Genomic DNA, 103012 nt, shown 5'->3' with positions numbered 1-103012 from the left:
GGCTTTCGAGGAATATGCTATGAAGGCTTTTGATGCGCATGCTATTGATTATCTTTTAAAACCGATTTCAAAGACACGTTTTGCCAAGGCAATGGAAAAATTCTTTCAGGCAAATCAAGCTTTGGGCATGAATATACCTCCTTCCAATGAAGAAAATATGCATTCTGAATCTTCCAACAGGATAGTATTGAAAGTTAAAAATGAAATCAAAATCATCCCCATATCAGATGTAATTTTTTTGGAAGCAAACGACGATTATGTAAATATTCACACCAAGGAGGGTAAATTTTTGAAAAACAAAACCCTGACTTTTTATGAAAAGAATCTCGACCCAACGCAGTTTGTCAGAACTCATAGATCCTACATTGTAAAAATCAACGAAATAAATAAAATTGAGCCTTATGAAAAAGACTCTTATCAGTTGATTTTGAAAAATGGCTCAAAAATTCCAGTAAGCAGGACTGGATTTCCAAAATTGAAGTCTGCCTTGGGAATATAAAAAAAAGCCCGAATTCGGGCTTTCAATCAATATTCGTCTTCATTAAAGAAGAAATCATCTTTCGTAGGATAATCTGGCCAGATTTCCTCGATATTCTCGTATGGTTCGCCATCGTCTTCAAGCTCTTGGAGGTTTTCTACAACTTCCAGAGGAGCACCGGAACGTATCCCATAATCGATGAGCTCGTCCTTAGTTGCAGGCCATGGGGCATCTTCCAGATACGATGCAAGTTCTAATGTCCAATACATATTTTCAGTTTTAAATGTTTATCGCGCTAACGGCTTGCAAAAATAGAAATTGTTTTAAATTTTCAATGGTAACACCCTATTTATTTGAAAGTTCCTTCAAGATGTGATTTTTTACATCCACTTTTCTTTTGAAGGCACTTAGCTTTCTACGGAGCATCATTTCGAAATCTTCTTCATTTGTCCTAAAGTTTTCGGCATTCTCTTTTATGGTAGCCAGCTCACTTTCGTCTCTATAAATAAGGTCCTTCAAAATCGATGCCTTAATTCTTTTTTGCTCGGATTCGTCTTTTTCCTTGAAGTCAGCGAATTTAGAATTTGCCAATTTGTTAAGAAACAATTTTTCAAAAACCACTTCCGAAAAGAAAGTAAAAGATCTAATGATAAGACCCGAATCCCTTGGTTTTCTTTGGGTAATTCTTTTCCACTCCGCTTGCAGTTTCTTAGCTGACGAGATGACTTCGGGATTTGTTTCAGCTTTAGCAAGCTTTTTCATTTCCTCGGTCATTTCCTCCATTTTCTTCACTTGCTCCCAAGGCTTAAGCTGAGGACCAGTCTGCATCGTTCTTCTGAACCGGCTGAATATTCTATTGTTCAATTTGGAAAACTCATCCCAAAGAGGTTGTCTTTTTTCAGCAGGCACCTTTCCAGATGCTTTCCATTCTTTTTGGATTCTTTTTGATACTTCAAAGGCTTGTTTGGCATCAGGATTATCAAAAGCTTCTCTCGCCTGTCTGACAAGATCTTCATACACTTTGATGTTTTCTTCTGCCTGAAGCGCAAGACCTTCAAAATAATGTTTACGGTTCTCAAAAAATGTTTCAAGAGCCGCGTTAAACGTATTTTCGATTTCGTCTTCAAATTCCTTTTCTACTGGCCCTGTTTTGATCCAGCGCATTTTGAGGTCCTTCATTTCCTCAGCAGTAGCTTTCCAGTCCGTATCGTTTTTGAGTGCTTCAGCCTCCAGGATCAAACCTTTTTTGATTTCGAGGTTTCTCTCTCTATTTTTTTTGATAATATCTTCCAAAAAAACCTGCAGCTTATCCAACTCCTCGATCAGTGGAATAAAATCTCCCAATGCATCAAACTCCATCAAGGAATCCCTAAGATGGATCAACTTCATCAGGAATGAGCCTTTGTTCTGATTTTCTTCGATATCCTTTTTGAGACCCTCGATTTTATCCTTCAGTGTCTCAAACCTGTCTTCAAAGTATTTGATAGTGCTCGCTTCGTCTTCTTTTACTTCTCCAATCACCCTATCTGGCTGATTCATAAATCCTCTGAGATAAACTTTGTTATCTTTAATGTACCCGTATGGATGCTCCATTTTTATTCAATAGGTTGGTTGTGTGGCAGTGTTAGCTAATTCCTGCAAATTAATTAATTCAAAAGCATTTATCCTAAGAAAGGCCTTTTTTTGCCATATTTGTCCTTCTTGGCATTTTCAACATTAAATAATCAATTATGAGTTCAGAAAAAATCATCTTTTCCATGGCGGGAGTTTCCAAAATTTACCCCCCTCAGAAAAAAGTACTGAAAGACATATACCTCTCATTTTTTTATGGAGCAAAAATAGGCGTTCTGGGACTCAATGGGTCCGGTAAATCTTCTTTGCTTAAAATCATTGCAGGAATGGACAAAGAATTCCTCGGTGAAGTAGTCTGGTCGCCGGGCTATTCTGTCGGCATGCTAGAACAAGAACCTAAGCTTGACCCGGATAAGACAGTAAAAGAAGTAGTGGAAGAAGCTGTTTCTGAAACTGTTGCTTTACTCAAAGAATTCGAACAAATCAATGAAAAATTCATGGATCCGGCTGTCATGGAAGACCCTGACGCCATGGACAAACTGATTACCCAGCAAGGTGAGGTACAGGAAAAATTGGATGCAGCCAACGCCTGGGAACTGGAGACCATGCTCGAAAAGGCCATGGATGCCTTAAGGCTCCCTCCCGCTGAAGCAAATGTTGCCAACCTTTCGGGTGGTGAAAAAAGAAGGGTTGCCCTTTGCCGCTTGTTGCTACAGGAACCTGATGTGCTTTTGCTTGATGAACCTACCAACCACTTGGATGCAGAATCAGTACTATGGCTGGAGCAGCATTTGAAGCAATACAAAGGAACTGTGATTGCGGTGACACACGATAGGTACTTTTTAGATAATGTAGCCGGATGGATTCTGGAATTGGATAGAGGAGAAGGGATTCCCTGGAAAGGAAACTATTCCTCTTGGCTAGACCAAAAACAAAACAGACTGAAGCAAGAAGAAAAAACAGAATCTAAGCGCCAAAAAACCCTGGAAAGGGAATTGGAATGGATTCGCATGACTCCAAAGGCCCGTCAGGCAAAAGGAAAGGCAAGACTAAGTGCTTATGACAAATTGATCGGTGAAGAAGGCAAGGAAAAAGAGGCCAAATTGGAATTATACATTCCGCCAGGGCCTAGATTGGGAGCAAAAGTTATTGAGGTGAATGGTGTATCCAAAGCCTATGGAGATAAGTTATTATTTGAAGACCTTTCATTCAACCTTCCACAAGGCGGAATTGTGGGAATTATAGGACCCAATGGTGCTGGAAAATCTACTTTGTTCAAATTAATTACCGGAAAAGAAAAACCTGATGCAGGTAATTTTGAGGTTGGTGAAACGGTGAAGCTGGCCTATGTAGACCAGGAGCATGATAACCTGGACGCCAATAAGTCCGTCTACGAATCTATTTCAGGAGGTAATGAAATCATGAAATTGGGGAACAAAGAAATGAATGCTCGTGCTTACGTGAGTAAATTCAATTTCGGCGGTTCCGATCAGGAGAAAAAGGTTGGTGTGCTATCAGGCGGTGAGAGAAACCGTGTGCACCTTGCGATGACTTTGAAAGAAGGTGGCAACCTGTTGCTGCTCGATGAACCTACCAATGACTTGGACGTGAATACCCTCAGGGCTCTGGAAGAGGCATTAGAAAACTTTGGTGGATGTGCGGTGATCATTTCTCACGACAGGTGGTTTTTAGATAGGATCTGTACCCACATATTGGCATTTGAAGGAGACTCTCAGGTGTATTGGTTTGAAGGGAATTTCTCTGACTATGAGGAAAACAAGAAGAAAAGACTTGGTGACCTAACCCCCAAAAGGATAAAATACAAAAAGCTAAAATAAAGGCTAAGAGACCAATTGCTATTATCAAGGCCGCTGAGGATGTATTCTTCAGCGGCTTTTTTTAGATTTAGGAAATAAGGCAACCTTCAGTTTCTGAGATTGTACACGGCAATAATAATAATTTCAGCCCATTAAAATTCCCTGAAAAGAATCATATAAGTTACTGTTAGCAGAATTGAATAAAATAAACTATGTTACTTAAGTTTCAAGTATCAAGAACTCATCAGGAATGCGAAAATACAGCCTAATCCTCATCACGATTCTCCTTCAACTCAATTTCTCTAGTTGCGTTGAAAAGAACCAACAAGCCATAAAAGACTATTCACAATGGCGAAGCTTTGGGGGCACATATGATGCCGCGAGGTATTCTTCTCTCAGCCAGATCACCAAAGAAAATGTCAAAAACCTAGAAGTTGCATGGACATACAACACGGGAGACGCTACCGAAAGAAGTCAAATCCAGACTCAGCCCATAGTCATAGGAGATATTTTGTATGGTGTCAGCCCTCAACTCAATGTTTTTGCACTAAAAGCAGACAGCGGCAAACCTATTTGGCGTTTTAATCCTTTTCAGGTTTTAGGTGGTGAAAACTCATGGGCCGGATTAAACAGAGGACTAACTTACTGGGAAGATGGAAATGATAAGCGGATATTTTCTTCTGCTTCCAATTACTTGATGGCGTTGGATGCTGAAACAGGTCGGCCGATTGAAACCTTTGGAGATAATGGATTGGTCGACTTGAAAAAGGACCTGGACACAGAATTGGATGATTTTTTATTGGTAAGTAACAGTCCAGGTGTTATTTATGAGGATAAAATCATTATTGGGATGCGTTTATCTGAAGGCTTGGACGCAGCCCCTGGACATATCAGAGCATATAATGTTCGCACTGGTGAAAGGGAATGGATTTTTCATACTATCCCTCACCCCGGAGAGTTTGGCCATGATACCTGGGATGAAAAGTATTGGGATAAAATCGGTGGTGCCAACAATTGGGCTGGAATGACAGTGGATGTGAAGAGGGGAATTGTGTTTGTCCCTACTGGTTCAGCTACTTATGATTTTTGGGGAGGTTACAGGCACGGACAGAATCTTTTTGCCAACACACTATTGGCCTTGGATGCCAATACAGGAGAAAGAATCTGGCACTTTCAGGGAGTACATCATGACATGTGGGACAGGGATTTCCCTGCCAACCCCAACCTGATCAGAATTAAAAAAGATGGTAAATGGATTGATGCTGTAGCACAGACCTCCAAACAGGGGTACGTATTTGTCTTCGACAGGGAGACAGGGGAATCTGTCTGGCCACTGGAGGAACGTTTTGTTCCGCAATCAGAGCTTGAAGGAGAAAAAAGCTGGCCAACCCAGCCTCACCCTACCCTGCCAGTACCATTTATGAGAATGGCTTATACTGAAAATGAAATTTTAAGACTTACCCCAGAATGGGAAAAAGACATCAGAGGCAAACTGGAAAATTTGAAGTACGGCGATATGTGGGAGCCGCCAAGCGACAAACATGGAATCGTCCTGTTTCCGGGAATGGATGGCGGAGCAGAATGGGGTGGCTCTTCATTTGACCCCTACACTCAGACCTTATATGTAAATGCCAATGAAGTCCCTTGGGTTATTAAAATGAAGCTAAACCCGAGCTATGATAATATTGGACAAAAAGTATATGTGAATTATTGTGGAAACTGCCATGGGATAGACGGCAAAGGAAATCCACCTGTTTTTCCCTCTCTGGAAAATCTGAATGAAAAATTTGATTGGAAAAGCCTAGACCTCCTTATCAAAAATGGAAAAGGAGCAATGCCTGCATTTTCCCATATTTCGGATACTGACAGGAAACTCCTTACTGATTATCTCTTGGGCTCAGAAATAAAAGCCGAAGAAGATAAAAAAGAAATGGAAGGTGGAAAAGAGCAGCTTTTCCCGAAATACAACATGGAAGGATATTCAAGGTTGTTGACCGACGATGGCTACCCTGGCATTCAGCCACCATGGGGCACCTTGACTGCCATCAATATGAATACAGGCAGAATAAAGTGGCAGTCCGTATTGGGTGAATTTGAGGAACTCACTGCCAAAGGCTTCCAGCCAACCGGGACAGAAAACTATGGCGGACCGGCAACCACAGCAGGAGGATTGGTCTTTATTGCAGCCACCAAGGATGAAAAAATCAGGGCTTTTGACAAAGACACAGGTAGAGTATTGTGGGAAGCTAAACTCCCCGCCGCAGGCCATGCCACCCCTGCAATCTATGAAGTCAAAGGAAAACAATATATAGTCATCGCTTGTGGGGGAGGCAAAGGCACCAAGTCAGGAGACGCCTATGTGGCTTTTGCTTTGCCGGAATAGATTAATTGCGTAACTGGTAAACTGTTTAATTGATACATAAATCCTTAATAGTTAATTTGTTAAAAGTTAAAGGTAAGACTTATGGTAAAGTGGGGGCATTGTCATGCGGATGTACCGCGGGACTAATGGGTTGTGAGTTTTCAACTCATCGTTGATTAATTGTGGATTTGCCCGTAGGTAAATAGCGGCAGGTGTGCCGAAGGCACAAGTCTTTGCGGTCTCAAAAACATAAGGGGAGAAATTAACCGCAAAAATCCTTAATTATCACTTTAGAAAATCTGTATATTTTTCTTAACTCCTTAGCGTCATGGCGTGAAACTTTTACTTCCTTCGCCCCAGTGGTGTTATCACGCACAACTTTTTGTTATAAACTTCTACTGCTAAGCGAAGCATATCTGCGAAAATCAGCGAGATCAGCGGGAGTAAACCACCCCTATTTTTGGTGGAAAGCATTTTCCACCATTGACTATTATTCGGCCAAAAACTAAAGACTTGCTATCAATTAAACTCCGGGTGGTAACCCTGGGTAAATAAAATTTAACCTTTCAGGGTTGTCAGGCAGATTGTAAATCCTTACTTATACATGCCCTTTCTTCCCTCATCCTTTCTTAGATCTCTCCTGAGTACCAATGTCGGATTTGTAGGTGGCGTCACTCTGGGTGAAGCGAAGAGTTGTCTCGTCCTGATTTTTCTTAGCGCTTGTGTCTTGTCTCTTGTCTCTTTTTTCTAAACTCTCGTATCTCTTCTCTCGAATCTACCCTCTATTTTCCCAAAATATGCTTCACAATCTGTTCAGCATGAACAATGGAGTTTTCAATAAAAAATTCTCTGGTATTCAAACCTCCACAGACAACACCAGCTAAATAAACACCTGGAATATTTGATTCCTGATTGGTATGGTCATAGCAAGGTTGCCGTTTTTCATCAAGACTCAATTCCACTCCCAATTGGTTTAACAAGGCAAAATTGGGAACATAGCCTGTCATGGCTAGGACAAAATCATTTTCAATGGTAACTTCCCCGTCAGGAGTATTGATGACTACTTCCTTTTCCCTGATTTCTTTAACCAATGAATGGGTAAAGGCTTTAATAGACCCTTCTTTGATACGGTTTTCTATGTCTGGCTTGACCCAATACTTGACTTTGGGATCTACCCCCTCATCCTTGAGCACCATGGTCACTTCCGCCCCTTTTCTCCAGGTTTCCAAAGCCACATCAACTCCAGAATTGGCTCCCCCAACAACAAGAATTTTCTGACCGATATAAGGCCATGGTTCTTTATAATAGTGGGATACCTTAGGCAGGTCTTCTCCAGGAACATCCATCAAATTTGGCAAGTCATAAAAACCTGTTGATACAATGATATTTTTTGTTCTATAATTACCCTTAGCAGTGGATATTTCAAATATCTCTCCTTTCTTTTTCAGGGTTTTAACTTCTTCGTAAAGGTTGATTTTGAGCTTCCAGGTTTTCGCCACTCTCCGATAATATTCCAATGCCTCTGTACGGGTGGGCTTATGGGCAATTGACATAAAAGGTATCCCTCCCATTTCCAGTTTTTCGGAAGTGGAAAAAAAAGTCATGTTAGCCGGATAGTTAAAAATAGAATTGGTCAGCACTCCTTTTTCGACAATGACATACTTCAGTCCTGCTTTTTCGCATTCAATACCACATGCCAATCCAATGGGCCCTGCCCCAACTATAAAAACATCTAAAACATCTTGATTTTCCATGTTTAACTAACAGGCTTATCGGGCATTGTGTTCCACTTCAGAATTGATTTTAAAGCTCAACTCTGAATCTTCATATGTTCCTTTTACCTGATCAAAAACCCGCTCCTTCATGCGTACTTTCCCAGAATGGTCCCAAAGTAAAACAGTACCATTGACAGTACCGTAGTAATCACCTACATTGATAAATTGTGCCGATAATAGTATTTCCTGTTCTGGAGTGGCGCCAGTGTCTGGAAGCAGTTCAGGAGCTTCCGTTTCCTTGGAATGCTGGCCTTTCATCAAGGAATCCATTTGAAAATCCCCTTTTGAAATATGGGACTTCAGGTTTTCTTTCGCCTTAACCAATTTTTTCCACGGGGTTTCAAGCAGTGCGTTACTCAATCCGTAAATACCTGGAGCTAGTTTCTGTACTCCTTTATCGGATTTATTGGACAGGTAATATAAATTTTTCTGATCTCCTATTAGCAAATTGAAACCATCATAATCCTGCATTTCTGCTTCAATTTCCTTGAGGTATTCGAGAGGATCTTGCTGTCCTTCCAGGTAGTTTTTAACAAGGTCACCTCTAGACTTTTCGTACTTTTGAAGATTTTTCAAGTCGCGGTAATTGGTCAAAGCGGCAAATCTCCCACTTGGATGCATGCCCAGCCAGGTACCACCAGCACGGAGATCTTTACCTGCAAATATACCGGATTCCCATTGATGAAGTTGCTGAGAGGGTCTTTCAAAAAACTCGTCTCTGTTAGCTACAAGAATCAACTTGTAGTCTGGATGATCATTCCAGTTAAAAGCTAGTAAACACATAGGTGCAAAATACTAAAAAGGCCGAAATATCTCGGCCTTTAATTGTTTTATCAAACTTTTTCCTCCTTTAGTGAAGGGTAGTCTGTGTATCCTTTTTCACCTGGAGTATAAAATGTGTCAGAATCCCATGGGGCGAGTTCAGCACCTGCTTCAAATCTCTCGACCAAATCCGGATTTGAAACATACGGTTTTCCATAAGCAACAGCATCTGCAAGTCCTTCCAAAATATATCGGTTACCTTTTTCCTGATCAAATCCTGCATTGATCATCAAATTGCCCTTATAGATAGGTCTATATCTTTTAGCAATTTCAGGTTCAGCAAAAGACACCTCCGAAACATCATTAAAAGGCTCTGAAAGATGCAGATAAGACAGATCATAGGCATTTAGCTTTTCTATGATATAATCAAAAGTTGGAATACTTTCTTCGTCCATAGTCATTCCAAAAATGCCATGGAGCGATGGATTCAGCCTCAAACCGATTCTATTTTCAGGTATTCCCTGTTTGATGGCATCAATTATTTCAAATAATATTTTAGCCCGATTTTCAATGGAACCTCCGTAGCCATCAATTCTTGTGTTGGATGTTCTACTGAAAAACTGGTGCAGAAGATATCCATTGGAAGAATGAATTTCTACTCCATCAAACCCTGCCTCCCAGGCATTTTTTGCTGCATTTCTAAAATCTAAAATGGTCTGCTGAATATCCTCCAAGGTCATTTCTTTGGGAGTGACTGTATCCTTAAAACCTTTCAGGGTAAATGATTTAGCATTTGGGTTTATCGCTGAAGGAGCATGGGGTAAATCTCCGTCATGAAAGTCAGGATGAGAAATCCTGCCAACATGCCACAACTGAATAAAAATCTTTCCGCCTTTGTCATGCACCGCTTGGGTCACTTTTTTCCATCCCGCTACCTGAGCAGAGGAATAAATTCCCGGTGTATTGATATATCCTACAGCTTTTTTGGAAATCTGTGAACCTTCTGTGATGATCAACCCAGCAGACGCACGTTGTATGTAATATTTTACATGCATTTCTGTAGGGGCATTTTCAGGATTATCAGCACGACTACGGGTCATAGGGGCCATGACTACCCTATTTTTCAACTTTAGGTCACCTAATATTAATTCTTGCAATAATGGTTGTTTACTCATATTAAATAGTTGGTTTTTTAAAATATGTGTATATACAACTATTATGCAAAGTGTTTAGTTCAGGTAATGGTGTTCAAAACCTATTCGCATACTCCACTTTATTTGTCATTAAAAGCCATCCCAATCGGCTGGAGGATCTGTGGGTAAAAAAGGCATAGGAAAACCAGAAGCTTGTTGTAAATAATTCCTACAATCATCCGGCACAATTAATTGTGGCCTTAAAAAAAATTCCAACCTGTCCCTATGGATATAAACCCTCAATAGCTGAACATCTGAAGCAAAAAAGTAACCCAGTACCTGTTCTTCGGGTCGATTGAGGTTGATGACATTCCCACGGATGTTGGCGGGAGGAGGATCAAAAACTGAACCTGTAAGTCGCAATTGCTGGTCAGACAACTTGAGGTACCTATGGCCTTCAGCACTGACTGACATGTGTTCAATATCAAGCCTGTAGGTTTCTTTGAATCGCAATCCGTTATCTCTTACATAGGCGATTACCCTGCTTTGGTATTTGCCATTAAAATCTGAGTCTTCCACCGTATTGATATTGGCAGGTCTGGGTATTTCCTTATGAAAACAACGTGCGCAGCAAGCCTTTGGCGCCGGACATCGCGGACAGGTAGGATGTGTAGGTGGCAGACTAAACAGCTCAGGTTCTGCGATTAAGACAAAATCTGACTCCAGCATCTTCCAGTAATAAAAGTTTTGTTCGTCAGCAGGGTCTTGAAAATGGCCCAAAACCTGTACGCCAATTTCATCAATCATGGGATCGGTTGAAGGGGTTCTAACGGCACTGTAAGTAACAGAATCCATTTGAGGTACGGCCGTTACCCTCTCCGGCAAAGATACCAGTCTATCACCGTCACTTAACGTGATATCCAAATTATAAGACCTGCCTACTTTAGCCGAAAAATCTGATGAACTTTGGTATACACCGGCCTCCTGACTTTCAAAAAACCTTTCTACATTCCCTAAATCATCCTTTACCAAGACTACAGCACTCCTGACCGGCAGATTCCGTCCTACTATCTCTGGACCATAAATCCCCGCTCTAGAAATTCTTATTTGTTGTACTTGCGGTGTACTGGTTATAAAAGCCTCAATATTTATCAAACCCTCTGGCATCAAACTTGAAACTTCAAAGGGATCTATACAGCTCGCAATGGCAATCATAAACACTATTAATACCCTACTTGCTTTCACTTCTATTCAGATTAACTATACTCTTAAATTTTCACAACAATTTCCAGCCTAAAACCCTTCAGGATCAAACTTCCAAAACTCAGTTCTGGGATTAATCAAGTAAGAACGAAGAAAATATAGGTTCCCGTCTTTGTGAAATGCTCCAGAAATCCTCCCTCTTGTGTCTCCTCCAAAATTCCGCTTTCGGATCCATTCCATGGTTTCCATATCCAACTCCCAAATTTCGCGGGCATTGTCATACAGACCTATAAAAACACTATTTCCAATTACCAATCCGAAGCCCCCTGAATCCGATGAATTTTCAACCATAGGTGATGGGTATTTGGATACGACTTCTGATTGAGCTGTAAAAGGATTATAAGCAGTAAGGTTATTATCTCGGTCAATCCAATAGAGCAGATCATTATAGACAAAATGCACCATTCTATTGTCAACTCTGGAAGGTAAATTAGGTCTAATCTCCCAGTTTTCAGTATTTGGATCATACCTGTAGACAAGTGTACCTACCCCTAAAGATCCTCCTGCAATGTAAAATTGACCTTGGATTTCATAACCAAATCCTCCTACAATATCGATTGGAGCAGCTGGTAAAGACTGGAATTCCTGCCCATCAAAATACCAAAAACTATCACTTAAAACTTCCGGACCAAATACGCTTGTTTGGAAGAAACCTCCACCAAAAAAACCAGAGTGGGAATCTGAAGCCCTGCGCTGCATCCTGGCTTCAAAGCCAGTCCTTTCCCAATTTTGATTTGAAAAATTATATTCCCAAAATGTATTGCTTGGCAAATTGGTAGCATCTCTGCCCATCCCCACAAAAAACCTATCTCCACTTTGAAAATATACATTTTCAATAATGGATAAGCCTTCCAGAGGACTATTGTCTAGGAGTTCAAATGTTCCTATGGCATACCTAAACGGTATTTCGGCTGTCAACTCAATTCCCCTGGTAAGTACCCGAATGGTCTCAGTGGCGGTATTTTCAATTTCCGGTACCCTGACCCTAATCTGAAAACCAAAAGAAACTTCAAGCACCTCCGCCTTCCTTTCTCCAAAAAACACTTCCGCATCATCTCCAAAATTAATCCCGGTAATTGTAATTTCACCACCTCCAAACTGTGAAATAGGGGAAAACCGAGTAAGGGATGGGTTCAAAGTTTCAAAACTCAGGGTATTTGCAAAAATCAATTCTCCGTCCCTAACTATAAATGCCTTTACAAAATATGTCCTACCTAGAAACAGCCCGCTGACTTCTCCTATAAACCTTCCCGGTCTTGAGGTGGCTCCCAATGACAAAATGATTGGATCCATAAACCCTTCATCTTTCGAAAAATAAAAGCCATGATCTTCAACTGGAATATTTTCGAAAGCCACTATCCTTCCCAATACCACAGCACGTTCACCGCTGACGTTCACTATTTCTTCGGTTTGTAAACTCAAGGAACCTACTTCTTCTATTTCACAGGAAATAAAAATAGAGCCAATGCTAAGGACTAAAAGAAATTTTAAAATTTTTCCCATTTTTTCTTCTTAAGGTAGACTATTCGGATTCCAGTCATTTGGTGCTATCGTCGGGTCAATGGGTCTTGTTACTCCCAGCCTAACCACGTAAGCCCTACAGTCTGTCGGAAATAAAGTCTGAGGACGAAAAGTAAATTCAAGCTGTTCTGGCTTGATATAAGTTTCTAATGGCACCTCATCAGCAGCAAAGAAAAAGCCTAAAGGCAAATCGTCCGGATCATCCAAATTAATGAGGTTCCCCCTGATATTGGCTGGAGGGGGATCAAATACGGTTCCTGTTAGCCCTACTTGTTGTCCTATCAAAGTCAGATGCCTGTGCGCCTCTTGGGAAACCGAAAGGTGCTGGATTTTTGCTTTGTAAATCCCTTTAAAACGGAGTCCATTGTCCCTGATATATGCAATGGGCATATTTTGATAAAGACCATTAAAATCTGAATCTTCTGCTGTATTCACATTGGGAGGGCTCGGACGCTCACTGAAATAGCATATCCTACAACAATCAAGAGGGTTTGGACACCTTGGACAGGTAGGATGAAAGGGGCCATTAAGATTCAGCTCCGGTTCTGCCACCAACTGAAAATCAGAGATCATCATATTCCAGAAGTAAAAATTCCTTTCATCAGGCGGATCCTGAAAATGAGCAAAAATCCTTACACCTACCTCATCCACCATGGCGTTTTCTGTTGCTGTCCTTACTGCTTGGTAAGAAAGTGAATCAACCTTAGGAGCAGGAGTAACCGTTTCAGGCATTGAAATATACCTTCGCCCATCATTTAAGATAATTTCCAAATTATAGGTTTTGTCCACTTCTGCGGCAAAGTCTTCTCGGGTAAGGTACACACCTGCTGTAGTCTCCGTCAATAGCTCCACATTACCAAGGTTATCCTTGATCAATACCTTGGCCAAGGTTTCGGGTCGATTTAAGCCATTAAAGTCAGGTGAAAACCTGTCCGCTCGGGAAAGTCTGATGCTGTGTGCTTTGGGTAGAGTCGTGATATACCCCTCTACCCCCAATAAGGCATTGGGCCTTTCATTTTCAAATGGAAATACATCTATACATGCATAAGCTATGATTAGTAAAAAAGGGATCGATATGTAGAAAAAGAACTTTTTCATCAATTTCTTGGTGGATTCCAATCAGCGGGTGGGGTTGTCGATAACAACGGCGCAACATATTGCGTACGGGGATCTTGGTAAAGATAGTGGATACAACATCTATAGATGAAATTTTGAGGCCTTTTGTAAAATTCTAACTTATCCCTCTGAATATAAAGCTGAACTTCCACCACATCTACAGCATAAAACTGACCCAGAACCAATTCCTCAGGGTCTTCCAGGTTAATTATATTCCCCCTAATATTTGCAGGAGGGGGGTCAAATACAGAACCCGTTAACCGTAATTGTTGGTCCACCAACTGCAAGTACCTTTGTGTTTCTTGTGTGACAGACATGTGCTGCAACTCAAGCCTATATGTATCTTTAAATCTCGTTCCATTGTCTTCAACATAAGCGATGACCCTATTTTGATATAAGCCATTGAAATCCGTATCGCTGACCGTTACAATATTGCCTGGTTTTGGCAAATCCGTATGAAAGCAAATACTTTCACAACAAGGCGGACATTGTGGCATGCCTGCAGGGCCAGACGTTAAAATTTCAGGTTCGGATACCAAAACAAATGTTGATTCCAAAGTTCTCCAAAAATAAAAGTTATCCTCTTCAGGTGGGTCTTGAAAATGGGCTAAAACCTGTACACCATATTCATCATTCATTCTATCCGAGCCAGGAGTCCTAACTGCCCTGTAGGTTACAGAGTCCAATTCAGGTACAGGTTTTACCAACTCAGGTCTTGAAACATATCGCTTTTTATTTTGGGTGATGATTTCGAGGTTATAGCTTCTTCCAACTTCTGCAGCGAAATCTTCTTCCGTAAAATATAGCCCTCTTTCTTCCTGCTCTTCAAAACTTATAACCCTTCCCAAGTCATCCCTCACCAAGACTTTTGCCAAACCTTCGGGTTTGTTTATCCCAATAAAATCAGGCCCAAATACTTCTGCCCTTCTCAACCTGATTTCCTGAATTCCTGGTACAGTAGTGATATACCCCTCTACGGCCAAAGCGCGCTCCTCGAGTTGGGTGTTGACCTCGTAAGGATCGATACAGGTACTAAAAAGCACTGTCAACAACAATAGGTAAAAAACATTTTTCATCAGAACTATTTTCACAATAATCTACAATATAATAGAATCGTGAAATTATTACCTCAATCAAAGAGTTAAAAACGTCACCACAATATGTCATATCACTCTACATATGAAATAATTGAGTTAATTTTTTCTAATAGTACGAAAAAAATCGTATAAACTCTTGCAGAACAATATGGAATAAATAACTTTGTACGAAATAAATCGTAGAACTCCATATGCAAACTAAACCCACGGAATCCGAACTTGAAATTTTAGCCTTGCTTTGGGAGCTTAAAAAAGCCACAGTAAGGGAGATCCATGAACGACTTTCTTCCAATAAAGACACAGGGTACACCACTACGCTGAAGCTGATGCAGATCATGCATGTCAAGGGCTTGGTCAACAGGGACGAAAAAAGCAGGACACATATTTACACCCCTGCCATAGATGAAAAAGTCACTCAAAAAGGCCTTGTCAATAATTTTATGCATGCAGCATTTGGGGGTTCTGCCAAAAACCTAGTGATGCAGGCCTTAGGACAGGGCAATCCTTCGAAAGAGGAAATCAATGAAATCCGCGCTTTTCTTGACCAACTTGAAAATGAAAAATAATGGAATGGTTCAATCAGATATTGGCTGAAAAATACGGCTATGCCATAGGTTGGATGTTGATTCATGCCCTTTGGCAGGTCGCAGGAATAGGACTGATTCTTTGGCTGACTTTAAGAATCAGCAGTTCTAAATCAGCCTCATTCAAGTATAAACTGGCATTGACTGCATTTTTGTTTATTCCAATCATCAGTATTGGGACCTTTTTGTATCATCTGGATAAAGGCAATCAGGTTAAAAGTCTCAGTCATATTCCCCAAGAAGTTTTGACAGAGGCTTACTTGGCAGGTCAATTCAACCCTGAAAAAGATGCCGGGATTATCCCGATATCCTGGAGATCAGAAATCGAAGCCAAACTCCCTACATTGGTCAACATTTGGATGATTGGAGCCATGCTATTCATGATAAGACTTGCAGGCAGTCTGTCAGACATCAGAAATCTCCACAGAATGCCAAATGAACTATTGAGTGAGGATCTTCAATCCTATGCACGGAATAAGTCCAAACAATTGGGAATCAGCAGACCATTAAGCTTGCTAAAAAGCAAATATATTGATACTCCGATTACCTACGGAATTTTCAAACCTGTTATACTCATTCCCACTAGCCTATTGCTCCAAATCAACCCTCTACAATTAGAAGCTATTATAGCTCATGAATTGGCCCACATCAAAAGATTTGATTATCTCATCAATCTCCTACAAAGGACAGCGGAGGTGATATTTTTCTTCCACCCAGTATTTTGGTGGATCAATATGGAAATCCGTAAATACCGGGAAATGGCCTGCGATGACTTGGCTATCGCCCATGGGACAAGACCCAAGGACCTTGCCTTCGGTCTGGCAAATGTGCTCAATCATGCAGAGAAGGAAAGCCCTGAAATGGCCTTGGCTGCAGCCAAAAAAGCTACCCCTACCCTAGACCGAATTAAGCGGATCATGGGTTATCAAACAGATACGACACAACCAACTACTTTAACCAGCATTACCATGATACTCACACTTATAATCGGCGCTACCTTGATGGTAAGTGCCGAAAGAGAACCTCAAGAGCAGGATTTTCAAAGAGAAAAGACTGAAATTGAAACCAAAGATTTGGACTTGGCATCTTCTGATACGACGAAAAATAAGAAAAACATCATTACTGAAGAAGGAGTCATCATCAGAATAGACGATTCCGGTAACATTGCCTTCATAGATACCACAAAAACCAAAAGGGGAGAGAAATTCCGAATGGATACCCTGATGGCAGAAAAATATCAGCTGTCCCCGGAAGAATGGGAAAGAATACAGAAGAGCATTAAAAAGTTGGAGGACTGGCAAATGCCTTTCAAGGATCTGGATTTTGACTTTGAGGTTTTCAGCAATATGCCCATGCTGAAACTCCATGAGTTACCCATGCCGGAATTTGGACAGATGCCCAAATTCGATTTCGATCCGGAAACTTTCCCTAGTCCAGAATCATTTGAAGATATGCCTAGAATCATCATTCCCAGAGATTCTACTATGAAATTCTACCGCATGCCTACCTGGCCTTTTGAGGGAGATACTGCCAAAATGGACAAGGAGAAATTGGAGCAATTTAAAAAAGAAGTCCGTGAAAATACTGCCGCTTTTCGAATAGCCATACAAGCCCAAAATGAAGAAAGGAAAGCTAAAATTGAGGAATGGAAAAGCGAACACCAAGAAGAGTTGGCCGAATGGAAAGAGAAGCAGAAAGAATGGCATGAAAAAAATGCAGCTCAAATCCAAGAATGGTCTGAGAAAAACAAACCTCTAATTGAAGAGTATAAAATCCAGGTTTCAAAATGGAAAGAAGAAAATGAACCTCAGCTGGAAGAGTTCAAAAAAGAAATGGAAGAATGGAGAAAAACACATGAAACTGAAATGATGGAACTCAAAAAAGAACTCAAAGAAATGCAACTTAAACTTCAGCAACAAAAAGAAATTGATAATTAACTTAGCTTTTCAGACCTGTCAGGTGAAATACCTGACAGGTCTTTTGCTTTAGTTTATACTTTAGCCTCTCGAAGAAATTGTTTGAATAAGGCATAGTCATTGACCATTGAATGCACATTTTTTTCGCCTTTCATAAAAGCTTTCAATCTCTCAGGCAAGTCCAAATCTATTCCCAAGACATGGTCCACTACCGATTTGAATTTACCAGGATGGGCAGTTTCCAGAAAAATACCTACATACTCATCTGGGTGCATTTTCATAAAATTCCGTAAACCTAAGTATCCAACAGCTCCATGTGGGTCCAAAATATATCCTGTTTCAGACCTCACTGATTTCATCACCCTGGCCGTGTCTTCATCATCAAAGAAAAATCCTTTGACTTTAGACTTGAAAAGAATTTCATCATTCCCATAAAGAGCCAATAGTCTGGAAAAATTGCTTGGATTACCCACGTCCATACTGTTGCTTATTGTGGAAACTGATGGCTTGGCCGCAAAGGGGGATCCATGAAGAAAATCAGGGACTATTTTATTGATATTGGTTGCGGCTACAAATGTATCAACGGGTAATCCCATCTGCTGTGCCAAAATTCCTGCGCCTAAGTTGCCGAAATTACCGCTAGGTACAGAAATAGCCAATTTTTTATCCTTTTGAGCCAATTGGGCATAAGCATAAAAATAATAAAGACACTGAGGTATCCACCTGGCCACATTGATGCTATTGGCAGAAGTCAGCAGCATTTCCTTGTTTAGTTCTGTATCTAAAAAGGCTTCTTTGACCATTTTCTGACAATCGTCGAAAACCCCCTCCACCTCTATACAACTGATGTTTTCTCCCAAGGTAGTAAACTGCATTTCCTGCAACTGTGAAACTTTCCCTTTTGGGTATAAAATCACTACTTCAACACCTGGCACTTTGTAAAAGCCATTTGCCACAGCAGAACCTGTATCTCCCGAGGTCGCAACCAAGACCCTCACTTTCCTTTTTTCACCATCCATCAACATAGACATCAGCTTGGAACAAAACCTCGCCCCAAAATCTTTGAATGCCAATGTAGGTCCATGAAATAGCTCAAGACTATAGATGTTTTCATACACCTTGACCAAAGGGGCGTCAAATGCAAGCGTATGGTCCACCAAATCTCTGATTTGATCTTGAGTAAGATCGTCCCCGAAAAGTGATGTAATGACAGTATATCCAATTTCCTGAAATGAAAGTGTGGGCAAATCCCTGAAAAAAGAATCCTGAAGTACTGGTATTTTTTCAGGCATGTAAAGACCCTGGTCAGGAGCTAAACCTTTGATGACAGCTTCTTTTAAAGAAACCTTTTCGGAAGGATTGTTGGTACTGTAAAAATTCATATTGAGTTGGCCTTTAACTTATTGGAGTTTTTAAATACAATTATTCTTCTAAAATATAAGCACCTTTGTCATTGACTTCCGATAGGTAAACATCTACTTCCAAGCCCATCTTCTCAAAGATCTGTTCGGATACCTTACCTGCCATGATTGCTATTTCTTTATCTGGAGAAAGGACAAAAATAGTTGGGCCCGAGCCCGAAATCCCAGACCCCAAAGCACCTATGGATTGAATACTTTCCCGCAATTCATAAAACCCCGGAATCAACAATGCCCTTGAGGGCTCTGCTACTACATCTTTCAAAGACCTACTGATCAATTGAAAATCATTGAGGAATAGTCCTGCAATTAAACCTGCTATATTTCCTGACTGAATGGTGGAGTCTATCAAGGAAATCTGTTTTCTCAATACGGACCGGGAGTCAGCTGTATTCAATTCCAAATGCGGATGCAGCAAGGTACAGTGTAAGCCTAAGGGAACAGGAAGTTTGACCAAATCCAAGGGGGCATAATCCCTGATCAAAACAAAACCTCCCATCAATGAAGGAGCTACATTATCTGCATGACCACTGCCACAGGCAATTCTTTCTGCTTCCATGGCAAAAGGAACCAACTCCGCTCTGGTAAAGGGACTACCCAAAATGGCATTGGCCGCTACCAAAGCAGCAGCAGCACTTGCAGCAGACGAACCCATTCCTGAACCCAACGGAAGTCCTTTTTCCAATTGAATATCCATCCCCTGATCCGATTTCAAGTGATCAAGCATGGCCTTAATGGCTACTGAGCAGGTGTTTTTCTTTGCTTCAAAAGGTAATTTTCCACGATCTCCTTTGATATCTACCAAAATCAATTCCCCAGTATCATTCAACGAAACCGTGACGCGGTCCCCTAGTTGATCTATGGCAAAACCAAGGATATCAAAGCCACAGGACACGTTAGCTACAGTGGCTGGCGCAAAAGCAGTTACCTTCTTCATATCATCTGGAAAAATTACCCAAGCGTATCACATCTGCAAAAACTCCCGCAGCAGTCACATCTGCACCAGCTCCAGGCCCTCTTATAATCATAGGGAAATCATGATAGCGCTCAGTAGTAAATAATATCATATTGTCACTGCCCTTCAAGGTGTAAAAAGGATGACTGGAATCCAGAGAGTTAAGACCCACTTTAGCTTTACCGTTTTCCAAGGTTGCCATAAACCTTAATTTTTCACCTTTTTGCTTGGCTTCTTCGAGCAGTTTTTCAAAAGCTTGGTCATGGGTTTTCAATTTTTCGAAAAATTCCTGAACATCTGGGGTCTCCACACAATCCTCTGGCACCATACTCTGTATGCTGATATCTTCGAAATGCAATTCCTGCTCGGCTTCTCTTCCCAATATCAAAATCTTCCTACCCACATCCATCCCGCTCAAATCATCTCTTGGATCCGGTTCTGTATATCCTTTTTCTTTGGCCTGCTTGACCACCTCACTGAAAGGAATTCCTTTTTCAAATTCAGAAAAAATATAATTCATTGAACCACTCAATACGGCTTCTATACGAATCACTCTATCTCCACTCAACATCAAATCCTGTAGGGTACTTATTACAGGTAAGCCTGCAGCTACATTGGTTTCATAAAGGAATTTTACACCACGCTTATACGCCAATCTTTTCAATTGCCTGTACTTTTCCAAAGAGCTGGAATTGGCTTTTTTATTTGGAGTGACTATGGCAATCTTGGCCTCAAGCACCCTATCATAGACTGCAGCCACATCCTGACTAGCCGTACAATCCACAAAAACGGTGTTGGAGAAATTCATCTCCTCCATCTGCGCAAGGAATTTATCCAAGTCCATCTTCTGAGAATCGGGAGCATCCTCGGGAGAAGGGCAATTTCTTAAATCAAAACCATCCTCATGGAATGCCATAAATCGGGAATTGGCTATTCCGTGAATCTGTATATCCAAATCATTTTCCCTTTGAAGTTTCTCACTCTGAATGGCGATCATCTTGATCAGGGCTTTACCAATAAGCCCTACCCCTACCAAGAACAAATGCAGCACTTTATTATCCGATAAGAAAAAGGCCTCATGAAGGGCATTCAATGCCTTCTGCAAATCAGCTTTAGACACTACTGCAGATATATTCAACTCTGAGCTTCCCTGGGCAATGGCAAAAACATTGACATTGTTTTGACCAAGTGCCTGAAACATCCTTCCGCTGGAACCTGGATTATGCTTCATGTTTTCACCTACTGCAGCCACCACGGACATATCTTTCATCACCTGAACAGGATCCATTTCTCCATTTCTGATTTCATAGAGAAACTCTTTTTCTATTGCCTCCTTGGCGTGTGAAGCCTCAGTTGATCTTACTGCTACACAAATGCTGTGCTCTGAAGATGCTTGACTGATAAGGATGACATTGACTCCAGCATCTGCCAAAGAACCAAAAACCCTTCTACTCACACCTACCACTTCTATCAGTCCGGCCCCTTTTATGTTGAGTAATGAAATATCCTGTATTGAGGAAATCCCCTTGATAATTTTACCATTTGGGGGATCATTGTTGATCAGGGTTCCTGGATTTTCGGGTTCAAAGGTATTCTTGATGTAAATAGGAATTCCCTTTTTCATAGCAGGCTGCATAGTGGCCGGGAAAATCACCTTTGCTCCAAAATGGGAAAGCTCCATTGCCTCGGCATAACTAAGCTGAGGAATGGTAAATGCCGAATAAACGAGCCTGGGATCGGAAGTCATCACACCGGAAACGTCAGTCCAGATTTCCAAAGCCTCAGCATTGAGCGCAGAAGCGAAAATTGAAGAAGTATAGTCCGAACCGCTCCTACCTAGCGTGGTCGTCTCTCCTTTTTCAGTAGAAGCTATAAAACCAGTGATGACTTTAATACCTGGATTTTGATGGAAAAAGTCCTGGATCAAATCATTGGTAATGCTAAAATCTACCTTCGCATTGTTAAAGCGATCGTTAGTCCTTATCACCTTTCTGGCGTCCAAGTACACAGCCGGGAAACCCTCTAACTTAAGCAATTCGGTTAAAATATACGCAGACAGCCTTTCCCCAAAACTCCCTACATAATCCAGCGTTCTGGCAGAGCACTCTTTGATTAAGAATATACCATGAAATAAATCTTCAAGCTCGTTGAACCTCAATTTGACGTAAGTCAGCACAGGAGACTGCAACTTTATGGGCATCATTGACTTTACCAATTCAAAATGCCTTTCTTCAAGAATTTTGATATCGTCTAAATATGTTTTATCTCCAATTTTGGCTTTTTCTGCTGATTGTAACAATACTTCTGTCACACCTCCAAAGGCAGAAAATATTACTGCCACTTCTCCCTCACCACTTTTTTTATGGAGTATTTCAAATACCTTTTTAATGTTTGCTTGATTGGCTACTGAAGAGCCTCCGAACTTAATAATTTTCATGGTTTTGGTATGAAAGATTTAAGGATTGATTCAATAAAATAACAGTCCATGAAATGGACCTGATTGGCCGGGCTATATGTAATTATGAACGGGATTACCCCGTAATGGTAGTCGTGGTGGTAAAAAAGAAGTTACCTACCAATAGCAAAGCAGCACAAGTCCACATTATGGAATTGCTTAATTTAAGAATATTTCTGTTTGCTTTAAAAGTATGCATCATTGAAGTTTTGACTCGACAATCTTACTCACAAATTCCCATAATCCAAAAGAGATTTATTGTTTTTTTAACATAAGGGATGTTTTATTGACGCTAAAGCAAAAAATCCCTGTTAGGATTACACAGGACAACAGATGATTACCAATATTTTATTTGGCAACTTACTTAAAAAAATGTTTTCAATATCTATTTTTGATTTATTCAAAGCTTAGCAACATATTGATATTATTTGAATATTTTTTTGTAAATTTTGATTCGGTTAAATTTTCCGGACTATGTACAAATGGTTTGAAACCCTAAATACAAATCAATATGAGAAAGTTTTTTACAGTGTTTGCGATGGCAGCAATTCTAAACTTTGCCTCTTGCAGCTCAGCTGGCATTTTCAATCCTGTCAGCTTACTTACAGGTAATAACTGGGTCCTAAATTCCTTGATGGGAAATTCTCTGGATGGATCGATGTTTTCAGGAGGACTTCCTTTCCTTGACTTTATGGATGAAGGAAGGCTCTCCGGATTTACAGGATGCAATAATTTTAGTGGGAGTTTTGACTTGGAGTCGTCAGAAATAAAAATTAATCCCGGTGCTATGACCAAGAAAGCATGTGAAGGGGAAGGAGAGGATAAGTTTCTTTCTGCCTTATCAAAAGTCAACAATTATAAAGTTGCCAGAAACAAACTTACCCTCATGGATGGTGCTACAGAATTACTAGGTTTCGCTCCACAGCGGTAATTCAATGAGATTTAAGCCATGAAAAGCCCCATATTTCACCTCCACCTTTTTTTAAAATCTCAACAACCTGTCTTTCTTCTGGTATCAATGATATAAGTGATTTTCCACCCTTCCACAGTTTTTATCAATTGGAAGGAATTGACCCCGCAATGGCTGAAACCATCATTCACATAGAATTCATAAGGGGTCCAAGCTGATGCCATATCACCATCAATCTTGATTTGATAATCCAGAATTCTTTCATCCAAGATGGTATTGGCAGGAGTAGTAGCAATTCGGTTAATAAAATCCGATACTGAATTGACACCCAGAGTAGATGATGAGTCATCACTTTTGACAGTATGCATCAAAGCATTTTTATGGAATGCCGGCTCTATAAGACTGACATCTTTATTTTTCATCCCTTCAAATAAAGTAGAGATAACTTTTTCCACATTTTTTTCTTCCTGGGCAATACATTGCTGTTGAAACACCCCAAAGATTAGGAGGCTGAAAATTATAAGGTTTTTCATTTTTTCTGAACACTTCCTCCTGTACTTGTCTTCACTTCCATACTACTAGGATTCCCTCCATAATAGATTTTTGCAGCGGTTGCAGCTGAACCCACTATAGATCCTGTGCTATTGAAATAAACGGATGCAGCGGTATTGGCCAAAACATCAACGTCTGTAGCATCAAGCTTTTTACCATCGACTTCCGCATTGGTATATGCTTTGATAGTCAACTCATCAGCTTCCCCACTGACTACAATTCTAGAACTTGTTGCTGCTTCAATACGCAAGACTTCAGAAGTAATATCAGCCTCAATGTACCCGCTGGTCGCTGCAAAAAGATATGCTTCCGCTGCCTCAATTGGGTCTTTGGCGACAACACTTGCACTGGTTGTAGCCTCTATACCTTGAATGTCTCTGTAGGTGATGATTACATTCACTGAATGATTCCTGAAATTTCCTCTGCCCAGCTTGACCTCAAGGGTTTTGTCGGCAATACCTGATTCGATCTTATCCAAGTCAATTCCAGTGGCTTTTATTTCAATCTTGTTTTCGTCTCCTTGTACAAGCTCAGCTTTGATTGAGGTACTTACTTTGACAGCATTGAAATTTCCAAGCCTTCGGGTTTCTGTACTGGATTGCGCTTGGATAATTCCATAGCTCAGTACAAATAAAAAGAGGGTCAATTTGGCGTAACGTAACATATTGATATTCATAATTGGTTTAAACTCCACCATAGAGCTTGAATGTCATATTTCTTAACGCAGGATTGTTTACTGCATAGTGCATGGCTTCTGCAATTTCTGATGGGGAGACCCATTGTGAGAAATCTGCATCGGGCATAGACTCCCTGTTTTGGGGTGTATCGATAATACTAGGCACAAATACATGTGACCTTACGTGAGTTTCCTTTGCCTCTTCAGCCACATAATCCGCAAGCTCTATCACCATTCTTTTACTCAAAGCGTATGCCACAACTCCCTGACCATCGGAAGGCTGAAGTGCCGGGCGTGCACCAACAAAAAGAAAACACCCCGAATTGGCCTTTTTAAGCAACGGAAGGAAGCTTTTGACCATATTATAGGTTGAATAAAAATTCAGGGTAACCATCTTATGGATCTGATCAAGTCCTGTATCTTCTATGGAACCCATCCCATAACCGCCCACCAATAGTGCGATAGCGTCCACTTCTCCATATTGCAATTGATATTCCTTGGCAAATTCTACAACTGATTTTTCGTCCGTTACGTCTACTTCATAAACATCATCAGCCTCTTCCACTTCTTCATCTGATTCGGGTAAAATGGTGGCAATCACCCTGTACCCTTCCCGTTTAAATTTTTCTACAACTGCTGAGCCCAAATTTCCACCAGCACCGGTTACAATTATATTTCTTTCCATATTTACTTTTGTTTAGTTTTAAACAATTCTTCTAAAGTTTTAATCTCCATGTCCCATACAAAATCTCTTTTCAGGATCTCGGAAAACCGCAAATTGCGGATATTCATCCTTAAAGTTTTCATTTTTTCCATCTTATTTTACCTAAGCAGGGTTTCGGTTTCATTTATCGCTTGGGCTTCAGGAATTTCTGGCTTATCCAGCATTCTTGATGCAGTTCTTTTTTTACTCGGTGGTAACATCCTCATTTCACTTGCACGTATGCTTACGGTCAGGATTTATCTTCGAAAACAGTCTGACGAAAACATTCATCTCAATTTTTTACTGGGAATCACATGGATTTCCAATATACTAAATTCAATTGTATTCGTCTCAGCACTTATCATCGCCTTTGGTTTTAAACCTTTCGAATTTTTAACAAGCTTGACAATAGTGGCTGCTGCCATTGCCATTATATCCAAAGAATACATCACCAATACCATCAACGGTCTTATCATCATGTTTACCGATCAGTTTTCTTTGGGAGATACCATTAAAATCAACGAACAAAAAGGCATCATCAAAGACATCACTTTACTCAACACAGTTTTAAAGAGAGATGATGGACTGAGCATGATGATCCCCAATAACCTCATGCTCGGCACCCATGTAATCAATTATCGCTTTACAGACAGAAAAGATGTAGAATTCATTTTTGAACTGCCAGTGGAAGTAAAAATGAGCCTGAAAGAAATACGGGACAAAATAGAACCAAAACTATCCAAAAGGTTACAGTCGAGAGAAATTTCAAAATTTATTGTTGGGTTGAGCGGCATTTTCAAAGAAAAAGTCGCTTTTAAAATAATCGTCGGGATAGAACCTGAAAAAGAGCCGGAGATCAGGGAGGAGTTCGACGAAATTTTATTAAATATACTTTATGGAAAAGAGTAAAGAAAATCACTTCGACCTGATTTATCAGGTTGTCAGGCTTATCCCAGAAGGAAAAGTGACGTCCTATGGTGCTATTGCCAGTTACCTTGGACTAAAAAGTGGTGCTCGCATGGTGGGTTACGCCATGAATGCTTCGCATACCCAGATGGATATTCCTGCACATAGGGTAGTCAATAGGAACGGGGTATTGACAGGAAAGCATCACTTTAGCCAACCTGAGGAAATGCAGCAAAAACTTGAGGCAGAAGGTCTACAGATTGAGAAAGATCAAATCAAAGATTTCAACACTCATTTTTGGGACCCAAATGAGCTTGAATTGGATCATTAATCACCTTTTATTGGTAATATTTTGCCAAAATCAATCTTTTTTAACTTTTTATTGGGCAACTGGCTCAAATGTGTATGCTTTTTGCAAAGCTATTATCAAACAGTAATAAATATGGATACAGCCCTAAAAAGTAACATTGCAGAAAATCTCAGAAAACACAGAGTGTTAAGAGGTTATACCCAGGAATATATAGCTGAGTATTTGGGAAAAAAGGATTACACTGCTTATTCCAGGTATGAACAAGGCAGGTCAAACCTAAAAATGGAAGACGCAATAAAGCTTGCTGAACTTTACGAAGTGGACGTACAGGAACTGATATCGGTAGCTCCTTCTGTAAACCACTCCTACGATTTTTCAAAAAAAACTAATGGACACACCTACAACAATGGACAGATATCAGTCCTAGTAGATCTTGACGGATCTTCCAGTAACTTGGAAAGTAGTATTTCAAGGTTGAAAAAAATCAATGAGCTGATCGCAAGACAGGAACTTTGATCAGCTTTTTTTTCTTAAAAAATACAATCCGGCAAACATCAGTAGGCCATTGAGGATCAATACTTCAAAACCAAATTTATAACCCCAAAGCAGTTTCTCTGAATTTTGGCTGATCAAAAATGCCAGAGCAGGAGCAGCTACTGCAATGTATGGTACAAATTTGTCTTTTACCTTCCATTTGGTAAAGAGGCCAAAGGAATACAAGCCCAGCAATGGACCATAAGTATAACCTGCTATGATAAATACTGCATTGATAACAGATTGATCATTGATCCAACGGAACATTAAGATCACAAAAAACATCAAAGCAGTAAAAAACAAGTGTACTTTCTTTCTGACCCTGACCTGCTCTTGCTTTTCGTATTTCTTTTCTATTTCCAGGAAATCATAACAGAAAGAAGTGGTCAGTGCTGTCAAAGTAGAGTCCGCGCTGGAGTAAGCTGCTGCCGTAATTCCCAAGACAAATACAATACCGGCAAATGCTGTGAACTCTTGGGTGGCAAGCATTGGATATAGGTCATCAGTCCTCATGGGAATTTGAATTCCTTTGGCTTCTGAGTAGAGGTATAACAAAACTCCTAGACATAAGAAAAGAAGGTTGACAAATACCAAAATGGTAGTGAACCAGAACATGTTTTTCTGTGCATCTCCTATATTCCTACAGGTGAGGTTTTTCTGCATCATATCCTGATCCAATCCTGTCATCACAATTGTGATAAAGGCTCCGGAAGCAAATTGCTTGAAAAAATTAGTGCCGGATTGCCAATCCCAATTGAATATTTCAGATCTGGAGTCTAAAGAAATAACCTCTATAAAATCTCCGACACCAAGGATTCCCAAGTCCTTACTGACTAAATAAATACTCACTGCCACGGCAAGTAACATAAAGAATGTCTGAAGGGTATCGGTCCATACGACGGTCTTGATGCCCCCTCTGTGCGTATAGAGCCAAATCAGCGAAACTGTAATCAATACAGATACCCAAAAGGGAATTCCCCATTGGTCAAAAAGAATCAATTGGAGCACCCCTGCCACCAAAAAGACCCTGATAGACGAACCTAGTGTTCTGGAAAGAATAAAGAAAAAGGCACCGGTTTTATAGGACCAAAAGCCAAACCTGTCTTCCAGGTAAGCGTAAATAGAGACAAGGTTGAGGTGATAATACAAAGGCAATAAAACCTTGGCTATGACAAAATACCCTAAGGTGTACCCCAAAACCACCTGAAAATAATGAAAACTGGTGTTGCCCACCTCCCCAGGGACTGAAATAAATGTTACGCCCGACAAAGAAGCCCCTATCATGCCAAAAGCAACCAAAAACCAAGGTGATTGCCTGTCCCCAGTAAAAAAGGTGTCTTTGGAAACATTTCTTGAAGTAAACCAAGAAATTAAAAACAGGAGTATGAAATATGAGGTTATTACAATTAAAACTAAATTAGAATTCATAAGGCTTTAGGGAACAATTGCGCTAAATTGTTTATAATAATTAAATTTGCAAAATGAATTACCATACACAAGCTTATCCTAAGTTGGAAGAAGCAGAAGTTTTATTAGAAGATTTGATAGATACAGATGAGTGTGAGCTCGTCGTGTTCAATGATGACATCAATACCTTTGATCATGTAACTAAAATTCTGATCAAGGTCTGTCAACATTCAGTAGAACAGGCAGAACAATGCACGCTAATCATCCATTACAAAGGGAAATGTACAGTAAAAAAAGGAAGCAGAAATAAGCTCAAGCCTATGTGCCAGGCTATTTTGGATGCCGGAATTCAAGCAGCTATCGTCTAAATACTTCTCTGTGAACTTCCCTTCCAAATTAATCGAAGATGCTGTCAACGAAATAAGTCACCTTCCCGGAATTGGGAAAAAGACTGCTTTGAGGTTGGTTTTACACCTGCTTAAACAAAAGGAATCGGTGACAGAAGAGTTAAGCCATGCCCTTTTGGCTTTAAGAAAAGAAATCAAATACTGTCAAAAATGCCATAACATATCTGACACAGACGTGTGTAGCATTTGTCAAAGCACAAGAAGGGACCGATCCATCATATGTGTAGTAGAAGATATTCCAGACGTATTGGCGATTGAAAACACTTCCCAATATCAAGGGCTTTATCATGTTTTGGGAGGCGTTATTTCACCCATGCAGGGTATAGGGCCTGATGAACTTAAGATTGAATCCCTACTCGAAAGAATTCGGTCTGCGGCAGAGGATGAAAAAGTTGAAGAAGTGATTTTAGCATTACCCGCAACTATGGAAGGTGATACTACCTCCTTTTACATCACGAGACAACTCAAAACTTTAAATATCAGAGTCAGCACCATTGCAAGGGGAATCCCCGTTGGAGGAGAATTAGAGTACACAGATGAAGTTACTTTGGGAAGAAGCATACTTACCAGGGTAAATTATTCCGCAGATTGATAAAAAAGGTTTGTCCAAATAGAATCCCTTTCTATATTTGCAATCCCAATTGGGGGATTGTCCCGATAACCATCGGGATTGCTAGAGCGTCCCGACATAGGTCGGGAAGGTAAGCGCTCCGACTCCTAAAAAGAATTAACAGTTTTGGAGATTTGCTCCATTCAATTATAAAATACTGGGGGATTAGCTCAGCTGGCTAGAGCGCTACACTGGCAGTGTAGAGGTCATCGGTTCGACTCCGTTATCCTCCACAATTCATAAGACTTGCAGAAATGCAGGTCTTTTTTTTGACCTATTGATTAGCTCAGCTGGCTAGAGCGTCCCGACGCAGGTCGGGAAGGTCATCGGTTCGACTCCCTGCCTCGCCGGCAGGCGTTATCCTCCACAATTCATAAGACTTGCAGAAATGCAGGTCCTTTTTTTGACCTATTGATTTGTCTCGTCCTGAAAATGGTTGACACTTTTTCCATTTCGCTTTATTAATTGAAAACGTGACCAAAATATCGCCGAAGGCTTATATCTATTTTATATCGCAAAGCATATATCATATCGTTTAATTCTTCTCGTCTCTCGCTTCTATAACATGATTTTTATCAGCTTTTTATCAAATACCCATCATGTTTTTTGACGCGCATTTTCAGGAAATTTGAGCTCAAATAGAAAGATGATATGAAGAGGATCACAACTTCCCTTATAGAAAAGTATAATATACCTGCACCGAGATATACATCTTATCCTACAGTTCCTCTCTGGTCCAATGACCTGAATGAATTATCATGGATGAAATTGGTGAAGCAATCTTATTTTGAATTTGGTGAAGAGGAGGGTGTAACCTTGTACATACACCTTCCTTATTGTGAAAGTCTTTGCACCTATTGCGGATGCAATAAGAGGATCACCAAAAACCATGAAGTAGAAATTCCCTTTATTGAAACTGTCATACAAGAGTGGAAAAAATATTTAGCTCTTTTTGAAAATCAACCTAAGCTAGCTGGCATTCATCTGGGTGGAGGAACACCAACATTTTTCTCCCCCGAATCATTAAAGGAAATGCTTGGCTTCATTATAAGGCATGCCAGAATAATGGAAAATGCTGAGTTTAGCTTCGAAGGACACCCTAACAATACCAGCCGGGAGCATTTGCAAACACTTTATGATCTAGGATTCAGGAGGGTATCTTACGGGATCCAGGATTTTGCTCTGGAGGTACAAAAAGCTATACACCGTATTCAGCCTTTTGAAAAAGTGAAAGAAGCAACTGATGTTGCCAGGCAAATCGGCTATACTTCCATAAACTATGATTTGATATACGGTCTTCCTCATCAGAACATTGAAACCATCAAGGATACATTCTCTAAAGTTGCAGCATTAAGACCTGATAGGATTGCCTATTACAGCTATGCTCACCTACCTTCTGTCTTCAAGTCACAGAAAAGTTTTGAACAGTTCCTTCCCAATGAAAATGAGAAAAGAAGACTCTATGAGAAGGGTAAAGAAATCCTTTCTGAGATGGGCTATCTTGAAATTGGTATGGATCATTTTTCCTTACCGGAAGACCCTCTCTATAAAGCAAAAATCAATAAAAATCTGCACAGGAATTTTATGGGCTACACCACGTCTCCTTCCAAAATTTTGATAGGCTTGGGTAACAGTTCCATTTCAGATGTCTACTATGCTTATGCTCAGAATGAAAAGAATATAGAACCTTATAAGCAACTCATCAACAGCAATTCTTTTGCTATTCAAAAGGGGCATATCCTGAATGATGAGGATAGAGACACAAGAAACCTTATCCTAGAACTTATTTGCAATCATCAGACTACCTGGTCTTATGAATTCTTTGCTGAATTGAGCTATACTCAACTGGAAAATCTCAATCAATTCCAGAAAGAAGGGCTTTTGGATTATGATCAAAAAGGAATTCAAATCTTAGAAGAAGGCATTCCTTTTATACGGATCATTTGCATGACTTTCGACAAAAAAATGCAGGAAAAGCAAGAAAAACAGTATGGCTTCAGTAAGGCTATTTGAATTGAAAATTGATTTACCACAAAGTCTCAAAGACACGAAGAAAACACCAAGAAATTCTGTGTCCCGAAAAATCTTATGCAAATAAAAAACATTCTGAATCTCATTTGTTAATCAACAGGTCAGCGAAAATCTTCGGGAAAATATTTTTTTTCACCGACACATGGTCATTTCTATTTTTTCTTCCCCATAGTCAAATACCTGTAGCTTGGGACTGACATAGTGTATTCCCAATCCTAGCCCCCTTACGATAAAAAGTATCCCTATAAACATGGCAAAATAAGGTAAGGCTTTGGTGAATCTATTTCTCCATTGAATCGAAATAAGCTTGCCAGAAAGCATCACTACCAATAGCATGGGAATGGTCCCTAATCCAAAAAAGAGCATATATAAAGTCCCACTTAAAGGACTCTGTAAGGCCAAAGAAGCAATTAATGCGAGATAAACCATTCCGCAGGGAAGGAGCCCATTGAGTAAACCCGAAAAAAAGAAAGCAGAAGTTCCACCTCTTTTCAGGTACTTCCCGAGGCTAGATTTCAATTTATAAACAGATCCAAAAAATCCGGATTGAGTAATGATTCTTTCAGATTTTTTATAGAAAAATGCCATCAATAAAATTACCGCTCCCATTAAAATGGAAATCCATTGCTGCACTCCTGCCAAAGCCAAAGAAAAGCCTAACATCCCGATGATAGCTCCAAGTGTGGAATAAGTGATTGTCCTGCCAAGATTATAGACCAACTTGTTTTTGAGAAATGCAGAATTATCCTTGGCAGCTACAGCCAGGGCAATCGGGCCGCACATTCCAAGACAATGGAATGATCCCAAAAAACCAAGTAAAAAAGCAGTCCACAACATAATCAGATATTGATTTTCTTTTCCAGGTAATATTCTTTTTCACCTTCACTCCAAGTGAGCTTCACTCGCCAATAACCCGCTTTTAGACTTTTAACATCCACTGAATTCACCGCCGAACTGATCATATCGAAACTGATTTTTTGATCTAGGCGGGCATCCGAAGGTCTGAAGAGGTGTAAGGTACCCTTTGATCCTTCTGGAAGTTTTAATAAAAGGCTTTTCAACTGCCCATCATATTCCAAGGCATCACTGGCAATGGCATTAGCATTGATCATCCTGTCAATTTGCTCTTGGTACTTGATTTCTTGTTCATAATAATCCTGTGTCACCAGATGGATATCATCTTGCTTGACACATATAACAACCATAGTAGCCATCACAGCTATAAACCCTACTAATGTGAGTACAATTCCGCTTCCCCAATTCATATTTTCCCTGTTTAGTAATTATTAATTTAATCTTGGGCTATTGGCCCCATAAAGCTTGTTTGAATTTTATCAATCACTTTCCCGTTTTGAGTCAATAAGAGCGTCACTTTTTCCTGTACGGAGACAATCTCTCCTGCATCTTTTACCAGGAAGAAGCGTCCTTCGAACTTGGCTTGTTCTTGAAGAGTCCAATTCTGATCTCCAACAACTTCTATCCTATAAGCTGAATTTTCCGGCTCGAGCTTCACCTCCTGGGGATCAAACGTTTTGTTGATAAATGTAACTTCATAAAGATTACTGATTTCACCAGTATCCCTTGCTTGATAAGTCATACCCCTAAATCTGGTCACTGTAGCAGCCAAATCATCCCTTGTGGCTAAAAGTGCCACAAAAGCACCTACCAATACCAAAAGGAGGAAGGAGTAAATTTTTACTCTTGGTGTAATCAGTTTTTGCGTTTGCTGCATGACACTGTTGTCAGATGCATACCTAATTAAGCCTGTTGGTCTATCAACTTTTAACATAACCTCATCACAGGCATCAATACAGGCAGTACAATTGACACACTCCATCTGCACACCATTTCTTATGTCAATACCGGTCGGGCAAACCTGCACACACAGCGAGCAGTCAACACAATCGCCTTTAGGTTCTTCCTCCACTTTATTTTTCCGGATGGGAGCTCGGGGTTCACCTCTGACATGGTCATAGGTCACATTGATGGAGTTGGCATCTAACAATACTCCCTGAAGCCTTCCATATGGGCATACGACTATGCAAGCCTGCTCTCTAAACCATGAAAAAACAAACAGAAAAACACCTGTAAATGCCATCAAGCCTATAAAGCCAGACAAATTCTCACTTGGAGGCTGGGTAACAATATCAACCACCTGATCAATCCCGATCAAATACGCCATTACTGTATGGGAAATCATGAGAGATATAAAAACAAAAATACCCATCTTGACTCCTTTTTTTCGCAATTTCTCCCCATTCCAAGGCATAGCATTTAGCTTTCTTTGCTGATTGCCCTCCCCCTCAATCCAGTATTCAATCTTCCTGAAAACCATCTCCATGAATAAGGTTTGTGGACAAGCCCAGCCACAAAATACCCTACCAAAAACAGCCGTAAAAAGAATGATAAAGACGAAGAATATCAATAGCAGAAAAATCAATAAATGTGTATCCTGCGGCCAGAAAGCCGCTCCAAAAATGATAAACTTTCTTTCAAAGATATTGAACAACAAATAAGGCCGTCCTCCAACTTTTATAAAAGGACCTGCAAATAATATAGCCAATAAGACCCAAGACAAGTAGGTCCTCCACCTATAAAATTTACCAGATACCTTTTTTGGGTACATCCAGTTCCTTTTCCCATCTTCTTGTAAAGTCCCTATGGAATCCCTGAACTTCTCTGGATTCTGGTTTGGGTTGTTTTTGGCCATTATTGATATGGATTAAGGTAAGGAGGGAGATAAAACATCTCCCTCGCTTTTGTTTTACTGATCTGCTTCTTCTACACCCAACTCTTCTTCGGTCAAGGCATCAGTTGGTTCCTCGATAATTGGCTCATATTTGTCCCCTTGAGGATCTTTTGGATTGGCAGGAGTGGTATTTGTCAAGGTCATGATATAGCTGGAAACCTGTTGCATTTCTATTGGGCTCAGCTGATCTTCCCATGGTATCATTCCTTTTTCGACTACACCATATTTTACTACCTTGAAAATATCCTCAATACTTCCACCATGGATCCAATACTCATCAGTCAGGTTAGGTCCTACTCCACCTCCGCCATCTGAGGCATGACATGCAGCACAGTTGGAATCGTAAATCTTTTTCCCTACAGTAAGTGCCTCTCTTGTCGCATCGAACACCACTGTAGTTTCATCTATATCACTTTCTGCTTTGGCTTTAAAAGCTTCAATTTGAATAGACGCCACTCGAAGCTCCTCTTCATATTCTTCAGCCTGTGTCAACCCCAGTCCCAACACACTGTAATAAGTGAAATACACTACCGCAAAGCCAATTGTCAAATAAAACACATTTGCCAACCAAGGGGGCATGTGATTATCCAATTCTACAATCCCGTCATAACTATGGTCTAACTGAAGGTCCTTTTCCTCTTTACTTCCCACAGGCTTCATTCTGCCCACGATATAATTGAGTTTAAATTCTTCCCACCAGGTAGGTTCATCAGCCAACTCAGGATTTTGCTTTTTGAACACTGCCGACATAAAAGTCATCAGGTAAATCATAAGCACGAGCAAAATCAGAATCACACCTAGAATAATCGCCACAATCACCAATAAGGTCAATTGACTACTATCCATCTGTTTGAATTCCTCTACCCACTGCAATTCGCTTGTTTGGGCAAAACTCGGTATGCACAGTAACATACCCAGCATCATCAAGATTATGGCTTTAAACTTTTTCATAGCTGCTGTTTTTTTGTGAATCCTCGTCAAACGGCAAGTCCTTCATATGATTTATGTAACTTTTATCTGCCTTTATCACCCATATAAACATCCCCACAAAGAAGACCACAAAGATCAGTAAGGATATGATTGGATAGATTTCGATGTTCTCAATGGAACTCAATATGTCCTTTTTCATAGTTTTGGAGGTTATGGGTTTGTGGCTGTTGTTTTTTTAATATCCGTGCCGAGTCGCTGTAAATAAGCAATCAGTGCTACAATTTCAGTATCTGGCATCACTTCGATTCCGGAATCCTTGAGATTCGCTACTATCTGATTGGCTTGAAGTTCTAGGTCAGCATTGGCTTGTGCATCATACCCCTCAGGATAAGGTACTCCAAGCTTTTGCAGCGTCCTGATCTTTGCAGGCAGGTCTTTGTGATCCATGGTGCTGGTCGCCATCCATGGGTATGGAGGCATCAAAGAACCTGGAGACATACTTCGGGGATCCACCATGTGGTGGTAATGCCAACTGTCCGGATACTTACCGCCTACCCTGTGCAAGTCAGGGCCAGTACGCTTTGACCCCCATAAGAAAGGTCTATCATATACAAATTCACCAGCCTTGGAATATTCCCCATAACGTTCTGTCTCTGACCTGAAAGGCCTGATCATCTGAGAGTGACAACCTACACAGCCATGAGAGATATAAAGATCTCTTCCTTGTAACTCTAAAGCAGAGTAAGGAGTCACACTGCTAATGGTTGGAACATTCGACTTGACAAGAATTGTTGGGATGATTTCCACGGCCCCACCGATTGCAATGGCAATAGTTGCCAAAATGGTGAAGAACACAGGCTTTCTTTCCCAGGCCCTATGCCAGAACTCTCCTTTTTCAGAAACGTGTGCTTCAAGAGCAGGAGCTTCGTCAGCTTCTTCCTCCATAAACTTACCTTGCTTGGCAGTTTTCACCATATTATACACCATCAAGAATGCTCCAGAAAGGTATAGCAAACCTCCAAACGCTCTGAGTATATACATAGGAACAATTTGGATGACAGTTTCAAGGAAGTTTGGATAAGCTAATCTCCCAGCTTCAGTAAACTCCTTCCACATTAAAGACTGTGTAAGGGCAGCTACATACATTGGAAGAGCATAGAAAAGAATTCCTATTGTCCCCATCCAAAAGTGGGTATTGGCAAGTTTGTTTGAATAAAGTGTCGTTTTCCACATTTTAGGCCATAGCCAATAAAGCATGGCGAAAGTGAAGAAACCATTCCAACCCAATGCTCCGATATGTACGTGAGCAACAATCCAATCTGTATAGTGTGCAATTGCGTTGACACTTTTGAGAGAAAGTAGAGGACCTTCAAATGTGGCCATACCGTATGCTGTCACAGCGACCACCATAAATTTCAAAACAGGATCAACCCTTACTTTGTCCCAAGCACCTCTCAATGTCAAGAGACCATTGACCATACCACCCCAGGAAGGAGCAATCAACATCACGGAGAAAACGACTCCCAGTATTTGTGCCCACTCTGGTAATGCTGTGTATAGAAGGTGGTGAGGACCTGCCCATATGTATAGGAAGATCAAAGACCAGAAGTGAATTATAGAAAGCTTGTATGAATAAACAGGTCTGTTTGCCGCTTTTGGTAAGTAATAATACATCAAACCAAGGAAGGGCGTGGTCAAGAAGAAAGCTACTGCATTGTGACCGTACCACCACTGTACCAAAGCATCTTGCACGCCTGCATAAGCAGAATAACTTTTGAAGAAAGATACAGGAAGCGCAAGCGAATTAAAGATGTGCAATACTGCTACTGTCACAAAAGAAGCCAGGTAAAACCAAATGGCAACATACATATGCTTTTCTCTTCTTTTGATCAGTGTACCGATCATATTAGCACCAAACGCAACCCAAACCAAAGCTATCAAAATATCAATTGGCCATTCCAATTCTGCATACTCTTTGGAAGAAGTCAATCCTAGAGGCAAAGTAATTACAGCCAATAAAATAATGAATTGCCATCCCCAGAAGTTGATCCAGCTGAGGGCTTTACTCCACATAGGCGCTTTCAGGAGTCTTGGCATTGAATAATAAATCCCTGCGAAAATCGCATTACCTACAAAGGCAAAAATCACCGCATTGGTATGTAGCGGCCTGATTCTTCCATAAGTAGTGTAAGGATTTCCCATGTTGGCTTCGGGGAGAAAGAGCTGCGTTGCTGCAATCACGCCAACCAACATACCAATGAGGCCCCAGGCAATGGTGGCGACCCCAAAGTACTTTACGATCTTATTGTCGTAAGCAAATTTTTCCAGTGTTGTTCCTGACATATTTACTTTGATTTAGGTGTTGGTACTTTTTTGCTTTTGTTTGATTGTTTATTTTCGAATAATATCCTGATGGCAGGAGTATGGTTATCTTCAAATTGCCCTCCCTTCATGGCCCTGAAAAACAGGAACAGAAAGGATCCGGCAAGGATCAGACTTATTGCAATGAGTATGAATATTACTTCCATGGCTAAAATATTTTATCTTTAAGTCCTCGCTTATAGGCAAGGTAATTGGTTGTGACGGTGGTGAACACCACCACTGAAATACTGCTGATAGGCATTAGAATCGCGCAGAATACCGGACTTACAAGACCTTGAACTGCAAAAAACACCCCTACCGTATTGTAAGTAAAGCTCAGTCCAAAACTAGCCTTGATGATTTTTCTGCTCGTTTTGGCAAACTGAAGGAAAGCTGGCAATCTTTCCAGAACAGATGCATCCATAATGGCATCTGAGGCTGGTGAAAAATTGCTCACTTTATCCGTAATGGCTATGCCTATATGACTTTCCTGTAATGCCCCTGCATCGTTGAGACCATCACCAACCATAAGGGTATATGCACCACCCTCATTGAGTGATTTGAGGTATTGAAGTTTATCTTTAGGACTTTGGCTAAAATTCATTTTCACATCTTTTCCAAAGACTTTCTGTAGATTTTCCCGCTCATGGTCTTGATCTCCGGAAAGAAGGTGAATTGATCGGTTTTCTGAAATATCTGCCACCAGCTGCCTTACATTATTTCTCAATCCGCTTTGGATAAAAAAGTAGCCTAGAACATGTCCTTCAATCGCAAAAAAGACCAGGTTGCCTCCTTCAGGGAGGTCTTGCAGGTCAGCCCCTACAAAAGTGGCAGAACCCAATCTTATTTCTTGCATTTTGTAGTCACATCTCAACCCTTTCCCCGGCAATTCTTCCACTAATTGCAGTCCAGCTGCATTTGTTTCTCCGAGCCATGTATTGATCCTATTGCTCAATGCATGTGTTGATTGGCTCACCATTGCTTTGATAAGCGCTTTGGATTCTTGAGAAAGTTCTTCCCCTACGTATGTCACGCGAGCTTGGGAAGGGGAAGTGAGTGTCCCAGTTTTGTCAAAAACAACAGTGTCTGTTTTGGCAAGTTTTTCAATGGCATGCGCATTTTTGAGGTAAAATTTTCCCTGTCCCAATACCCTGAGTGTATTCCCCAAAGTGAAAGGTGTAGACATAGCCAAGGCACACGGACAGGTAATGATCAACACTGATGTAAATGACAGTACACCCAAGGAAACCTGTCCTTGAGAAATCCAGTATACCAAAGCAGCTAAGGCTATAAAAAGTACCGTAAAAGTGAATTTTCCGGAAATCGTATTGGCAAGGGACTCCAAGCCTTTGGTCTTTTCCTTTTCAAATGCCTCACTGTTCCAAAGATCAGTCAGGTACCCTTGGGATGGGGATTTTTGAACCGCTAAGGTTATTGCATTGCCCTTTTGCCTACCACCAGCGTAGATCAACTCACCTTTTTTCTTGATTACAGGAACTTCTTCTCCCGTCACAAAACTGTAATCAATATTGGCATCTCCTTCCAGGAGAATACTGTCTGAGGGGATAAGTTCCTCATTTCTTACCTTGATGAGATCCCCTACATGAAGTTTGACCAAGGGAATAACTTCCTCCCGGTCTGCTATCAGTTTGGTAACTGCTATGGGGAAATAAGACTTGTAATCCCTGTCAAATGAAAGGGTGTCATAAGTTTTTTGCTGGTAATATTTCCCAATCAAAAGGAAAAATAACAGACCCCCAAGGGTATCCATGTATCCCTCGTTTCCTAAAAGGAAAATATCATAAAGGCTATAGGAAAAAAGAGTCACAATACCGATGGCAATCGGTACATCCATATTCACAGCTTTGTTACGAACAGAAATCCAGGCAGACTTATAATAATCTGTAGCAGCATAAAAAAACACCGGCAAGGACAAAAGAACATTCAGGTAATTGAAGGTCTTTTTGAATCCATTCCCCAATAGCTCCGCCTCTGCAAAGTATTCAGGCAAACTGAACAACATCATATTACCGAAGCAAAATCCAGCAACAGCAAGCTTATAGATTAGCTTTTTATCTGTTACTTGGACAGTTTTTTTATCAGCATCTGCCAGGTTTATGGTTGGCTCATAGCCTATTTTGGATAAAAGTTGTACCAAATCCTTCAGACTGATCTTTCTCTGCTTGAATTTGACCTGGACTTTTTTCTTTATAAAATCTACCCTTCCAGATACTACTCCTTCATTGAGTTTATGCAGGTTTTCGAGTAACCATATACAAGATGCACAATGAATCAAGGGTACATTGAATGTTATATGAGTTTCTTCTTCATTCTGAAAGTCTACCAGTCGCCTAACAATATCCTCATCATTCAAGTAATCAAATCGATTGTCTCTTTTGGAGGTATTTTTCTGACTGGAACCTGGTTTTTCTGCTATATCATAGTAGTTACAAAGATCGTTTTCACTCAATACCTCATACACGAGTTTACATCCGGTACAGCAGAAATCCTTGTCATCAAAATGCAGAATTTCATCCTTACAGGATTCCCCGCAATGAAAGCAGTTTTGTGTGCTTGTAGATGGACCAATATGGGCTGATTTGCTCATGTATTTAGTATTGAATAATCAATGTATCGTAGTAAATCAATTCTCAAGAAGAGAGGTAAAATGATAGCTTATTGTACCACATGCCTCCTTTATAGAAGTGAAAAAGAACTTTTGCCAGATCAGCTTGATAGTTTTTGGTAGTTACCAAAAGGGTACATTTATGCTTGACAGCATAGGACCAAAAGTCACCAATCCGATTGAAATTGAATTTGATAAATGAAGTTTCCGCTGTCCTTGAGGCCAAGAGCTGGACCAATTCCTGTTCTTCTCTCTGCTTGGATTTTGGGATAAAGCAAGGTGAAATGATGGTTGCTTTACTTTCACCAATATTTTCTTCAAAAAGATCTATGAAATTCTTAATCAAACTGGCAGATGCCGGAGTCCCATCATAATGGAACAACAGGCTTTCAAAACTCAACTCATCATCAAAAAGCAGTACAGGCACAGAGCAGGGTTCCTTCTGCAAAGGGACTGGTCTATCGAATTGGTGGATCCAATCCAGTATTTCCGGCAGGTGGGCTGTATACAATGATGGCCCTAGCTCCGGACTACACTGCACTCCACTTCCACCTTGATTGAGATGAATAGAAAAACCGCTGGGCAAACGGCCACAGAAATGAGTTGAAACTATTTCTTCTGGAAATGCAAAACCCGACTTAATTTTATTCTCCCCCTGCATAACTTTGATATTTATTGGTACAAATCTAAAAGGGAGGGAATTGGAATTTGGTGACTTCTAGTAGGTCAAAACATGATAAAAGTCATGTTTTGATTCTAGGGCTCTAAATACTCTTTCTACATGCTCATAATTTTCCTAAATTGAGTTTATGGTAAAAATATTTACAACACTCATCATTTTGATTGCAACCAGTTTTCAATCTACTGCACAATCACTTTTTAATGGAAGTTCATTGGATGGCTGGTATATCGACGTCCCTGATTTAGAACTCGATAGCAATTTGAGAATACCATTTATTGTAAGAGAAGGAATGCTTGTAAGTCTCGGTACTCCCATGGGACATTTGATTACCAAAAAAGAATTTGAGGATTATATACTTGAGGTAGAATATAGGTTTCCCGACGAGCCTGGGAATTGTGGTGTTTTGGTTCATGCTTCTACTCCCAGGATGCTTTACAGTTTGTTCCCACAATCTATTGAAGTACAAATGATGCATGGGAATGCTGGTGATTTTTGGTGTATTGGAGAAAATATTGAGGTCCAAAACATGGAAAAAAGAAGAGGCCCCAAAGAAAACTGGGGCGTCACTGAGGGCAAAGAAAGAAGGATAAAAAACCTTACAGATGACTCCGAAAATCCACTTGGAGAATGGAACCATATGACCATAGAATGCAAAGGCGATAATATTACTGTTTGGCTAAATGGTGATCTAGTGAATGAAGGATTTAACGCAACAGCCAAAAAGGGAAAAATTGCTATTCAGGCTGAGGGTTCTGAGGTGGAATTCAGGAAAATTGAAGTCTTCCCACTACAATCAAAATAAAGCAGTTACTTGCATTCTGCCTATATGTACCAACCTCCCCAAACCTTCTGAATTTCTGCCTTCATAAACCACATTCATCTGTAGCCCCTCACCTATTTTTTGCAGCCAATTCAAAGTCCATGTCACATTGCCCCCGACCGTAAGTGCCTGTAGCATTTCATAGCCCGCGGGAGAGTTGGGGATGCCATTATAATCAATGTGTATATACCTAAAGTTGGCATTGATGGTGGTTTTGATGGCCTTTGAATACCTGAAATCTAGTCCAGTTTGATGCAACCTTGCCCTTTCATCTATCTCGGTGTTGGCTACATTTTGTTTGTCAGTGAAATTATAGGTAAACGTAGTTCTAAAAATACTGCTTGGCTGCCATGCCAATTCAGGCCCCAGTCCAGACTGCTCAATATCATAATTCCTATTATCCAAAAAATCAGAGTTTGCAATCCTATTTCCTATTTGGCCTATGACACGCAAGTTGAGGTTGGGATTGAAATTATAACGGGTATTGAGTCTTAAGTCTTTTTGAATTAAATCATCAAAGCCTCCTGCAAGAAGTTGTTTGTTTTGGCTATCGAAAATAGAAAAATCAAATCCATATTTGGCAGAAGCCCTATTGAAGAAAAACGAAGACCTGATGACCTGCCTTACAGATATCAGATCCTCGTCAGCAAAGCCTCCTACAAAAGGGTTGATCCTATCCCAAAACTCACTCGACGTGATTTTCTTCTCAATACTCACACTGCTGGTATTTGAAAAGCGCTGCAAAAACTTTCTCATCCCTCCTTCTTTACGCCAAGCATCAGGAAATTTTGCATTAAGACGGTAATTGAAAATAGTAGTGAAAGCCTGTACAAAGTCTGTTGTCGGCACAAAAACCTTGATGAAATTTTTCTCCTCAGGGTTGATGGCAATATAGAATTCATTCAACTGTTGGATACCATCCCCATTATCATCCCTCCATGCGTGTGTACCTTCCCCGGTAGGTACTGGTAAGAAAACAAACTCTCTTCGGAATTCCCGTCCATTTCCCAAAGCATAACTGAGCTCATTTCTTACATTTCCATTACCCAAAGTACCTAAGTAATCAATTTTGCTAAGAACAGTGGTTTCCTTTTGCTGACCCAATCGCACAAATTGTAGCTCTCTGTAGGTAAAGGTTGCATTGAGGTCATGTCCCTTAAATCTACGCTTCAATCCAAACATGGTCTGAAAAGCTTCAGTATCTGTGGTCAGGATACCTGCAACAGGAAACTTATCTTCTCTAACAGAGGCATTGATGAAAAAGGAGTATGGCAAGGTATCATTACTGTTCAGGTACACCATGTGTTCCAAAAAGTTCATGGCTGTACTTACAACTGAATCTCTTTCGGTATCACTGACGGCATTTCTATCCAACATTAATCGGTAACCTGGCACAAGGACCTTGGACCTGTATTGTACATCACCTGTATACCTCACCCAGGAAGAATTAAGATCTCTTACATCCGAATCCAGGACAAATAAATCATTTTTGACAAAGAATCTCTTGCCCAATTGTTGGTTCCACTTGGCCATATGCTGCGTCCCTGACAAGATGCTGCCTCGGTTCCTAAAATTGAATCGGTAACTGGCCAGGTTATTCAAATCCTTTTGAAACTCAAACTCGGTATTGAAGATCCTTTCATGCCCTGCCAGTTCTGCGTCCTCAGGTCTAAGACTCCAATCTCGGTCAAATTCAATATACCTCAAGCGATCAATAAAACTGAAATCAGCAGAGTTATACTCAAACTCTGTCAAGGCATTGAAGGTATACCCCTTAAACTTCTCAAACTGCCTATTTTGGGAAATCACCCCTGATTTAATTCCAAAGCCCCTATTAGACTCATTGTCTATTTCTGAAAACAGGTTATTATCCTTTTCTGAAAAAGCGAATTCAGTAAAAACTTCTTCATGGCTGCTCAATTTGATCCTCGCTCCTGTGGTAAACATCTGCCTTTTGTTTGGCGCAGGCAGAGGTGAAAGGATGGAATAATTACCTTGTTGTACACCATTTACCCTGGGCCGGAAAACAAATACAGGTCCATTGGCTATCTGTCTATCCCTGACATAATCTCCATTCCCTTGTCCTACCTCGCTGAAGGATACAGCAAAATGGGCTTCTTCAGGATTAGTGGAATATTCATAAAATGTAATTGGCAATCCAGCATCATCCACATCCTGTACCCTTCTATAAAGCACTCTATTTTGATCAAAAGCAACACTATCCACCCTAGGGACTGCAGCTGACTCAATGTCATCGCCTACTGAAGCCAGCAACCTTTTATCCGCATCGGAAAATTCAAAAAACAATGGCCTGTTCCTATTGTCCTGCTCCCTATAAAAGTTCATGTATAAGGAAACTTTGTCGGTCTCTTGAATATGATTAGCTGATATTATTGACCTGGTGAAATTTCTCTCTGCATATTCAAAATCAATCCTCACACGTGAATATTGGGTAATCAGTACATTTGGGGTAAAGGTGATTTCACCCTGATTATAGTCAATTACATAATCATAATTGAAACCTCTTTGCAATTGTTTACCGTCAAGAAATACTTTTTCAGAATTGGCCATGATGATGACAAAGCGTTCATTCTGCGGACCCGGAATCCTATAAGGACCCAATGTCCCTTCACTGATTTCTAAAATAATAGAGGCAAATTTACCTTTTGCTACTGAAGCGGAACCTTGGGATGAAGCGCTCCACTTTTCCCCAATTTTGTAATTTGAGGTCAGCTGCGCCCCTTGCACGTTTTTGTAGTACCGCAAAAATTCTGACTTTCTTTGCTGCAAAACAATGTCCCCTGCGGCCAAATTAAACTTATCATTATACAATTCCACCAGTACATTATCAAAATCCTGGAGTTGCTGTGTATTCCCCTCAGGTTGAAAAGGAACATTTTGATCGGTTATACTTGCTCGTATGTTAAGATTATCCGAAAGTTGGCCACTCATCTGTAAATTGAGGGAAGAATTTACGAACAGGTTTTGGGTATTGCCAAAGGAAACGCCACGGGTCAAATTTCCTGATTTATTCAGGTTTGTTGCAGGAAAAAGCTCCTCCCTGAAATCAAAAGCCGGTGCAGCCTGTACCCGGTTATCCTTAAACATGGCCATGGAATCGTAATCCACCATCAAGGTTCTTTTGGCAGCAGAACTGTGAAAAGCATAGGGGAAAGTCTGGTAGCAAAACAACAATGAATCTGGAAGGGGCTGTTCCTGATCAATTTTTAATTTTCCTGTGCTAAGTGAATAATCAAAGCCAAAAGCTCGTCCTTCCGAATCAGTGACCTTTATAGATTCCTTTTTGATACTGAGAGAATCCAGCACAAACTCACCATTGACTTCTGATGCAGGCAACCACTTACAGGACTCAGACTGGGCAAAGGACTGAGAATAAAGACTCATCAAAAGCAGTAATGGAATGATAAATAAACTCCCTAACCTGATCATAATCACACTCGAAGACCTCGCTAAGGTAATATTTTAAGCCAAACAATTTCAAACCTTAATTTTTAAAGGGCTATTTGTGCATTACCAAATCAAAACTCAGAAAGAAACTTGTACCGATTCCTGGCTGGGTTTCAAACCAAATTTTTCCGCCGGCAGTTTCCACACCACTTTTTGCTATGGCCAAGCCTAAACCTGACCCTTCGGATTTTGTACTGAAATTGGGAATGAAAATTTTGTCTTGAAGTTCTTCAGGAATTCCTTTACCGTTGTCTTTGATCTCTACAATCACCTTGCCTCCCAATTCACGCATAAATACATTTACCACAGGTTTTTTTCTTCCTTCCACCGCCTGAATTCCATTAATGATCAGGTTGGAGATAACCCTCCCAAAAAGCTGATCGTCACCAACTACAGTGAGCGGTATATTATCCGTATAATCTTCAAAAGTCACAGTACCCCTTTCCCTGTTTTTAAACAGCTCTATAGTACTTTTTACAATATTCCTAAAATCCATCAGCTCATTTTTTGGCAATGGCATTTTGGCAAATGTCGAAAATGAAGTTGCAATATCACTTAATGTATCCACTTGGGTGATAAGCGTTTCCACAGGTTTTTTAAGCATTTGAGGGTCGTCCAACTTCCCTGCTGCCTGAAGACGCAGCAAGTGTTGCAGGGTAAGCTTCATTGGGGTAAGCGGATTTTTGATTTCATGAGCGACCTGTTTAGCCATTTCACGCCATGCACTTTCTTTTTCAGTATTGGCCAAGACATTTTTACTTGCCTCTAACTTGAAAAGCATATTGTTGTACTCGTTGACAAGCATACCAATTTCATCCTTGGATGGCCAATACATAGGTTCGTTGTTTTCCAAATCAGTAACTTTCAGTTTTTGGGTCAAAAGCTTAAAAGGAAATGTCAGATTTTTTGAGACAAAATAAGAGACAAACAAAAAGATGATGAACACAAGGACAAAGATATTCAAGATATTACTGAGTACATCTGCGATCAAAATATCAAGCTCATTTTCAGATTCAAAAAACGGAATGGCAATAATAGCCTGGACCTGCTGACCATCTGAGCTTCTAATGGCAGAGTACACAGCTTTATAATTCAGTTTACCTATACTTTCCTCAAGTAAGACAAGATTGTTTTGCCCTTCAATCAATTCTGCGATCGCCATAGGGTTCACATATCTTGTGACTACTCTTTTGTCAAAAATATTGGGTTGGGAACTGGTCATCAGAAAACCTGATTTATCAAATACATTGATTTCTATATTTGCGGTTCCAGCAAGATTGTTAACTTCTTCGAAAAAATCTTCGCGGTCTGCTACCCCAGCACTTTGTTTTTCCATGATCGCAGAAAGGTTATCCTTAACCAATGTGGCTTTTTGGAAATACTGCCTGTGAAGTTCATCCTGATAAGAACTTGCTAAAAGCCCCAATATGATAGCTGAAATGATCAAAATGGGAAAGAAAAAGGCAAAGTTCAGATACATTTGAAGCTTGGTCGCATAGTTGAAATTGAAGCTCCTCAGACCTTTTAACAAGGCATAGATAACCACACTCATAAGAGTGAGAAGGATGTAAAACAAAAAGAAAAGTGAGATATCTGCGAGGATATAATAGATTGAGTAAATCGGAGATGATACAATAACTACTTTTTCATCACTCTTTACACCAAGATGATGGTATTGTTTCTTGTATATACCGGAACTGAACAGGGCGCTGTTATCGAGAAAAGTATGTAAATCCGAAGCTCTATAGTTAAATACCCCAACACCGTATTGCAGCGCACCGTCCAGATACACTGCAAAATCGTAATACCTGTCATTTAAAGAAGCCTGGTAATTCTGATCCATCAACAGCTTAGGAAAGACGGAACCAGGTAAAATCCTGATTTGATTCAGTTCAAGGTAAACGGTTCCCAAAAACACATCATCTCTATAGAGAGGGATAAAAGCATAATATTGATTGCTTCCAATTTCTTCGGTTCCCTTGATAAAATATAAGTCTCTCACTGAAGTGACATAATCACTTTTGACATAGTTGACCCTTAAATCCTGCAGATTTTCTTCATCGGTCCGTTGCAATACGTTATCTCCAGATGCATTAAATACTTTCACCCTTAAGGCATACTGGTCAAAGTAATTTGTCATATGGATCCTTCTGATTTTTCTTTCAATGGGCTCCTTGGACTGTAGTGGGTCTGTAAGGGCATTTTTGATAAAAATATCTTCAGAAATCCTTTTCATAATATCAGAGAGAAAAAACTCAGCCATTACATCGTTTTCTATAAGTTGCTGATTCCCGAAGCGGATTTTGGATTGTTGCTGTCTCTCAAGTAAAACTTCATGCGCTGCAATCCCTGTAACAATTGCGGAAATCAGACAGCCAAAGAAAAATGTAAGGAAGGTATTCAATCCTAACCTGAAAATGTTTTTATGCAATTCAAAGCTGATGATGGAAATCAAAAACAGCAGATGGGTAAGATAAACCAAGAGGTAAATCCAATTAAAAATTGATAGGCCGATGACTATTGGAGTAGAGAATACCAATAGCACTTTAAGTGCATACGTCTTACTTGAAGGCCTATGTTCCAATACCAAGCTTAAGGCTATAATGGAAAACAAAAGGTAACCTGCGCTTCCGAAAAAAACCAATAACAAGCTTATACCTTTGAAATAATCAAATGAGGGGATACTGAGGATATTAAGGTCCCACTGAGCATTACTGAGTATATTGATGTATAAATAATAAAACCCAACTAACAGTACACTGGAGGTGAGATATGCCAACACAAAGAAATACCACCTTTTATATTTTGTACTGAATTCATAGAACCTTTGTGTAAATGAGGGACCCAACAAAATGGCTAGGATCATAGAAAAAGGAATGATCAGGCAAAGCATGTTAAGTAGCAAATCTCCCAAACTGGGATTAAGCAAGGAAGAAGCAAACCGGCTTGAATCAAATAAGCTAAAGTCAAAGTATTCCTGTGGAAAACCAAAAAACAACATGAAGCCCCGGATTGAAAAGAGTATCAGGCATGAGTAAAAAACTGCAATGAATTTTTGTCCCTTTTTCCAAATAGTTTTTACAAAATCAAATCCTGATATCAGAATCAAAAAGAGCAAAGAAAAAAAGAAAACCATCAATGGAATGTTGTTGGTTTGTCCTATAACCTGGTATCCCTGTCCAAAGTTTATTGAAAACAGGTATTCATTTTTGGAACCTTTGACATCTACAAATTCATTTCTCGGTTCAGGACTGATTTCCAACCTATTATTTCCGAATACTGATTTATTAAAACCTGAAGGCAGGTATTCATTTTGGATCTCGCGCTTATTGACCAATGGATATGTTTGAAACAGGATATATCCTTGCTCATTCCTACTAAAGCGCCTCATTTTGGAAAAATAAATTCCTTCCCTATCTTCTAAAATCCTTTGATTTTCCTGTGTTTTTATGTTTTCAAAATCAGGGATATATGAAAAATCAGACCAATAGATAAGTTTGCCGGCCTCGTCGAATAGGTAATAGTTATGATAGGAATCAATACTTAGATTTGAAAAAGTCAGTGCTTCATCAGGCCTGTTTCGCATGAGGATCTCTATAAAATCAAGATCAAACTGAGCTTCTACCTGATTGATTTTTTTTGAAATTGGCTTCAAAAATCTTTCCTCACCCTCCCTGTTGCTGAGCATAAAATTCAAAGCAAGCAACAAGCCTATTCCCAGGACTGCCATCAAGAGGATAAAACGTTTTTTCTTCAGCATAAGCGGGATAAAAGTAAAAAAGCAAAGTCTATATTCAAACTTTGCTTTTTCTTTCAGAATTTCTCTCCTTGGAAGACAAACTTGGATTTCCTCTTTTTTGCTTTTTTATACCACAGATATCCAATTACCATTGCAATCAGGTAGGGCATCATAAAAAGATACATTATACCTGTATTTAAACCTGCCCCAACCGAAGTTTCACCGGTATTGAGGTTGTTTTCTACTGTTGCCCTACACATAGCACACTGAGCCCAAGATTGAACTTGAAAAAACACCGTCAATAGGAATGTGATCGTTAGGCTTTTAATTATTTTCATCTGTCTATAATTATTTTCACTTGTCACTGCGATCTATCGAGTATAGCTAAGGGGACTCGTTAGGATTTCATGATAACTCAGTTACCAATAGGGCTATCCATTTCAATATCATATGTATCATGCCTGTGGCAGAAATGCATGATTTTGTATTAGATTAACGTTGGCTTTTGATTTTTAGTTTAGAAGTTATAGTAAGGGCTGATCATAAGGTACACCAATACTCCCGTAACAGTAACGTACAACCAAATAGGGAAAGCATATTTCACAACCTTCTTATGTTTTTGCCTTTGGTCAGTATAACCGTAGTAATATGCCAAAAGTATAGGGAACAGTGCCACTGCTGCCAATATGATATGGGTAATCAAAATAAAATAGTATACAGATTTTATGAATCCTTCACCACCAAAGGTAGTACTTTCAGCAGCAGCATGATATATAACATAAGATACCAGGAATATCGCTCCCAACCCAAAAGCTGAAGTCATTGATGCCCTATGTAGGGCTATATTTTTTTGCTTGATAAAAATCAAACCCATAATCAATGCAATCGTAGCTGCCGTGTTGATCACAGCATTAAGGTGGGGCAGGAAGTATACCCATTCAGTAGCCACATCCAGCTTGGAAGGCATAAAGAGTAAAACTGCAACAAGTACTGGAACAATCACCGAAATCACGGTGATTAACTTCATAATCCCTTTGTCTTGAGGAGACGTCATTACATCATTTCTTTCCATATATTAATATTTTAGCTTCTAAAATAAGTCTATCAACTTCATCCCTGTTGGTACCACTGTAATATCCTCTTATCCTTCCTAGTTCATCAACAAGCACAAATTTATCACTATGAATAAACTCTTCAGGATCTCCATACCCGTCTAATGTAGGAAGTATAAAACCACATCTTGCCAATTCATAAATATTGGACTTATCACCAGTAAGAAAATGCCATTTATCAGGATTGGCATTATGCCGTTGTGCATACTCTGCCAATACCTCAGGCGTATCATACTCAGGGTCTATAGAGATGGAATAAATTTGAACATCATCTTCATCTCTGAAAGCATCATCGACTCTTTCCATTTCTGTAGACATTACGGGACAGATACTTGGGCATGAAGTGAAAAAGAAATCAACAATAGTAATCTTTCCCTCCATTTCACTCCTACCTATCTGCTGGTTATTTTGCGTAGTAAATCTGAATTCCGGAATATAATGTTGGCCATCTTCCACCACATCACATTCCTGAAAAGGGTTTTCTACCCCATCTTCATATAGAATAGGGATATCATAATGATTGGTACCAAATGATTTTAGAAAAACTATAACCAATACTGGCACCATCAGAACACATACCAACACTAAACCTTGTAATATTCTTATTCCTCTCATACTTTATATAGAGTAAACAAAAAAGTAGGTTGAAGTGTCACACCCCAACCTACTTTTTTTTAAATTATTAATATTATTTTTTACCACCTAATCATAAAGATGTCACTTCCCTCTCTCATCAAAGCTATTACCAACCAAACAAGGAAGATCAAAGGCACAATAATGGAGTAGAACAATGGCTTGGCTTCATCTCCAAGGTGCATAAATTCCATCATAATATATTTAGCCTTCCAAATTGTAAGACCAATAAATATCGCGTAAAGCAATAAACCTCTTGGTAATGTAAATGCAAACACGAATTCAATAGAGGTAAGAATTAAAAGAATACCGGCTGTCTTCCAGATTTTCTTTATTTTCTCTTCATTTCTTGGCGTAACTTCCAAGGTCGATTTATTTTCATCAATTGCCATAATGCTATATTTAAATGTTTTAGATCAAGTAAAAGAAGGTGAAAACGAATACCCAAACCAAATCTACAAAGTGCCAATAAAGGCCTATTTTTTCAATCATTTCATAATGACCTCTTCTTTCATACACTCCGACCGCTGCTTGATAAAACGCCAAGAAGAGTAAGAAGACACCAATAGTAACGTGAAATCCATGAAAACCTGTGATAAAGAAAAAGAGCTGGGCAAAAGCCGCCGGTCCATATTCATTCACGGCAAGATTAGCACCGTAAACTGTTTCTGAAACAACTCTTCCCAAATTATTAACATAAGTAATCATTGATCCACCATCAGTACCATGGATAAAGTGAGACCACTCCCAAGCCTGACAGCTTAGGAAAGTAATTCCACCCAATAATGTCCAAAGCATCCATTTGACCACATCATTTTTATCATTTCTATGACCGGCCTCAACAGCCAAAACCATAGTAACAGAACTCATGATAAGGATAAAAGTCATCAAACCCACAAATGCTAAAGGTACATGCACCCCATGAAGAAAGGGAAGGGCATCGAATACCATTTCAGGTACAGGCCAATATTCATTGGAACCTACAAAAACGTCATCTGGTCCAGCATAAGTGGGATAAGATACCCTGATGGCAGCATAAGCTGTCAAAAAGGCCGCAAATGTAAAGATATCTGAAAGGAGGAAAAACCACATCATTAGTTTTCCATAACTAGCCTTGAGTGGTTCGTTACCACCTCCCCAAGTTCCTCTTTTGGAGCTCACTCCAACAGCAGTCGCAGTCGTTGACATATAAATTAAAATTTACTTTTTAATGATTCAATAACAAGAACATAAATAGATAGATCCAAAGCCCTCCAAGGAAGTGCCAATAGGTAACACACATTTCCATGGTATCAAGATTTTTGGAGTGCACCTTATATCTAAAGGACGAAATTAACACAATAATTAGAAAAATCACACCGCTTACCAAGTGTAATGCATGCAATCCCGTGAAAACATACAAAAATGACCCTGCAGGATTACCTACAAAGAACACATCTCTATCTACTAAAGCGGTCCAACTGTACCACTGTCCTATCAGGAAAATAAGCCCTAAAACAGAGGTGAGTATCATACCTGCCCTAACTTTAGCCAAATTGTCTTTTGTAGCAGCAAAATATGCATAGTGCAACGTTATGCTACTTAAGACAATAATTCCTGTAGTATAATAAAATATATCAGGAAGCTCAAATTCCAACCAATTTCCTTCAGCTTGGCGTACAATATAAGCACTTGTCAAAGAGGCAAATATCATCACAACAGTCACGATGAAAAGCCATAAGGCAAATTTCTTCGGATGCATGGAGATGGGCTGTTCAGCTCCTTCTATGTAAGCATATTTTTCTTCCATGATTTAAACTTTATCCAATAAAAACGCAATCTGCACTATTGGTAAGTACAAGAACGATCCAAACATAATTTTCAAGGCTGATTTTCTGGAGCAATCTCTCATCAAAGAGAAAGTCTGCGCCAAAAATAAAACCCCACATATAGTGACAATTACTGCCGAATTGATTCCTGTCAGTCCAAAATACATTGGCAGCAGACCTAAAGGAATCAAGAACAAGGTATAAATCATGATTTGAATAGCAGTATTGAGATCCTTCTTTCCACCGCTAGGCAATAATTTGAAACCAGCATTTTTGTAATCCTCATCTCCAACCCAAGCAATCGCCCAAAAGTGTGGAAATTGCCAGATAAATTGAATGCCGAAAATAATTAAAGCCTCAACACTAATTGAACCAGTAGCTGCTGTCCAACCCAATAAAGGAGGCATAGCTCCTGGAATTGCACCAACAAAAACAGCTATAGGACCAACACGTTTCAATGGTGTGTAGACAAATATATACAACACCATGCTCAACACTCCTAAGAGTGTTGTCAACGGATTTGTGAATATCCATAAAATTGAAATACCCAGAATTGCTGTAATCGTAGTGAACCAATACGCTTCCTGAAGGGATATTTGTTTCATCGGCAAAGGACGATTTTCTGTCCTTTTCATCAACTTGTCATAATCTTTTTCAAGAATTTCATTGGCTGCACCCGAGGCTCCTGTTATCAAAAACCCTCCGGCTATTAAAGCAAAGAATGCTCCCCATGAAAACATTGATCCTGTATCACCCAAGATGAAGCCAAAACCAGCAGAGAAGGTAACTAAAGCCGAAAGCCTTAACTTAATCAACTCAAGATAAGCCTTGCCTCTAAAGGCAATTGCATCAAGTAATGTATTTTCCGAAATATTAATAGTTCTCATGAACCGATATTTTCTAGTTGTAATTTCTTTTGGTCATTCAGCTGAAGTAATAAAACGAACTGAACACCAATTATTAGTGAACCAAATAACAAGTGTATAGGCTGAAGGAAGGCCGGTATGGCAAAATATGCCATTCCAATACCTGTAAATATTTCAAGCCCAATAATCCCCAATAATATCAAGGACCACTTGTATAACATGGTATTTCTTAATGAGTATTTATATACTTTATATATAAATAAAATATGAACACCCAATAGAAGCAAGGAATAAGATCTGTGAATATAGAATGGAAGACCTAACCTCTCTACCCATTCTGACCTTAGCAAGTACCCAAGTTCAAATGCTACCTTATCAATTTCTTCCCTAACCTGAGTTCCTAGTACTATTTGAACTATCATCAGGATAAAGCCTACAAGTAAGATATAATATAATCTATTCGGCTTTTCAGTGGCATATCCAGTTTTGGTTGCTAACCTGTAGGAACTATAATAAGTATATAGCAAAAGACAAACTATTACCAAAGCTAATACCATGTGTAAGGTAATCATCCAAGGTAATAAGTTAGTAGACACCACAATTGAACCTATCCAAGCTTGGAAGAGCACCAAGAACAGATTGAAAACAGAAATTATAGTAATTTTCTTATCAACCTTCCACAGAGACAAGGATCTGTAAACTGTTATCAGAACCAAAATCCCAATAACCGCTCCCAATAACCTATTAAGATATTCTATCCAGGTTTTAACTGGATTAAATTCTTCTTCAATAAGAATTGACTTGTCGTTTCTGATTTCTTCCGCTTTCTTTTGAAATCCAAGACGATCTAATTGAGCAACAAACTTTTCATTCTTCTTAACCCTTTTGGCTAAGTATATGTCCTGATAATCATTTGGGAGCTGATTCACGCTTGTAGGCGGAACCAAACTCCCAAAACATTTTGGCCAATCAGGGCATCCCATACCGGAACCCGTACTTCGTACTACCCCTCCGACCAATATCAGAAAATAAACAGCAATCACAGTGATCAAACTGATACTGCGAAAGCTATATATGGATTTAAGAATTTGTGGATTCATTCGCAACTAAAACTGCCTCCTCCTCTGCTATAATTTCCTTCTCCAATTTAACAAGTTCCTGTTCGTGAGGAAGATTGGATTCAGGTGTGGCAGACAAAGGTACTGTTTGAGGGATATAATCCTCGGCAGCTCCTGGTTTTGAATAATCGTAAGGCCATCTGTATACAGAAGGGATTTCTCCAGGCCAGTTACCATGCTGTGGGTGCAATGGTGTAGTCCACTCCAAGGTATTTGATCTCCAAGGATTTAATGTTGCAACACGTCCTCTATACATAGAATAGAAGAAATTGAACAAGAAAATCAACTGAGCACCGAAGGTAAGAATTGCCGCAACAGAAACGAACAAGTTCAAATCAGTATACATATTTGAGAATTCAAAGCCTGTCCAAGAGTAATACCTTCTAGGAAAACCTGCTATACCAATGTAGTGCATTGGGAAGAATACCAAATAAACTCCTATGAACGTCGCCCAGAAGTGTACATATCCAAGCCTCGCATCCATCATTCTACCAAACATTTTTGGGAACCAATGGTAAACACCCGCCATCAATCCGAAGAAAGATGCTGAACCCATTACCAAATGGAAGTGAGCCACTACGAAATAGGTATCGTGCAATTGAATATCAATAGCGGAGTTACCCAGGAATATCCCTGTCAAACCACCTGAGATAAAGAAGGACACAAGACCAATAGAAAACAACATACCTGGTGTGAAAATTAGATTTCCTCTCCAAAGTGTTGTTAAGTAATTAAATACTTTAACCGCAGATGGGATCGCAATAATCAATGTAAGGAACATAAAGATTGATCCTAAGAAAGGATTCAAACCTGAAACGAACATGTGGTGCGCCCAAACAACAAATGATAGAATGGTAATCCCTAGCATGGAGATGATCATTGCTTTATAACCAAATATTGGTTTTCTCGCATTAGTGGCAATTACCTCTGAAGTGATACCTAGTGCTGGCAACAATACAATATATACTTCAGGGTGACCTAAGAACCAGAAAAGGTGCTGATACAATACTGGACTACCTCCTGTATTTGGCAAAGCTTCACCTCCAATGTAGATATCGGAAAGGTAAAAACTGGTTCCAAAACTTCTATCAAAAACCAACAACAAAGCAGCAGAAAACAAAACAGGGAATGACAATAAACCAATGACAGCAGTCAAAAAGAAAGCCCAAATGGTCAAAGGAAGCCTTGAGAAGGACATCCCTTTTGTTCTCAAGTTAATTACTGTAGTGATATAATTGATACCACCAAGTAGTGAAGACGCTATAAAGAAAGTCATTGATATCAACCATAGAGTCATACCTAATCCTGAACCTGGTATAGCCTGTTCTAGGGCAGATAGGGGTGGATAAACAACCCAACCTCCACCAGCAGGACCAGTTTCTATAAATAGAGACACGAACATGATTACACCAGATACAAAGAAGAACCAATACGACAACATGTTCATAAAACCTGAAGCCATATCTCTAGCACCAATTTGAAGTGGAATCAAGAAATTCGAGAAAGTTCCTGACAAACCTGCGGTAAGCACAAAGAAAACCATGATTGTACCGTGCATTGTAACTAAAGCAAGATAAAATTCAGGATCAAGTGCTCCATCAGGGGTTATCCAACCTCCTAGGATAGGTCTTAACCACTCTAAGCTCATATCTGGGAAACCCAATTGAAGCCTAAATATTAAGGAAAGAAGACCACCGATAATTGCCCAGAAAATACCCGTAACCAAAAACTGCTTACCGATCATTTTATGATCAGTAGTGAAAATGTATTTGGTTATAAAATTGTCGTGGTGCTCATGATCATGATGATCATGTGCTGCATCACTCTGAGAAGCTACACTAGCTGTTGCCATATTTGTTTAATTTAATTACTTATGTTCGCTGATTGTTATTTCAGCTAATTCTTTCAATTCCGCTGGAAGGTTCTCAACCAGAGACGGGTTGTTGACTATATAAGGCTTCTGTTCGGAAACCCACTTCCTGAATTCATCAGGCTCAACAACTCTAATTTCTTTTCTCATCGCATTGTGACCTCTACCGCAGATTTCGGTACATGCAATTTCATATACAAACTCTTCATTTCCAGTCTCTCTACGCATTTCTTCAGTTGTTTTAGTAGGAGTAAACCAGAATCTTGTCGGCATACCAGGTACTGCATCCATTTTCAATCTCATATGTGGAGCAAAAACAGAATGCAAAACATCACGTGCTCTAATTTTAAATAGCACAGGCTCACCTTTAGGAATAACCACTACAGGAGACATGAAATCATCTAGGGAATTTTTATCAGTAAAATCAACACCTGAAACATTGCTTGCAGATGTTAATCTATAATCATGCTCACCTAGAGTATTATCCATTCCAGGATATCTAACTTCCCATGCAAACTGATAACCTAAAATCTCAACAACATGTGAGTTCTCAGGAGCAGGTGCGGTAATATCAGACCAAGCTCTCCAACCACCAATAACAAGAACAGTTAAAACTATTGCCGGAACAATGGTCCAAATCACTTCAAGTTTGTTATTGTCAGGATAAAAAGAAGCTTTTCTTCCTTCTTTCCACTGGTACTTATAAGGGAACCAGAAAAGAAGAATATGAGTAACAATAAATATAAAACCAGTCACGGCCATTGTAATCCAAAATAACTGATCTGTTACTTCACCATGCTCTGATGCTATGGGCAATTGATAGTTGTCAAATTCCTTGATGGAGTACCAGAACATTAAACCTCCAGCACCAACGAGAAACACGATAAACATCAAAGCATTGATTTTATTACTGCTTGATGCTATCTTTTTATCACTTCCCTTAACAACTGAGACAAGTGTTTGGATTCTATATACCATCCAAATAATGGACAAGAGTAATAAAGAACCTATAGCAATTAGAAATCCGTACATAATTTTAAATTTTTCGGATAATTAAATATGATGATGATAACTCTCTTCCAACATAGGATGATTTTTAGCAACTAGAGGTTTTTTGGCAAGGCCTCCGAGCACAACAAGTGCAACTGCAGAACCATAAACCAAGAACATTCCAAGTTCCATTAAACCAAATCCACCATTTTGTCCAAGAGTACCGGGTTGAACCATCAAGAAGAAGTCAAACCAGTGTCCAAGGATAATAAGAGAACAGACTACCTTTAAGAAGATAGCGTGTCTCTTCGCATCTCTTGTCATAAGAACAAGGAAGGGTAGAAAGAAGTTTAGCACTAGGTTTACAAAAATGAACGGGCTGTACACGTCACTCTCCAATCTTTCAACGAAGTATACAGATTCCTCTGGAATATTGGCATAATAGATCAGTAAGAACTGAGAGAACCAGATATAAGTCCAGAAAATAGAGAATGCAAAAACAAATTTACCCAAATCATGAACATGGTTTTCATTTACCATTGCGAGGTAGCCGTTTTCCCTAAGATAAACAACTACTAGAGTGATAGCAGAAAGTCCTGCCACAAACCATGAAGCGAAGACATACCATCCAAACATGGTAGAGAACCAGTGCGTATCAATTGACATCACCCAATCCCAAGCAGAAATAGATGAAGAGACTGCAAAGAACACAAGGAACAAAGCAGACCATTTTCTTATTTTACCCCAATAGCTTGTTCCACCATGAATATCTTCTTCATAAGCAAGGTTTTTAAGTTTATTGAAGAAAAACACCCAGAAACCAAAGAAAACAACTAATCTGATGACAAAGAATAAAGGAAAGGTTCCTTTTTCCATAGGCCAATAAAAATAACTCCCTTTACCGTCTATGATTTTATCATAATGGGAATCGTTTGGATCGAAAAGATCGCTATGTGTCCAGTGGAAGATATCATGATTTACAATAAAGAAACTTACGAGCATCAATACGGCCGCAAATGGCAACCAATATCCGAACGAAAGCATTACTCTCAGAATTCCTGCAGACCATCCGGCTTGTGCAGCATATTGAATGGCAAAAAAGAATACACCGATAACAGCAATTCCTGTGAAATAAACATTGTTTATCCAAAGATTGGCAAAGAATCTTTGATACCAGTGATAAGCATGATCCCCACCTTCTGCATGGTCATTCCCACCGCCAAACATGGCCATGACAATTCCAATAACAAGGATAAGGGCACCTATACCCAACACCGTCATGATTGACTTCTTCAGCCCTGCTGTGAACTCAAATTTTTGATCCAAATTGTAGTTTGTAGTGCTATGAGCCATGATTATTGTTTCTGAATTTCTTGTTTAACATAGTGAACAATTTTCCAAATCCTCTCTTGAGGAATTTGAGAACCGTGAGCACCCATTCTGCCTTTACCTTTCATAATTACATGAAAGATGTGACCTTCAGGGAGATCTATATAGGCTCCACCTTTAAGATTTGCCACACCACCTACAACTTCTCCTGCTTTTCCATCACCTTCACCTCCAGCTCCATGGCAAGTTGCACAATACTGCGTGTACAAGACTCTTCCCTCTGCGATTACTTCGTCAGTAGCTTCTATCGGACTTTTCAGTTCAGCTGCTTTTTCCAGTTCAAAAGTCTTAAGTCTATAAGGCAAATATCCATCTCGATTTCGGGGAACTGTATTTGCAACTGGCTCCCTCATGTTCATACCGTGAGGATTGTTCACGTTACTGTTATAAAACTCACCTTTTCCGTCTTCACGACTAGACAACCAACTTCCTTCTTCCTCATTTTGTATTTGAGATAGAGGTTCATAAGCAACAGAATTATACATCTGTGGAGCGTACTCATAGCCGGGATGATCTCCTGAAGCGCCGCATGAAGCAACACTAAAGGCAAATCCAGCCATTGCAATTGTATATAGATATTGTTTGATTTTCATGACTTCTATTTAGCTATTCAAAACTTTTTTTATTCACCTCTGTGGCACCGGAAATTTTAAGCACGTCAGCTAATTTTTCTTCTCCAAGTCCTGCATTGGTGGCCAAATCTATTGCCATCACATGTTTATCATCAGTGATCCGAAGATCAAAGATCCTAGCCTGACCCCAAGGTTTCAGATTGCTCGCAACCATAAATACCCCTACCATACCAAAAGCAGCCAATAGAACTGTGAGCTCAAATGTTACAGGGATAAATGCAGGTAAAGAAGCATGATCCTTACCACCAATAATCATAGGCCAATCAAACTTCATCATGTAGAATTGCATGACCAATGCTAATGTAGTCCCTAACATTCCGAAAAGGAATGCTGCGATAGGTAGCCTACTTCTTCTGTAGCCCAATACTTCATCCAATCCATGAACTGGGAAAGGAGAATAAACTTCATGAATTTTAACACCACTTTTCCTTAACTGAGTTACGGCGTCCATTAATACATCCTCATCGTCATAAACCCCGAGGATAAAATTCTTATCTCTTTCCATGCTTATTTAGGTTGTTTAGTGGATGAAGATTTAATGATAGATTTAATTTCAAACATGTTGATTACCGGGAAAAACTTCGCAAATAAGAAGAACAAGGTAAAGAACAAGCCGAATGTAAATAAGTAAACCCCTACATCAGCCCAAGTTGGATAGAACATTGCCCAAGATGAAGGCAAGAAGTCTCTATGAAGTGAGGTTACGATAATTACAAATCTTTCAAACCACATCCCTATGTTTACTACCAATGATAAAATAAATGTCAAGACAATTGATGTTCTGATCTTTTTGAACCAGAATAATTGCGGAGAGATCACATTACAGGTCATCATAGACCAATATGCCCACCAATATGGACCAAATGCCCTGTTGACAAAAGCATACTGTTCAGCAGCAACACCTGAATACCAAGCGATGAAAAATTCTGTAATATATGCTATACCTACAATCGACCCTGTGATGATGATTACGATGTTCATCAATTCAATGTGTCCTATAGTAATATAGTCTTCCAGTTTGAATACTTTCCTCGTCACAATCATCAAGGTCAGTACCATTGCAAAACCTGAGAAGATCGCACCTGCCACAAAGTATGGAGGGAAGATCGTGGTATGCCAACCTGGAATTACAGAAGTTGCAAAGTCAAAAGATACAATGGTGTGAACCGAAAGTACAAGTGGGGTGGCTAGTCCGGCCAAGATCAAGGAAACGGTTTCAAACCTGCTCCAAGTTTTTGCTGCTCCATCCCATCCAAATGCCAAAGCACTGTAAATAATCTTCCTTAGCCCTGTCGCCCTATCTCTAATAGTGGCAAAATCTGGAATCAAAGCGATATACCAAAACACTAAAGAAACTGAGAAGTAAGTTGAGATCGCAAACACATCCCATAGAAGGGGAGAGTTGAAATTTACCCAAAGAGACCCAAAGGTGTTTGGTAATGGAAGGGCCCAATAAGCACCCAACCATGGTCTACCCATGTGTATGATTGGAAACATGGCTGCACAGATTACAGCGAAAATTGTCATCGCTTCTGCCGCCCTATTGATTGCCATTCTCCACTTCTGTCTAAACAGCAACAAAACTGCTGAAATCAATGTACCTGCGTGACCAATACCAACCCACCATACGAAGTTGGTAATATCCCAAGCCCATCCAATGGTCTTGTTGAGGCCCCACATTCCGATACCTTCCCAAAGTGTTGCCGCTAAAGCTATAAAACCTAGCGCCAATGCACCTACAGATACCAAAACAGCCAATAGCCAAAGCATACTTGGTTTGCCTTCGACCTGTCTTGAGATATCGTGAGTAACGTCTTTGAGTGTTTTCCCGCCTGTAATCAGCGGCTCTCGTACGGATGAAGTAACTTGCATATCTTATAAAATTATTATTACGCTTCTGATTTTTCCTTATTTCTGATTTTGGTAAAGTACCAAACGTTTGGACTAACGTTGATCTCTTCCAGTACGTGATATGCTCTTTCTTCATTCACTTCTTTCAATGCAGAAATAGTGTTTTCTTCAATTTTGAGCATCTTAGTTACATTACTGTCTGGATCATTCATGTCTCCGAATACAATAGCATCAGTTGGACATGCCGAAGCACAAGCAGTATTGATCTCTCCATCCTTGATTTTTCTGGCCTCCTTCTTGGCAGTCAGTTTACCAAGTTGAATTCTTTGAACACACATAGAGCATTTTTCAATGACACCCCTTGCTCTTACAGTCACATCCGGATTCAATACCATCTTACCAAGATCATCATTCTGCGCAACGTTCACTGCGGAGAAATCTTTGTTATCGTGGTATTTGAACCAGTTGAATCTTCTTACTTTATAAGGACAGTTGTTGGCACAATATCTTGTACCTATACATCTGTTATATGTCATTTGGTTAAGGCCTTCAGAAGAGTGTGTAGTTGCAGCAACCGGACAAACAGTCTCACAAGGAGCATTGTTACAGTGCTGACACATCATTGGCTGGAAAGTAACCTCAGGATTGTCTGCAGCTCTTTCAAGTTCGCTGTTTGAGCTTGAACCTTCAGGAGAACTGTAGTACCTGTCAATTCTGATCCAGGCCATTTCTCTTCTGTTCAACACTTCCTGCTTACCGACAACCGCTACGTTATTCTCAACTTGACAAGCTACAGTACATGCACCACAACCTATACAAGAGTTCATATCTATAGCTAAACCCCAATGGTGTTGACTATATTTATGCCCCTCCCACAAGGAAACTTTAGATGGCTTTACAAACTTGCCCTCTTTGTATACTTGCGGCTTATATCTTCCAGCAGAAGCATCTTCCTTATAATCTGCTAGAGTAGCTTCTTGAACGACAAACTCTCTACCCATATAGGTTTGATGCGTTTGTGTCTGAGCTATTTTATAAGAATCACCAGTAATTTCTACAGTTACGCCTTCAAAAACATCGTAATTAGTAAACCCTTTTGAAGAATCAAGTAGTGAATAAGCATTGACCCCTACACCATTGGCAACTCTTCCAGCTTTGGTTCTACCATAGCCCAGTGCCAATCCGAAGGTACCATCTGCTTGTCCAGGCTGCACCAAAACAGGCAAAACCAAAGACTTGTCTCCTACAGTGATTTTAGCCTTCTTAGTGGCTCCCTCCACCATCTTAACATTATTGTCTTTAGCCCATTTTTGAGAAACAGTAAGGTAATTGTCCCAAGTGGCCTTAGAGATAGGATCGGACATTTCCTGCAACCAAGGGTTGTTGGCGAATGTACCGTTACCAATACCAATTTTAGAATAAATGGCCAGCTCAGCACCTGTATTATCAGCTTTATATGCTCTTCCTATGGCGGATGCGGCTGATGATACGTCTGGACTTCCGCTTACTTCTGCACTTTCTACTTCTGAAGAATAAACTCCATTGTATAAAGACCTATCCCAGAATTCTTGAGTATCTGATACCTCAGATTGGGTTCCAATTAGAGAAGAAGTCCAGTTTTCTTGTAAAAAGTCAAAATAGTTGGTGTCCTCTCCTGACCAGATCAGGAATGATTCCTGTGCCTGTCTTGTATCGAACAATGGGGAGATAGTCGGTTGAGCCAAGCTGTACTCTCCATTTCTAGGATTAAAATCATTCCAGGATTCCAGATAATGATGATCTGGAGCTATATACTGAACCAAAGAAGCTGTTTCATCCATGGTACCATTGGTAGCCACTGAAACTTTTGCTTTTGAAATTCCTTCCTCAATGTCTGCACCTTTGGCAAAATCGTAAACAGGGTTACAATTATAGAACACAACTCCTCCGATTCTACCACCTTTTAGGTCAGCGACAAATTTATTCATTTTGTCATCATCACCTTTTCTGAAGTAAGAAGGCTTGGAAAAGTCAACAGACTTACCATTGTTACCCAAAAGGTCATTGATGGCATTGATTACTATTTGAACATTCGGATCATTTGATCCTGATACTACAATAGAGCTACCTCTATTTGCCCAAAGTTCATTTGCTGCCTGCTCCAAATGAGGGATCTCTACAGATCCACCTGAAACAGTAGATGCACCACCCTTTTTAGCTAAGGCATTATAAAGTGCCAAAACAGCCAATCCAGACTGAGAAGGTTTAATTGGTGTTCTGTAATCCGCATTTGCGCCAGTCAAAGACAAGTTGGTTTCAAACTGAAAATGTCTTGACATAGACCTGTTTTCGCTTGAAATTTTTCTTCCTTTTACATATTGCTTCGCAAATTCAATAGGAGAAATCCAAGTACCTAAAAAGTCTGCTCCAAAACTGACAATTACTTTCGCATCGTCAAATCTATAAGTAGGCAAACCTTCAACTCCATAAGAAGTCTCGGCAGCCTTCAAAATTCCATAATTGGAAATCGGATCATAGGTGATTATTTCTGCTCCAACAGATTCTGCGAAGGTATCAAGTGCCTTCTGCGTTGATGGAGAAAGAATAGTGTTGGTAACAACTTTCACTGAACCTGCAGAAGCAAGTTTAGATTTCAATTCATTGTCAAGTGATGACCAATCTGATTTTTCACCGTTAATATAAGGCCCCGCAAGTCTTTGCTTATCATAAAGTGACAATACAGAGGCCTCCACTATAGAATTCACTCCTTTACCATTGATAGGAGAAAGTTCATTTCCATCAATTTTTATTGGCCTTCCTTCTCTGGTCTTTACCACGATGGAAGCATAGTCTCCACCTGAAGCAAATGTAGAAGCATAATAATTTGGAATGGATGGGTTAATATCAACAGGCTTGTTGACATAAGGGATAGCTTTTCTTACCGGCGCTTCGCAAGCAGCAAGAGAAGCGGCCGCAAGGCTGAATCCCATCAACTTAAGGAAATCTCTTCTGGAAGCTCCTTCTTCACCACCCAAAGCGGATGGCCCTTCAGGAAATTCCCTATCTGCATTTTTTACAAACTCAGGTTCGTTTGTGAGTTCCTCTAACCCTTTCCAATAGGTCTTTTTATTTTCCTTCATTGTATATTCAAGAAAAGTACGTTCTGAATTTATTTATATTAATAATGGCACTTAGCACATTCCAATCCACCGATATCTTTCACTTTTAGTGGTTGTTTAGAATCGCTGTGTAATTGTACCAATTTATCGTAGTATTCATTTTTCTCTGAGCGGATGTTGGTTTGTCTGTGACAATCTATACACCACCCCATAGTCAGGGAACTGTGTTGGTATACAACTTCCATTTCTTCTATAGGACCGTGACAAGTCTGGCACTCCACTCCACCTACAGCAACGTGCTGTGCGTGATTGAAGTAAGAGAGGTCAGGTAAGTTATGTACTCTCACCCACTCTATAGGCTGATCATTGTCTACAGCATTGTAGATTTTTTGGATTTCTGGAGAAATTCCATCTTTACCATCAACATTCTGAATATGCATGTGGCAGTTCATACAAATGTTAGCTGATGGAATATTTGCAGATTTTCCAAGCTCTACGCCAGTATGGCAATACTGACACTGCATTTCATATTGTCCTGCATGAAGCTCATGTGAAAATGCAATAGGTTGCTTAGGCGCATAGCCTTGCTGTACACCAATAGTATAAAGCTCGTCTATTGCCGTTTTGGCCACCAGCGCAATTACAATCGTAGTGACTATAATGATAAAAGCATCTGATCTGAATACTTTGGCAAAATCGTATTTTTGGTTTATGAAGACTTCATCGTCTTCATCCAGCTTTTGCGAATTTAGATACTTTGTAAGGATAGATATGATTAATCCTAAAACAACAAGAATCAGTATCAATACCAAGACCAATACTCCAAGAATTATGGTAAGGTATTCACTAGGAACACCAGATCCTCCTGCTGCGCCTCCTTCTACGCTTTCACCGTCTGCTGCTGATGCACTGGCATCGGCTTTATCTCCATACTCTATGTATGCGAGAAGATTCAACAAATCATCATCAGACAAGAACTCATGGGCTGGCATTGCCAACTGATTGTACTCATTGTAGATGGCTACTGCTTCTGCATCACCTGAGGCAATGAGCGCTTGAGAGTTTTTGATGAACCTTTTAGTCCAATCGATAGAATGCCTATCGGTAACTCCTCTTAATGCCGGTCCGACATTCTTCTGGTCTAACCTATGGCAAGTCCTACAATTGGCATTGAAAATCGACTTTCCTGCTGCGATGGCTTCTTCAGCATCGGAAACATCAGGATGAGCCGCAAAGACTTGTGTCCCTAAACTCAGAAATAATAGCATCACTAGGGTGCTAATTTTCATCGGGACACTTGATAACGAGCGATTGATCGACATATTTATACTTAATTAAACAGTTTAATGCACGGTTTTTGAATAAACATTGCAAATGTACTACCCCAATTCTATTTTTCAAACTTGAAGGTAACACAAGCTCCTTAATTGTAAACAAACGTTTTACCATCATAAGTATTTGGTCATCAATACCTTATAATTACTAATTTTGACCCAAAATCAATTTAGAATCATTATAAATAAATCTATATTTGGTAATCGGTACCTATCCCTTATGACCTGAAGTATAAACTGTAACAATTAGGGATTTTAAAAGTCATTAAGGAGAAAATAAATAGTTAGGGATAAATTTATACTCTGCTTTTGCATTAAAGATGAATATCCATACATTTGCATTCCGATTTCAACATGGTCGAGTGGCCGAGTGGCTAGGCAGAGGTCTGCAAAACCTTGTACAGCGGTTCGAATCCGCTCTCGACCTCCACTTAAAAGCATCTCTTTATGGGATGCTTTTATTTTTTACAAGTAAAGTTTGGAAAGCTCTTTACAAGTTGCCTTTTTCAGAAAGGTCTGATCACCAACTCTACATTAATACACCTCTGTGAGGCGCTCTTACATCTTTCCGCTATTGAATCTGTAGAGACTGGATTACAATCAATTAAAATCATTGTCCCACAAAAAAATCATACAATAATTCAAGCCTTTGAATTAATCACCCGAATTGTTTACATGCTCAGTTACTTGGTATTTTCTTAAAGAATATGGGTAAATTCCTGTTTAAAAAACCAAAATTCGCTATGAAAAAACTAGTCTATATACTGCCGCTTTTACTTGTTTTAACCTCTTGTGAATTGGTGGAAGAGTTACTCAACACTTCTTATTCCACTACTTTCAAAGAGTCTTTTGATATCCAGATACCAGAAGGGCAATACACACAAGATTCCCCATTTTTAATACTAAAGGAGGAAGATATTGACTTGACTGATGACGAATTTCCACAAGAGGTGAGAACTGGTGTCTCTGAATTGCTGGACATCCAGTTTCAGTCCGTACTATTGCTTTTTCAAGGAAAAACCCCAGATGAAAATGAAAAAGCCTTTGAAAACGAAGGTATGATCAGCGGTACAATTGTCTTTTCAAACCCAGACGATCCTGCGCAGAATGTAGAAGTAATAGTACCTCCAGTTTCTTCACTCAATACCGAACCAGTAAGTCTTCCTCTACCTGACAATGTTGCCAACTCCATTGCCCAGCTGTTTTTTGGAAGTCCACGGGTACAGTTTATCATGAACCTTCAATATGTGGGGCCAGCTCCTTTTGAGGGAGAAGTTTCCATGGAAATCCCTATGGAGATTTCGCTTGGTTTGCTCTGAAATAAATTCTCCTACAAGCTAGCGGTAAAGATTTAAGTCCATCTATCCTCATCCTGTTGGATACCAAACTGATAATAGCTAATTTATCAGAGGACTAATTTGACCGGAAATGGCAATCAATCTAAAAGTGAATGGGGTGGCTCAATCTGTTGATGTAGACCCTGAAGAGCCCCTCTTGTATGTGCTTAGAGAAGAATTTGGCCTCAATGGCGTGAAATTTGGCTGTGGATTACAGCAATGCGGCACTTGTTTCATTTTGGCAGATGGTGAAGCCACGCCAACCTGTGTAAGGACGTGTGAAAGTTTTGAGCATATGGACATCCTTACCATCGAAGGTCTAGCCAATGATGACAGACTCCATCCACTTCAGGAAACTTTTTTTGAAGAACAGGCTGCACAATGTGGATATTGCCTCAATGGGATGCTGATCGCTGGATTGGCATTATTGAAGAAAAACTCCAAACCTACCGAAGATGAAATCAGGACTGCATTAGACAAGGTTATTTGTCGCTGTGGTACGCATACGCGATTTATCAGAGCAGTAAAGAAAGCGTCTGAAAATAACTCCAAATTTTAGGTTATGGATAATTTCAAAACGGACAGGCGTAATTTTTTAAAGACAACAGGTCAACTTTTAATCGGCTTCAACTTATTTCCATTGACTTTTTGCGGAATAAAAGAAGAAGGTTACGCTATTTCTCCTTATGAGGGCATACCAGAAAGGCCACATTTGGGTAGGAACTTGATTGATTCGTGGATAAGATTGGATACTGATGGGCATGTCACCATACTCACCGGAAAACAGGAACTTGGACAGGGAATACGAACTGCATTGATGCAAATCGCTGCTGAGGAACTTGATGTAAATATGGACATTTGTCACATCATCAATGGAGATACCGGTCAGACTGCCAATGAGGGTTATACCGCAGGAAGCAACTCTGTAGAGGGAAGTGGTAAAGCCATTAGGGAGGCAGCAGCTGAGGCTAGGGAATTCCTGGTCGGCAAAGCGGCTTCGGAATGGGATGTAGAAGCCAAAGATCTCAGAATAGAAAACGGAGTGATTTATGGACCTCAGGACCGTAAAACAAGTTATTGGGAATTATTGGATGGTAATTTTTACGAAGCAAAGGTGACAGGAAATGCTAAATTTAAAGACCCTAAAGAGCATCAGATAGTTGGAAAAGCAATTCCCAGAGAAGATATCAAAAATATGGTTCAGGGTGCAGCCCATTTTGTACACGATTTAAGGCTGGCCAATATGGTACATGCGCGTGTTCTCCATCCTCCATCCTATTCATCAAAAATCATCAAAACAGATATCGCTTCTGTCAATGCCATGCCTGGAGTACTGAAGACAATTCAGGATGGAAATTTCCTGGCTGTAATAGCCAAGAGGGAATATCAAGCAGTGAAGGCTTGGCAAAAGCTCAAAGAACTTACTGAGTGGGAAATAGAAAGCATCAAAATACTTCCCGAACAACTTTTTGATGATATGAAAAAAAGCTCAAAAGCAACTGAGCTTGTTGAGGATAGTCCTGGTATAATTCAAAAAATACGACAATCTCCCATTAAGCTAAAATCAACTTACTATAAGCCTTATCACATGCATGGTTCTACCGGCCCATCCTGTGCACTGGCGCAGTGGAATAGTAGTGAACTTACGGTATGGTCTCCTACCCAAGGCGTATACCCTCTTCAAATTACTTTAGCCGATCTTTTTGGTATGGATACTAAAAATATCAGGTGCATCGGAATGCCGGGCTCCGGCTGCTATGGACATAATGGAGCAGATGATGTCTCAGCAGAGGCTGCCTTGATTGCAAAAGCATATCCTGAAGTCCCTATACGGCTACAGTGGATGCGTGATGATGAGCACATGTGGGAGCCTTATGGATCTGCCATGCAGATTGAGCTTGAGGCCGGCATGGACCAAGGTGGACTGGTCCTTGCTTGGGATACACAAATCTGGTCTGACACCCACAGCACCCGTCCCCGTGGAGATGCAGGGCATTATATTTCTGCCAGACATTTGGAGAAACCTTTTGAATTTAAAAAAGGGAATTTTTCAGGTGGGGCTTACCGCAACGCCACTCCTTTATATAATATATCTTCCAAAAGGCTTCGATTAAGCAATTATGACGGGCCTTTACGCACATCAGCTTTAAGAGGGCTGGGAGCCTATGGAAATATTTTCGCATTGGAATCATTTATGGATGAGTTGGCCATATTGGCCGAGGTGGATCCTATTGAGTTCAGAAAAAACAACCTGGATGATCCAAGAGCAATAGCTGTTTTGGAAAAACTTATCAAAGAGACCGATTACCATAATAGAATACAAAAAAGCAACACTGGATATGGGGTTGCCTTTGCCAAATACAAAAATTCAGCAGCCTATTTTGCTGTCTTGGCTGAGGTGGAGGTAGATAAAGAAAACAAGTCTTTTCACCTGCAAAAGCTTACTGGAGTCATCGACGCCGGACAATGTATCAACCCGGATGGCTTGATCAACCAAACTGAAGGGGGAATGATTCAGTCAGCAAGTTGGACACTTTTGGAAGAAGTCAAATATGATAAAAACGGGGTTTTAAGCAAAGACTGGAATTCATATCCAATATTGCGAACTAAGAAAACTCCTGAAGTGGCAGTCCATATCATCAATCGTCCAGAAGAAAAACCTTTAGGAGCAGGTGAAGCCGCCCAAGGCCCTGTTGCAGCTGCCATTGCCAATGCTGTTTTTGATGGTACAAGAAGTAGAATCAGAGATTTACCGTTGAAGGAAGAAAAGGTGGAATGGAGCTGATAATTCAATCGGGCAATGGTACTTTGACTAACTTTTGGATGCTTTCATTGTTTACACCACTGACCGCCACACCTCTTCCCTGCTCTACCCAGCTTAAAGGATTGTTCTGGAAATGTACGTAGAAATCATTTTCGCCAGGATACTTTCCAAAAATTTCATAACGAGTTCCCTCTACAATAGGATCACATGACCACCCGAAGCATATTCTATCGAAGTTCCATTTTAGTATTATCTTCCCTTCTTCATTGAGCTCAGCGAATAATCGTGGTATGCCTAGGGTGGCTCCCTCAGGAATGGCATCATCCCAATGCTTTTCGCATCCCAATAAACAGATCCCTAAAATAAGAAATGTGAAGTAATTTTTCATGATCAAAGCTTGTATCCAACTCCAAATTGTAACCCAAATTCAGTCAACCGCATACTACTTTGATGGATTCCAATTACTGAATGTTGTTTGAAATTGGGCTGAAGAAAGATCCCCCATCGATCAATGTAATGGTGTAAATTTAACCCAATTAAATAACCAACTCCAGATTGTCTTAACCAATCACTATATTCTGACAATTGAACACCCACCAATGGCCCAGCTTGTATAGTAAGAAAAGAAGTTACTTCAAAAGTGACTATTGCAGGAAGACTGATATAGTCAAAGGGTTCCTTTATTACAATAACGGAACTAGAAGGTCTTGGTGGAGGATTACCGGTTGGAATCCACATACTGCTTAATGATAAAATAGCTTTTGCATAAGACAGTCCAGTTTCCATCCCCCATTTACTATCTCCTTTCCATGATAAGCGAACCCCAAATTCCTGAAACCTATCTACATTAACATTGGGACCTCCAACCAAATAGCTACCTAAAAATGCGGCATCAGATGCCCCTGCAAAAGCTTTGATCTCCCACTGGGTTTGAGCCAATAGTTTATCATGAAACAAGCAACCAGAAAAGAGTAATACAAAAATGAGTTTTTTCATCGGTCTATGCTTCTAAAGTCTTCTACATATTGGAGACGTGAAAAACCATCAAAACGCTACAATAGAAAAATTCCTTAAAGCCAAAAGTTTCGACTACATGGTTTTTCATTTTTTGATCAATTGAAGTTTATAGAAAGTAATATAATCCTGCTCTTCTCCCAGATATTCATCATCTCTCACAGCATAGAATGATTTATCCAACTCTTCAATATTCATTATTCTCCCAATTCTGTATGGGACAATGATTTCATTGGAAAGAGTAGAATCATGATGGATTATTTTCAGAATCTGATTTTGAAAATTTTTGTATTTGGGAAAGTTTTTTGGATTTTTCAATTCATTTTGGATAAAAACATCTTCCTCTATACCCTCAGTGTAAAAGACAACTGCAGCTTTTTTTGTGAGAAACAACTGACGGATATTTCCATCTAGCATTATGTTATGGGATATGTATTGATACTTTTCTTGATGCTCTCCATTATCCAGAAATTTAGAAGGCTGAAAATCAATGGTACTCAAATAAGCTCCATCATTGCTTAAGTCATATGTATGAATTAATGGTTCATTGCTTAGTGCCAAGTGAAGTATATTTCCGGAAATACCAAATTGAATCCAAGCTCTTTCGTAGTATTTATCCGAGGTATACCGTGAAGTATTTGGGATTTTGATTAACGGCTCTGCGTTGCCAGTCTCAGGATCAATTTTTTCCAACAGAAAGTTATCCCGGATGAAATGTGGGTCATAAGGATTTGCCCCATCTCTGCCTGGGTAAAAACTGATCAATGAATCATTCCAATAGTCAAGATTCCTAAGTAAACCCCCTCCGTCATTTGCCAAACTTGGAAATGGAAGCTTTATTTCTTGCTTCAAAGTCAAATCCTTATTCAGCTCATATAACCAACCCATAAAGCTCGCGGCAAAGAGTCTACCATCCTCTGTATACCGCAATTGGGTCGGGTATTCAACTTTTCCCGGTCCATCTTTTGGATAGGATGTTTCGTATGTAATTTCCCCATTTGCTTCAAATTCAATCAATTTATTTTCCTGAAAATTAAAAAATACTCCTTTCCCATTTCTAAAATCTCCCCCATTTACTGTTCCTAAATAATCTACCTTAATAGAATCCAAAATCACAAGTTCCCATTCGTTGGAATCCACTCTATTTTTGGAATCTTTTCCCCGCTCGGAGCAAGCATAGAGGAATACCAAAATTGAAAGTAAAATGATGCGTGCTTCCATCATTTGGATGATAGTTTCACCTTATAAATCCTTAAAAAATCTTCCTCCTTTTCTTCATTCGAAGTTTTTTCCATCCAAAGGAAACCTCCACCAGACGCAAAGCCACTCTTCTTGACTTTATCAGGAAAATCAAGGTTACCGATGAGCTCTAGAGTATTTTGATCTAAAACGAGAACTCCTTGAGCAACTTCACTTTCAATTTGTCTGTAAAATCTTTCAGATTCTTCTTTATCTCCAGAACTCCAAAGTACTTCTAATTCTTTCATTTTGTCTTCTGGAATGCCTCCATAGTATTGAATCAGTATTTTCCCATCTACGATATGGATATTTCTGATAGCAGGAGTATCACCTTTAATCGTAACTGAACCATCGGAAAATTCTGATCTTGGGGTTACTGCCAATTTCCCAAAACCAGGTATTTGAAGATTGACTATCGTATCAAGCCTAGCTCCATCAGGCAATAGAGAGTAGACAAGCAATCGCGTTTCTCCTCCTAAAGCAACATAAAGCTTATCTCCGAATGCCTCTAAAGCAGGTGCATAATCACTCTCGAAATATCCATTTCCGTCCAGAAATTGGCTCCCTTCTTCAAAAGGGACAATTTCAAAGAAATCAGCATTTTCTATATCTATAAGCTCCAATGCCTTAAAAGAGTCATAAAACTTTTGCTCTCCCGCATATGTGTCCCTTGTCCGCACTGATTTACTTAATAAATACGGTCTCCCATCCAAAGTAATGGTTTCGACACCTTTCCCTATAAAACTCATAGACCCTGCCCCACTAAGCATTTCAGGATGAGCCAATTTTTCAATCATCGTCCCGTTCAAATCGTAAATGAAAATCCCTTGCATTCCAGCCAAAGCTACCTTTTCTTCATCTATAAAACCGGGATACTCCAAGAGAAATCCATGTGCATCTGGTGTATCTGCCTGCTTGGAAAATTTACCTAAAACCTCCCCTGAGGCATCTGTAAAGACAAATTCTTTGCTGGGATAATCATAAAAAACAAATCGGTTCGCCTTTGGACTTACATTGACCAACATGGGATTTCCAAAAATCTCCAAATCTAAAGAATCAATAACTTCAAAAGAAAAGTTATTAGAAATTCCAAGTTCCTGATTTTTTGGTTTGGAACAAGAAAAAGCAACTATTAGAATTAATAAGTAGAGATGGTGTAGTTTCATGTTGAAAATTAAAAAATAATTGTAAAAAAGAGGGAAATCCTTCGAGGTTTTAAAAACCTCAAAGGATTTAAAGGAAAAAAGTGGCCACCTATCGGCAGCCACTTCTATATTTAGGGATAAACCAAGTCTTAAGTCTTGCGTCTAATTTATTTTTTCCCGCCTTCCATTTTCTCTTTCAACTCAGCTAAAGCATCCAAGTCTCCAAGTGTAGATTTCTCTTCCGGAGTGCTTTCAGCTTTCTTCTTAGGAGCTGCTTTTTTAGGAGCTGGAGCAACTTTCGCTTCTTCTCTGAACATTGCTGTGTGAGAAAGAACAATTCTCTTATCATCCTTAGAGAATTCAGTAACTCTGAAATCCAAAGATTCACCTACCTCTACAGTAGATCCATCTTCTTTCTCAAGGTTTTTGTTGGTTGCAAAACCTTCCAAACCGTAAGGAAGCTCAAGAACTGCACCTTTATCGTTTTTAGAAACAACAGTACACTTATGAACAGAACCTACAGGGAATACAGATTCGAAAGTATCCCAAGGATTTTCTTCCAATTGCTTATGTCCTAGAGCAAGTCTTCTGTTGTCAACATCTAATTCAAGAACTGCAACATCCAACTCATCACCTACTTTTACAAACTCAGAAGGGTGCTTGATTTTCTTAGTCCAAGAAAGATCAGATACGTGAACCAAACCGTCGATTCCTTCTTCCAACTCAAGGAATAGGCCGAAGTTAGTCAAGTTTCTTACCACACCTTTGTGCTTGGTACCTACAGCATACTTAGCAGACATGTCACCTTTGGTCCATGGATCTTCAGTAAGTTGTTTGATACCTAAGGACATTTTTCTTTCGTCCTTGTCCAAGGTCAATACCACTGCTTCGATTTCGTCTCCTACTTTCACGAAGTCAGCTGGATTTCTCAAGTGCTGAGACCAGCTCATTTCAGAAACGTGGATCAAACCTTCTACTCCTGGAGCAAGCTCAAGGAATGCACCGTAGTCAGCTACGTTTACAATCTTACCCTGTACTTTAGAACCAACTTCAAGATCAGCAGAAAGCGCATCCCAAGGATGAGCAGTAAGCTGCTTCATACCCAAAGAAATTCTCTTCTTCTCATCATCGAAATCAAGAACCACAATCTGAACTTTATCATCCAGGTTAAGTACTTCTTCCGGATGGTTGATTCTTCCCCAAGAGATATCAGTAATGTGAAGTAAACCATCTACACCACCCAAATCGATGAATACACCGAAATTAGTCATGTTTTTGATCACACCTTCAAGTACCTGACCTTTCTCAAGGTTGTTTAGGATTTCAGCTTTTTGCTTCTCAAGGTCTTTCTCAATCAAGACTTTATGAGAAACTACTACGTTATCGTTAGAGTGGTTGATTTTTACCACTTTCACTTCCATTTTCTTTCCTACATAGATATCAAAATCTCTGATAGGTTTCACGTCGATCTGAGAACCTGGCAAGAAAGCCTCTACACCGTAGATATCCACGATAAGACCACCCTTTGTTCTTCTTTTTACAAGACCTTCAATAATGTTGTCATGCTCAAGCGCATCTTCGATGTCTTGCCATGCACGGACCATTCTGGCTTTCTTTCTTGAAAGTACCAATTGGCCAAGAGAGTTTTCCTGCTCTTCGATGAACAATTCCACTTCGTCACCGATCTTTAGATCAGGAAGGTCACGGAATTCAGATACAGGAACCAATCCATCAGATTTGAAGCCAATGTTGATGATCACGTCCTTGTCATTGATACCTACTACAGTACCTTTGATGACCTCTTTTTCAGTGATTTCATTAAGAGTTCCTTCGTAAAGGGCCTCCATTTCAGCTCTTTTCTCTTTGGAATAGCCTTCACCAAAACCTTTGGTTCCGAAATCGTCCCAGTTAAAATCTTTTTGATTTGACATAATGATTATTGACTCTGATTTCCAACAATCCTAGAGTCATCGGATTGGTGTTTTTGGTTGATAATAAAGTCGCTGATAATCAAGCACAGAGACCCCGTTCACCCGAACGGACTGCAAAGGTAAAAATATTTATCAAAAACAGCATTCTTAACCTTAAAAATACCACAAGCATTCTTGAAGGTATATAAAGGAATGTAGGTAAGCTTCTTTGTAAGCGAAGTTACAATTGAATCATGTTTCAATATTAGAAAACCGGAATTGCCTGTCTCCTTGCCTAGCCAAATGGATATTCAACCCTACCTCAATAAACCCTGTGTACCGGCATAATGGCTAATTTTCTAATCATAAACCAAAATAAATCCTTAGCCCCAAGCAGGATTTTAGAGAAATCGAACAGCTTACAAACAACTTTAATTCAAACTCCTACCATGTTCACACTCTCCATTTAAGGGACTTCATTACAAAATTTTCGTAGTATTACGATTTTTTCGTAGGAATATTAAAAACTTAGTATTAAGTTTGATTTATGGAAGTATTGACACAAAATGAAGAACAATTGATGCAGGTCTTTTGGAATTTGGAGAAAGCTCTGGTACGGGATGTATTGAATGCATTGCCCGAGCCTAGACCTCCTTATACCACCTTGGCCTCCAATATCAAGCAACTGGAAAAGAAAGGCTACCTCGACCATAAAACCTATGGGAATATCCATGAGTATTTCCCGATCATTTCTCAGGAAGCTTACCGGAAAAAGAGTTTCAACAACTTGGTCAAAAACTATTTTGATGGCTCAGTCCAAAATGTGCTCTCCTTTATGGTCAAGGAGAAGGGGATTTCCGAAAAGGAAATTAATGAACTGAAAAAATTGATTGAAGACCACGAAAACAATGACACACCATGAATCAGCTGTTCAATTACCTCTGGGAGGCCAGTTTGGCTTTGGCCCTGTTATATGGATTTTATAGGCTCTTTTTAGCCAAACTGACATTTTTCAGCTGGAACAGAACCTACCTGCTTTCCTCCGTCATATTTGCCCTGATACTTCCTTTTCTAAGTTTTAAAATCAGTAGTTCAGAGCAGTTGGTGCCAGGTATTTTTTCCTATAATTTACCCGAATTTCAATTTGGGGAAAACGAAAGTCAGGGCAGTACTTGGACCGTGCTTGGGATTCTTTTCTGGGTGTATGTCACAGGAGTAGCTTGGAAAATAGGCATGCTGTTGTTCGGATTGGGCTTGACTGCCAAAAGAATTATCCAATCTGAAAAGCATCACAAGGATGGATTTTGCATTGTTGTCAACCCTGAACTGCAGCCATCTTCTTTCTTACACTACATTTTTCTACCCTATTATGATGAAAATGACCTTGATCAAAAACCCATTGTTCACCACGAATCCGTACATGTGAAAAAAGGGCATACGCTGGATCTGCTTCTTTTGCACCTTTGCAATGCTATCCTTTGGTTTCATCCGGTATGGATATTTTTGGAAGCAAGCCTCAGAGAAGTACATGAATATGAAGCCGACCAAGAGGTGACGAGCACTTACCCTAAAACTGACTATGCCAAATTGCTTTTGGGGCTATTGATTACCGAAAGCAACAATGAGTTGGTAAATAACTTCAACCATTTCCAAACCAAAAAACGAATTCAAATGATGATGAAATCCAACAAATCAGGGGGGATGCAAAAGTCCGTATTCCTCCTATTGATCCCATTTATTGCGCTGATGCTGGGTGTATTTGCCTGCGACAGCGGTACTACAGAAGATTTTCCAGAGACTTTGGATATTCCAATGGAAACGCAAATTGCAACTGCTGATGAAATTTTTGACGTGGTAGAAGATTCCCCTGAGTTTAAAGGAGGAATGCCAGAATGGAGCAAATTCTTATCCTCTACACTTCACTACCCCGATCAGGCAAAAAGGATGGGCATTGAGGGAACAGTCTATGTGGTTTTCGAAATCCAAAAAGATGGGAGGGTTACCAATCCTGAAATTCTTAGGGGAATCGGTGGGGGCTGTGACGAGGAAGCCCTTCGTGTCATACGTCAATCCCCGGATTGGATTCCAGGAAAACAAAGGGGACGTGAAGTTGCTGTCCGCATGAGGTTGCCAATCAGGTTTAAGTTGAGTGAATAATATTTGATTTAATGTAATGTCTAAAGGCAGGGCGAGTTGCTCTGCCTTTTTTTGTATTTATGTGAAAGGTTGGTTCTAAAAGTAAGAAATAGGTATTTTGCTTTTCTAAAAACCAACCAACCCAAATTATGAAGAACAACACCCATAGAAGAACCTTTATCCGAAACCTTGGCCTGCTGGGATTTGGGGCTACTGTAAGCCCTATTCTGTTGCAAAGCTGTGGAGGTGGAACTCAGAGTTCCGAAGAAGCTGTTGAAGCAGCAGTCAATGAGCTTTTTTTTAAAATTTCTCTGGCTCAGTGGTCATTGCACAAAACGCTTTTTGCAGGAGAGCTGGACAACCTGGATTTTGCAAAATTCACCAAAGACAATTTTGATATCCATGCGGTGGAATATGTCAATGCCTTTTTCAAGGATAAAGCAAATGATAAGGAGTATCTTGGAGAAATGAAAAAGCGGGTCAACGACTTGGGTATGGAGTCTGTCCTGATCATGGTGGACGGAGAAGGTTTCTTAGGGGATCTGGATGAAAAGGCCAGAATGAAATCGGTGGATGACCATAAAAAATGGGTAGAAGCTGCTCAGTTTCTGGACTGCCATTCTATCCGGGTGAATGCCTTTGGGCGTGGCACTGCCGAAGAAGTGGGTGCTGCTGCTACAGATGGCTTGAGGAAACTTTCTGAATTTGCCAAAGCCTACGACATCAATGTCATTGTGGAAAATCACGGTAGCTACTCCTCGAATGGACAGTGGCTGAGCAAGGTGATTCAGGATACGGGCATGGAAAATTGTGGGACACTTCCTGATTTTGGGAATTTCTGTATCAAGCGCTCAGGAGAATCCGAATGGGAAGGGGAATGTGTGGAGGAGTATGATCGTTATCAAGGGGTCAGAGAGATGATGCCTTTTGCAAAAGGAGTCAGCGCCAAAGCCAATAATTTTGATGCGGAGGGAAATTGTGTGGAGACAGACTATTATAAAATGATGCAGATCGTCAAGGACGCCGGTTATAGAGGCTATGTCGGCATTGAATATGAAGGAAATGAGCTTTCTGAAGTGGAAGGCATTAAAGCCACGAAGGCTTTGTTGGAAAGAGTGGGTCAGGAAATTTCATGATTCTTTTCTAGCCACTAAGACACGAAGGCACTAAGATTTTTGAATGAACTTTAGTGTCTTTGAGCCTTAGTGGCTACTATCAATAATCAAAAATCCGGTACTTTTATAATTGCTGAAGACAGAACTTACCAACTTTCCAATCCCAAAAGTTTTTTCCCCAATTCTGACAATTCTGCAGTACCATATTTGGTCTGTTCCCAGTTACGGGGATCACCGGGGAAGGCGTAGCCGGTAGGGGCGACCCTGTTTTTCCAGGAGTTGATTCGCCATTCCCGAAGTTCCTCATTTTCTTCTTCGGCCGGCATCATGGACAGGTATTGGGCAATCCTTACCTTATCTGATCTATTGGCCCTTATTCCATGAGGCAAAAGGCTATTGAAAATCAACAAGTCTCCCGCTTCCAGTTTGACTTTGACAATATCATTTTCAAATTGGCTGATATCGGGCATAAATCTGTTCCTGTCCGCTGGCTGAGTCAGTTTCCAGGTATCGTAAGTTCTATACAGTTCAGGAATGCATTGGAAGCCTCCCATATTTTCATCTGTCTGATCAGCGAGGGCAAGTACTCCCTGCACGTTTTGCGGTTTGGTTTCCGGGTCATAGTCCCAGTGAATAAAAGCCTTATACTCATGTCCAGGGCGGATGGGGAAATTGAGATTTGCCCGGTCAATGGTCACCCAAAGCTTATCTGTTCCCCAAATATCCGTAAAGGCCTCATAGACTTTTGGGGCCTGTCTGTTGTTCCATAATTCCTGATGATTGTACACTTCCACCATACCCGTGCCCACGAGCTCCTTCATTTCCATTTCATTGTAGGGGTTGATATACCAAGTCTCCGGATTACCAGGGTCCTTGTTTTCAAATTCCCATAAAAAATCAGCTGTGGCTTTTACTTGGGGTTTTGGAACAGCATTTTTGATCACGATATAGCCTTTGTGTACCCAGAATGCCCAATCTTCCTCACTGAGTACTTTTAGGGGTTTTCCATTGGAACGGTCGTTGAGGTGAATTTTGCTGCTTGTGGCAGTGGATGGATTTCCCGGTTTGTCTACATGGTAAGGGTTGGGATTTGAGGCTTTTTCCATATTATTTACATTTATGAAATATGAGAATCCGCATTTTTACGCCCATATTTCTGGAATTTTATTTTGAGAAGATATTTGAAGATGCTTGAATGCTACAGGTAAGAAATCCGCTTGGGATATTTATTTACCTGACTCCAGAGATAAATATAATTTCAGAATATTGGGTATAACCTTAAGGGTATGCAGACTCTAAGATTCAATTTATTAAAAATCAGGGGAATATGCTAAATTTTGAGCAGCGGGCTAAAAATAGATTTTACTTACTCCAATTCTAAAAATAAAGATGATTCAGCCTCAACGATAAAATGACTGTAGGTAAACAAAAAAAGCTCCGAATCCGGAGCCTTTAAAATTATTGATTGGCTAATACCACTTTTTCTTTAAACTTTTTTATCTGTCTTCTTAATGCTTCCACTGCCTCATCCGCCGCAGCCTCGAAAGAATCACTTTGTTGTTTTGAAAACAAGGTTTTACCAGGAACATTCAACTTGATTTCAACTATTTTATTCGCATTTTTCTCATTCTTATCTAATCTCATAAAAACTTCCCCGTCAACTATACGGTCGTAAAATGTATCCAATTTATCAGCTTTCTTTTGGATGAAGTCGATAAGCTTGTAATCGGCATCGAAGTGGATGGAATGCATTTGAAGTTTCATAACTTTGTAATTTAAAATTGAACATTTATTATGCTTTAGGATGTGCTTGTTCAAACACTGCCTTAAGTTTCTCCATTGAATTGTGCGTATATACCTGTGTGGCCGCCAGATTGGCATGACCTAACAAGTCTTTTACAGCATTGAGGTCTGCCCCCTTATTGAGTAGGTGTGTGGCAAAAGTGTGCCTGAGCAAATGTGGACTTCGCTTGGAAGTTTGGGCATACAGATCAAGATAATGCTTTACGATTCGGTATATCTTCATAGGGTAAGCCTGCTCCTTTTTATTATTAACGATAAAGTAATCACTCTCGCATATATTTGAAAATGTTTCTTCAAATACTTTTCTATACAGAATAATATTTTTTTTAAGTGAATTTGTAAGAGGTATAATTCTTTGCTTTTTCCTTTTTCCCAACACCTTAACATTTCCTTCGAGGAGGTTAATGTTACTCCATTGTAAGGATATCAATTCGGATAAGCGAACCCCTGTCAGGTATAAAAACTCCATGACCATTTTGTCCCTTTGGCCATCGAAGTCCTGTTCGTATGCCAACTCATCCAAAACATTAGCCATGGCCCCTTCTTGCACAAATTCAGGAAGTCTTTTAGGCGTTTTTAATGCTTTGATTTTATAAGTTGGATCTTTGCTTATAATACCTGATCTCATCAAAAATTTGTAATAAGACCTTAGAGTAGCAATTTTTCTATTGACACTTGTCGGACTTAAACCCATTTCTACTAAATCTATAACCCATGCCCTCAATTCTGCATGACTGGAATTCGAAATATCGTCGGATTCAAAAGCAGTAGCCACAAATTCAGAATATTGCTCCAAATCCTTTTTATAGGCCAACACAGTATGAGGGCTGGCTCTTTTTTCAAATTCAAGATAATTAATGAAGGATTCCAGCATATTCTCGGATTACTTATTTTGAATATATGAAATTACTTAGGAAACTCCGACCGAAAAGTGATGAAAATCATGAAAGGTCAGGATAAACATCAATCTCCCTGTGGTAAAGGTTCAGCCGGATTATAGATGGCATCCATATCAGACGCAGTTTCTTCAATGGTATCCAGAAAGCCTACTGCTTTTCTTCTTTCATTGACTGACTCTGGATTTTCGACTGGCCAAATTACCCATGAACCGTCATCCCTGAGCATTCCGCTGGCTTGTGTTCCATAAACCTGTTTTTTCCCTTGATACATAAGCATCCTGTCCAACATCATGGCTGCATGAACAGGACGGGCTTCTCCCTTGTCAGCCAATCGCTGCAACTCTGGGTAGTAGGTTTCAATCACATCAAGGTCTGCATGTTGGATCACTAAAAATACTGCTCTAGCTCCTTGGTCACCAATTTTACTTTGCTCAGGCCAGCCATATTTTGCCAGTTTATCTAACAACCAAGATTGATTTGAAATATCAATACTATTCATCTGTTTGTATAAGCTATCTGGTACAGCCTTTCCGGATTGCATGGCCTCCATAAAACTCTTTCTAACCCCTTGGTCAAGAGTCATAATAGAATCCAAAGAAATAGCAAATGCATCATAGTCCAATTCTTCAACAAGATCGATGGATTTGGTACCGCAGGCAAAAGTCAAAAATGCCAGGCAAATACAAATAAGTTTTCTCATGGAATTAGTTATAGGAAAATCTAAGTTACCAGATACCCTCTAAAAATGTAGCGAAAGGGGCTTAAGAAATGTTAAGCAGATAAAAATAAAAAAAGCGCACCCGCTTTCGGTAGGTACGCTTCTAGATGTGAATTATCTCAAAAAGATAACAAACAATTACTGATTAGCTTCTGTCTGTAGTCTTTGCTTATAAGCTGCTTTGATGACTTGTTCTCTTCTCTTTATAGAAGGCTTTACAAAGTGCTGTCTTGCTCTTAACTCACGAACAGCTCCAGTCTTATCAAACTTCTTTTTGAAACGCTTTAGCGCTTTCTCGATAGATTCGTTTTCTTTTACGTTGACTATGATCATATGTATACACCTCCTTTCAGGGTTGCAAATGTAGGAATAAAATATTGATTAATAAATTTTATCACTACTATTTCAAAATAAAAAGCCCTTTTCGGATGAAAAGGGCTCTCTTTAATTCTATATTAAATTTAGTCTAAAACCTTTTCGGCTAATAGAACTACTTTATTATCATTCACTTCTACAACACCACCATCAATCACATGGATTTTTTTACCCTCCTTCGTCGTGTAGGAAACAGCACCTTTGGTCAATGCAGACACCAATGCTGCGTGATTTTTAAGCACCTGAAAAGAGCCATTTGCGCCAGGGAAAGTTGCTTCCTCGACTTCTCCTTCAAATATTTTTTGGTCAGGTGTGATAATCGTCAATTGAATCATAACTTATTATTTTGCTTAAACTGTTATTACAGCTTTTAAATTATCTTACTTCAGCAAGCATCTTTTCACCTTTGGCAATCGCATCTTCGATAGAGCCTACCAAGTTGAATGCTGCTTCAGGCAAATGATCCAATTCACCGTCCATGATCATATTGAAGCCTTTGATGGTATCTTTAATATCCACCAAAACTCCCTTAAGACCTGTAAATTGTTCGGCTACGTGGAATGGCTGGGAAAGGAATCTTTGCACCCTTCTTGCCCTGTGTACCACAAGTTTATCTTCTTCAGAAAGTTCTTCCATACCAAGAATGGCAATGATATCCTGAAGCTCTTTGTATCGTTGAAGAATTTCTTTGACATTCTGCGCACAGTCATAATGCTCAGCGCCTAGGATATCCGGAGACAAAATTCTGGATGTGGAATCCAAAGGATCCACTGCCGGGTAGATGCCTAGCTCGGAAATTTTCCTTGAAAGTACTGTGGTAGCATCCAAGTGGGCGAAAGTTGTTGCAGGAGCAGGGTCAGTCAAATCATCCGCAGGTACATAAACTGCCTGAACGGATGTAATTGAACCGTTTTTGGTAGAGGTAATTCTCTCCTGCATGGAACCCATCTCTGTAGCCAGAGTAGGCTGATAACCTACAGCTGAAGGCATACGCCCAAGAAGTGCTGATACTTCTGAACCAGCCTGAGTAAATCTAAAGATATTGTCAATAAAGAAAAGGATATCTTTACCAGCACCATCTCCTTCACCATCTCTGTAATATTCGGCAAGTGTCAAACCTGTCAAGGCCACTCTTGCACGTGCCCCAGGAGGCTCGTTCATTTGGCCAAAGACGAAAGTAGCTTTCGACTCTTCCAATTTTTTCAAATCTACTTTGGAAAGATCCCAACCACCTTCTTCTTCAAGGGTATGCAGAAATTCGTCACCATAAGTTACAATCCCTGATTCGATCATTTCCCTCAAAAGGTCATTACCTTCACGTGTTCTTTCACCTACACCTGCAAATACAGAAAGACCTGAGTATGCTTTTGCAATATTGTTGATCAATTCCTGAATCAATACTGTCTTTCCTACACCAGCACCACCGAAAAGCCCGATTTTACCACCTTTTGCATAAGGCTCGATCAAATCGATCACTTTGATACCTGTAAACAAAACTTCAGTAGAAGTGGAAAGGTCCTCAAATTTTGGAGCAGATCTATGAATAGGCAATCTTTTGGCAGATTTCACCTCAGGTAGACCATCTATGGCCTGACCGATCACATTGAATAGTCGACCTTTGATAGCCTCTCCAGTCGGTACAGAGATTGGAGCTTCGTTGTCGACTGCTGCCTGACCCCTTACAAGTCCCTCTGTAGCGTCCATTGCGATTGTTCTTACCCTATCTTCACCTAGATGCTGCTGAACTTCCAAGATCACTTGGTGACCGTCATCTCTTGTGACTGTCAATGCATCCAGAATGTTAGGTAATTTTCCTCCCTCGAAAGAGATATCCACAACGGGACCAATTACCTGAGTTATCTTACCAATATTTGCCATTTGTATTTTATTGTAAAAAGGATTGATGCTTTTTGAATTTGGTTGCAAAATTAATTATTAATGCTTAATACCAAAGGATGTTTGGAAAATTAATCCCTGTATTTATCCTTTTTTTATTTTTTCCTTTGCTAAGCTCCTATTTCAATATTTAAAATGGAAATCAATCAAAATCAAAAGTTTAGAGTTTAGCCTTACTATAATCTAAAGTATCCTCTTTGCAAATAGAAAGGTCTTGTTCCAATAGGGATTGGCAAGATTATCTTCGGTGACACCAAGTGAAGTAGATGAATGTATAAATATAACCCTTCCTCTTTGTACATCCGTCACAATCCCTGCATGACTTACTCTTCTCCTTTTTTTACCTGTGGCAAAAAACAATAAATCTCCTTTTTGCAGATTCCTGCCTGACACATTCTTCCCCAACTTGCTTTGAGCATCTGATGTTCGTGGCATATTGATACCCACACTTGCATAGGCATGATAAATAAGCGCCGAACAATCAATCCCTGAACGTGTGGTCCCTCCATACCTATACGGAGTCCCCCTGTAAGACCTCGCTGTGGCAATAACGGTTTCAGCTTCACGATTTTTAACTTTTTTACTTGAAGCACAGGAAGTGAAAAAAATAGAAACGAGTAATAACAATACTAAATAATAGGAAAACTTTAAAGTAATTTCCACTTTGGAATAATTCATATTTGAATGAAATATAGTTATATTCAGTTGTAAGTTTATTTTTAAGTCTTACATGATCTTTTGACCCCATAAATTAACACTATGAACATCAGAAAATCTATACATTTCAGTTTTGTTATCGCTGTTTTTTCGTGTAGCACACCATCAAACAATGTTTCATCAGTCTCTACAGGCTATCATTCAGAGAGTGCTGCAGTGGTACAGGGTGTAAGCATGCTCGGAGACACCCTTATTTCTAAGATAGATTCAACCACTCAGGATGAACAAATACGTCAACTGCAGGCGGCTGAAAAAAAATATTCGGAAGAACCTTCAATGGAAAACCTAATCTGGATTGGCCGAAGAGAAGCATACCTGGGGAGGCATGATTTGGCTATAAGGACATTTACCAAAGCTATTAAGGAGTACCCTGAAGCCTTCGAACCCCTAAGGCATAGAGGTCACAGGTTAGTATCGGTAAGAAAATTTGACCAGGCTATAGAAGATTTTGAAAAAGCAGTAATACTAATGGAGGGCAAAGAGTTGATCATAGAGGAAGATGGCATGCCAAATAAATTGAATATTCCACTTTCCAATATCCAATTCAATGTCTGGTATCACCTCGGCTTAGCTCACTACCTCAAAGGAGATTGGGAAAAAGCCCTAGAGGCCTATACAGAGTGCCTCAAGGTTTCTGACAATGATGACCTTTTGGTGGCTACTTTGGACTGGTATTATATGACTTTGATGAAAATGGGAAAAATTGCTGAGGCTATTGAAGCTATTGCTGTAGTTACACCAAATATGACCATTATTGAAAATGATGCGTATTATAAAAGAATCATGATGTATAAAGGCCAGGTAGCTCCTGAAAACTTACTTAACGTAGACGCCAATGAACAAGACCAAAGGTTACAATATGTCACCCAAGGCTATGGTCTTGGGAATTATTACCTGACTAAAGGCGATACCGTACAGGCTGAGAAGATATTCCAGAATGTACTCGATACTGGATATTGGTCGGCTTTTGGTTATATTGCATCTGAAATGGAATTAGCAAAATTGAAAGAATGAGCAGAGAGGATTTCAGAAATTTACCGCTACATAAGAAAATCGGGGTGCTATACACTGAAGGCACTTTTGTGGTGGCTATAAGATATTACTCACACAAGGTCAACCTTTACTTGCTAGGAAATGAATACGTGGAAGTTTTTTATAACCACAAACTGGACAAAATTGATAACATCGACTTTTTGAACAGAGATCACTCCCGTATGAAGTTTTACCTTGACCAAATTCAGTTATCTATTTGAATTTGTTCAGACAACTCCAAAAGTGCGTGGTGGATTTTTAAAACCTGAGGTATTAAAAGCTTATTCTCCGAATTTTTGATTACAAAATCAGCCATCTCGTTTTTCTCTTCATCAGGCAACTGCTTGTCTATAATATCATTGATCTGCTGCTCTGTTCTCTGAGGATCTCTTAAGCGAATTCTTGTGATCCGGATTTTTAAAGGAGCACTTACATTGATCACTTTTCTAAGTTGTTTATAGGACCCAGTCTCAAAAAGCAAAGCCGCTTCCTTTAGAATATATGGGGCGGTTTGAAGTGACACCCAGCTTTCAAAGTCTTTCGCTACAGCAGGATGTACCAAGCTGTTTATCTTTTCAGTTTTTACGGGATCTCCAAAAACTGATTTTGCCAAGTATTGCCGATTAAGTTCACCAGAAGCGGAATAACTTTCCTCTCCAAAATTCTCTTTAATTTTAACGATGAGTTCAGGGTCATTGCTCAAGAGCCATTTTCCTCTGTCATCTGCATAATAAACTGGAATACCCAGAATTGAAAAAATTTTGGTAACGGTGGTTTTTCCTGACCCTATACCTCCGGTAATACCAACTGTCATGACTGTATTTTTACTCATATTTCAACCTTAGCACAGAGGGTTCTATTTCAATATTTTGCAAAAAAGAAGGTTTGGGATTTACCTGAACAGCCACAGTGCTGTCTGACCTGTTTCTATTGTAATAATTTAAAACTCCCTCAAATTCAAAATTATTCAGTTCATCAACCCTTCTTTCATCTATCCTATACCTCATAACAATAGTAGGCTCTTCGACCAGAGATACATTATTTGGGAAGTTCAACTTTTTGATTTTCAACCTCTTGTTACCTTCCAACATTTGGTATACGTCAAACTTTACATGTACACTCTCCTCTTCAAGTGTCAAGAACTCCCTCAATTCATCTGAGAGTTCAATAGGAAGGATCTTGTTAAAATTTTTGTTGATTCTATCCTCACCTAAAAGCACTGAAACAGTACCGTCTAACTTTTGTAACATAGAAGTTGGTCCTTTTATATTGACAATATTCGGATCAAGCTCTATGTCTCCTGCAATCCTATAATTTCTAGCAAGTGTTGTTGCTGTGGTATCAATTTGAACCTTGATTTTCCGAGTAACTATTTTGTCAATTTTGAATGTAATAGTGTCAGTGACCATAGAAACCAAGTTGGTGGGGTTGATCGACTCTGCAAGACCCCTTCTGATTTCGGAGGTCAGTATGTAGTTTTTAGTCGAAGGATTATTGATTTCAATCAAAAAAGGGGCTTCGTTTACTTTAAAATATTTACGTAACAAATCCCAGCCGTTTCCATTCACTTCTACATTTATCCTGTTTGGCAATTTCTCAACAGGCATGAATTCTTCCGGATCGAAGACAATCTCAATCGGGTATTCTACAACCGTAGTATAATTATCCTTATTGAGCGCATTTAAAACCCAAAAAGTGGCGGCTGCGAAAAAACACAGTGCCGCCACTTTAAGGTTTGCAATCTTCTGAGGAGAAAGATTGGAAAATCGTTTTTTGATTGTAGCCAAGATGGATCTTATTTAGTTCCTGTAGCTTTTTTAGTGTATTCAGCCGAAATAGCTGACTTTTCTACTTTAATTTTCATTCCTTTATCCAACTCTACAGTGATTGTGTCACCATCCATAGCATTGACTTTACCATGAATACCACCAATAGTGACTACTGTATCCCCTTTTTTCATGGCTTCCAGGAAATTTTTTGTTTCTTTTTGCTTTTTTTGCTGAGGCCTGATCATAAAGAAGTACATGATCAAAATGATGGAGCCGAAAAGGAACACCTGTCCCATAATACCGCTACCTTCAGCCTGTAATAAAATCCAAAGTTTCATATATTATCTCTTAACCGGACCTGCTTGTCCAGCAGCTCCCGCCTGTGATCTAGGTGTAACATTTCCTTTCATTCTCAATCTTGTAACATTCGGGTTTGTATTGGCCTGAATGGTAACAGTAGGTGCTTGCGTACCTGGCTTTGCTGTAGAGTTAAACACTACTTTTACAAATCCTTCATCACCTGGTTTGATAGGAGTTTTTGTCCAGTCAGGGCTAGTACATCCACAAGACGCGGTAATATTGGAAATTACCAAAGGCGCTTGTCCTTCGTTGGTAAATTTGAAAATGTGCTCTATTACTTTTCCTTCATCTATAGTTCCAAAATCATATTCCATTTCACTGAAACTAAATTGACCTAAGGAAGAAGGATCTGCCGGTTGGCTTGAGGTTACATTTGAAGGGGAGGCAGGCTGAGAAGCTTCTAGTCTTGCCAACTTTTGTTCCAATTCTGCAATCTTGTCATTCTGATCTGCACTTTTTGATTCACATCCTACTGCGAATAGCGCAACTGTTAAGGCTATTACAGATAATTTAATGTATTTCATGATAAATAAGGGTTAATTAGCTTCTTTATTGATTTGTTCGATAAGTTTGTTAACATCACTGAGTAGGTTCTCTGCTTTATTTTTTGCGTCAGAAATAACCTTATTGCCCTCAGACTTCGCTTCATTTTGAGGAAGATTTTTACCTTCTTTAAGGTCATTGATTAGTTTTTCTAACTCCTCGCTATACCTGGAAAGCTGATAAGTTAGTCTATCTCGGGTATTTTTGCCAGTGTCAGGTGCAAACAATACGCCTAATGCAGCACCTATACTGGCACCAGCGATGAATGCAATCCATGTGTTTGAATTTTTGCTCATTTCTATATTTTTATTTGTTATCTAAAAGACCTCTTCCACTCTTACGGATATGACCGCTTTCAGTTAACTCTTTGGACAAGACATCCAGCAAACCATTGACAAATTGCTTACTTTTCGGTGTACTGTAGGTTTTGGAGATATCTATATACTCATTGATACTCACTTTTACAGGTATGCTGGGGAAATTCTGCATTTCTGTGATTGCCATAGATAAAATGATTTTATCTGTCTGGGCAATCCTCTCGATATCCCAATTTTGAGTTCTTTTGGCGATCAAATCTTTGTTTTGGTCGTCATTTTGAATCGTCAAGTTAAAGATATTTTGGAAGAATTCCTTATCGTCTTCCCAGTTGAGTGCGATTTCCGGAAGCGGTTCATCTTCAGAATCGAAGTTCTCCTTTACATTCTTAAGCACTTTTGAAGCCAAACTTCGGATTACTGCCTTATTTTCAGTCCAATTAAGGTCTTTTTCTGCAAAAAAATTGAGAATTGCATCTACTTTGAAAATTACCTGCTTTAGAATGTCATCTACTATTGCGTAATCATCCTCCAAATCTGGAGAAACTTTTTTAATATACTCCTGGTAACTTTCCAGAGGCTTCACATAATCTCTAAACCACTCTTTAATTTCAAGTTCCAAATCATCAATGTAAGCACTATGTCTGATCAATGCACTTTGATAAATTTCAGATTCCTTTATTTTTAGTAGAATTTTATTTCGGCTAAGGTTGAGTTCACTCTTATTTAATACAAGGCTATCCTTTGACATCTTCATTTTCCGCTTTGATTCTGCCTCCACATGTTCTGAAAATCCCAGCAAGATTTGAATAGAAAAGAGATAAAGTTGCGGCAATCTTTCTGCTGAAGTCACCATATTGTTGGCTAAAAAATCAAAATCTTTTCTATTAGCCTGCTTGAATGCATTGAGGGCTTTCTTGGCTTCTACCTCAATTTTTGCATTATCAAATTCCCCAGATTCGAAAATCTCATTTCTAAGGTTTTTGCTAAACAAATCTATAGCCAAAGCAGCTTCTTTTTTCAGCAAGGGCTTATCCTGAACCTCCATGCTGTTGAGGTCGGGCTGAAAAGCCTCTTTAATCTGATCTTTGGCGAGATTAAGGTTCGAAGCTTTACACTGTTCGTAAGCATAAAGATTTTGGAAAGCCTTGACTCTGAGAATTCTTCTGTTTAACATACCCGAAATTAAAGAACGTAAATATAATAGTAAATTGATTGGGAAAAGGAATTCATATCACCTTTTCCGGAATACGAAAGAAAACCACCCGTAAATGTACAAAGTTCATTCACGAGCGGTTTTTTGATTGTTTGGTTTATTAATACGGCAATTTGACTTTGCCCATTGATTCAATTCTACTCCAAGCCAATTCTATAGCAGCTTGCTGGGCTGGAATATTTTCATTTTCAGATTTATCCAGTATGGCAGCACAAATATCATAGATTTTATCTGCATGAAGGTAGGTCAATTCTCTATTGTAACCCCCCACATATTCAGCATACACATTGATCAAGCCACCGGCATTGATAAGAAAGTCAGGCGCATAGACAATCCCTCTGTCCAAAAGTGCTTTACCATGCTTTTCCTCATCCTGAAGCTGATTGTTTGCTGCTCCGGCAATCACTTGGCATTTCAACCTGTCAATGGTCTGATCATTGATTGTAGCTCCAAGTGCACAAGGGGCATAAATATCCATATCCAAGTCATAGATCATACCTGGATCTACCACAGTAGCACCTGTCTCTTTTGCAACTTTCTTCAACCTGTCTTCAAAAATATCAGTGATGAATACCTCTGCTTTTTCTTTGATCAGATGTTCTACAAGATATTTCCCCACTTGGCCGATACCTTGTACAGCTATTTTTTTCCCAGTGAGACTATCTGATCCATATGCTTTTTTGGCTGCAGACTTCATTCCCAAATAGGTACCATAAGCAGTGACTGGAGAGGGATCTCCGCCTCCGCCTTTTACTTCTGGAAGACCTGTAACATATTTTGTTTCCATGGCGATATACTCCATATCGCTGGTTTTCATATTTACATCTTCTGCGGTTATATACCTTCCTCCCAAGCTGTTGATAAATCTCCCAAACCTGCGTAAGTAAGCCTCATTTTTCAACTTAGGATCACCTATAATCACAGCCTTACCTCCTCCCAAGTTCAACCCAGAAATAGCTGCTTTAAAGGTCATCCCTCTAGAAAGCCTTAAAACATCCGTGATAGCTTCGGCCTCTGAGCCATAATTCCACATCCTTGTACCCCCCAAGGCCGGGCCTAGTACAGTATTATGAATTCCTATGATGGCTTTGAGACCTGTGGGTTCATCATAACAAATGACCAATTGCTCGTGACCTAGAGAAGTGATCTGTCCGTAGATGGATCCCTCCCTCACTTTTTCCTCAGTATTTAATTCTACCATGTGAACTTGGAATTTTTAATTGTGTTATATTTGGGATTACTGTTATGTGTTACAGTGGCGCAAAATTATATATTTTGTTTGGCCTTTGCTAATGCAATTAATAGAGTAATAAAAAACTTATCAAGTGATTTAAAAACTTTTCTTCTGTGAAGCCACTATTACGTCTAAACAAGTACTTACTCAAATACAAGGGATATATTCTGTTGGGGATTATTTTTACTGTGATTTCCAATTTTTTTGTAATAATCCCTGCACAACTGGTAAGAATTGCAATAGATTATGTGGTAGAGAGTTTTTCTTATTTCCAAGTTATTGAAGGTGAGACATTAGGAGCTTTTGCAAGATTACAGTTTTTAAAATATATCCTGATCTTTGGTGTATTAATACTCATAATGGCACTTTTAAGAGGGTTTTTCCTCTTTTTGATCAGACAGACCATCATCATCATGTCTAGGCTGATTGAGTATGACATGAAAAATGAAATTTTTGAGCATTACCAAAACCTACCCCTTAGCTTTTACAGGAAAAATAGTACAGGAGACCTGATGGCAAGAATCACCGAAGATGTCAGCAGGGTAAGGATGTACCTTGGCCCGGCCATTATGTACGGACTAAATCTTCTGATTCTCTTTCCCATGGTAATTGGCTACATGCTCAGTGTCAATGTAGAGTTGACGTTATATTCGCTGATCCCTTTACCGATATTATCTATCAGCATATATTTTGTCAATAACCTGATCAATGAAAGGTCTGAAAAAATCCAGAGGAGCCTTTCAAGTCTGAGCACTTTTGTTCAAGAAGCATTCTCTGGTATAAGGGTTTTAAAAGCATTTGTAAGGGAGGATGATAGCTCGGAACAGTTTAAAGAGGCCAGTCTAGATTACAAAGACAAATCTATCAGGCTGACATTAGTACAATCTTTATTTTTTCCGCTAATCCTAGCATTGATTGGGTTGAGTACCATTTTGACAGTTTACATCGGAGGTGTTCAGGTTATCGAAGGCACTATTGGATACGGAGTGATCGCCGAATTTATTCTGTATGTCAATATGTTGACTTGGCCAGTGACATCATTAGGCTGGGTAACCAGTATTATTCAAAGAGCAGCTGCCTCGCAAGCAAGAATTAATGAGTTTTTAGATGAACAAAACCACATCATCAGTACAGAAAATTTAGAGGTTCCGATCAAAGGTGACATCGTCATAAAGGAATTGAGTTTTGTATATCCAGATTCGGGAATAAAAGCTTTGGATAAAGTCAGTTTTTCCATCAATTCGGGAGAATCTCTGGCTGTAATCGGGACCACAGGGTCCGGAAAGTCCACCATTGCCAATTTATTGATGAGAATGTACGACCCTACTCATGGTGAAATCCTTATCGATGGAAGAGATATCAAAGCCTACGATATTGCAGCGCTTAGAAAACAAATAGGGTTTGTACCTCAAGATGTCTTCTTATTCAGTGATACTATCAGCAACAATATCGGATTTGGATTAGACACTATTCCTGAAGGTGTAGTAGAAAAAGCTGCCCAGGATGCTGACGTCTATGAAAACATCAAAGATTTCCCTAATGGCTTTGAAACTAAACTGGGGGAAAGAGGTATCACACTCTCCGGAGGCCAGAAACAAAGAGTTTCAATTGCCAGAGCAATTGCCAAAGAACCCAGGATTCTACTTTTAGACGACTGTCTTTCCGCAGTGGATACAAAAACAGAAAATTCCATTTTGAATGCCCTCAAAGAAATTATGGTCAATAGAACCTCAATTATCATTTCTCACAGGGTATCATCAGCCAAGCTTGCTGATAAAATTATCGTTCTTGATGATGGGATGATGGTAGAACAGGGCACGCATAGTTTCCTTTTAGAGAAAAAAGGAGTTTATGCAGAACTTTACGAAAAGCAAACCCAAACTTCTGAAACCGTAGAAGACTAATTATTCCCTGTTTTTTGCAAAGAAATCAAACCCGATTTTTTGAGGGTTCCCCATGCTGGAAGTATGTTCCAATTTCTGATGGTAATTGATTACCATTAAATCATGAAAAGCAGGCGCAAGAAGATCATTGTTCAAAGCTGACAAAATAAGCTGCTCTACCAGGGACCTCATTTTCTCTTTGCTCACAAGGTTATCCTTCAATTCAGGAAAGTTGAAGACTATCTTCCTATCTCCTTCCAAAAAAAACTTATTTTCCTTATTGAGTAAGATCCTTCCGATGAGGTATCCCGGATCATCTAATCTGCCGAAATCAATCGTATCGCTCAAGAAATTGTAGATCAATATCTGCCCGAAATAGTTGAGGTCAGGATCACTCTTCAAATATTTTGATTTCGCCATGTAAGTATCTTCTGGGAGTTTGACAATATTGCTCTGAAGGATGAAAATCAAGACATCGCCCCCAATTCTGAAAATAAACTCATAGTCATTGGTTTTTGAAATTTTGATAGGAATAGCCTTCTCCCCCTCATCCTTCTCCTGCAATTCCCTTGCGATCTCAATACAAACCTCCTCCAATTGGCCAAATAGGGAGATTGAACTGTCAAACAAATTATACTTGAGTTTACTGGTAGTCTGAAGCTTACTTAGTATATTGATAATCATTATTTTTTGGGTTTAAAATTAATAATTTACACATGTCAGATAAAAACACAGGATTTGATGAAATTGAATCACTCTTTCAGGAAATCGGTACTAAAATAGAAGAATTAATCGAGAAAGGTAAAGAAGCCAGTGGTGAAGCCAAGGTAGATATTGAACAAAAAATCAAAGATCTAAGAAGTAAGAAAACCACCTTGGAAAAGGAGTTTAACAAAGGGAAAGCCAGGGCAGAAAAACTTTATCAGGAAAAAAAAGAGGAATATGAACCCACTTTCAACGAATCAATGGGTCATTTCAAAGAAGGTGTGAAGCAGATTTTGGAGGGAATAAAGATTTTATTAGGATCGAAGTAAGAATTTATATTTTATGATTCTAAGAAAATAGGCCATCAATCACCTCAGCTTTAGTTTGAAAACAAAAGTCAGGTGTATGCTTGTAGTTGGATATCGCCCGTCTATCGAATAAACAGCCTTAAGTATCTTTAGAATTCGGATGTGAAAATCAAAATCAAAAGACAAATCCAAGCTCCCCAATAGGTGGGATTTTTTGTAATATCTCGATTCGCAGCGGCAAAGGCTAAATAAAGATATATCTTTGCGGCATGAATTACCTTTCAGTTGACAATCTCAGTAAGTCTTTTGGAGAAAAAAGACTATTTCAAAACATATCCTTTGGTATCAATCAAGGGGAAAAAGTAGCGTTAGTCGGCATCAACGGCGCCGGAAAATCCACCCTTATGAAAATCATCATGGGAATAGAGGTGGCAGATGAAGGAGACATTGCCATAAATCAAAAGGTCAAAGTTTCTTACGTGCATCAAAATCCTGTCTTTGCTCCTTCCCTGTCTATTTACCAAACCATTTTTGACAGTAGCGGAAGTGAAATACTCAAAGTGATAGAAGCCTATCAAAAAGCATTATTGGATTCTGAAAAAGGAATGGACAATTCCAATGAGATGCAAAAAATATTTGAGAAAATGGATCGTCTGCAGGCCTGGGATTATGAATATCAAATTAATGAAGTCCTTGGAAAGCTTGGCATACACGATACAGCTGTCGACATAGGCAATCTCAGTGGTGGACAAAGAAAAAGGGTGGCTTTGGCAAAGGCTATTTTGGAAAAACCGGATCTATTGCTTCTTGACGAACCAACCAATCACCTGGATCTTGAAACTATAGAATGGTTGGAAGAATACCTGTCAAAGGCAAACCTATCACTTTTTATGGTTACGCACGACCGTTATTTTCTGGAAAAAGTCACTAACCAAATACTGGAACTGGATCAGGGAAAGGTCCACAAGTATATGGGGAATTATGGGTACTTTTTGGAGAAAAAAGCAGAAAGAAGAGAAAACGAAGCTACTGAACAGGAAAAAGCTAAAAGTCTTTACAAGAAAGAACTGGATTGGATCAGAAGGCAACCCAAAGCCCGAAGTACAAAAGCCAAATACAGGGTAGACGCATTTGAAGAAACAAAAGAAAAAGCTTTTCAGAAAAGAGAGGAAAGAGATATTCAGCTTACAGTGACAACTCAAAGACTGGGTAATAAGATCATCGAAATAGAAAAAATGAATAAATCTTTTGATGGGAAAAGCCTTATCAAAGATTTCAGCTATACATTTAAGAAAGGAGATAAGATAGGGATAGTGGGACCTAACGGTGCCGGGAAGACAACTTTTCTCAATTTGATCACAGGTTTACTGGAGGCTGACTCTGGCAAAATCAGTACAGGCCAAACCACCGCAATAGGGTACTACAGACAGGAAGAGGATTCCTTCGATGAGGAAAAAGCGTTGATTGATATTGTAAAAGACATAGCTGAAGTCGTAACGATTACTGGCGGAGCCACTATCACAGTTTCTCAATTTCTTACCAAGTTTGGTTTTCCTCCAAAGCAACAATACACTCCTGTTGCAAAATTAAGCGGTGGAGAAAGAAGAAGACTTCAATTGCTCATGGTATTGATCAAAAGTCCAAATTTCCTGATATTGGATGAGCCTACCAATGACTTGGATATTGTCACCTTGAATACCTTGGAAGAATTTCTCGACAATTTCCCAGGATGCCTAATTATTGTTTCACACGACAGGTATTTCATGGATAGACTTGTGGAACATTTATTTGTTTTCGAAGGAAATGGCATCATCAAAGATTTCCCTGGAAACTACACCGATCTGAGGGAGTGGGAAAAGGAACAAAAGAACCTAATTCAACCCCAGGCAAAGGAAAAAAAACCGGAAGTAGTTAAAACTGAAGTTCAGAAAGACAGTACCAAGGCAAGCTTTAAGGATAAAAAAGAATTTGAGGAGATCACAAAAAAAATGGCTGCCCTCGGTGAAGAGAAAAAAGCCCTAATAGAGAAAATATCCGCAGGCCATGATGACCATGAAACCCTTAATTCATGGTCTATAAGGATTCAAGAAATTGATAACAATGTAGAAATTCTTGAAATGCGTTGGCTTGAACTCAGTGAATTGGAGGGTATAAACTGAACAAGTTTCACTCAAAAAAAGTAGTTAGGGAAGATACAAATTCAAAATATTCTTATAAAAAAACAGCCTTTCAGTTCAGAAGGGCTGTTTTTTTATTTCAACAAAAGGAAAGATTAAAAGTCCATATCTTCATCATACTCTTCTCTGTCAGGGCGTCCATTTCTATCACGGAATCCTCCGAATCTCCAAGTGAAGGAAAGTGTTCCGATTCTTGTCTCCCTATTAAACATCCTATCTTGGACAAACCTTTGATCCTCGGCTCTGATTCTAAAGATACGGGTATTAAAAATATCACTCACATTTGCTGAGATGGTAGCCCTATTATTCATTATATTTTTACGGATACCTGCGTTGATCCCCCACATAGGCTCTATTTCCCCTTGTGGCAATACAATGGGACCTCTATAATTACCCTGTATTTGAACAGTTGCAAATTTAGGTACTGACATGTTTGCCAATAGTGAGACTGTCCAGCTGAAATTGGAATTATTGAAACCTTCCTCAATATTATCACCTATTATTTCAGAATAAAAAAGGTTACCTGTTAAAGTTGCATCGAACCAATCTGTGAACTGGATTTGATTGACCAACTCGAAGCCTGTGGCACTCCTGCTGTTTGCATTTTCTCTGGTCTGTACAGCCACATTGTCATCATCAACCCGCACTACTCTGGTCAGGATATCTGTAGAAAATCTGTGATAAACAGTAGCGTTCATCAGAAGTTTGTCCCAACCTTTTACGTATCCAACTTCATAGCTATCGGTCAGCTCTGGCTGTAAGAATGGGTTTCCCACACTTAGGTTGAATAAATCTGATATCCTAAATAGAGGTGCCAAGGCCCATATGTTAGGCCTGGAAATTCTTCTGCTATAATTAGCGGTAAACTCTTCCTCTTCACCCAAATCATAAGAAAGGTACATTGATGGGAAAAGGTTGAAATAATTATTGACTACTACATTTTGATTACTCTCCTGCACTGAAATGGTCTCGGTATACTCACCTCGAAGCCCACCTTGGTATCCCAATTTGCCAATTCTGTTTTTATAACTGGCATATGCTGCATATACGTCTTCTTTAAAATTAAATCCATCGCTGAACCTATCATCCATCTCCGGTATAAATTCTGTGCTTTGGTCTCCTTGGAAAAAATCCTGACCTCTGTCCCATACGCCAAAAGTACCTTTCAATCCTGATTCAAATTTTCCTCCATTCTGAAATGGTTTTTCATAATCCGCTTGCAACACATAGAATGAACTCCATTGAGGCCTTTCATTAATTTGAATCAATCTATTTTCAGGAACTTCTTCATTGAAAGAATTGAAGAATCTTTGGTCATAAAACTCATCTTGAAATCTATCATCATAGGAGTAGGAAGCAGAAGCAAACAATCTCTGACCCAAGGTGTCTATTTCCCATGTATAATTAATTCCGGTTTCAATATTATAACTGGTACGGGTATCCTCATTATTCCTGACGAAGAGACTGTCCAGCTGTCTCATGGAGTTTTGATTTCTTTGGTTCAAGTCATTAAAACTGTTACGATTTCTAAAATTCGCCTGAGCATAGAATCCAAAAGTTTTGTTATCAGTGATATTCCAATCCAATCCACCTCTCACCAAGTGGTTTACATCAAAGCTTTCCCCATAGTTGTCCTGATCTAGAAATGGAGAAACATTAGGGATAAAAGACTCTCTCAGCCCCTCACCTTCTCTAAAAGTCCTTCTATCCTGAAAATTATAAGAGGCATAAATATTGATTTTTTCCAAACCATAATTCATATTGAAACCAGCAGTATACTTATCTCTTGTGCCAATAGAAGCATTCACTTGTCCATTTAATCCTGTTTTTTCATTTTTCTTCAGGATAATATTAATAATCCCCCCAACACCAGCTGCATCGTATCTTGACGATGGGTTGGTAATCAACTCTACTGATTTGATGCTATTTGCAGGAAACTGTGCCAATATACTTTCGGCATCATCTCCTGATAAATTGGAGGGCCTTCCATTTATATAAATAAGGATATTACCACTTCCTCTCATAGTAATACCACCTTCATCATCCACCTGAATGGAAGGAAGAGTCTCCAGCAGCTCTGATGCAGTCGCTCCCTCAGCAACAATACTGTTTTCTACATTAAAAGTACGTTTGTCAATATCACTTTCAAACATAGACTGAACACCTTCCACTGTAACCTCCTCCAAATTTTGGGCATCGGGTCTAAGACGAATGGTGCCAGCATTTAATGTAGCCTTATCACCAACTTCGATATTTCTATAGAAATTCTCGTATCCGATAAATCCCGCTCTCAGGATATAACTACCCGCCTCGGCGGGAAATGAAAAAGTCCCATCCAATTCTGTCATACCTCCTGTTACAAGTGAAGAATCAGCAGGATTTAAGAGTGCTACATTCGCAAACTCCATTACTTCATTTTTTTCCCTATCTGAAACTTTACCTTTTATAGTAAAGTCTTGGCTAAAAATTTCAAAAGTAAAAAGCGTGAAAATTCCGGCTAGTAAATAAGTTAAAATAGGTTTCATAGTAATCTTTTTGTTTTTCGGCAATCTTGAATCTACAAAATATTATACTGTTTTCAAAAGGTATTTATATCAACGGTAGATAAAAACAAAACATTTGATATAATAAATATTCAAATTATTCTGTTTTTGAAAGGAAATAGAAATAAAATATTATACTGATGTTAATAGGAGGCATAACACATAATTCGAGGTGGTAGCCAACAAATTAAAAACGGTATGCAGAAGTGTTTGTTTGCAATTTATATGTATATACATTTATCGGGTCTATTCGTAGATAAAAAGTCTATTTATTATTTAAACGGAAAGGAAAAACAACATTTCTTGAACAAAAAAGGATAAATTAGTGATTTATAAAAAAACCACATTACCAACTTGTTTGCCAAAGTCATAAAATGCAACCTCGAAAATATTCTAAAATTTTGTTTTCCTTAATTTGGATCTTTTTTGTGCTAATTGGTAATTCTAAAGCACAGGATAATTCCCTTGATTCGCTTAGAAACTCGGTTAAAGAGGCGGAATCGGACAATGAAAAGCTAAAGGCATACAGAACATTCCTATCACATATTTATCCAAATGAAAAGGAACTGATTTTCAAGCATTACCCTGAGGGTATTGATTTGGCTGTTTCTTTGGGGGATTATGAAACTGCGGCAAACTGGTCTATAGAGCTTTTTCAAAGCTTCCAAATTTCATCTGGAAAAGGAAAGGATGCCTTAATTACAATGGAAAAAGCTACGACGTTTGTTCCAAAAATATCCTCCTCTAAATTGAGGGGAGATATCTTTTTGAAATATGCAGCAGCCTATTATGATATGGGAGAATTTGAAAAAGCTATTGGAGAATATACAAATGCCATTCATGAATTTACAGATCAAGATTCCATTTTAGTAGCTGATGCACTTTTTTTCAGAGGTCAGGCTCGGGACTTCAAGGGAGAATTTATCAATGCCATCAATGATTACCAGAAAGCTGCTTTGTATTACGAGTTGTTGGAAGATGAAGAGTATGTAGATTATGTACAAAACAGCATGAGTATCATATTCAGCAAATATGGAATGTTGGATGAATCGGAAAAAATCCGGTTAAAGTTATTGGAAAGCCATCTTCGGAGAAATCAAAAAAGGTATTGGGCAGTAGTCATGTATAATAGAGCAGGAACATACAGATTGGCCGGATATCTTGAGGAAAATTATAATATCCTCAGGGAGGTCTACGAAAATATGGATGAGGAAATAGATGATCCTCACCTTGAGGTATCACTCAACTTAGCCTTAGCCAACCACTTCGCAAGAGAAGGAGACAATCAGCAATTTGATTTTCATTACAGAAAGGCAGACAGCATTCGGGAAGAAAGGATCGGGAAAGGTTCTTATTTGGATATTTCCTTTACAAAGTCCAGATTTTTGGGAGAGAAGAACTTTGGCGACCTCTTTGTAGCGAAAGAAAAATTGAAAGAATATAAGGCTCAGGCAAATAGCATCGACAAATTCACTGATAAACTGGATGTGTTGGCTTTTGAAGCTGAATTACAACATCTAATGGGTAATCATGCAGAGGCGTTTGAAGCACTTTCATCATGGAGTCAAAAAAAGGATTCAGTTTTCGCGGTAAATAAAGCCACTTCTTTTGCCTACTATCAAACCCTCTACGAAACCGAAAAAAAGGAAAGGGAACTCTTAAAAAAATCACTTGAAATAGAAAATATTACCACAGCCAATCAAAAGAAAATAGCACTAATCGTGGGCCTATCTTTAATATTGATAGTAGGATTGGCAGTGCTTTACCTGTATAAAAACCTTCAATCTGAAATTAAAGCGAAGAGAATGCAGGAAAAATTCTCCAGAGATTTGCTGATTTATCAGGAAGAAGAAAGGAAACGTATATCCAAAGATCTTCATGATGGCTTAGGACAAAGTCTGCTTTTGATCAAAAACAAGGTGGCTATGAGTACTGATGCTTCAGCATCTGGGCTATTGGATTCGGCTATAGAAGAACTTCGCGGTATTTCAAGGTCTCTTCATCCATTTCAATTGGAAGAGTTGGGACTAACACGTGCTATAAAAAATACTTTGGAAAACTTAGACGGGGAAACAGATATTTTTATAAGTTCCGAAATTGATGAAGTGGATAGCCTATTTGATAAAAACGAACAGCTCCATGTATACAGGATAGTTCAGGAAGTTTTTAATAATATACTAAAACATGCACAAGCCTCAGCCGTAAGGGTTCTAATGGTATTGGATAATCAGATGGTAAACCTATCCATTGAAGACAATGGCATCGGCTTCGATTTTTCTGAAAAATATCAGGATTTCGAAAGCTTGGGCCTTAAAACATTAAAAGAGAGAACAGCTAGCCTTAAAGGAACTATGAAGGTGGATTCCGAAAAAGGAAAAGGTACTAAATTTTCATTTTATTTTTACAAATAAGTATGAGCCCCGAACTTGTAATTGCAGATGATCACCCTTTATTATTGAAAGGCCTAAAGGATTTTTTGGAAGAAAGTGGATATACAATTGCTGCGATGGCCAGTGATGGACAGCATGCATTTAAGGCTATTCAGGAATATAAACCTTTGATAGCCATATTGGATTTGGAAATGCCAGATATGACTGGGCTACAGGTGGCAAAAGCCTGTAAGGAAATCGGAATTAAAACCAAAATTATCTTATTTACGCTTCACAGAGAGCTTTTCATTTACCAACAAGCAAAAGAACTGAATATTTCAGGGTATTTGCTGAAAGAATTTGCTACTGAAGAACTCCTAACCTGCCTGAACAAAATCCAAGAAGGAAAGGAATATTTCAGCAGCAAAATTTTCCAGAAAAAGGGAGAACCAAAAGTCTTAAATGAAGGTATTGCACTGACTCCTTCAGAGAAGAAAATTCTTAAGCTAATTGCTGACGGCTTAACCACAAAAGACATTGCGGATAAACTTTTTATCGCTGAGCGTACAGTAGAAAAGCATAGAAGCAATATCATCAATAAGCTAAACTTGGATAAGAAACACAATACACTTTTGATTTGGGCACAAAGAAATAAGGGAATCATATTCTGAGACAATACCAGTCTTTGGTCGAATATACGTGGTAACACGTATTGCCTACTTATGATGCATGAACTACATTTGAATATATAATCATTTGGAATTCATTATGAAAATTAGTTCAACTTTTGGAGATTTTAAAATCACACAATCTATCAGTAAGCCTGATGAATTGTTGATAATGTCGGACTGGCACAGCTTGGTGAGAATTTTTGACAGCAGCAGAACATTTATGGTTAGCTCTAAAGATAAAGTATTCGGAGTATACCTTAGCAGGCAGGAATGTGCAGATGTATTCTGCAAGTTCTTAAAAAATATTGAACTCTTAGACTTAGAATCTGTGAGTATCGAAAACACTACACTTTTTGAAAGAGTAGTTTATAATGGGTGATTAGTCTAAAAAATGGCGGGTATTAACCCGCCAATTTTTTTAAGGTGTGTTGGATTAGATTATCCACTATTTCATGAGCATTGTCTGCGAATTCATGTGTGATTCTATTGGCCACAATGGCATTTAGACTCATGACCTCATGCCCCAACAACCTGCCCATAGCATAATAGCCGGCAGTTTCCATTTCAAAGTTTGTCAACTGAAAACCATCTACATTTATCTTTCCTAACTTTTCAATAATATCTGGTATGGCTGGTTTTACCCTTACCTCTCTACCCTGAGGTCCAAAAAATCCTGGACAAGTTACCGTATTCCCAACAAGCAGCCCTTCTCTGAGTAATGCAAGTAATTTTTCAGACCCCTGAATACAATAAGGTATAAAAGGTAGGCCAAGAGATTTTTGGATTTGAACCCCTACCTCTTTTTCAAGATCAGAATATTCAGCTTTGTAAAAAGTCATTAACGTATCAAGCCCTATTCCGAAAGCTGAAGCCAAAATACTGCCAGCAGGAATAGATTTCTGCATGCTTCCAGAAGTCCCGATTCGGATTACATTTAAGGTAGTATGATCTTTTTTCGGTAAACGGGTCTTCAGATCCACATTAACCAGGGCATCCAATTCAGTCATAAAAATCTCAATGTTGTCCGTACCCATGCCAGTGCTCATCACAGTAATCCGCTTCCCCTTATAGCTCCCCGTGTGTGTGACAAACTCCCTCTTGGACATGGTGAATTCTATCTCGTCAAAGTATTTTGAGACCTTCTCTACCCTGTCAGGATCACCTACTGTGATAACAGTTGAAGCCAGGTGTTCTGGCTTCAAGTTGAGATGATAAATACTTCCGTCAGGATTAATGATCAGTTCCGATTCTGGAATTCTTTTGCTCATTGATAATGCTTTTAATTTTTTCTTTGTCGTCTCTTCTGAATATTCCCTTATAGGGATTATAACCGTTCGACTGTTTTTGATAATAACCGGTACCGTCGTAAGGCCTTTTTTCAGGATGTTCTTTACATTCCACAGAACAGGTGCCTTCCAGCTCCCAACCGCATTTTTCACAAATTGGTAAGTGCTCATTACAAACGGGGTTGGCA

Annotated in this window: 93 protein-coding genes, 2 tRNA genes and 1 pseudogene; 29 read left to right on the top strand and 67 right to left on the bottom strand. The window is 39.4% G+C overall.

Annotated elements, in window-relative coordinates; translation table 11 throughout:
* Positions 1-499: LytTR family DNA-binding domain-containing protein (locus tag EA341_RS06485; protein ID WP_293012420.1), on the top strand; the 499-nt coding region annotated here is incomplete at its 5' end.
* 26 nt (positions 500-525) lie between these two features.
* Here EA341_RS06485 and EA341_RS06480 read toward each other — a convergent pair.
* Positions 526-747, bottom strand: a complete 222-nt coding sequence (locus tag EA341_RS06480; protein ID WP_226390688.1) for a DUF2795 domain-containing protein — start codon at positions 745-747, stop codon at positions 526-528.
* Positions 748-823: 76 nt separating this feature from the next.
* Positions 824-2071, bottom strand: coding sequence for a DUF349 domain-containing protein (locus EA341_RS06475; protein ID WP_293012419.1), 1248 nt, complete (start codon positions 2069-2071; stop codon positions 824-826).
* 137 nt (positions 2072-2208) lie between these two features.
* On the opposite strand from EA341_RS06475, the gene ettA reads away from it, so the two are divergent.
* A complete protein-coding gene (ettA, locus tag EA341_RS06470) occupies positions 2209-3888 on the top strand; it encodes an energy-dependent translational throttle protein EttA (protein WP_293012418.1) in 1680 nt (559 codons plus the stop codon).
* Positions 3889-4117: 229 nt separating this feature from the next.
* Positions 4118-6250: a PQQ-binding-like beta-propeller repeat protein gene (locus tag EA341_RS06465; RefSeq protein WP_293012417.1), complete on the top strand. Its 2133-nt coding sequence runs from the start codon at positions 4118-4120 to the stop codon at positions 6248-6250.
* A 761-nt stretch (positions 6251-7011) separates the two neighbouring features.
* On the opposite strand, the gene EA341_RS06460 is transcribed toward EA341_RS06465, so the two are convergent.
* The 7 genes from EA341_RS06460 to EA341_RS06430 form a co-directional block, all read right to left on the bottom strand.
* Positions 7012-7983 carry a YpdA family putative bacillithiol disulfide reductase gene (locus EA341_RS06460; RefSeq protein WP_293012416.1) on the bottom strand — a complete coding sequence of 324 codons (972 nt, stop codon included), beginning with the start codon at positions 7981-7983 and terminating at the stop codon, positions 7012-7014.
* Positions 7984-7998: 15 nt separating this feature from the next.
* A complete protein-coding gene (locus tag EA341_RS06455; protein WP_293012415.1) occupies positions 7999-8787 on the bottom strand; it encodes an NRDE family protein in 789 nt (262 codons plus the stop codon).
* A gap of 50 nt (positions 8788-8837) precedes the next feature.
* The gene (locus tag EA341_RS06450; protein WP_293012414.1) at positions 8838-9941 is read right to left on the bottom strand and encodes an alkene reductase; all 1104 of its coding nucleotides are present in this window, start codon (positions 9939-9941) and stop codon (positions 8838-8840) included.
* 108 nt (positions 9942-10049) lie between these two features.
* Complete coding sequence (locus EA341_RS06445; RefSeq protein ID WP_293012413.1) at positions 10050-11144, bottom strand: DUF4249 domain-containing protein; 1095 nt, start codon at positions 11142-11144, stop codon at positions 10050-10052.
* Between the two features lie 48 nt (positions 11145-11192).
* The gene (locus EA341_RS06440) at positions 11193-12665 is read right to left on the bottom strand and encodes an IPT/TIG domain-containing protein (RefSeq protein ID WP_293012412.1); all 1473 of its coding nucleotides are present in this window, start codon (positions 12663-12665) and stop codon (positions 11193-11195) included.
* 9 nt (positions 12666-12674) lie between these two features.
* Positions 12675-13781, bottom strand: coding sequence for a DUF4249 domain-containing protein (locus EA341_RS06435; protein ID WP_293012411.1), 1107 nt, complete (start codon positions 13779-13781; stop codon positions 12675-12677).
* On the bottom strand, positions 13781-14875 hold the full coding sequence (locus tag EA341_RS06430; protein ID WP_293012410.1) for a DUF4249 domain-containing protein: 1095 nt from the start codon (positions 14873-14875) through the stop codon (positions 13781-13783). The genes EA341_RS06435 and EA341_RS06430 overlap by 1 nt, the downstream gene beginning before the upstream one ends.
* A 212-nt stretch (positions 14876-15087) precedes the next feature.
* On the opposite strand from EA341_RS06430, the gene EA341_RS06425 reads away from it, so the two are divergent.
* Together EA341_RS06425 and EA341_RS06420 are read left to right on the top strand one after the other, a co-directional pair.
* The gene (locus EA341_RS06425) at positions 15088-15462 is read left to right on the top strand and encodes a BlaI/MecI/CopY family transcriptional regulator (RefSeq protein ID WP_293012408.1); all 375 of its coding nucleotides are present in this window, start codon (positions 15088-15090) and stop codon (positions 15460-15462) included.
* Entirely contained in the window at positions 15462-17417 is a 1956-nt protein-coding gene (locus EA341_RS06420; protein WP_293012407.1) for a M56 family metallopeptidase, read from the top strand. The genes EA341_RS06425 and EA341_RS06420 overlap by 1 nt, the downstream gene beginning before the upstream one ends.
* Before the next feature lie 53 nt (positions 17418-17470).
* Here EA341_RS06420 and thrC read toward each other — a convergent pair whose 3' ends face one another.
* Genes thrC through thrA form a run of 3 tightly spaced genes read right to left on the bottom strand, consistent with a single transcriptional unit; the run spans position 17471 to position 22206 of the window.
* The gene (thrC, locus tag EA341_RS06415; protein WP_293012406.1) at positions 17471-18778 is read right to left on the bottom strand and encodes a threonine synthase; all 1308 of its coding nucleotides are present in this window, start codon (positions 18776-18778) and stop codon (positions 17471-17473) included.
* A gap of 40 nt (positions 18779-18818) precedes the next feature.
* The gene (locus tag EA341_RS06410) at positions 18819-19751 is read right to left on the bottom strand and encodes a homoserine kinase (RefSeq protein ID WP_293012405.1); all 933 of its coding nucleotides are present in this window, start codon (positions 19749-19751) and stop codon (positions 18819-18821) included.
* A gap of 1 nt (position 19752) precedes the next feature.
* Positions 19753-22206, bottom strand: a complete 2454-nt coding sequence (gene thrA, locus EA341_RS06405; RefSeq protein WP_293012404.1) for a bifunctional aspartate kinase/homoserine dehydrogenase I — start codon at positions 22204-22206, stop codon at positions 19753-19755.
* A gap of 529 nt (positions 22207-22735) precedes the next feature.
* Between thrA and EA341_RS06400 the strand changes: the two genes are divergently transcribed.
* On the top strand, positions 22736-23155 hold the full coding sequence (locus tag EA341_RS06400) for an META domain-containing protein (RefSeq protein ID WP_293012402.1): 420 nt from the start codon (positions 22736-22738) through the stop codon (positions 23153-23155).
* Between the two features lie 59 nt (positions 23156-23214).
* On the opposite strand, the gene EA341_RS06395 is transcribed toward EA341_RS06400, so the two are convergent.
* Genes EA341_RS06395 through EA341_RS06385 form a run of 3 tightly spaced genes read right to left on the bottom strand, consistent with a single transcriptional unit; the run spans position 23215 to position 25047 of the window.
* Positions 23215-23667: a nuclear transport factor 2 family protein gene (locus tag EA341_RS06395; RefSeq protein ID WP_293012400.1), complete on the bottom strand. Its 453-nt coding sequence runs from the start codon at positions 23665-23667 to the stop codon at positions 23215-23217.
* The gene (locus tag EA341_RS06390) at positions 23664-24362 is read right to left on the bottom strand and encodes a head GIN domain-containing protein (RefSeq protein WP_293012398.1); all 699 of its coding nucleotides are present in this window, start codon (positions 24360-24362) and stop codon (positions 23664-23666) included. Before EA341_RS06390 ends, EA341_RS06395 begins: the two co-directional genes overlap by 4 nt.
* Before the next feature lie 7 nt (positions 24363-24369).
* Positions 24370-25047: an SDR family NAD(P)-dependent oxidoreductase gene (locus EA341_RS06385; protein WP_293012397.1), complete on the bottom strand. Its 678-nt coding sequence runs from the start codon at positions 25045-25047 to the stop codon at positions 24370-24372.
* 48 nt (positions 25048-25095) lie between these two features.
* Here EA341_RS06385 and EA341_RS06380 point away from each other — a divergent pair, with 48 nt between their 5' ends.
* The 3 genes from EA341_RS06380 to EA341_RS06370 all read left to right on the top strand — a co-directional run bounded on the left by EA341_RS06380 (position 25096) and on the right by EA341_RS06370 (position 26797).
* Positions 25096-25974: a mechanosensitive ion channel domain-containing protein gene (locus tag EA341_RS06380; protein ID WP_293012396.1), complete on the top strand. Its 879-nt coding sequence runs from the start codon at positions 25096-25098 to the stop codon at positions 25972-25974.
* Complete coding sequence (locus tag EA341_RS06375; RefSeq protein ID WP_293012395.1) at positions 25961-26302, top strand: MGMT family protein; 342 nt, start codon at positions 25961-25963, stop codon at positions 26300-26302. Before EA341_RS06380 ends, EA341_RS06375 begins: the two co-directional genes overlap by 14 nt.
* Before the next feature lie 111 nt (positions 26303-26413).
* Positions 26414-26797 (top strand): helix-turn-helix transcriptional regulator, encoded by a 384-nt coding sequence (locus EA341_RS06370; protein ID WP_293012394.1) that lies wholly within the window; start codon positions 26414-26416, stop codon positions 26795-26797.
* Here the strand turns inward: EA341_RS06370 and EA341_RS06365 are convergent, their stop codons facing one another.
* Entirely contained in the window at positions 26798-28243 is a 1446-nt protein-coding gene (locus EA341_RS06365) for a sodium:solute symporter (protein ID WP_293012393.1), read from the bottom strand.
* A 53-nt stretch (positions 28244-28296) separates the two neighbouring features.
* Here EA341_RS06365 and EA341_RS06360 point away from each other — a divergent pair, with 53 nt between their 5' ends.
* From EA341_RS06360 to hemN, 4 genes are all read left to right on the top strand, one after another.
* Complete coding sequence (locus EA341_RS06360) at positions 28297-28590, top strand: ATP-dependent Clp protease adaptor ClpS (protein ID WP_293012391.1); 294 nt, start codon at positions 28297-28299, stop codon at positions 28588-28590.
* 10 nt (positions 28591-28600) lie between these two features.
* Positions 28601-29221: a recombination mediator RecR gene (gene recR, locus EA341_RS06355; RefSeq protein ID WP_293012390.1), complete on the top strand. Its 621-nt coding sequence runs from the start codon at positions 28601-28603 to the stop codon at positions 29219-29221.
* Positions 29222-29398: 177 nt separating this feature from the next.
* Positions 29399-29472: transfer RNA gene (locus EA341_RS06350), tRNA-Ala, on the top strand.
* 418 nt (positions 29473-29890) lie between these two features.
* Positions 29891-31252 carry an oxygen-independent coproporphyrinogen III oxidase gene (gene hemN / locus EA341_RS06345; protein WP_293012389.1) on the top strand — a complete coding sequence of 454 codons (1362 nt, stop codon included), beginning with the start codon at positions 29891-29893 and terminating at the stop codon, positions 31250-31252.
* A 150-nt stretch (positions 31253-31402) separates the two neighbouring features.
* Here the strand turns inward: hemN and EA341_RS06340 are convergent, their stop codons facing one another.
* The 9 genes from EA341_RS06340 to EA341_RS06300 are packed head-to-tail and all read right to left on the bottom strand — an operon-like array spanning position 31403 to position 40597.
* Positions 31403-32107 carry a sulfite exporter TauE/SafE family protein gene (locus tag EA341_RS06340; RefSeq protein ID WP_293012388.1) on the bottom strand — a complete coding sequence of 235 codons (705 nt, stop codon included), beginning with the start codon at positions 32105-32107 and terminating at the stop codon, positions 31403-31405.
* Between the two features lie 2 nt (positions 32108-32109).
* Entirely contained in the window at positions 32110-32535 is a 426-nt protein-coding gene (locus EA341_RS06335; protein WP_293012387.1) for a FixH family protein, read from the bottom strand.
* Positions 32536-32561: 26 nt separating this feature from the next.
* Positions 32562-33980 (bottom strand): cytochrome c oxidase accessory protein CcoG, encoded by a 1419-nt coding sequence (ccoG, locus tag EA341_RS06330; RefSeq protein WP_293012386.1) that lies wholly within the window; start codon positions 33978-33980, stop codon positions 32562-32564.
* Between the two features lie 54 nt (positions 33981-34034).
* Positions 34035-34970 (bottom strand): cbb3-type cytochrome c oxidase N-terminal domain-containing protein, encoded by a 936-nt coding sequence (locus EA341_RS06325; RefSeq protein ID WP_293012385.1) that lies wholly within the window; start codon positions 34968-34970, stop codon positions 34035-34037.
* The gene (locus EA341_RS06320) at positions 34957-35148 is read right to left on the bottom strand and encodes a cbb3-type cytochrome c oxidase subunit 3 (RefSeq protein ID WP_293012384.1); all 192 of its coding nucleotides are present in this window, start codon (positions 35146-35148) and stop codon (positions 34957-34959) included. Before EA341_RS06320 ends, EA341_RS06325 begins: the two co-directional genes overlap by 14 nt.
* Before the next feature lie 11 nt (positions 35149-35159).
* Positions 35160-37292 carry a cytochrome-c oxidase, cbb3-type subunit I gene (gene ccoN / locus EA341_RS06315; protein ID WP_293012383.1) on the bottom strand — a complete coding sequence of 711 codons (2133 nt, stop codon included), beginning with the start codon at positions 37290-37292 and terminating at the stop codon, positions 35160-35162.
* A 2-nt stretch (positions 37293-37294) separates the two neighbouring features.
* The gene (gene ccoS / locus EA341_RS06310; RefSeq protein WP_293012382.1) at positions 37295-37477 is read right to left on the bottom strand and encodes a cbb3-type cytochrome oxidase assembly protein CcoS; all 183 of its coding nucleotides are present in this window, start codon (positions 37475-37477) and stop codon (positions 37295-37297) included.
* 2 nt (positions 37478-37479) lie between these two features.
* On the bottom strand, positions 37480-39918 hold the full coding sequence (locus tag EA341_RS06305; RefSeq protein WP_293012381.1) for a heavy metal translocating P-type ATPase metal-binding domain-containing protein: 2439 nt from the start codon (positions 39916-39918) through the stop codon (positions 37480-37482).
* Between the two features lie 43 nt (positions 39919-39961).
* Complete coding sequence (locus tag EA341_RS06300; protein ID WP_293012379.1) at positions 39962-40597, bottom strand: hypothetical protein; 636 nt, start codon at positions 40595-40597, stop codon at positions 39962-39964.
* Between the two features lie 148 nt (positions 40598-40745).
* On the opposite strand from EA341_RS06300, the gene EA341_RS06295 reads away from it, so the two are divergent.
* Positions 40746-41420, top strand: coding sequence for a DUF1080 domain-containing protein (locus tag EA341_RS06295; protein WP_293012378.1), 675 nt, complete (start codon positions 40746-40748; stop codon positions 41418-41420).
* On the opposite strand, the gene EA341_RS06290 is transcribed toward EA341_RS06295, so the two are convergent.
* The 18 genes from EA341_RS06290 to EA341_RS06205 all read right to left on the bottom strand — a co-directional run bounded on the left by EA341_RS06290 (position 41412) and on the right by EA341_RS06205 (position 65334).
* Entirely contained in the window at positions 41412-44888 is a 3477-nt protein-coding gene (locus EA341_RS06290) for a hypothetical protein (RefSeq protein ID WP_293012377.1), read from the bottom strand. The genes EA341_RS06295 and EA341_RS06290 overlap by 9 nt on opposite strands.
* Positions 44889-44958: 70 nt before the next feature.
* Complete coding sequence (locus EA341_RS06285) at positions 44959-48666, bottom strand: ATP-binding protein (protein WP_293012376.1); 3708 nt, start codon at positions 48664-48666, stop codon at positions 44959-44961.
* Between the two features lie 53 nt (positions 48667-48719).
* The gene (locus EA341_RS06280; protein WP_293012375.1) at positions 48720-48983 is read right to left on the bottom strand and encodes a hypothetical protein; all 264 of its coding nucleotides are present in this window, start codon (positions 48981-48983) and stop codon (positions 48720-48722) included.
* Positions 48984-49162: 179 nt separating this feature from the next.
* Complete coding sequence (locus EA341_RS06275) at positions 49163-49717, bottom strand: DUF420 domain-containing protein (protein WP_293012374.1); 555 nt, start codon at positions 49715-49717, stop codon at positions 49163-49165.
* Positions 49704-50372 carry an SCO family protein gene (locus EA341_RS06270; RefSeq protein ID WP_293012373.1) on the bottom strand — a complete coding sequence of 223 codons (669 nt, stop codon included), beginning with the start codon at positions 50370-50372 and terminating at the stop codon, positions 49704-49706. Before EA341_RS06270 ends, EA341_RS06275 begins: the two co-directional genes overlap by 14 nt.
* 80 nt (positions 50373-50452) lie before the next feature.
* Positions 50453-50782: a cytochrome C oxidase subunit IV family protein gene (locus EA341_RS06265; RefSeq protein ID WP_293012372.1), complete on the bottom strand. Its 330-nt coding sequence runs from the start codon at positions 50780-50782 to the stop codon at positions 50453-50455.
* 19 nt (positions 50783-50801) lie between these two features.
* The gene (locus tag EA341_RS06260; protein ID WP_293012371.1) at positions 50802-51578 is read right to left on the bottom strand and encodes a cytochrome c oxidase subunit 3; all 777 of its coding nucleotides are present in this window, start codon (positions 51576-51578) and stop codon (positions 50802-50804) included.
* Positions 51579-51597: 19 nt separating this feature from the next.
* A complete protein-coding gene (locus tag EA341_RS06255; RefSeq protein ID WP_293012370.1) occupies positions 51598-52179 on the bottom strand; it encodes a cytochrome c oxidase subunit 3 in 582 nt (193 codons plus the stop codon).
* A 3-nt stretch (positions 52180-52182) separates the two neighbouring features.
* On the bottom strand, positions 52183-53085 hold the full coding sequence (cyoE, locus tag EA341_RS06250; protein WP_293012369.1) for a heme o synthase: 903 nt from the start codon (positions 53083-53085) through the stop codon (positions 52183-52185).
* A complete protein-coding gene (locus EA341_RS06245; protein WP_293012368.1) occupies positions 53082-54164 on the bottom strand; it encodes a heme A synthase in 1083 nt (360 codons plus the stop codon). Before EA341_RS06245 ends, cyoE begins: the two co-directional genes overlap by 4 nt.
* Entirely contained in the window at positions 54145-56034 is a 1890-nt protein-coding gene (locus tag EA341_RS06240; protein WP_293012367.1) for a cbb3-type cytochrome c oxidase subunit I, read from the bottom strand. The genes EA341_RS06245 and EA341_RS06240 overlap by 20 nt, the downstream gene beginning before the upstream one ends.
* A gap of 15 nt (positions 56035-56049) precedes the next feature.
* Complete coding sequence (locus EA341_RS06235) at positions 56050-57084, bottom strand: cytochrome c oxidase subunit II (protein ID WP_293012366.1); 1035 nt, start codon at positions 57082-57084, stop codon at positions 56050-56052.
* Positions 57085-57105: 21 nt separating this feature from the next.
* Positions 57106-58395, bottom strand: coding sequence for a quinol:cytochrome C oxidoreductase (locus EA341_RS06230; protein ID WP_293012365.1), 1290 nt, complete (start codon positions 58393-58395; stop codon positions 57106-57108).
* A 2-nt stretch (positions 58396-58397) separates the two neighbouring features.
* Complete coding sequence (locus EA341_RS06225) at positions 58398-59024, bottom strand: cytochrome c (RefSeq protein ID WP_293012364.1); 627 nt, start codon at positions 59022-59024, stop codon at positions 58398-58400.
* A 13-nt stretch (positions 59025-59037) separates the two neighbouring features.
* Positions 59038-59568: a DUF3341 domain-containing protein gene (locus EA341_RS06220; RefSeq protein ID WP_293012363.1), complete on the bottom strand. Its 531-nt coding sequence runs from the start codon at positions 59566-59568 to the stop codon at positions 59038-59040.
* A 2-nt stretch (positions 59569-59570) separates the two neighbouring features.
* Positions 59571-60935: an NrfD/PsrC family molybdoenzyme membrane anchor subunit gene (nrfD, locus tag EA341_RS06215; protein ID WP_293012362.1), complete on the bottom strand. Its 1365-nt coding sequence runs from the start codon at positions 60933-60935 to the stop codon at positions 59571-59573.
* A gap of 17 nt (positions 60936-60952) precedes the next feature.
* Positions 60953-64033, bottom strand: a complete 3081-nt coding sequence (locus EA341_RS06210; protein ID WP_293012361.1) for a TAT-variant-translocated molybdopterin oxidoreductase — start codon at positions 64031-64033, stop codon at positions 60953-60955.
* A 38-nt stretch (positions 64034-64071) separates the two neighbouring features.
* Entirely contained in the window at positions 64072-65334 is a 1263-nt protein-coding gene (locus EA341_RS06205) for a c-type cytochrome (protein WP_293012360.1), read from the bottom strand.
* 368 nt (positions 65335-65702) lie between these two features.
* On the opposite strand from EA341_RS06205, the gene EA341_RS06200 reads away from it, so the two are divergent.
* The 4 genes from EA341_RS06200 to EA341_RS06185 all read left to right on the top strand — a co-directional run bounded on the left by EA341_RS06200 (position 65703) and on the right by EA341_RS06185 (position 69468).
* A tRNA-Cys gene (locus EA341_RS06200) sits at positions 65703-65776 on the top strand.
* 313 nt (positions 65777-66089) lie between these two features.
* Entirely contained in the window at positions 66090-66665 is a 576-nt protein-coding gene (locus EA341_RS06195; RefSeq protein WP_293012359.1) for a hypothetical protein, read from the top strand.
* A 109-nt stretch (positions 66666-66774) separates the two neighbouring features.
* Positions 66775-67242 carry a (2Fe-2S)-binding protein gene (locus tag EA341_RS06190; RefSeq protein ID WP_293012358.1) on the top strand — a complete coding sequence of 156 codons (468 nt, stop codon included), beginning with the start codon at positions 66775-66777 and terminating at the stop codon, positions 67240-67242.
* 3 nt (positions 67243-67245) lie between these two features.
* Positions 67246-69468 (top strand): molybdopterin cofactor-binding domain-containing protein, encoded by a 2223-nt coding sequence (locus EA341_RS06185; protein ID WP_293012357.1) that lies wholly within the window; start codon positions 67246-67248, stop codon positions 69466-69468.
* 4 nt (positions 69469-69472) lie between these two features.
* Here the strand turns inward: EA341_RS06185 and EA341_RS06180 are convergent, their stop codons facing one another.
* The 5 genes from EA341_RS06180 to rpsA form a co-directional block, all read right to left on the bottom strand.
* A complete protein-coding gene (locus tag EA341_RS06180; RefSeq protein ID WP_293012356.1) occupies positions 69473-69835 on the bottom strand; it encodes a hypothetical protein in 363 nt (120 codons plus the stop codon).
* Positions 69836-69837: 2 nt separating this feature from the next.
* Complete coding sequence (locus EA341_RS06175) at positions 69838-70443, bottom strand: hypothetical protein (protein WP_293012355.1); 606 nt, start codon at positions 70441-70443, stop codon at positions 69838-69840.
* 105 nt (positions 70444-70548) lie between these two features.
* Entirely contained in the window at positions 70549-71685 is a 1137-nt protein-coding gene (locus EA341_RS06170; protein WP_293012354.1) for a hypothetical protein, read from the bottom strand.
* On the bottom strand, positions 71682-72866 hold the full coding sequence (locus EA341_RS06165; protein ID WP_293012353.1) for a hypothetical protein: 1185 nt from the start codon (positions 72864-72866) through the stop codon (positions 71682-71684). The genes EA341_RS06170 and EA341_RS06165 overlap by 4 nt, the downstream gene beginning before the upstream one ends.
* A gap of 146 nt (positions 72867-73012) precedes the next feature.
* Positions 73013-74776, bottom strand: a complete 1764-nt coding sequence (gene rpsA / locus EA341_RS06160; RefSeq protein ID WP_293012352.1) for a 30S ribosomal protein S1 — start codon at positions 74774-74776, stop codon at positions 73013-73015.
* 526 nt (positions 74777-75302) lie between these two features.
* Here rpsA and EA341_RS06155 point away from each other — a divergent pair.
* From EA341_RS06155 to EA341_RS06145, 3 genes are all read left to right on the top strand, one after another.
* Complete coding sequence (locus EA341_RS06155) at positions 75303-75677, top strand: BlaI/MecI/CopY family transcriptional regulator (protein WP_293012350.1); 375 nt, start codon at positions 75303-75305, stop codon at positions 75675-75677.
* The gene (locus EA341_RS06150; protein ID WP_293012348.1) at positions 75674-76912 is read left to right on the top strand and encodes a M56 family metallopeptidase; all 1239 of its coding nucleotides are present in this window, start codon (positions 75674-75676) and stop codon (positions 76910-76912) included. Before EA341_RS06155 ends, EA341_RS06150 begins: the two co-directional genes overlap by 4 nt.
* A gap of 128 nt (positions 76913-77040) precedes the next feature.
* Positions 77041-78027 carry a TIM barrel protein gene (locus EA341_RS06145; protein WP_293012347.1) on the top strand — a complete coding sequence of 329 codons (987 nt, stop codon included), beginning with the start codon at positions 77041-77043 and terminating at the stop codon, positions 78025-78027.
* 125 nt (positions 78028-78152) lie between these two features.
* Here the strand turns inward: EA341_RS06145 and EA341_RS06140 are convergent, their stop codons facing one another.
* The 8 genes from EA341_RS06140 to EA341_RS06105 form a co-directional block, all read right to left on the bottom strand.
* Positions 78153-79112, bottom strand: coding sequence for a phytanoyl-CoA dioxygenase family protein (locus EA341_RS06140; RefSeq protein ID WP_293012346.1), 960 nt, complete (start codon positions 79110-79112; stop codon positions 78153-78155).
* 352 nt (positions 79113-79464) lie between these two features.
* Positions 79465-79770, bottom strand: coding sequence for a ribosome-associated translation inhibitor RaiA (raiA, locus tag EA341_RS06135; RefSeq protein WP_293012345.1), 306 nt, complete (start codon positions 79768-79770; stop codon positions 79465-79467).
* 28 nt (positions 79771-79798) lie between these two features.
* Positions 79799-80683, bottom strand: a complete 885-nt coding sequence (locus tag EA341_RS06130) for a tyrosine-type recombinase/integrase (RefSeq protein WP_293012344.1) — start codon at positions 80681-80683, stop codon at positions 79799-79801.
* Between the two features lie 89 nt (positions 80684-80772).
* A complete protein-coding gene (locus EA341_RS06125; protein ID WP_293012343.1) occupies positions 80773-81408 on the bottom strand; it encodes a DUF6624 domain-containing protein in 636 nt (211 codons plus the stop codon).
* 156 nt (positions 81409-81564) lie between these two features.
* Positions 81565-81759, bottom strand: coding sequence for a 30S ribosomal protein S21 (gene rpsU / locus EA341_RS06120; protein ID WP_106132905.1), 195 nt, complete (start codon positions 81757-81759; stop codon positions 81565-81567).
* 128 nt (positions 81760-81887) lie between these two features.
* The gene (gene atpC / locus EA341_RS06115) at positions 81888-82136 is read right to left on the bottom strand and encodes an ATP synthase F1 subunit epsilon (RefSeq protein WP_293012342.1); all 249 of its coding nucleotides are present in this window, start codon (positions 82134-82136) and stop codon (positions 81888-81890) included.
* A 40-nt stretch (positions 82137-82176) separates the two neighbouring features.
* Positions 82177-83679: a F0F1 ATP synthase subunit beta gene (gene atpD / locus EA341_RS06110; RefSeq protein ID WP_293012341.1), complete on the bottom strand. Its 1503-nt coding sequence runs from the start codon at positions 83677-83679 to the stop codon at positions 82177-82179.
* 201 nt (positions 83680-83880) lie between these two features.
* Entirely contained in the window at positions 83881-84375 is a 495-nt protein-coding gene (locus EA341_RS06105; RefSeq protein WP_293012340.1) for a C40 family peptidase, read from the bottom strand.
* An 81-nt stretch (positions 84376-84456) separates the two neighbouring features.
* Between EA341_RS06105 and EA341_RS06100 the strand changes: the two genes are divergently transcribed.
* Together EA341_RS06100 and EA341_RS06095 are read left to right on the top strand one after the other, a co-directional pair.
* Entirely contained in the window at positions 84457-85428 is a 972-nt protein-coding gene (locus EA341_RS06100) for a tetratricopeptide repeat protein (protein WP_293012339.1), read from the top strand.
* Positions 85425-85667: a hypothetical protein gene (locus tag EA341_RS06095; protein WP_293012338.1), complete on the top strand. Its 243-nt coding sequence runs from the start codon at positions 85425-85427 to the stop codon at positions 85665-85667. Before EA341_RS06100 ends, EA341_RS06095 begins: the two co-directional genes overlap by 4 nt.
* On the opposite strand, the gene coaE is transcribed toward EA341_RS06095, so the two are convergent.
* The 7 genes from coaE to EA341_RS06060 all read right to left on the bottom strand — a co-directional run bounded on the left by coaE (position 85652) and on the right by EA341_RS06060 (position 90849).
* Positions 85652-86278 carry a dephospho-CoA kinase gene (gene coaE, locus EA341_RS06090; RefSeq protein WP_293012337.1) on the bottom strand — a complete coding sequence of 209 codons (627 nt, stop codon included), beginning with the start codon at positions 86276-86278 and terminating at the stop codon, positions 85652-85654. The genes EA341_RS06095 and coaE overlap by 16 nt on opposite strands.
* On the bottom strand, positions 86271-87233 hold the full coding sequence (locus EA341_RS06085) for a YbbR-like domain-containing protein (RefSeq protein WP_293012336.1): 963 nt from the start codon (positions 87231-87233) through the stop codon (positions 86271-86273). The genes coaE and EA341_RS06085 overlap by 8 nt, the downstream gene beginning before the upstream one ends.
* Before the next feature lie 8 nt (positions 87234-87241).
* Positions 87242-87553 (bottom strand): preprotein translocase subunit YajC, encoded by a 312-nt coding sequence (gene yajC, locus EA341_RS06080; protein ID WP_293012335.1) that lies wholly within the window; start codon positions 87551-87553, stop codon positions 87242-87244.
* 3 nt (positions 87554-87556) lie between these two features.
* Positions 87557-88099: a DUF1573 domain-containing protein gene (locus EA341_RS06075; protein WP_293012334.1), complete on the bottom strand. Its 543-nt coding sequence runs from the start codon at positions 88097-88099 to the stop codon at positions 87557-87559.
* A gap of 12 nt (positions 88100-88111) precedes the next feature.
* Positions 88112-88414: a YtxH domain-containing protein gene (locus EA341_RS06070; protein ID WP_293012333.1), complete on the bottom strand. Its 303-nt coding sequence runs from the start codon at positions 88412-88414 to the stop codon at positions 88112-88114.
* Between the two features lie 10 nt (positions 88415-88424).
* Entirely contained in the window at positions 88425-89609 is a 1185-nt protein-coding gene (gene nusB / locus EA341_RS06065) for a transcription antitermination factor NusB (RefSeq protein ID WP_293012332.1), read from the bottom strand.
* 139 nt (positions 89610-89748) lie between these two features.
* Positions 89749-90849, bottom strand: a complete 1101-nt coding sequence (locus EA341_RS06060) for a Glu/Leu/Phe/Val dehydrogenase (RefSeq protein ID WP_293012331.1) — start codon at positions 90847-90849, stop codon at positions 89749-89751.
* Positions 90850-90995: 146 nt separating this feature from the next.
* Here EA341_RS06060 and EA341_RS06055 point away from each other — a divergent pair, with 146 nt between their 5' ends.
* Complete coding sequence (locus tag EA341_RS06055) at positions 90996-92786, top strand: ABC transporter ATP-binding protein (RefSeq protein WP_293012330.1); 1791 nt, start codon at positions 90996-90998, stop codon at positions 92784-92786.
* On the opposite strand, the gene EA341_RS06050 is transcribed toward EA341_RS06055, so the two are convergent.
* Positions 92787-93449 carry a hypothetical protein gene (locus EA341_RS06050; RefSeq protein WP_293012329.1) on the bottom strand — a complete coding sequence of 221 codons (663 nt, stop codon included), beginning with the start codon at positions 93447-93449 and terminating at the stop codon, positions 92787-92789.
* Positions 93450-93481: 32 nt separating this feature from the next.
* On the opposite strand from EA341_RS06050, the gene EA341_RS06045 reads away from it, so the two are divergent.
* Both EA341_RS06045 and EA341_RS06040 read left to right on the top strand, forming a co-directional pair.
* On the top strand, positions 93482-93799 hold the full coding sequence (locus tag EA341_RS06045; RefSeq protein ID WP_293012328.1) for a hypothetical protein: 318 nt from the start codon (positions 93482-93484) through the stop codon (positions 93797-93799).
* Positions 93800-94047: 248 nt separating this feature from the next.
* Positions 94048-95937, top strand: a complete 1890-nt coding sequence (locus EA341_RS06040) for an ABC-F family ATP-binding cassette domain-containing protein (protein ID WP_293012327.1) — start codon at positions 94048-94050, stop codon at positions 95935-95937.
* A 113-nt stretch (positions 95938-96050) separates the two neighbouring features.
* Here the strand turns inward: EA341_RS06040 and EA341_RS06035 are convergent, their stop codons facing one another.
* On the bottom strand, positions 96051-98480 hold the full coding sequence (locus EA341_RS06035) for a TonB-dependent receptor (RefSeq protein ID WP_293012326.1): 2430 nt from the start codon (positions 98478-98480) through the stop codon (positions 96051-96053).
* A 446-nt stretch (positions 98481-98926) separates the two neighbouring features.
* Between EA341_RS06035 and EA341_RS06030 the strand changes: the two genes are divergently transcribed.
* The 3 genes from EA341_RS06030 (at position 98927) to EA341_RS06020 (ending at position 101917) form a co-directional block, all read left to right on the top strand.
* Positions 98927-100909: an ATP-binding protein gene (locus tag EA341_RS06030; protein ID WP_293012324.1), complete on the top strand. Its 1983-nt coding sequence runs from the start codon at positions 98927-98929 to the stop codon at positions 100907-100909.
* 2 nt (positions 100910-100911) lie between these two features.
* Positions 100912-101538, top strand: coding sequence for a response regulator transcription factor (locus tag EA341_RS06025; protein ID WP_293012322.1), 627 nt, complete (start codon positions 100912-100914; stop codon positions 101536-101538).
* Between the two features lie 97 nt (positions 101539-101635).
* Entirely contained in the window at positions 101636-101917 is a 282-nt protein-coding gene (locus tag EA341_RS06020; RefSeq protein WP_293012320.1) for a hypothetical protein, read from the top strand.
* 22 nt (positions 101918-101939) lie between these two features.
* On the opposite strand, the gene EA341_RS06015 is transcribed toward EA341_RS06020, so the two are convergent.
* Both EA341_RS06015 and EA341_RS06010 read right to left on the bottom strand, forming a co-directional pair.
* A complete protein-coding gene (locus EA341_RS06015) occupies positions 101940-102806 on the bottom strand; it encodes a nucleoside phosphorylase (protein WP_293012318.1) in 867 nt (288 codons plus the stop codon).
* Positions 102769-103012: pseudogene (locus EA341_RS06010) on the bottom strand (hypothetical protein); the annotation flags it as partial. The gene EA341_RS06015 and the pseudogene EA341_RS06010, both read right to left, overlap by 38 nt.

Origin of the sequence: Mongoliibacter sp. (genome assembly GCF_007692705.1) — a bacterium.
Lineage (GTDB): Bacteria > Bacteroidota > Bacteroidia > Cytophagales > Cyclobacteriaceae > Mongoliibacter.
The sequence above is the reverse complement of the archived record's forward strand: the minus strand, read 5'-3'. Positions and strand labels throughout refer to the sequence as shown.

What these genes read in the sequence shown, in the direction of transcription:
- EA341_RS06370 (WP_293012394.1), top strand. Translation starts at nt 26,414, where the DNA reads ATGGATACAGCCCTAAAAAGTAACATTGCAGAAAATCTCAGAAAACAC.
- EA341_RS06435 (WP_293012411.1), bottom strand. Translation starts at nt 13,781, where the DNA reads ATGAAAAAGTTCTTTTTCTACATATCGATCCCTTTTTTACTAATCATA.
- EA341_RS06265 (WP_293012372.1), bottom strand. Translation starts at nt 50,782, where the DNA reads ATGGCAATTGATGAAAATAAATCGACCTTGGAAGTTACGCCAAGAAAT.
- EA341_RS06245 (WP_293012368.1), bottom strand. Translation starts at nt 54,164, where the DNA reads ATGAATCCACAAATTCTTAAATCCATATATAGCTTTCGCAGTATCAGT.
- EA341_RS06460 (WP_293012416.1), bottom strand. Translation starts at nt 7,983, where the DNA reads ATGGAAAATCAAGATGTTTTAGATGTTTTTATAGTTGGGGCAGGGCCC.
- EA341_RS06395 (WP_293012400.1), bottom strand. Translation starts at nt 23,667, where the DNA reads ATGAAAAACCTTATAATTTTCAGCCTCCTAATCTTTGGGGTGTTTCAA.
- raiA (WP_293012345.1), bottom strand. Translation starts at nt 79,770, where the DNA reads ATGAAACTTCAAATGCATTCCATCCACTTCGATGCCGATTACAAGCTT.
- EA341_RS06155 (WP_293012350.1), top strand. Translation starts at nt 75,303, where the DNA reads ATGGAAGTATTGACACAAAATGAAGAACAATTGATGCAGGTCTTTTGG.
- EA341_RS06235 (WP_293012366.1), bottom strand. Translation starts at nt 57,084, where the DNA reads ATGTACGGATTTCTAATTGCTATAGGTTCTTTATTACTCTTGTCCATT.
- EA341_RS06100 (WP_293012339.1), top strand. Translation starts at nt 84,457, where the DNA reads ATGAACATCAGAAAATCTATACATTTCAGTTTTGTTATCGCTGTTTTT.
- EA341_RS06360 (WP_293012391.1), top strand. Translation starts at nt 28,297, where the DNA reads ATGAATTACCATACACAAGCTTATCCTAAGTTGGAAGAAGCAGAAGTT.
- hemN (WP_293012389.1), top strand. Translation starts at nt 29,891, where the DNA reads ATGAAGAGGATCACAACTTCCCTTATAGAAAAGTATAATATACCTGCA.
- EA341_RS06180 (WP_293012356.1), bottom strand. Translation starts at nt 69,835, where the DNA reads ATGAAAAATTACTTCACATTTCTTATTTTAGGGATCTGTTTATTGGGA.
- EA341_RS06230 (WP_293012365.1), bottom strand. Translation starts at nt 58,395, where the DNA reads ATGGCTCATAGCACTACAAACTACAATTTGGATCAAAAATTTGAGTTC.
- ettA (WP_293012418.1), top strand. Translation starts at nt 2,209, where the DNA reads ATGAGTTCAGAAAAAATCATCTTTTCCATGGCGGGAGTTTCCAAAATT.
- atpD (WP_293012341.1), bottom strand. Translation starts at nt 83,679, where the DNA reads ATGGCAAATATTGGTAAGATAACTCAGGTAATTGGTCCCGTTGTGGAT.
- nusB (WP_293012332.1), bottom strand. Translation starts at nt 89,609, where the DNA reads ATGTTAAACAGAAGAATTCTCAGAGTCAAGGCTTTCCAAAATCTTTAT.
- ccoN (WP_293012383.1), bottom strand. Translation starts at nt 37,292, where the DNA reads ATGTCAGGAACAACACTGGAAAAATTTGCTTACGACAATAAGATCGTA.
- EA341_RS06475 (WP_293012419.1), bottom strand. Translation starts at nt 2,071, where the DNA reads ATGGAGCATCCATACGGGTACATTAAAGATAACAAAGTTTATCTCAGA.
- EA341_RS06285 (WP_293012376.1), bottom strand. Translation starts at nt 48,666, where the DNA reads ATGCTGAAGAAAAAACGTTTTATCCTCTTGATGGCAGTCCTGGGAATA.
- EA341_RS06275 (WP_293012374.1), bottom strand. Translation starts at nt 49,717, where the DNA reads ATGGAAAGAAATGATGTAATGACGTCTCCTCAAGACAAAGGGATTATG.
- rpsA (WP_293012352.1), bottom strand. Translation starts at nt 74,776, where the DNA reads ATGTCAAATCAAAAAGATTTTAACTGGGACGATTTCGGAACCAAAGGT.
- EA341_RS06020 (WP_293012320.1), top strand. Translation starts at nt 101,636, where the DNA reads ATGAAAATTAGTTCAACTTTTGGAGATTTTAAAATCACACAATCTATC.
- rpsU (WP_106132905.1), bottom strand. Translation starts at nt 81,759, where the DNA reads ATGATCATAGTCAACGTAAAAGAAAACGAATCTATCGAGAAAGCGCTA.
- EA341_RS06390 (WP_293012398.1), bottom strand. Translation starts at nt 24,362, where the DNA reads ATGAATATCAATATGTTACGTTACGCCAAATTGACCCTCTTTTTATTT.
- EA341_RS06040 (WP_293012327.1), top strand. Translation starts at nt 94,048, where the DNA reads ATGAATTACCTTTCAGTTGACAATCTCAGTAAGTCTTTTGGAGAAAAA.
- EA341_RS06210 (WP_293012361.1), bottom strand. Translation starts at nt 64,033, where the DNA reads ATGAAGGAAAATAAAAAGACCTATTGGAAAGGGTTAGAGGAACTCACA.
- EA341_RS06095 (WP_293012338.1), top strand. Translation starts at nt 85,425, where the DNA reads ATGAGCAGAGAGGATTTCAGAAATTTACCGCTACATAAGAAAATCGGG.
- EA341_RS06025 (WP_293012322.1), top strand. Translation starts at nt 100,912, where the DNA reads ATGAGCCCCGAACTTGTAATTGCAGATGATCACCCTTTATTATTGAAA.
- EA341_RS06145 (WP_293012347.1), top strand. Translation starts at nt 77,041, where the DNA reads ATGAAGAACAACACCCATAGAAGAACCTTTATCCGAAACCTTGGCCTG.
- EA341_RS06450 (WP_293012414.1), bottom strand. Translation starts at nt 9,941, where the DNA reads ATGAGTAAACAACCATTATTGCAAGAATTAATATTAGGTGACCTAAAG.
- EA341_RS06150 (WP_293012348.1), top strand. Translation starts at nt 75,674, where the DNA reads ATGAATCAGCTGTTCAATTACCTCTGGGAGGCCAGTTTGGCTTTGGCC.
- EA341_RS06325 (WP_293012385.1), bottom strand. Translation starts at nt 34,970, where the DNA reads ATGAAAAAGTTTAAAGCCATAATCTTGATGATGCTGGGTATGTTACTG.
- EA341_RS06385 (WP_293012397.1), bottom strand. Translation starts at nt 25,047, where the DNA reads ATGGAAAGAAATATAATTGTAACCGGTGCTGGTGGAAATTTGGGCTCA.
- EA341_RS06455 (WP_293012415.1), bottom strand. Translation starts at nt 8,787, where the DNA reads ATGTGTTTACTAGCTTTTAACTGGAATGATCATCCAGACTACAAGTTG.
- EA341_RS06015 (WP_293012318.1), bottom strand. Translation starts at nt 102,806, where the DNA reads ATGAGCAAAAGAATTCCAGAATCGGAACTGATCATTAATCCTGACGGA.
- ccoG (WP_293012386.1), bottom strand. Translation starts at nt 33,980, where the DNA reads ATGGCCAAAAACAACCCAAACCAGAATCCAGAGAAGTTCAGGGATTCC.
- EA341_RS06075 (WP_293012334.1), bottom strand. Translation starts at nt 88,099, where the DNA reads ATGAAATACATTAAATTATCTGTAATAGCCTTAACAGTTGCGCTATTC.
- EA341_RS06105 (WP_293012340.1), bottom strand. Translation starts at nt 84,375, where the DNA reads ATGAATTATTCCAAAGTGGAAATTACTTTAAAGTTTTCCTATTATTTA.
- EA341_RS06175 (WP_293012355.1), bottom strand. Translation starts at nt 70,443, where the DNA reads ATGAAAAAACTCATTTTTGTATTACTCTTTTCTGGTTGCTTGTTTCAT.
- EA341_RS06060 (WP_293012331.1), bottom strand. Translation starts at nt 90,849, where the DNA reads ATGGTAGAATTAAATACTGAGGAAAAAGTGAGGGAGGGATCCATCTAC.
- EA341_RS06140 (WP_293012346.1), bottom strand. Translation starts at nt 79,112, where the DNA reads ATGGAAAAAGCCTCAAATCCCAACCCTTACCATGTAGACAAACCGGGA.
- EA341_RS06070 (WP_293012333.1), bottom strand. Translation starts at nt 88,414, where the DNA reads ATGAGCAAAAATTCAAACACATGGATTGCATTCATCGCTGGTGCCAGT.
- EA341_RS06375 (WP_293012395.1), top strand. Translation starts at nt 25,961, where the DNA reads ATGGAAAAGAGTAAAGAAAATCACTTCGACCTGATTTATCAGGTTGTC.
- EA341_RS06125 (WP_293012343.1), bottom strand. Translation starts at nt 81,408, where the DNA reads ATGAGAAAACTTATTTGTATTTGCCTGGCATTTTTGACTTTTGCCTGC.
- EA341_RS06260 (WP_293012371.1), bottom strand. Translation starts at nt 51,578, where the DNA reads ATGTCAACGACTGCGACTGCTGTTGGAGTGAGCTCCAAAAGAGGAACT.
- EA341_RS06205 (WP_293012360.1), bottom strand. Translation starts at nt 65,334, where the DNA reads ATGTCGATCAATCGCTCGTTATCAAGTGTCCCGATGAAAATTAGCACC.
- EA341_RS06410 (WP_293012405.1), bottom strand. Translation starts at nt 19,751, where the DNA reads ATGAAGAAGGTAACTGCTTTTGCGCCAGCCACTGTAGCTAACGTGTCC.
- EA341_RS06335 (WP_293012387.1), bottom strand. Translation starts at nt 32,535, where the DNA reads ATGAATTGGGGAAGCGGAATTGTACTCACATTAGTAGGGTTTATAGCT.
- yajC (WP_293012335.1), bottom strand. Translation starts at nt 87,553, where the DNA reads ATGAAACTTTGGATTTTATTACAGGCTGAAGGTAGCGGTATTATGGGA.
- EA341_RS06225 (WP_293012364.1), bottom strand. Translation starts at nt 59,024, where the DNA reads ATGAAAATCAAACAATATCTATATACAATTGCAATGGCTGGATTTGCC.
- thrA (WP_293012404.1), bottom strand. Translation starts at nt 22,206, where the DNA reads ATGAAAATTATTAAGTTCGGAGGCTCTTCAGTAGCCAATCAAGCAAAC.
- EA341_RS06195 (WP_293012359.1), top strand. Translation starts at nt 66,090, where the DNA reads ATGAAAAAACTAGTCTATATACTGCCGCTTTTACTTGTTTTAACCTCT.
- EA341_RS06270 (WP_293012373.1), bottom strand. Translation starts at nt 50,372, where the DNA reads ATGAGAGGAATAAGAATATTACAAGGTTTAGTGTTGGTATGTGTTCTG.
- EA341_RS06295 (WP_293012378.1), top strand. Translation starts at nt 40,746, where the DNA reads ATGGTAAAAATATTTACAACACTCATCATTTTGATTGCAACCAGTTTT.
- EA341_RS06305 (WP_293012381.1), bottom strand. Translation starts at nt 39,918, where the DNA reads ATGAGCAAATCAGCCCATATTGGTCCATCTACAAGCACACAAAACTGC.
- EA341_RS06400 (WP_293012402.1), top strand. Translation starts at nt 22,736, where the DNA reads ATGAGAAAGTTTTTTACAGTGTTTGCGATGGCAGCAATTCTAAACTTT.
- EA341_RS06190 (WP_293012358.1), top strand. Translation starts at nt 66,775, where the DNA reads ATGGCAATCAATCTAAAAGTGAATGGGGTGGCTCAATCTGTTGATGTA.
- EA341_RS06130 (WP_293012344.1), bottom strand. Translation starts at nt 80,683, where the DNA reads ATGCTGGAATCCTTCATTAATTATCTTGAATTTGAAAAAAGAGCCAGC.
- EA341_RS06220 (WP_293012363.1), bottom strand. Translation starts at nt 59,568, where the DNA reads ATGGAAAGAGATAAGAATTTTATCCTCGGGGTTTATGACGATGAGGAT.
- EA341_RS06430 (WP_293012410.1), bottom strand. Translation starts at nt 14,875, where the DNA reads ATGAAAAATGTTTTTTACCTATTGTTGTTGACAGTGCTTTTTAGTACC.
- EA341_RS06045 (WP_293012328.1), top strand. Translation starts at nt 93,482, where the DNA reads ATGTCAGATAAAAACACAGGATTTGATGAAATTGAATCACTCTTTCAG.
- EA341_RS06465 (WP_293012417.1), top strand. Translation starts at nt 4,118, where the DNA reads ATGCGAAAATACAGCCTAATCCTCATCACGATTCTCCTTCAACTCAAT.
- EA341_RS06170 (WP_293012354.1), bottom strand. Translation starts at nt 71,685, where the DNA reads ATGATGGAAGCACGCATCATTTTACTTTCAATTTTGGTATTCCTCTAT.
- EA341_RS06480 (WP_226390688.1), bottom strand. Translation starts at nt 747, where the DNA reads ATGTATTGGACATTAGAACTTGCATCGTATCTGGAAGATGCCCCATGG.
- ccoS (WP_293012382.1), bottom strand. Translation starts at nt 37,477, where the DNA reads ATGGAAGTAATATTCATACTCATTGCAATAAGTCTGATCCTTGCCGGA.
- EA341_RS06185 (WP_293012357.1), top strand. Translation starts at nt 67,246, where the DNA reads ATGGATAATTTCAAAACGGACAGGCGTAATTTTTTAAAGACAACAGGT.
- cyoE (WP_293012369.1), bottom strand. Translation starts at nt 53,085, where the DNA reads ATGAGAACTATTAATATTTCGGAAAATACATTACTTGATGCAATTGCC.
- thrC (WP_293012406.1), bottom strand. Translation starts at nt 18,778, where the DNA reads ATGAATTTTTACAGTACCAACAATCCTTCCGAAAAGGTTTCTTTAAAA.
- EA341_RS06165 (WP_293012353.1), bottom strand. Translation starts at nt 72,866, where the DNA reads ATGAAACTACACCATCTCTACTTATTAATTCTAATAGTTGCTTTTTCT.
- EA341_RS06280 (WP_293012375.1), bottom strand. Translation starts at nt 48,983, where the DNA reads ATGAAAATAATTAAAAGCCTAACGATCACATTCCTATTGACGGTGTTT.
- EA341_RS06255 (WP_293012370.1), bottom strand. Translation starts at nt 52,179, where the DNA reads ATGGAAGAAAAATATGCTTACATAGAAGGAGCTGAACAGCCCATCTCC.
- EA341_RS06290 (WP_293012377.1), bottom strand. Translation starts at nt 44,888, where the DNA reads ATGATCAGGTTAGGGAGTTTATTTATCATTCCATTACTGCTTTTGATG.
- EA341_RS06425 (WP_293012408.1), top strand. Translation starts at nt 15,088, where the DNA reads ATGCAAACTAAACCCACGGAATCCGAACTTGAAATTTTAGCCTTGCTT.
- EA341_RS06050 (WP_293012329.1), bottom strand. Translation starts at nt 93,449, where the DNA reads ATGATTATCAATATACTAAGTAAGCTTCAGACTACCAGTAAACTCAAG.
- EA341_RS06380 (WP_293012396.1), top strand. Translation starts at nt 25,096, where the DNA reads ATGTCCCATACAAAATCTCTTTTCAGGATCTCGGAAAACCGCAAATTG.
- EA341_RS06340 (WP_293012388.1), bottom strand. Translation starts at nt 32,107, where the DNA reads ATGTTGTGGACTGCTTTTTTACTTGGTTTTTTGGGATCATTCCATTGT.
- EA341_RS06240 (WP_293012367.1), bottom strand. Translation starts at nt 56,034, where the DNA reads ATGGCAACAGCTAGTGTAGCTTCTCAGAGTGATGCAGCACATGATCAT.
- EA341_RS06365 (WP_293012393.1), bottom strand. Translation starts at nt 28,243, where the DNA reads ATGAATTCTAATTTAGTTTTAATTGTAATAACCTCATATTTCATACTC.
- EA341_RS06320 (WP_293012384.1), bottom strand. Translation starts at nt 35,148, where the DNA reads ATGAAAAAGGACATATTGAGTTCCATTGAGAACATCGAAATCTATCCA.
- EA341_RS06300 (WP_293012379.1), bottom strand. Translation starts at nt 40,597, where the DNA reads ATGCAGGGGGAGAATAAAATTAAGTCGGGTTTTGCATTTCCAGAAGAA.
- nrfD (WP_293012362.1), bottom strand. Translation starts at nt 60,935, where the DNA reads ATGCAAGTTACTTCATCCGTACGAGAGCCGCTGATTACAGGCGGGAAA.
- EA341_RS06440 (WP_293012412.1), bottom strand. Translation starts at nt 12,665, where the DNA reads ATGGGAAAAATTTTAAAATTTCTTTTAGTCCTTAGCATTGGCTCTATT.
- EA341_RS06420 (WP_293012407.1), top strand. Translation starts at nt 15,462, where the DNA reads ATGGAATGGTTCAATCAGATATTGGCTGAAAAATACGGCTATGCCATA.
- EA341_RS06035 (WP_293012326.1), bottom strand. Translation starts at nt 98,480, where the DNA reads ATGAAACCTATTTTAACTTATTTACTAGCCGGAATTTTCACGCTTTTT.
- coaE (WP_293012337.1), bottom strand. Translation starts at nt 86,278, where the DNA reads ATGAGTAAAAATACAGTCATGACAGTTGGTATTACCGGAGGTATAGGG.
- atpC (WP_293012342.1), bottom strand. Translation starts at nt 82,136, where the DNA reads ATGATTCAATTGACGATTATCACACCTGACCAAAAAATATTTGAAGGA.